A 111284-nucleotide genomic window follows, 5' to 3' on the forward strand; every position below is an offset into this window, starting at 1 on the left:
GCCCTTTAATATCGAATTGTACGCGGTAAACATCGATATCGACAATCTGATCCACGCCACCGAGGTCGCCGACGCCTACGGGAAGGACGTCTTCTTCGGCTACGAGGCGAGCAACGCCCGGGGAGCGCTGCGACGCATGCGTGCCGACGAACGCGACGGCGTCACCCACGGCGATCCGGGGTCGGACTCCTGAACGGTCCCACGAGCGTCGTCAACCAGCTATTACTCTTCTGAGCACCATCACCGCACGGAGCGATACGCAATGTCCCCCGCGATCGCGCGGAACCCGTGCGCCTCGAAAGCGAATCTGTTGATTGCCGATCGTTTGCGTCGTTTCGAACCGTCGCTCGAGCGGTGGGCGTCGTTTCAGGAGTTGGTGTCGTTCTTCTCCGTGGAACTGACGGCGACCTTTATTGGAGCCTCCGTCTCCCTGCTGGGTGAGCGAGGATCGACGATCCTCGAGTGATTTCCGATGAGAGACAACCAGCAATCCCAACAGTCCCGGCACGAACCGACCGAACAGCTCCAGCAGTCGACGATGAACCAGGGGCAGGCGGCCATCGAACAAGCGATCGATCTTCAGCGGAACATCGCCCGAATGACCCTGAGCGCGATGCAGTGGCAGGACACGGCCCAGAGACAGGGTGTCGAAATCACGAAGTCGATGATGCAGGGGTTCCCGGGCCAGCGGTTCACCCAGTCGATGATGGAGAGCTATCTGCAAGGGCTCGAGGCCGTCGCGCCGGAGATGGAACGCGCGATGGAGAAGGGAATGCAGGCGGCTACGCAGCCCCAGTCGGGACAGGGCCAGCAGATGGGCGATCAGCACCAGTCCGGTCAGCAGCTGGGGCAGTCGGGCCAGCAGCGGATGGGTGGTCAGTATCGATCCGGACAACAGGGTCAACAGCAGTTCAGCGGCCAGATGGGCGGCCAACAGTCGACCGGTCAGATGAGCGGCCAGCAGATGGGCGGCCAGCCACGGTCAAGCCAGCAGATGGGACAGCACACCCACCAGCCGAGCCAGCAATACCCGCAGACGGGCGAGTGGGTCTCACAGGAAGAGACGTACGGCGGTGAAGCGTCTGGATCCGCCGGCCAGCAACAACCCCAGCAAATGGGTCCCGGCAGCCAGTCCGGCCAGCAACCCCAGTCACACGCCGGACACCAGTCTCAGTCACAGCCCTACGAGTCACAATCGCAATCGACCGACGCGAGCTCCCAACAGGGGCAGTTCGGCCACGAGACACAGCAGCGATCGCAGCCGCAACAACACGGCGCCGATCGACCGACTCGAGGACGTGAGCAGGAACACCGGCGTCAGGATCGGGAGTTCGGCCAGTCCACGCCGCGACGGCAATCGTCGCAGTCTCGCAACGAACGGGGGCAGTACTCACAGCGAATCGAGACGGATCAACACGAGTCCGAACGGGGTCGGCAGCGACAGCCGATCGCTCAGAGACAGCACGACGGTGGCTCGTCTTCGGGCGAGTTCGAGTCGTCCGATGAGGAGATCGACCGCGACTTCGACCAAGAGGAGATGCCACAGGACGACACGGGGGGCGCTGCCGAGCGAGGACGGGCCGACACCGACGAGGAGAACGACGAACAGGAAGAGTAGCGACGCTCGCCGCTTCCGCCTGCGTTAGTCCTGTCGACGGACTTCCTCGGCTCTCACTCTTTTTCGATGCGCTCGGTGGATCGAACCGTCAGTACCGTCCGACCGCTCGCGAGACGTTAGTCTTCTCGAGCGGTCGATCGGCAGTCGTGGTCCAGTCGAACAAAAAGAATGGGTTCGAAGGCGGCTCCCGACGGTGACTCGAGACGATACGTGATCGGAACTACCGGGTGTCTCGGTCGTCGAGGACATCGTCATCGTCGTCATCGTCACCGATCAGCTCGTCATCGTTGTCGTCGGTGAGGCCGTCGTCATCGTCACCAATGAGATCGTCATCGTTGTCGTCACCGATCAGACCATCATCGTCGTCGGTGTGTCCATCATCGTCGTCACCGATGAGGCCGTCATCGTCGTCGGAAAGGCCGTCGTCATCGTCATCACCGATGAGATCATCGTCGCTGTCGTCGGTGAGACCATCATCATCGTCGCCGATCAGGCTGTCATCGTCGTCAGCGAATCCGTCGTCGTCATCGTCACCGATGAGGCCGTCATCGTCGTCGGTGAGTCCATCATCGTCGTCACCGATCAAGTCGTCGTCGCCTGCCCCAGTTCCGCGATCCGTATCGGTGCCGGCGCCCGCCGCGCCAGCACCGGTTCCGGTACCGGTGTCCGTGTCGCCCGATCCAGTCGAGCCGGCGTCCAGGTCCGAGGCGCCGCCGGTACTGGTCGAGCCGCCGCCGGAGCTGCCGGCGAGATCGCTCTCGAGGTGGACCTCGTCGTCCGTCACCTGAGCTACTGAGCCCTCCTGCAGCGGGTAGGTGTCTTCGTCGGTGCCACCCCAGCCGAGTTTCGCCTTGATCGTGTCGGCGATTCCGGGGTCGGGTTCGACGTGGGCTGTGCCGTGGTCGACGTCCGTGACGAGACCGACCTCTTCGCCGTTCGCGTTCACAACGGCCTTGCCGATGTCGTCGTCGGTAAACTCTGGAGACATTACACTGTACTAGACGGCGAACCCGTGGAAGTTGGTGGTGCTTGCGGTGGCTTGCGGTTCGAGTAGTGACACGTTCCGTACCGGATCCGAACGAAGTCCGGATCCGACGTATCTGGTCCGGTTACGTATCGAATTCGGGATCGCGGCCCTCGAGGAACGCCGAGACGCCTTCCTCGTGTGCCTCGGAGGTTCGAGCCTGCACCTGCAGGAGGTTCTCGTAGTCGAGAGCCTCCGACCAGTGTCGACCCATGTTCTCGTGCATCGCCTGTTTCATCATGCCGACGATCTCGGTCGGTCGGTTTCGCAGTTGTTCGACGGTCTCCTCGACGCGGTCGTCCAGTTCGTCGGCGGCCACCGTCTCGTTGACCAACTCGAGGTCGGCTGCCCGCTCAGCGCCGAAGAACTCGCCGGTGAACGCGAGTTTCTTCGCGGCGCGCAGGCCGATGATGTGTGGCAACATGAACGTCCCGCCGGTGTCGGGGATGAGACCGACGCGGACGAACGCACAGGAGAACGTCGCGTCCTCGGCGGCGTAGGCGATGTCCGCGAGCGCGACGACCGCCAGTCCGGCGCCGATGGCGTCGCCGTTGACCTTCGCGACGATCGGCACCGAAGACTCGAGCATTGCCTCGACGACCCGTCCGAAGCTGTCGGTGACCGATTCGTAGGCGTCCCGCGCCGAAGCCGGAGACTCCGACAGCGCCTGCAGGTCGCCGCCGGCGCTGAACGCGTCACCCTCGCCAGTGAGGACGATCGCGTGGTGTTCGTCCGGCGAGGCGTCCTCGATCGTCTCGGCGAGCGTGACGGCGGTCTCTCTCGTCATGGCGTTGAGCGCGCCCGGTCGGTCGAACGCGATCCGAAGGATTCCGTCGTCGGTGTCGACGTGCATGGCTCGACAGTGACTGGCGCGCGACATAATGGTACCCGTTCGCAGCCACGAGCGCCGCTACTCCGGCGCAGGCGCTCAACGCATTGCTGCTGGGAACGATCTACCGTGAAAACATCGACTGCCGGAATGCCGGGTGGCGACCGGCGTCGTGCAGTCTCGAGCGATGGCTGTCGGCTACTCGGGGACGGTTCAGTCTGACGGCATCGGCGGGGCGACGGTCTCGTCTTCGGAGACGTTCAGCTCCGAAGTGACGAGGGCCCGGTAGGCTCGGCGGAGTCGCTCCGAGAGCGCCTGGTGGGAGATTCCCAGCTCCTCGGAAAGCTCCTGCATCGATACTTCGCGCGGGATCTCGAAGTAGCCGTGGTCGATCGCCGCGACGAGCGTCTCGTACTGGCGAGCGGTGAGCCCACACTGGGAGTGGCTCTCCTCCGCCAGATCGAACAGGCGAACGATCGTCGGCGCGACGTCTTCCTCGTCGAGGCGGTCGTAGAGCGAACTCACGCTCTCCCGGTCGGTGAACCGGATGCTGAGCAGCCACGTGCCGCTCGAGGCTGACGCGCTCAGGACCGTCCCCTTCTCTTCGATGACCAGATCGAAGATGTCGACGGTGTCCGGCTCGAACTCGATGTCGTACAGCCACCGATCATCGTCGCTGTTGATCAACGCGTAGTCGCCGATCGCGGTGGCGTCGTCCAGTGCCTCCTTGACGGCGTCCTGTGACGGACCCGACAGCCAGAGACCGTGACCGCTCGAGGCGATCACTCGCTCCATCTCGCAGGTGAGCGAGGGGACGGCCTCGAACAGCTCGCCGGCGCCAGTTCCCTCCGCGGGAATCTCGATGTCTGCAATCGATGTCATGATTCTCAATCACTACTACGACGACGAACCCAATAACCCCACTTCCAAAGGGATTAGCCGTGACAAAGCCGAATTACAGTTCGACTGATTGGTTCCGATCCGAGGGTATTCACGCCATCTTATCAGAATACTAGAAGTAGTATCGAAACGCGTTCATACGGAGGTGACGGCGACTGTCGGAGGAGGAGGGCGTTCCGTTCGTGTGGTACGGAATCCGATTCGTACCACTCGGACGATACACCGCGAAGTTCGTTCCGAACGAGGCGTCGCTAGTGGTCGTCGCGTTTGCCCGAGTTGGAATCGAGTCCGTCGTCTTCGCGTTCGTGCTTCTTCGGAGGATCAGCGACGGAAACGGGCTCGAGCGAGCGGATCGTCGCCACGAGGTCGTCGACACCGTCCGATCCGCGACCGACGATTTCGCCGCCGACGGCGGACGGGTCGCGGTCCCCGACGAGAATCGTCGGCAGGGGGGCCGCCGAGAAGCCCTCGACGACGACGAACGCGTAGCCCCGACGCTCGAGGCGCACGAGCGTGCTCGCGAGCGCCTGTAGCTCGGGATCGTCGGACTCGAGCAGGGCGGTTCCGTCGGGACGGGATGGCGGATCGCGCTTCCCGCGCGTGCTGATGTCGAAGGTGAGTTCGGGGGTGATCCCGACGACGGTCTCGGCGCCGGCGGTCCGGTGGCGATGGGTGTCGGCCCCCGGGGTATCGATTTCGATGTCGTGATGAATCGATTTGACGGTCGCGACGCGCCCGTGCTCGGCCAGTTTCGGCACGAGGCTCTCGACGAGCGTCGTCTTGCCGGAATCGCTCGGGCCGGCCAGCGAGATAATTCGAAGCGAAGCGCCGTTACTCATGCGATAACGGGCTTTGTACGGGAGCCGAACACAAGACACGTTCGAACGAGAGAAGCGAGGTCGATCCGGCCCGACTCGAGGATTCCAGTATCCATCTGTGAGCCGAGCACTGGCGACCGGTGACGGTCCGTTTTCGGACCGGAGAGCGATGGCAGGTCGACAGATCGGAGTGAGATGGCACGATGGCGGACTCGAGGGGCCTTTTGATCACTCAGTACGGCCCATCACGGTCGCCTCGTGGCGGCTGTGGCTGGGCTGACGGTTCCGGTTGCTGTCCGGTAGCTACCGACGGCGTCGATCCGCAGGTTCCACAGCGGAAATCGCCCTCGTCGGTGTCGGTGAATCCCTCTAGCGGCGAGGGTGGCGTCTCGTCGAAGACATCGGGTTCGACGTCGAACCGCTCGGCATCGATTTCCACGAGTCGGTCGACCAGCTCCGCGAGCGTCCGGTAGAACGCCACGTCGCTTTCGTCTAGCACCGTCTCGGCGAACCGGGGGATCCAGCGACCGAGGTGATCCTCGAGGAAGTCACCCTGTGCATTGGTGACGATATCGATACCGTCATCGTCCCCGTCAAGTTCGAGGTAGGCCGTCTGGAGCGAGAGGTACGACAGGAACTCGAGTTGCAGGCAGAGGTGATCCGCCCGTTCTCGATTCGCTTCGGTCAGCGTCAGCCCGAACGCCTTGTAGAACCCCGAGAGGTCCGCCAGCGTGTCCGTGCTGGTCACGAGGGTTCCGGGGGCGTACTCGATCTGGTACTGCTGGATCTCACCGCCTTCCTCGAAGCCGAACAGTGTCGCCCAGTCGGAGTAGCGTTCGTCGATGTCGTCCGGATCGGTCGGGGCGGTCTCGGCGACTGCCTCGGCGCGATCCCGGAGTTCGTCGTCCTCGAAGTGGGCGGCCGATTCGAGCAACTGCTCGGTGAACTCGCCGGAGACGAGGGCCTCCTTGAGTTCGTCGCCTGGGCGGTCGAACGCCAGCGACGTGAGATTGTACAGTCGTGCGCGGTGGACGTGTGTGTCTGGAGTCATGGTTACGTGACGTCGAGTCGGTAGGCGTCGTTCTGTTCGTCGTAGTGTTCGCGCTCGTACTGCGGTTCTTCCATCGGGACGCGGGCGACGGTCGAGCCGCTGCCGTCGTACCCGATCGCCTCATCCTCGGTGACCTCGAACTCCTCGACGCGCCACTCGGTCGATCCCATCAGGTGGAGCAGGCCGCGAAGCTTCCGGTGTTCCTCGTCGCCGCGTCGAGCGGCTTTGTAGGTCTCTTTGGCCTCCTCGACGCCGGGACCGAACATCTGGTAGAGGTAGTCGTCGGGCACGTTGATCGGCGGCACGTAGTAGACGTTCGGCTCGAGGCCGAGCTGTGGGTACAGCGGGAGTGCGACTTCGGCCTCGTGGACCATGAAGTCGATCGGGTTGTTCGGGTCCGCCTGGTCCGGCGGGTTGATCCAGCCGTGCTGGCGGATCTTCCCGAGGCAGTTTTCGAAACACTGCGGGACCATCCCCTCCTCGATCTTTGGGTAACAGCCGACGCACTTCTGTGAGACGCTCTCGGCGGGGTTGTACACGGACTTGCCGTACGGACAGGCCCGAACGCACTCTTGGGCTGCCTGACAGCTGTCCTCGTCGATGAGGACGATACCGTCTTCGGTCCGTTTGTAGACCGCTTGCACCGGACAGCCACCGGCACAGGCGGCGAACGAGCAGTGGTTACACACTCGGGGGAGGTAGAAGAACCACATCGGGTGGGTCTCCTCCTGCTCCGAAATGTGGGTGTCTGACTCGAACGACTCGCCTGCCGGTTCGTCCTCGCCGATGTTCGGATGTGCCCAGTCCTGATCGTCGGGACGGTAGCCGACGATATCCTCACCGTGCATGTTGCCCAGATCGTCGTCAATCAACATGTCCTCCCAGTCGACGTCGTTGGCCTCGAAGATCGTGTCGCCCTCGTAGACGCCATCGGACCCCCAGTTCTGGGTGCCCAGCCGGTCGAGGACCTCCTGGTCCCACCCGATCGGATGGGAGCCGTAGGGCTTGGTCTCGACGTTGTTCCAGAACATGTGCTCCTGGCCCTCGCCGTGGGTCCAGGTAGTCTTACACGACATCGTACATGTCTGGCATGCGATACACTTGTTGATGTCGAACACCGCGCCCCACTGTCGGTCCGGGCGGGACTCGGCGTACGGGAATTCCATCTCGCGTCCGATCTGCCAGTTGTATACTTCTGCCATTGGTGGTCACCTCGTGTTAGTCGTCGGATTCGCTCGCAAAGCCGCCGCTCAGGTACTGCTCCATTCGTTCGTTCTCGTTGGCGGGTCGGATCCCTTTCTCGTTGGGAGCCCACTCTCCGTCAGGCTCGCCATCCTCGTCTATGCCGCCGTCTTCGGCCTTCTCGATCTTGACGAACGCTTCCTTGGGCGCGCCGTTCGCACAGTGGACGTCCGCGGCGAACCCTTCGCCGATGTTCTGGCCGGCCATATCCTTGCGGGCCATGCTGTCGGTCAGCCGGGTCGGTCGGAAGAACGACGTCGTCGCGCTCTGATGGCCGCCGCTGCGGTAGAGGGACACGTAGTCGGTGTCCTCGGCTTTGGCCATCCCGTCGTCGCGCTCTTCCTGGGCCTCGTAGGTCTTGTGCGAGGTCTGGTTGACGTTCATCCAGCTCCGGGTGACGCCTTCGGGCAGTCCGGGCTGGTAGCGCACGCGCATCATCGCACGGGCGTAGTCGTCCTCGCCGTCCTCGGGATCGTAGCCGTAGTACGGCCGATCCTGTGGGTCGGCGTCGACCCACACGTAGTCGCCGTCCGCGAAGCCTTCGTCGCGAGCATCGTCCGGGTTCATCTCGATGTAGCCCTCGCCGTAGTAGGGCATCCGCTCGTCCTCGCGGTGCATGTCGCCGTAGTTGCCCCACCAGACGGCGATGTTCGGCAGGGAGTTCGAGAACGTGTGCGCGCCGTGGCGGTACTTCGGCGTCATGTAGATGTAGTCGTACCCCTCGGCCAGGTCGGACAGCGGGTGCGTGCTGTCCAGCAGTTCCGTCGGCGTTTTGATCACGTTCCGAACCTGACGAGCGTTCGTGTCCTCGGCGCTTTCGTCGTCCCACTCGAGGTCTTCGGGGGTGTCCGGCGTGATCACCGGACTGTCGCTGTCGTCGACGAGGACGTTCGGCTCGTAGGGGGTCGCGTCCATCGGTTCGCGGTGGACGGGGATGTTCTCGCCCGCCTGCGTGAACTCCTCCTCCTCGCGGAAGAACTCCATCCGTCCGGTCTTCGTATACCACGGCTCGTCCTCCTGGATCTGCCGGCTGCCGACGTACTTGGGGTAGGTCCGGGACATGATCAGCGCGGGCGTCCCGTCAGCGGCGTCGTCCAACAGTTCGTCGACGTCGTACCCCTTCGTCATGTTGGAGTGATCGAGGATCCGCTGGAGGTACGGTTTGGCCTTGTACTCGTCTTCGTCGATGAACTGCCAGTAGTCCTCGAAGCGGTCGTCGCCGGTGATTTCGGCGAGCTTCTGGGCGACCCCCTTGTAGTGTTGGGCGTCGTTGCGAGTGTTGTAGATCCGATCGATCCCCGACTCGGGCATCGTGATGACGAACGGGTTCGTCACGGAGGCCGTGATGTCGTGGACGTTGTGCTCGGCCCACGAGTCCGCCGGGAAGACGATGTCCGAGTACTCACAGGTCATCGTCCACCACCACTCGCTACAGAAGAACGACTCGATGCGGCCCGTTCGCAAGGCGTTCTCGATGATCTTGTAGGACCCCTTCGCGTTGCCGAGGAAGGAGTTCGAGCCGGCGATCCACACCGACTTCGTCGGCGTATGCATGTGCGAGTCGCCCTGGAAGTAGTCGCCTTCGACCTTCAGCGGCTCGTCCAGGTTGGCATACCAGTGGGCCGACTGCATATCGAACCGGCCGTCGACCTCGGCCTCCTCGTCGGGATCGAGTTCGGGGTTGAATGGATCTTCCTGGGTGTACTGCCAGACGCCGTTGAAGTACGCCGCCCGGTAGTTTCCGGCGTAGCTACCGATGTTGCCGCTGAAGCTCCCGACGTTCTGGGTCAGCGACGCGACCAGGAAGGCGGCCCGGTCCTTCAGATCTTGGTTCGTGTAGTGGTTCGGCCCCATCCCGGTCAGGATGAGCGTCTCCTCCTGATTGTCCGCGAGATCCTGTGCGAGGTTCTCGATCGCCTCGGGCGCGGTGCCGGTCACGTCCGACGTCGACTCCAGATCCCACGTCCCGCTCAGGTGTTCCTTGATCAGGTCGAAGACCGGGCGGACCTCGACAGTCTCCCCGTCGGCGAGTTCGACCTCGAAGGTACCCTCGAGCGTCGCAGCGACATCGAACTCGTCGCCGACTTCCTCTCGAGTGACCGTCTCGAGTTGGCCTGTTTCGTCGTCGCGGACCACGAAGTCGCCCCACTCTTCGCGCATCTCGTCGGTGATGACCTGCTCGTCGATATCCGTGATGTCGACGCCGGGACGTTCGCTGTCGTCGGCGACAGTGGCCGTCTTCTCGAGGTCGCCGAGTTCGTGGTCCTCGTCGACATCGCTCGCGCGAAGGAACTCGCCTTCGTCCAGTCGGACCAGCATGGGGAGGTCCGTGTACTTCCGGACGAAGTCCTCGTCGTACTGTTCTTCTTCCATGAGGATCCGCGCGGCACCGAGGAACAGCGCGGAGTCGGTCGCCGGGCGGACGATCGTCAGTTCGTCACACTTCGAGGCCGTCGCGTTGTAGTCGGTGAAGATGCCCGTGATCTTGGTCCCTTTCAGACGAGCCTCGGTCAGCCAGTGACAGTCGGCCATCTTCGTCGTCAGGAAGTTGATCCCACAGAGGATCACGTGGTCGGCGTACTCGACGTTCGCCAGGTCGAAGTCGACCGTCTGCTGGCCGGTGACCATCGGGTGACCCGGGGGCAAGTCGGTGTGGAACGAGTAGTTGTCCAGTCCGACCGCGCCGAGTGCATCTTCCTCACCCGTGTCGCGAACGTAGTTGTCCAGTAGCGCCATGGAGTTCGCGTTCCGGTACTGGCCGAACAGCTTGATCGGGCCGAGCAGCGGCATCCCGCCGCGGAACTTCATCGACCGGACGCCCGCGCCCTGGGTCTCCTCGACGACGCGTTCGTCGTAGTCCTGGTCGAGCAGTGACTGCATCCCGCTCTCGCCACTGTAGTGCTGGGCGATCTCGAGGAACGTCTCCGCGGCGATCTCGTAGGCCTCGTCGTGTTCGACCTCGATGAAGTCGTCCTCGCCGCGCTGGGCGTACTCCACGGGCATCGAGCCGTCATCGTCGCGCGGGAAGCCGTCCTCGTACCACTCGAGGAACCCTTCTCGGATCATCGGGGCTTTCACGCGACGATCGCTGTAGAACCGCTCGATCATCGCGAGGCCCTTGTTGCAGACCCGGGGGTCCCAGCGACTGGTCGCCTGATTGCCATAGAGGTCTTCGGCATCGCCGAAGCCCATCGACGGGCCCAGCCGCGTAATTTCGCCGTTCTTGACGGAGGCCTCGAGGTAGCAGTTGTGGGTGTCGTTTGGCTGGCACGTGAGCATGTAGGCGTCATCGCGATCCCACACGTCACGATACTGTTCTTCCCACTCCTGATTCGGATACTCCTCGAAGGGATTCATCGGGCCGTCGTCGGCGTCGGTTTCGGTGTCGCCGGTCAGCCGTCGGAACCCGAGCAGTCCGAGTCCGGACGCTCCCGCGACGCCCGCCGCAGCGGCGCCGAGCTCTCGTCGGGTTAGATTCAGTCCGTCGTCGTCCGTTTCAGACATCGTCCCACCTCGTGTGTCCAAGCGGTTGATAGTCGGAGGGCGATACCGTCGCCCGCTCGTGCGGACAGCGCCGATCGATTGGGGGGTGTCCGTGTGCCATCACAGGCATAACTCGAGGGGCCATGGGTTAACCAAAATCGCCTGTTCCCACCTGCTGAGGACAGCTCGCGGTAAATCCTGCGAATAGTGGGCTTTTATTACGGTGTCAAAAGTCGCCCCGAACGACGATTCGACTACGCCAGCGAAACTGGGTGCACGTAAGGGACGTCAGTGCCAGTCTCGAGGGGCCCTCGAATTACACTACACTCGATGCCACACTCGTCTCGAGCCCCACTCGCATAACCACTGACAAACTGGCTGTAAACCGAGGGGACAGCTACGCCGGCGGTTCGGATTTCGATGGCGTCGCCGCGTCGCTCTCGGGTTCGAATTCGATTACCCAGCCATCCCGGCCGAGATCACGGATTCTCGATTCGGCAATCGACCGGCCGTCGGACTCGAGTGACGTTTCCACGACCGCGACAAGCTCCTCCGGATCGCCGCGCATCAGCACCGAGACCGGCGCGTCGCCGACACCGAACTCGGCGACCGAGTGTCGCTGCACCGCGGTTGGTGGCAGCCCACGCAGATCGACCGCGTCCTCGGGCACCTCGGGGCCGTTCGACCCCGCGAGGAACTCCTGGACGTCCGACGCGAGCGTTTCGATTGCGGTTTCCCCTGCCGTCGAGGGCTCGTCGAAATCGCTCGTCAACGGCTCCCGGAGCGACGGATCGAAGGGCACCGGCTCGAGCGATTCGTTTGCAACCTCGACCGAATTGATCTCCTCGACGAGGGATCGGCCGTCGCCCTCGTATGGGGACTCGAGGCCCTCCTCGTCGGTCGCGACCATGTTCGAAACGACGCCGATCGTCGGGACGCCGTAGGCTTCGAACAGCGCACCGGTTCGCTCGGCCGACCGAGTGCCGGCGCTGGTCGGCGTACTGACGAGCAACGCACCGTCGAGCGGCGCCTGCTGGACCAGCGTGGTCACGGCTTCGCCGATGCCCGGCGGGAGGTCGACGAGCAACACGTCTCTGTCCTCCCAGACGGCGTTGCCGAGCAGATCGGTGACGACGTCGTGGACCATCGCTCCTCGCCAGGCGACCGGCCCGTCCTCGGCGATCAGTTCGACGCTGATCACCTCGATTCCCTCCGCAAGGACCGGCATCGGACTCCCCGAGGGCGTCGACTGGACCGGCCCCTCGGCCTCGAGCAGATCCGGCGCGTCGGGGGCGTGGACGTTTGCGTCGAAGACGGCGACGTCCAGTCCCGCCGCGTCGAGCGCTCGCGCGAGCGAGACGGTTACCGTGCTCTTGCCGACGCCGCCTTTCGCGCTGCCGACGGCGATCAGTGAGTCGACGCCGGTGACCGGAAGCCCGGTCTCAGGTGCCTCCGCGTCGACGGCCTCAACGCGCGCGTGGTCAACTCCATGCGTCGCGAGTCCGGCACCGTGTAACTGGTCGGTGACTCGATTACCCAGCCGCTGATCGAGTCGGCCGAAGTTCACGACGAACGTGACGATGCCGTCCTCGACGATGACGTCTTCGAGCAGTTGCTCGCTGATCGGGTCGCCGCCGGGGATCTGGACCTCCCGTACGCGGTCGACGACCGCGCGTCTGATCTCGTCGTCGGTCTCGGGTGGCTCGGCTGTCATAGCTGATCGTTCGATCCGGAGCGGTATTTCACCCGTCGGGAGTTCCCAGGCCCTGGGAAGACTGTACCTGGTGTGTGGACAAGCACCGAAGACCTGCTCGTCGAGACGACGATTCAATCTCCCACGAATGGCCGGGAGCAATCGACCGGCGGGACCAATCCGCACGCAACCGCTCGGTAGCCGCGCTCGGCCCCACCGATCGTTCACGACAGCGGTTCGAAAACTCGGGAGTTCGTGAACGCTCCCTACATCGGCGCGAGGCGATCATCGGTGCGAATACAGACGCAGTCGCGGTGGGTGACGACGACTGTGTGATCGTCGGTCGTAAACTCGACGCTGACAGTACTCTCAGTTCCCTCCGCGTGGGTGAGGAGACTGTCCAACGCTTCGGTCTCGACCTGTTCGTAGAGCGGCTCGAGTTCCCCGATCGGAACGTTCTTTATGACAGACAATCCCCGCAAAATCATGTGTGTGACCGATTCCGATTCGTCACGCACGGTCCGAATCTCCACACGGTCGTCGTCCGGCCGACGGCTGTGGTTGTGATGGACCATATTACTTTTCGTGACCATCCGGAAAAGAGGGTTATCCCAAATTGAACGGGTATTGGATGGACTCTCCTTGGACGCCGATATCGGCGAAACCACCGTCAAAAACGCCAAGACACTGGTACTGTGACGCGGCTAGAACAGTTCGACGCGGATACCGTCGTCCTCGAGTTCTTCGGCGAACGCCTCGGCGTCGGTTTCGATCGGCTCGAAGGTGTCGTAGTGTTCCGGAAGCACTAGTTCTGGCTCGACGCTGCGAGCGAAGTCGGCGGCCTCGTGGCGATCCATCGTGAAGTGGCCCCCGATCGGCGGCACGAATACATCTGCAGTGATCGACTCGTGGTGGTCGAGAAAGTCCGTGTCCGACGGGCAGAAGATTGTCGTCCCCTCGAGCGTCAAGAGAAGCCCGATCACTTCGCCTTCGGCGTGGAACGGGGAGCCGTCCTCGTCGACGTGCTCGCCGTCCGGATCGTTGTGCGCCGGGACGGTCCGGACCTCGATGCCGTCTACGGTCAGATCACCCTCGTGGGGGAGGTCGACGACGTCGTACGAGAGATCGCTCGTGTCGACGGCCTCGAAGACTGCGACCGTAACGTCGTCGCCGGCGACCGCCTCGATCGCCTCCGGATCGTAATGATCGAAGTCGTCGTGCGTAACGAAGACGATATCGCCGTCGCCCGGTTCGTCTTCGAGGACTTCGCCCCACGGATCGATGTAGATGATTCGACCGTCGTCGGTCTCGAGTCGCTTGCTCGCGTGGCCGATCCGCTCGAACGTGATACCCTCGTAGGTGGTGGACATGGTCGCTCGAGTGTACGCGGGTTTCGGCCTTATAGATCGGTGTCTCTGGCAGAGGAGGACGCTTTTGCGTAACGGTAGCCACTCGAGAAGATGGACACACAATTGTTCATCGGACAGCCGGAGTGAATCCCGATTTTATGGGCATAGTACATTGCTCCTTCTGGCCGAATTCGAGTCGGATGGAGGTGCTCTGGCTACCGACGTGGCAGAGGAACTCGTTCTCCGCCGGTCTATCTTCTCAGTAAGCGTTATTGCTACTCATTGTGGGTTGTTTCTATCATCACGCCAGCTGGCGCTCGAGTCCCGGCTGGGGAGTCGAACCGTAAAAAAGCCAAAGTTTGGGTGTCAGTCGTCTGCGTCGGTGATGACCTCTCCGCTGACGTTACCTCCTACGTTCGCTTCGGAGTCGTCTGGATCGTCACCGCCTCCACCGCCGATCGGTGGTCCGCCTGGATCAGGGTCAGGGTCTGGATCCGGATCTTTTTCCTTCTCCACATTCTCTTCGTCGTCTTTTTCGTCCGACTTGGTGTCATCATCCTTCTCGTCGTCGTCCTTCTCACCATCCGTCGGTTCAACCGTGCCATCTGGCTCCGAATCGTCGTCTCTCTCTGGGACGTCGTCCACCTCCGGCTCCGAATCGTCGGAACCCGTGAGGGTGGTATAGACGACAGCGCCCGATATCGTGACCAAGACCACGACGAGCCCGACGATCAGGCTCTGTCGTCGCATCTTAACCGTCGTACTCGTCTACTTCAGTCTCGGAGACGTCGACTGTGATGAAGAACTCGCTCGACGTGAAGTCTTCTCCCGGGGACCAGGCGTTCTCTCCGTCGGCAGATACGTTTGCGTGCGTGTGTCCACCGTAGCTCGAGTTTGCGACGAAGTCGAACGTGTCGCCGTCGAACTCGTCATCGTCGACGTAGAACACGAGCGTCTCGCCGTCTTTCGTACCATCGAACTCTGGAACCTCGTCGAAGTCGTCCCGCTCTTCGTTTTCGCTGAAGAAGCCTTCTTCAGAGGACCAGTTGACCTGGAAGTCCCAGGTGCCACCCTGATTTACGTCGAATCCGAGACCGAGGTTAGCGTCATCTTCTTTTTCATCAGACCACGGTTCTTCGAGTTCAACTGTGAAGACGCGCTCGTCTTCATCGTGACGACCGTAGACTGAGAGAACGCCCTCTTGGTCAGCATCGTCACCGTTCCCGGATTCGTTGTTCGGCGATGTCCCGATATGCTCGCTACTGACGATTTCACCACTCGCGTCTGTGTCGGAGCCGACATCAGCATCCTGATGAAGGTTGTTCATGATGACTTCGAGGTCTGCGTCAGTGTCCCCAACGACATTATCGTCAGCGTTGGTCGTGACCGTAACCTCGAGGCGGAGATCGACGTCTTCTGTCGTGTTTGATTCGCCGTTGCCATCTTCCTCGAAGTGGTCAGCACTGATTCCGGAGTGATCGAGAACGTCTCCTTCGAGCGTTTCATCGAGAGATACGTTGTTCTGGCTTTGGCCACCGATACTCGCGGTGGTATGGCGCCCGTCGTCGCCACCGATCGCTTCGGCGTTGCCGTCAGGGTCGACAGCCTGGAGTTCGACAGTAGCTTCGACAGCAGGGTCATTGAGCCCTTCGTATGAGAACTCGACGTTGTCTGCCCATACTTTGATCTTGTCGATCGATCCGTCGTCGCTCGTTCCTTCAATTGTTTCTGCGGAGAACGTGTGATCGCCGACTTCCGCGACGGCACTCCCCGACATGAGAACCGCGCCACCGATTGCTGCTGCGCCAATACTCCCCGTTCCGATCATGAATTTGCGTCTATTCATTGTGCGTTCGGTATTTGTGTCATCGCGCCCCCCAGCGCTCGACAACTCGAGTCCTGCGTGACCAGGGTGGAGTCGAAACCCGCTCGAGCCCACTTCGATCCCTAAAGTCAGATAGTATGACTATCTTTTACTCGTGATTACCACCGGCGACTAGTAATGGCCTGTGCCCTTACTTATCACTCGGTCTGCAGTTCTGCTGACGAGATTCAGGAAAAGATACTAATACAGCCAGTAATGAACGGGCGCGTCTCTACTCACGAGTCAACCCGAATCGCTAACGTCTGCTACGTACGCGACGGCCGAGGGTTTGCATCACCGACCGACACTTGGAGTCGGTTTGCCAGTAGTGGCTGTCAGCCGCTTCGCGATTGCTCGGTGGTGCTATCGCTCGAATGTTTTCTACACTTCCTCATTCGTGGTGGGCGCGGGCTCGAGTGTCGTGGAACTCGTCGTCCGGCGGCCACGGACGCCGGGTTCAGGCCGACGGGCAACGGGCTACCGGCCGTCGAGCGAACCGTTGGCGGTGCTCCAACCGAGACGCGGTTCCCGCCGAATGGGCCCTCCACGTCAGCACAACTGTTTCATTCACCGCGTGAGTCGGCCTAGTCGCTTAGTGCTGGGGTAAGTGCTCGAGCAGTCGCGACATCGAGATCGGTTCGATCGCTCGGGATCACGCCAGAGACCGTTGCTCACCCCGTTCGAAAACTGCGACAGTTTCGGGAGGGATTACGTCGAATATACGTAATAACCCCCGTTGCGGAGCGATGGACGTGACTTCAGACGATTCACGTAGTCGGAGGATTGGGCGGCGATCGTATCTGAGAGGAAGTCTCGTCGGACTCGGAACGCTATCAGTCACCGGTGTGGCGGCTGCAAACGAGTCCGAGGACCAGTGTCCCATCGAAGAACCGGACGAGTCCGGAGAGCGGGAGGAGCCGAACGAGACCGAAGAACGGGAGGAGGCCGAGGAGCCGGACGAAACCGAAGACCAAGAGGAGATCGAGGAGCAGTACGAGACCGTTATCGACGTCGTCGAAGCGGGTGCGGATCCCGAGGGGAACGAATCGATCACGCCCGTGTTACGGGAGGTCATCGGTGACGATACGCTCCTCGAGTTCCCGGAGGGACGATACTACGTGGACGAGCAACTGCGGTTTACCGGGTTCGAAAACGTCGGGTTCGTCGGCGAAAACGCGACGTTGGTTCCGGCGACCTACCACGAGTTCGACGGGCCGCAGTATCGCCTGTTCCGACTGGGGACCAGCGACGCCCCCGGTCACGACCTTCGGTTCGAGGGCTTCGACGTCGACCAGACCGCTGACGAGACGGGGATCCGGGTCATCAACGCCGAAGTCGAAGACGGTCTCCTCGTCCGGGACATCACCGTCCACGGCGTCCACGACAGCGGGACCTGGGGGCCGGGATTGTTCAACGTAACCGAGCCCGACGGCGAAGGAGTGGTCACCCGATTCCGCGCGGAGGACGGTGCCGTCCACGTCGACGAGACGCCGAACGCGGGGAACAGGTGGCGCGGTGCGACCGGCATCATCGTCAACCCGGCCCACCGCGGAACGCTCGTCTTCGAGGACTGCAGCCTGGGCGGGTTCCCCGACAACGGATTGTACGCGTCGAACGATACCGGGCGCGTCGGTGTCGACGGCGGCTGGTTCCAGAACAGTACCACCGCGTCGATCCGACTCAGCGGAACGACGGGTGCGATCAGGGACGCGACCGTCGTCGTCGACGACGATCCGCACGACTCGGACGGCCAGCACGCGATTCGCCTCGACGGCGGGGATCAGTCCCTCGAGAACGTCACCGTTGATGTCCCACAGCCCAACGGCGACGCGATCAGAATCATGAACGGCGTCGACAGCGCCTCGATCTCGAGTTCCGAACTCACCGTCGGCGACCGGCCGAACACCGGGGTTCGGATCGATCCCGCGGCTGGGGCGACGACCCTCGAGGACGTCACGATCGATATCGACGGCAGCGCCAACGCGGTTCGAATCCTCGGCGGTGACGCCGAACCGGTCGTCCTCGAGGATGTCCGAATCACCGGCGACGCGCCGGGAACCCGAAACCGCCACGCGATCTTCTGTGAGCGGTCCGGCTGCCGGTTCGTCGGTCTCGACGTCGAACAGGTGGGCGGCGACAGCCGACGTGGCCTCGATCTGCGGGGATCGGACTACGTCGTCGCCGACAGCGAGTTCGTGACGACGCACACGCCGATCGTCGTCAACGGCGGGGACGACATCACGATCGAGAACACCGTCGCGCGCTCCGTCGACGACGGGTACTCCCTCCGCATCACCGGCGATTCCGGAACCGTCGGTCTCGAGGGTAACGAGTTCCCCGACGGCGTTCGAGACGACCGGTGACAGCGGGCTGAACCGCCGACGCACGCTGTTTCGAGTCGGTTTACCGTCCGGTTCGGTCCCGTTCTCGAGCGACACGTGGTTGAATGGAATTTATCGACCGGGGAACAGTGACTGTGTAGCTGACACTCATTTTTAGCTGCTATTCACGGATAATCGCATCCATATACACCTGTTTGATTATATAAACGCCGAGGAATTGGACACGCTTTTATAGAAGAACATTGGCGTTAGAGCAAGTAGTTTCATGAAGCCAGAACCACGTCTCGATGCTACCGCCGAGAGTAGCTCTCCGACCAGCGTCCATCACGATTTCACGGGGGACCAGACGGCTTCGCTCGCCGTTATCGAGACCGTCGCGGCCGTATCGGGGACGGATCCGATCGAGCTCCCGCCCCTCTACGACGTCATCAATCCGGACGCGCTCAACGCGCTTTTCGAACCCCACGAGCGTCGAACCGGCTCCGGCCTCCACGTGGAGTTTTCTTACAACGGGTTCGACATCGTCGTTCGCGAGGGTCCGGAGGTTGTCGTTCGACTCGAGGACTGAGAAGAACTGTCAAGTCATTCGGTGGCCTTGCTTTTCGCGGCGTAGAGCGGGCCGGGCGCGATTATGAACTACGCCGAGACGTTCCAGTTCGCTCGCTGCGCTCGCTCACGGGCTGCGACTCGTCTACTTCAAATCCCGCCGGTTCCGATGCTCGCCGCTCGCGGATTTGCTCGCCACGAGAAGCGGGCCGGGCGCGATTATGAACACACGGTCGATCGCTTCCTCGCTCACTCCGTTCGCGAGACTGCGCTCTCCCTGCGTTCAAATCGCGATAGCCGCTTTGCTCCTCGCGTGATTGCTCGGAGCAAAAGCGGGCCGGGCGCGATTTGAACACGCGACCGTCTGATTAAGAGTCAGACGCTCTCCCTAACTGAGCTACCGGCCCTGTACCTGCGACTTTTTCGTGGGCAGGGATATACGTTTCCCTTAGACGGCGTTGTGGCAGGCGTAACCATACGTCAACCGGCTCACAGCGTACGAGCCCGCCGTACGACGGTGGTACCGACACGAACGCACATTCGCTACGTAACAATCTTCGGGAGCGTTAAGTGCGGTCGGTCCGACCACACGTTCAATGAGTACGGGGGTTACGATCTCGTCGATCTCTGACTACGCGATCTTGGGCTGTGGGAGCGTCGGCTACGCCGTCGCGGAGGAACTCGTCGAACAGGGCAAGGACGTCCTGATCATCGACCGCGACGAGAGCCGCGTCGAGTCGCTCCGCGACCAGGACTTAGACGCTCGCACGGCCGACATCCGCGAGCCCGAAACCGCCGACCTCGTCGCCGACCGCGACGTCGTCCTCATCCTCGCCTCCGACGTCGAATCCAACAAACAGGCCGTCGAACACGTCCGCGCCGTCGACGACACCCAGTTCCTCGTCGCCCGCGCGAGCGATCCCGTCTCCGGCGACGAACTCGAGGAGCTCGGCGCCGACATCGTCATCAACCCTTCTTCGGTGATCGCCGAGTCCGCGCTTCGAGCCCTCGAGTCGGGCGAACTCGAGTACAACGCGGGGAAACTCGCCCAGCTATTAGAGCAGACCTCCGAGCGGCTGGCGATCGTCACGCAGGACAGTCCGGATCCGGACTCGATCGCGAGCGCGGCGGCCTTACAGGCTATCGCTTCCCATCTCGGCATCGAGTCGGACATCATCTATCTGGGTGACGTCGGTCACCAGGAGAACCGCGCGTTCGTCAACCTGCTGGGGATCGATCTGGTCCAGTGGGACGAGGTCGAGGACCACACGGTGTACGACACCGTCGCGCTGGTCGACCACGCGACGTCTTCCGAGATGGATCTCTCGGTGGACATCATCGTCGACCATCACGAACCCGAAGCGGAGTACGAACCCGAGTTCGTCGACATCCGACCCAACATGTCCTCCACGTCGACGATCATGACGAAGTACATCCAGGAGTTCGACATGAACGTCTCCGAGGAGGTTGCGACCGCACTCCTCTACGGTATCCGGGCCGAGACGCTGGATTTCAAACGCGACACTACCCCCGCTGATCTCACCGCCGCGGCCTATCTCTACCCGTTCGCCAACCACGACACGTTAGAGCAGGTCGAGTCGCCGTCGATGTCCCCCGAGACGTTGGACGTCCTCGCCGAAGCGATCACCAACCGGGACGTCCAGGGGAGTCACCTGGTCTCGAACGCCGGACTGGTCCGCGACCGCGAGGCGCTGACCCAGGCTGCCAGCCACCTGTTGGATCTCGAGGGCGTCACGACTACGGCAGTTTTCGGCATCGCCGACGAGACCATTTTCCTCGCCGGCCGCTCGAAGGACATCCGCATCAACATCGGCAAAGTGCTCGAGGACGCCTACGGAGAGATGGGCGAGACCGCAGGTCACTCGACGCAGGCCAGCGCGGAGATTCCGCTGGGCATCTTCACCGGCATCGAAATCTCGGATGATACGCGGGATACGTTGCTCGAGTTGACCGAGGAAGCGGTCAAACGGACGCTGTTCGACGCGATGGGCGTCGAAGGCACCAGCGAAGGCTCGAACGGGAACTGACGGACGAATCGATCCGAGGAGAAACTGTTCTATCGCCGCCGACTCTCACGACCGCCCACAGGGAACCGCCGTGCGAGTCGCTCGCAGTACCTTTCGACGAGTAACGAACAGTGCCGAGTCCCGCTCAGGCGATCAGTTCGTCCTCTTCCTCGTCGGGCTGGCGGACGCGTTCGACGACGTCGTTAATCAGAATCACGTCGCCGACGGCGCGAACCCAGCGGTAAGGCACGATAACGCCCTGTCCGCCGTGGGATGTGCTTGCGAACAGTTCGGAGTTCAGGTCGCCGAGTGCGAGTCCGGTGACGGTCTGGCCGTCGACGTTCAGGCGGAGATCCTCGACTTCGCCGACGAAGACGCCGTTGTTCGAGTACACCTCGCGTCCGACGAGAGAGGTAATTTCTTGCGGAGTGTCGTCCATGTCTGGGTTCATGCGTGGTGGACTCTTTAATCTTGGTCAGACATGACAGTCGTCGGGACGTGCATACGTGAAATCAAAACCAGTGTCCACCCGGCTGCCGCCCGGCTACTGGCCGTCGAGAACCGCGTCGACGGCCGTGTGATCGGACAGCAGTTCCTCCATCCGATCGACCGTCTCGGCGTCGCGCGTCCGGCCGCTCCGGACGATATCTTCGGCCCGCTCGACCGTCGTGAGCGTGTCCGTCTGCACCGAGAGGATCGCCAGCCCCTGCTCCGTCGCTTGCCCGATGATCGCGCCCGACGGCCGGTGACCCCCGGTCAGAATGAGACAGCGGACGCCGGGGGCCTCGAGCGCGGCCGTGTGGATCTCGGCACGGTCGCCACCCGTGATCACGGCCGCGTCTTTCGTCCGCCGGAAGTGACGCAGCGCGCTGTCCGGCCCCATCGCGCCGACGCTGAACCGTTCGACGTAGCCGTCCGTCTCGCCCTCGACGAGCGTCGTCGCGCCGAGTGCGTCTGCTAGCTCGGCGACCGTGACACCCGACAGCGTCCGTTCGCTCGGCACTGCCCCGAAGACCGGAACGCCTCGGCTCTCGAGGAAGGGAACGACGTCGGTTTCGAGCGGATCGTACGCCGCGTCCGCAACGTCGTTGAAGACGACACCGGCCAGCCGGTCGCCGAAGGCGTCGGCCGCGGCCAGCACGTCGTCGACGTCCCCGGGAACCGCGTACGAGGCGACGAGAACGACGCGAGCGTCCAGCAGCTCTGCGATGTCGACATCGGTCAGTTCGACGATCCCACCGATATCGTACTCGCCGCCGCCCTCGAGGAACACTCGATCGCGGTCGGCCGCGAGCGTCTCGAACGCCTCGACGACGCGCTCGCGGAGTTCCGCGGGGTCCTCGCGGCCGCGCATCGCCTGCTCGACGAACGTCGGCGAGTAGACGATCGGCTCCAGATCGTGCATCTCGGCCTCGAGGTCGAGCAGCTCTCGAGCGAGCATTGGGTCCTCGTCGAGCGTCTTGCCGACGTTGCTCTGCAGGCGAGTTCCCTTGGGCTTCATGTAGCCGACGCTGTCGCCCTCGCGCTGGGCGATCCGGGCGAGCGCGAGCGTGATCGCCGTCTTGCCGGTGCTCTCTTCGAGGGATGCGACGAGGATCGCGTCGGTGTCGCGCTCGCTCGCCGCGTCGCTCGTCGCGGCCGCGGTCGATTCGTCGGCGGCCGTCTCGGGGTCGGTGCCAGTAGCTGGGTCGGTGCCGGTCTCGGGGTCGGTGGGTGGGTCCGTGGGTTCGGTGTCGGTCATGCTTTCTCCGTATCGTCCGTCTCGAGCGTCTCCGCGTCGACGGTCAGTCTGAGATCGATCGCCTGTACGCCGTCCGGCCCCGCAACGAGCGGGTTCACGTCGAGTTCGAGGATCGCCGGGAAGTCAGTCACCAGCTGCGAGAGACGTTGAATCGTCTCGACGACTCCCTCGACGTCCGCGGGCTCGCGCCCGCGAGCACCGCGCAACAGCGGTGCGGCTCGAATCTCGTCGACCATCTCTCGGGCCTCGTCCGCCCCGATCGGGGCGACGCGAACCGAGGTGTCCTCCAGGATCTCGACGAAGATGCCGCCGAGCCCAAACAGTAGGAGGGGACCGAACTGCGGATCGCGGTTCACGCCGACGATCGTCTCGGTAGCGGTGTCGAGATCGACTAGCTCCTGGACCTGCACGCCGAGAACGGCCGCGTCGGGCTGGTAGTTACGCGCTCGAGCGACGAGGTCCTCGTAGGCGTCGTAGACGTCGTCGTCCGCAACGCCGACTTTGACGCCGCCGATATCGGACTTGTGGCTGATGTCGGGGCTGACGATCTTCATGACGACGTCGCCCTCGATCGACGCGGCGACCTCGCGCGCCCGTTCCGGATCGTCGACGATCTCGCCCTCGGGCGTCGGGATGCCGTAGGCCTCGAGCAGGTCCATCGACTCGACGCCGAGTCGGTTGTCGTCGCGGTGTGCGGCTCGCGCGAGGACCTCGCGGGCCCGTTCGCGGTCGACGTCGAAGCGCTCGGGGTCGTCGACGGTCCGCTCACGGATCTCCCGGAAGCGGGCGAGCGCGTCGAGTCCTGAGACCGCTCGCGCGGGATCGAAGTAGTTCGGGATGCCAAACTCCCGGAGAACCTCCTCGGCGGCCCGTGCGCGCTCGCCGCCCATCAGGGAGGTGACGACGGGCGTATCGTGATCCTCGCGTTTCTCGATCACCGTCTCGGCGAGTTTGTCGTACTTGAGGACGGCGGTCGGCGCGCTGACGACGACCGCGCTGCCGACGTTCGGATCGCCGAGTGCGGTGTCGAGCGCCTCGCCGAAGCGTTCGACGTCCGCATCGCCGATGGCGTCGATCGGGTTGTAGACGTTGGCCTCCTCAGGCATCGTCTCGGTCAGTGCGGCGATCGTCTCGTCGGTGAACGTCGCCATCTCGAGACGGGAGTCCCCCACCGCGTCGGTCGTGAGCACGCCGGGACCGCCGGCGTTCGTGACGACGGCGACGCCGTCGTGTTCGGGTTCGGGGAGCCCCGACAGCGCCCGCGCGTAGTCGAACAGTTCCTGGACGGAGTTAGCCCGAATCACGCCGGCCTGCTCGAGGCCGGCTTCGTAGGCGCGCTCGCTGCCGGCGATGGCTCCCGTGTGCGAGGAGGCGGCCTGTGCCCCGGCGTCCGTCCGGCCCGATTTGACGAGGACGATCGGCGTGTCGTCGGTCACCTCGCGAGCGGCGTCGATGAACTCGTCGCCGTCGTCGATCCCCTCGAGGTAGCCAATGATGACGTCGGTGTCCGGATCGTCGCCCCACTCGCGAACGAAGTCGGTCTCGTCGAGGACGGCCTTGTTACCGAGCGAGACGACGTCCTGAAAGCCGATCTCCTGTTCGTTGGCCCAGTCGAGGACGGCGGTGATGAACGCCCCCGACTGGCTCATAAAGGAGATCGACCCCTCGAGTGCGTTCTCGGGGCCGAACGTGGCGTTCATCCCGTTCGGCGTCGACATGATTCCGAGGCTGTTCGGCCCGACGACGTTGAGATCGTACTCGTCGGCGACCGCGCGGAGTTCGCGTTCGCGCGTGGCACCTTCACCGCCCGTCTCGGCAAAGCCGGCGGTGATGACGACGGCGTTCTCCGTTCCGGCCTCGCCGGCGTCCCGCAAGGTTTCGATCACGGCATCGGGCGGAACCACGACGATCGCCAGATCGACAGCCGGCGCGCTCGACACGTCTGCGTAGCACTCGATCCCCAGCACCTCCTCGCGCGTCGGGTTGATCGGCACGACCTCGCCGTCGAACTCGTCGCGTAAGTTCTCGAGGATCGCCCGACCGACGGCACCCTCGCGGTCGGTGGCTCCGACTACGGCGACGGATTGGGGATCGAAGAGTGCGGATAACCGTCCCATCGTTCGACGAATCGGGCCGCGTCGGATTAAAGGCGTCCCCTGCTCCCACAATCGGGGAGCCGGTGCCGATCTGCTGGCAGTTCAGTGCATCGAGAGCGCGGCCGACCGTTCGGAGAAGACGACTGCGAGCACGTAGATGAGAATCGCGACGACGATGATCGACCCGCCCGACGGGAGGCTCTGACTGATCGCGAACGCGAAGCCGCCGAGCACCGAAATCTGCCCGATCAGGATCGAGAGGTAGAGCGTCTCCCGAAAGCTGCGGGCGATCTGCGAGGCCGCCGCGACGGGGATCACGAGCATTCCGGCGACGAGAATCACGCCCAGTACCTGCATCGCGCCGACGACCACGACCGCGGTCATGACGACGAGCAGAGTGTTGTACCAGCCGACGTTGAGCTGGGCAACGCGGGCGGCCTGTTCGTCGAACGTGATAAAGAGCAGCTGTTTGTACGTAAGCGCGACCACGCCGACGACGGCGACGCTCAACACGGCCATCAGGCGGGCACCGCCCGCGGTGACGACCGCGAGGCTGCCGAAGAGGTAGGCCTCGATGTCGATGGACACCGGAACGGTGCCCCGGCCCCAGCTGATGAGCAAGGTTCCGACGGCGAAGCTCCCGCTGAGCATGATCGCGATCGGCACGTCGCCGAACGTATTCGTGCGTTCGGTCAGCCACTGGACGGCCAGCGCGCCGAGGATACTCACGACGAGCGCGATGAACAGGAGCGATCCCTCGAGTCCCGTACTCCCCGATCCGAGCCCGGTCACGCCGATTACGATGAGCCCGACCGCGACGCCGGCGAATGCCGTGTGCGCGAGCGTCTCACCGATCAGAGCCATCTGCCGGTGGACCAGATAGGTGCCGACCAGCGGTGCGACGATCCCGATGAGAACGCCGGTCGCGATCGACCGCCACATGAACGGGTGCTGGAAGACGTTCGTTCCGAACCAGTAGTCCATCCATTGGCCGACGATCATGACCTGTTCGAAGACGAACCCGATGGCGGGATCGATCCCCGTCGCCGAGTAGAACGTGTCGACTACGGAATACGAGTCGGCGTACGGATACAGCCGGAGCCAGTCGAGCGCGATGAACCCGATCATCACCGCCGCCAGCAGGCCGACCACGACGATCCCGAACAGCTGGAGCAGGCGGAACGTATCGGCCGCAGCGGCCGGTGTCGTAGTGGTCGTACTCGAGACGTCCGGATCGACGGCGTGGTCTTCGCCTTGACTCATTGCTCACTCATCGGTCAGTGGTGGTGGTGGACGACCGTGCCCGTCGTCCCGTACGCTTCGGCCAGCGCGTCGCTCTCGACGAACGACTCGGTGTCGCCGTGGTGGTACAGTTCAGTGTTGATGCAAGCGATACGATTCGCGCGGTCCGTGACGACGCCGATGTCGTGTTCGATCAGAACGATCGTGATTCCCGAGTCATTGAGGGTCTCGAGTAGCTGGTAGAAGGCGTCTCGAGACTCGGCGTCGACGCCGACTGTCGGCTCGTCCAGCGCGAGCAGGTCGGCCTCCGACGCCAACGCTCGCGCGATGTAGGCGCGCTGGCGTTGGCCGCCCGAAAGCTGGTTGACTCGGCGGTCGGCCAGGTTCGTGATGCCGACCGTCTCGAGCGCTTCGTCGGCGATTTTGCGGTCCTCGTGGGTCATTCTCGAGTGACCGACGTGGGCGAAGCGGCCCATCCGAACGCACTCGCGGACGGTGACCGGCATGGTGCCGCCGCCGCTGGTCGCCTGCTGGGAGACGTAGCCGATCCGGTCGCCCTGGTCGAACTCCTCGACGGGCTGGCCGAACAGCTCGATCTCCCCGCTGTCGGGCGAGTGCAGCCCGAGCATGAGGTGTAACAGTGTCGTTTTGCCGGAGCCGTTGGGACCGATCAGGCCGAGGAAGTCGCCCTCCTCGATGGCCAGCGACACGTCCGTGACCGCGGGCTGTCCGCCGTAGGCGAACGACACGTCCCGAACGTCGATGACCGAGCTCACTGTGTATTCACTCCGGTTTCGGACGCGGATGCGCTTAGTTCTTCCAGTTTCGATGCCGCTTCCGCTTTGGTCGGTTCGGTCGATTGTCCGACCGTCCCGCGCGACACCGCGATCATTCCGCACCGAGCGCTTTTCGCAGGGATGGCAGGTTCAGCTCCTCCATCTGTTCGACCCATCCCCAGCCGTCGTCCTCCCACTCCTGGGTCGTCCCCTCCGCGGGGCTGATCGGCTCCGCGTTCTCCGCATTGCTGTTCTCGAGGAGATGCTCGACGTCGGTCGGTAGTGATCCCTCGTCGCCCTCGAACGGGTCGTAGAGGATCGTCTCGATGTCGTTGTCGTCGATGATCTCGATCGTATCGGCGAGATCCCCAGACGTGACGCCGGCGTCCGGCGAAATATCCTGGGCCGTGTGGATCTCGAACCCGTACCGGTGCTCGAGGTACTGGAACGAGTCGTGCCCGGCGAGGACGGCGACGTCGCGTTCTGCGTTCGCTGAAAGGTCGTCGAACTGCTGGTGGACCGCCTCGAGGCGGTCGACGTACTCCGCGGCGTTCTCCTCGTACACCTCGGCGTTATCCGGATCGGCTTCGGCGACCCCATCGGCGATCGTCTCGACGATCTCTCCTGCGAGGACGGGATCGACCCAGACGTGCGGGTCGTAGGACTCCGGCGGCTCGGCGTCCTCGACGACATCCGCTCTCATATTGTCCGCGCTCGTGTCCCAGACGACCTCGCCGTCGGCGACGAGTTCGAAGACGATTCGAGTTTGTCCGGTTTCGAGGCCACGGAAGACGACGTGATCGCCTTCGGACTCGATCTCGAGGACGTCCTCGTTCGCGCCGTCGACGACTCGCGCGTCGAGTTGGAACGGCTCGGTCTCGCCGAGTGGTAGGACGCGACTGTTGGCGTCCTCGAACACACCCTCGACGGCAGTCGTGCCACCGACCGGGATCTCGGGGAGTTCGCCGTGCCAGTGATCAGCGCTGGTATGCCAGTAGGCGACTTCGGTGCCCGACGGCCGGTCGTAGACGTCGAAGGTTCTAACGGAGACATCGGCCGGATCGTCGTCATACTCGTCGGGCTGGCGGTCGGCACCATCGCTATCGTCGTCGCCGAGCGGGAGCAACTGGCTCTCGAGTCCCGCCATTCCGTCGATCAGCGTGACGTGGTCGTAGTCGGTTTCGATGTCGGCGGCGATATCCTGTGCCCAGTCGAACTCGACGGTATCGAGGTAGACGAAGACGTCGCCGTCGACGATGTCGCGCTGGATATCGGCCGGCGGTTCCTCGCCGTGGCCCATCTCGCCGGTCGGGATGGGGTTTTCGAACTCCATTTCGTCACCAGCAACCTGTTCCGCCCAGTCGTGCAGTGCGAAAAACGCTGCATACCCCCCTTCTGTGGCGTCGCTGTCGGGCTCGCTCAAACAGCCGGCGAGCGTACTGAGGGCGACCACGCCGGCCCCCGACTGCAGCACCGAACGGCGTGTACGGTTCATACCGGACGAAGTCGATGCGTGGTTAAAAGTATTATTATCTCGAAGAGAGTGTTTAATAACTGCTGCCACCGGTCTCTCGAGTGTTAGCAACAACTAAAAACGGGGAACTAGCTCGCTTGAAGCCAAACCACGACTCAACGAACAACGACGTTAGTGGTCGTCGTCGTGATCATGGTCATCGTCGTGGTCGTGATCATCATCATGATCGTCGTCGTGGTCATGGTCGTGATCGTCGTCGTGATCGTGGTCGTGGTCGTCGTCCATGTCGACGTGTTCTTGCTCGCCGTCGCCGACCTCGATCTCGAGTTCGGGCGTCTCGTAGACGACCTCGTCGTCCTCGACTAACTGGAAGACGATATCGGTGAATCCCTCCTCGTCTCCCTCGACGTGGAGGTGGTCGCCGTGGGGGTCGACGGAGACGATTTCGTCGGCCCCCTCGTAGATCTCGGCGTCGAGTTCGACGTCTTCGCCGAGTTCGACTTCGTCGCCGTTGGCATCCTCGACGTAGGCACCGAGCGAGACGTAATCACCGTCCGGGACCATCAGCGGACCGTGGTCCCAGTGGTCGCCGTGAACGTAGGCGATGACGTCCTCGTCGTGGTCTCGGTCGAGCAGGTGGAACTCCTCGATCTCGAGGGATTCCACGTCGTCTCCACCGTTTTCGTCGCCATTGTCATCGTCGCCGTTGTCGTCGTCTCCGTCATCGTCGTCACCACCGAGACAGCCGGCGAGACCAGCAAGTGTAATCGAACCGGACGCTGCGAGCAGCTTTCGGCGAGTTGCCGATTGTGGGTCTACGGTCATGATAGGTATCATCGGAGAGTTGCGACTCATTAGTAATGAAGTTGACGATGTTAATAATGGAGAATAAGCAGAGTTGGGAAGATGCTAAACACTCGTCGAACAACTCGCTGCGCCCACGAGGGCCAAAAACAGGGACGGAGGAGTTTCACCGAGACGTCGCGTGTTAGCCGGTGACGACCGTCGGCTCGGCGTCCGCAAGCCGTCGTAGCTCGTCGGGATCGATGGGGAAGACAGCCTCCGGCGTCCCCGCGGCCGCCCAGACGGTTTCGTGCTCGAGCAACGTTTCGTCGACGACGACCGGAACGGGTCGGTCGTGACAGAACGGCGGCACGCCGCCGATCGACCAGCCGAGTTCGTCTTTGATCTCCCCGGCGTCCGCCATCGAGACGGCGTCGCCGCGTACGTCGAACGCCGCACCGAGTGCGGCCTCGTCGACTCGGTTCGCACCGCTGGTCACCGAGACGACGAGCGAGCCGTCGACGTCGAACACGAGCGAACTGGCGATCTGGCCGACGTCACAACCAACCGCGTCCGCGGCGTCGGCTGCCGTTTTCGTTCCTTCGGGAAACTCCTCGACGTCGGGGTCGAACTCGTACTCGTCGCGGGCGCGTTCTGCGAACGCCGTCGCACGTGGATGCATGGGCTCTTGTTACGATCAGGGCCACAAAAACGTTCACTCGAGCGAGACCGAGAGCCGAACGCCGTTTCGACGTCGGTACGCCGGCAACTTCCCCGTCTCGCGGTCACGAACGACGTCGAAGACGTCGAACCGGACGACCAGCCGTCCGGGATCGATCGTCGCCCGCAGGACCGGTCCGCGACTCGTGACGACGACGTACGGCGGCGCGGCGACCGGCTGCGCTCGCAGTTCGTAGCCCGTCGCGTCGACGACGTCGGCGAGCACGAGCGGCAGCTGCTCGAGCAGCCCGGTCGCCTCGAGCGCCCCTCGAAGCCCGTCGACCACCGCGTCGCGGTCGGTCGTGCGAGCGGTGTCCCAGGGGTCGGCGACCTGCGTCGCGCAGTGATCGATGCCGTCGACGATCGCGGCGTGCTCGTCCTGAATCCGGCGTCGAACGTCTCGGACCGGGTACGACACGGCTACGACTGCGAGTGGGAGTCACTAAGGTGTCCCGACTCGCTTCCGGCTACTCTCGCCGGCGTTCGACGGTCCCGATCTTCAGCGTCTGTACGTGCCGTGCCACCGTTCGTAGCGCTCGTCGCCACGCCGGATCGTCCGTCGCCGCTCGTTGGTGTTCCTCGAGTTCACGTCGGAGTCGTTCGTTCGCCTCCGACAGCTCCCGGTTTTTGGCTTCGAGATCGTCGACGCGGTCCTCGAGTCGGTACCGACGATCCCGCTGGGCCTCGAGATCGAGTTGAATCTGATTTCGCTCGCGTTCGAGCCCGTCTACGCGGTCGACGAGTCGCTCGCGCTCGCGTTGGTCATCGTCGACGAACGACTCGCGGTCGGTCGCAGCGATAGACTCCTCGGAGAGAGCCACCTCCTCGTCGTCGGTCTCGGACTCGTCTTCGGGGACGAGATAGCCAGTTCCGATGGCGTTGACGACGGCGCCCGAGAGCAGGATGAGGCCGCCGAAGTAGAGCCACGTCAACAACAGGAGGATGGCACCGACTGCGCCACCACCCGAGTCGGCAGCGAACGCGACGTACACGCGAAAAAGCGACTGCAGTGCCATCCAGCCGACGGCCGCGACGATGACGCCGGGAATCACCTCACGTTTGGAGATCCCCTCGACGTCGGGGAAGTAGTAGTACATCGGATAGAACGCGGCCGTGAGCACGATGAGGAGCAGCAGCGACTGCAACAGACCGAACCCGGGAATGCTCGGCAGGAACGCGAAAACGATCCCCATGCCGGCCGCCGCGATCAGCGCGCCGCCGATCGCACCGAAGACGAGCAGGGCGTCACGAAGCTGTTCGACGAACGAGTTCTCACCGGCCGTTCCGTAAATCTCGGAGAAGGCCGTATCCAACCCCCTGAAAATCTTCAGCGACCCCCAAACGAGGATGACGACGCCGATGATCGTCGACCCCGCCGTCGCGGGTGAGTCCTCGAGGGACTCCTCGACGAGCAGCTGGCCGCTCTCCGGGAGGGTGCCCTGTGTCGTCTCCGTGACCTGTGTCGCGAACTGCTCGTCCGGGACGAGCGTCACGAGGAAGAAGACGAGCACGAGCAACGGGATCAGCGAGATGAACGCCTGATACGCGATGCTCGCGGCCATGAAGGGCACGTTCGTCTCCTGAATGCCGTCGACGACCGTCTTTCCGAAGGCGATGCCGTCCCGAACGTCCGTAGACATACGAGACAAACGGCACTGGACCATGATAGCCCGTTGGCTTGCAGCCACCGTGTCCCTTAACCCGCCTCAGCTATCTCTCGGAGGGCTCTCGGTGCCGTCCTCTATAATCGAGTCGACCGCGCCCCGAGTCGGCAGCGCGGTCATCGCTCCCGTCCCGGTCGTGGTCGTCGCCGCGACCGCATTTGCGAACGCGAGCGTCGCCTCGAGCGATCGGTCGTCGCGCAACCCGGCGATCACGCCCGCGACAAACGCGTCGCCGGCGCCGGTCGTATCGACGACGTCGACGTCGAACCCGGGGTGGTCGACGAGTCGAAGATCGGTTTCGGCCGCAGTCGACCCCGAATCGGCCGTCGTCCACGGTGCACGCGGAGACGACAGCCCGACGGCTCCCTCGCCTCCACGCGTCACGAACACGGTATGCGGGCCGTCTTCCGCTCCACCGTCCTCGAGTACGGCTCGAGCAATTGCTTCTGATTTCGACGACGACGCAGCGCCCGGTTCCGAGTCGGACTCCGTCGACGCCGAGCCGGCCTCGAACCCGAGCCGCTCGAGCTCCTCGACGGTCGCCTTGCAGACGTCGACGTGAGCGAGCGCGTCGCGAACGACGCGGGCGAAGGTCTCCGCGTCGGGCCATAGCTCCGGCCTGAAGTTCGGATCGAACGAGGTGGTACAGCCCGCCGCGGACGCCCGCTCGAGGAGGTCCAGCGTCGCCTCCCGCGACGCGCCGCTCGCGAGGGTGACGCCGCCGGCGTGAACCCACTCGAGGTCCGCGAGCGTCGCATCGTCGACTCGGCCGGGCTCGAGGCGCGTATCCGCCGTTCGGTCGCGATAAAAGCTGAACTCGCGGTCGCCCGTCTCGTCGTGGGTGACGAACGCGAGCGTCGTCTTGGCGTCGGCGTCGCGCTCGACGAATCGGGTCGGAAGCCCCGCGTCCGAAAGCGTCGATTCGAGGTAGCGACCGAACGGATCGTCGCCGACGCGGGTCCAGAACTGGGGCGCGTGCTCGAGGCGAGCGAGCCCGACGGCGACGTTTGCCGGCGCACCGCCGGGTCGACGCTCGAAGCCCGGGACGTCCTCGAGCGGTCCCGGTCGCTCGGGCAAGAAATCGATCAGCGTCTCGCCGGCCACGAGTACGTCGTGCGTCATAGCTGCCACTCGCGTAGCCGACAAGTTAGGCGTACCTGTGTCGCTCGAGTGCTCTCGAGGGGGGAGCGTTGCAGACGGTCGCAAACGAGAGCGGAGAGGAGAGTTCGAAACGCAGTCAGCGAGGACGGCTGACCGGCGAAGAGCGGGTGGGACTGTTCGTGTGTCGCCGGTTAGAGGACGATGCTCTTCTTGCGGAGCATCGCGTGAATCGAAGCGTCGAGACCCTCGCGGCCGATACCGGAGTCCTTGTTGCCGCCGAAGGGGATGTCGCCGAGGCCGTGGCTCGGCGCGCCGTTGATGCGGACGGCGCCGGCGTCGACGCGGTTCGCGACGTCCATCGCCCGGTTGTGGTCGCTGGTGAAGACGGCGGCGTCGAGGGCGAGGTCGGAGCCATTGGCGATCTCGAGCGCCTCCTCCTGGTCCGAGAAGGTCGTGACGACGGCGACGGGACCGAACTGCTCTTCGTCGACGATGCGGGCGTCGTGGGGGACGTTCGCGAGCAGCGTCGGTTCGAAGAACTGGTTGCCCAGTTCCTCGGGGACGCCCTCGGGGGCGCGTCGCTCGCCACCGCGGACGAGATCGGCACCCTTCTCGACCGCGTCTTCGACGAGTTCCTCGACCCAGTCGGCCTGGTCTTCACTGATAAGGGGGCCAAAGGCGGTATCCTCGTCGAAGAGGTTTCCGGCCGTCCAGCTATCCATCTGGCCGTCGATTAGCTCGACGAGTTCGTCGTGGATCGACTCGTGGGCGAGCACGCGAGAGATGGCCGAACAGCGCTGGCCGGCGTACTTGAACGAGCCCTTGGCGCAGTTGCCCGCGACGTCCTCGAGGTCGGCGTCGTCGAAGACGATCGCCGGCGCGTTGCCGCCGAGTTCCATGTGGAGGTTGACCATGCCGCTCTCGCGGGCGACGTGTTTGCCGGCCCCCGAGGAGCCGGTCATCGCGATGGCGTTGACGCGGTCATCGCCCGACAGCACGTCGCCGATCTCGCTGGCTTCGCCGGGGACGAAGTTGAACGCGCCGTCCGGAATGCCGTCGACGTCGGCGATGACGTCCGCGAGGATCGCGGCCGAGATCGGCGTCTTGCTCGCCGGTTTGAGCAGGACGCTGTTACCGGCGGCGAGTGCAGGGGCAACCTGTAACGCCGTCGTCGCTAACGGATAGTTGTACGGCGTGATACAGAGCACCGCACCGATCGGTTCGTGTTTGACGATGGCTTGCCAGCCCTCGTGGCCCTCGGTCGAGCCCTCGCGATACTCGCCCTTGCTGACGATGTTTCGAGCCTCTTCGGCCGCGCGGTCGAATCGCTCTGCGGCTTGGCCGACCTCGCCGCGTGCCGAGGAGACCGGTTTGCCGGCCTCGCGGACGATGATCTCCGTCAGTTCCTCCTCGCGCTCACGAAGCCCGTCAGCGATCTCCTCACACCAGGTTGCGCGCTCGACGACCGACGTCTCGCGCAGTTCCGGTTTGATCTCGTGGGCCGCCTCGAGCGCGGTCTGTGCCGTCGCCGGATCCGCGGCGTCCACCTGGGCGAAGGTGCCGCCGTCGGCGAGATCCGAGACCGTGATGACGTTCTCCATCTCGAGCCACTCCCCGTCGACGTAGATCCGCTCTCTCCGCTGTGCGACTCTCGTTGCCATACGAACGCTTAGGACGCCCACACTAAAAATGTTTACTCACTCTCGAAAAAACTACACTTCGTGTGGTGGTAGCAGCCACCAGTAGTGAGGGAGTGACACGACCCGAAATATAACGGCACAATAGGAAACAATGGTTCTCTTTTGCGAAAGAATATTTCTGTCATGGGAAATCTTTAAGTGGAACGCGCGTGTAGTATCGAAACACGATGAGCACCCAGAAGACCGTCCGTCAACAGGCCGACGTCGTCGAGGAGAACGAACTTCGCCTCGATCAGGAGAAGGCCGAACAGATCGTCGAAGCGCTCAACACGGAGCTGGCGAACGCGTACGTACTGTACCACCAGCTCAAAAAGCACCACTGGGTCGTCGAGGGCGCGGAGTTCCTCCCACTCCACGAGTTCCTCGAGGAGGCCTACGAAAACGTCGAACACGGCGCTGACGTCATCGCAGAACGCGCACAGGCGCTCGGCGGCGTCCCCGTCTCCGGCCCGACCAACTTAGAACGTCGCGCGACCGTCGAGTTCGAGGGCGAGGACGTCTACGACGTCCGGACGATGTTCCAGAACGACCTCGAAATGTACGGCGACATCATCGAGTCGATGCGCGACAGCATCGAACTCGCGGAGAACCTCGGCGATTACGCCACCACCGAGATCTTGCGTGAGATCCTCGTGACGCTCGAGGAAGACGGCCACCACTTCGAGCACTACCTCGAGGACGACACCCTCGTGCTCGAAGAGGCGACGAAATAGAGCGCCTGACGACGACGGCAGTCCGCTTCGATTCTCGTATTTTTCACCCGCCGTGAGCGACGGTCGTCGCTCGCGTTTGTCACGCGACGAGCCGCCAAGTGCGGTCGAGAGATCGCCCCCTCAGCCGCGCTGATAGATAATTTCCGCGAGGAGTGCGACGCCGACAAGACCCAGCAGCGGCCGGATCGGGTCGACGTATGCGGCCAGCCACGACGCGCTGAAGAGCGCGACGAGTACCGCGTTGCAGTGTGGACAGGCGACGGCGACGAACCCGCCCGCCGCACCGCCGTACGCACAGCCGTCGCCGCCGCAGTCGTCGAGCGTCGCTCGCTGCGTGACGTACGCGCCGACGAGAACGGCCGTCAGCGACAGCAATCCGTAATCGAGTGCGGTTCGGGGAACCATGCGGTCGAACAGCGACGTCTGGAGGAGACCGGTGACGACGCCGGTGAACAGGAAGAATCCGCCCGCAGCGAGAGCGCCCCGCAGGAGCGCCGCTCGAGTGACCTGCATGATTCTCGGGTTCGAGGGCGGCGTACAAAGCCGCTGTGACTGTGTGTTCGAGACGGAAGTCGATTCGGGTCAGCGAGTGGAGGTCGATCCGGGTCGGCAAGACGAGAGAGATTCGACCAGACGAGGTCGAGCGCGGTCGCTTCGCTCGGTCCCGAAGCGGTCGTCCAGCAGCGAGGCGTGGGAGTCGGGGGTCCCGGCCGACTTACCGCTGGAGGTCGACGGCGCAATCGGCGGCGATCCAGCCGTCGGTGTTGCCGCGTTCGGTGATGATGAGTTTGCCGGGGCGGGGCTCGTGGCTGCTCACGACCGCCGACGGCTCCTCGAGCGTCTCGGAGTCGGAATCGGAATCCTGCCTGCGGGCGGGTACGTCCATCACGTGTTGTTAGGCGAGCCTAAATCTAAAAAGGTTTTGGTCGGCCTAAGATCGTGGGAGTTCGGAAGCGCGCTCGCCTCGAGTGGTGGCATGGGTTACTTTCACACCGATTGCGACCGTAGCCGCGCGTATGGAGTACGACGTCGTCCAGGGCGACATCGCCGCACAGTCCGCCGACGCGCTCGTCAACGCCGCCGGGACGAGCCTTCGAATGGGATCGGGCGTCGCCGGCGCGCTCAGGCGAGGCGCGGGCGAGGAGATCAACGAGGAGGCCATGGACGAGGGACCGGCCGACCTCGGCGAAGTCGCGGTCACCGACGCCTACGATCTCGACGCCGACTACGTGATACACGCGGCGGCGATGCCCCACTACGGGGACGGACAGGCGACAACGGAGAGCATTCGCGACGCGACCCGGAACGCGCTCGAGCGCGCCGACGATCTCGGCTGTCAGTCGCTCGTGCTCCCGGCGCTGGGCTGTGGCGTCGCCGGCTTCGACCTCGCGGACGGAGCTGAGATCATCGACGAGGAGATTCGCGACTACGAGCCCGACGTACTCGAGGACGTTCGGTTCATCGCCTACAGCGACGAGGAGTACGATACCGTACGCGCGGCGACCGGGAGAACGACCCAGTCCGAGTTCGCGGCGGCGGACGAGGTCGATCGGTAACTGTGTGCCGAGTCCCGTTCGGTCACGGCCGTCCGTTCACTCGACGGTTACTCGCGCCGAGCCGCCCGTTACCATCACCTCGTAGTAGCCGTCGGTCGGGATTTCGACGTCGAAGGTCTCCTCGTCCTCGACGGTTTCGTCGAGCACGGGTCCGGAGTACGCCGTGGCTCCGTCCTCGTCGCCGTCCGCGTTCTCGACCGTTTCGTCGAGATCGTAGCTGATCCAGACGTCGACGGCGTCCCCGTCTTCGACGGTTACGGTCACCTCGAGTTCGTCGCCCTCGTCGGCCTCGAAGGATTTGCCGTCGTCGTCCTCGAGCTCCGCGGATAGCTCCGCCTCGTCACCGAACGCACAGCCGGCCAGCGCGGCTGTGGCGGCGGTCGCAACGCCTGTCACAAATCGTCGTCGGTCCATGGATCCGTGCTCAACGACGACAGTGTTAATATCACGGTTGTCACTCACGACAGGATACCGACCGATATGAAACGAGACGACGGCAGAACGGGACTGATAGCAGAACCAAACGGTCAGTACCGAAACGGATCGCGTTCGCGGGTTACTCGAGCGAGAGGCCGCGAATCTCTACGCTCTCGCCGTCCTCGACGCGACCGATGATCCGGCCGTCGGTGGCGGACGCGAGGTCGTCGGCTCGATCTTCGGGGACGGCGACGACGAAGCCGGTGCCCATGTTGAACGTTCGGTGCATCTCCTCGTCGGTCACGTTCCCTTCCTCCTGGACGAACTCGAAGATCGGCTGGGCCGGGAACGGCTCCTCGACCACGTACTTGCGGTCGCCCATCCGAAGCAGATTCGTCCAGCCACCGCCCGTGATGTGGGCCGCCGCGCGGACGTCGTATTCGCGCATCGGCTCGAGCAGATCCGTGTAGATCCGCGTCGGTCGGAGCAGTTCCTCGCCGATCGATCGTTCGGGGTTCGGGGGAAACTCGTCGGTGTAGTCGTGTGCCCGCGTTACGGCCTCCCGAGCGAGCGTCAGCCCGTTCGAGTGGATGCCGTTCGAGGCGAAGCCGACGAGCACGTCGCCGACCGCAGCTTCGCCCTCGAGAATATCGTCCTTCCCGGCGAGTCCGGCGCAAGTGCCCGCGAGGTCGAAGCCCGAGACGACCTCGGGCATGACGGCCGTCTCGCCGCCCAGCAGGGTCATGCCGGACTCCTCGAGACCGACGGCGAGCCCCTCACCGATCTCGTTCGTCAGGTCGTCGTCCGGTTCGTCGATCGCGAGGTAGTCGACGAAGGCGACGGGTTCGACGCCCGCCGCAACGAGGTCGTTAACGTTCATCGCGATGCAGTCGATCCCGATCGTCGAGAAGTCCGAGACCGCTTCCGCGACGATGAGTTTCGTCCCAACGCCGTCGGTCGCGAGCGCGAGATAGCGGTCGCCGATGTCGAGCAAGCCGGCGTACTCGGTCGTCAGGTCGCTGCCGAACGCCTCGAGCAGCGCCGCGGTCGCGTCCTCGCTGGCGTCGATATCCACGCCCGTCTCGGCGTAGGTGAGCCGTTCCTCCCCGCTCCCGTCGTCCGCTGAATCGGTCATGTCTGAACGACCTCCCGGGGCGAGCAAAAGGTCACCGGTCCGCTCGAGGCATGGGGTCGTCCGTCGAACTCAGAACAGACCGACGAATAACACCACGTATCCCGCGAGCAGCACGCTCGGGACGAAGACGAGAGCGAAGATCCCCTTGTTCCAGTCGTAGACCGATTTGCCGTCGAGCGGGCCGAACGGGATCATGTTGAACGCCGCCAGCAGGAGATTGATCCAGATGCCCATCTGTCCGATGGTACCGAGCAGGCCGGGAAAGAGCATCAGCGGGAGGAACATGAGCGCGAGCAGGTGGTTGGTGATCGGACCGGCGAGGGCGATCATCGCGTTCTCCTTTTTCGTGATTCGGCCCCGGTGGTAGACGGCTCCCGGCGCGGCAAAGAGGAGCCCGATCAGCGCGCTCATGATCGCCAGAAACAGCATCTGGTAGTCCGCGCGGAACTCGGCGATCTGGCCGTACTCGATCGCGACGACCTTGTGGGCGAGTTCGTGTAACAGGAAAGCGACGCCGACGGTGACGAAGCTCAGGCCGACCATCGCGCCGAAGTAGCCGATATCGGCCAGCCCGCGGTGAATCGGGGCGAACAGCAGCGCGAACGCGACCGAAAGCGTGACCCACGCCACCGCGAGATCGAACAGCTCCTTGCTGGAGAAGGTCAACTCGGGCTCCGATCGGCGGGTTCGCGTGCTCATGATGGTCGTTCGCTGGCGCTCATGTCAGCAGTCCTCTGAGCAGTTCGAGCGTGTTCTCGGCCCCCTGGAGCAGTTCCCCGAACAGCGCGTCGACGCCGCCGATCTCGGGGGCCAGCCACGGGAGGACGACGACCGGGAACAGCAGCGTGGCGATCATGCTCCCGATGTTTGTCAGTGCGACGATCATGATGAGCCGGAACAGCGGCACGTCGAACATCTCCGAAAGCGCGTCCTCCATCGGTCGATCGGCGTCGCCGACGATGTCGTTGAGCCGCTGGATGTCTCGCACGTTGACCGGCCGGTGTCGGAGTTCGACGTAGCCGGCGAACCAGCCCGGAGCCAACAGCGGGTTGATGCTGGTCAGCCAGGCGACCGCGCCGCCGACGCCCGCGCTGGTCCAGCGCGCGCCGGCGAGGCGCGCGAGCGTGAACGCGAAGAAGCCGTTGAACAGGAACCACGCGGCGAACAGTTGCAGGAGGAACGTATCCTGCACGCCGGCCATGATCAGGAGGAAAAAGAAGCCGACGAAGCCGAGCGTGACGAGGTAGCCGACGATTTTCACTGGGGAGAACCGCCGCCCCGAGGCGGCTCCGGAGAGCGACTCGAGCGTCGGGATCTCCGTCGGATTCGCCAAGTGACGTTCGATACCGGCTTTGTGGCCGGCGCCGACGACGGCGACGACGTCGTACCCCTGAGAACGCAACTGGTGGAGATGGTTCGCGATGTAGGCGTCGCGTTCGTCGATCAGTGCGTTCGCCCCGCGGGGGCTAAACTGGCGGAACTCCTCCATCATCGCTCTGACGACGTCGCCGTCGGTCATCTCCTCGATGTCGACCTCCTCTATGTCCTCGACGTCGCTGCCGAGAGCGTCGAGGAAGAGTCCGACCACGGCACCGATAGCGACCCCAATACCGAGACCGGCGACGACGCCGACCGTTCCCCGGATCGCGTAGGTGCCGGCGCTCTCGAATGTTCCCGCCGAGACCGGCCCGACGAACGTCTCGGTCGCGACCAGCGCGAGACAGCCGCCGACGCCCAGCACCGCACCCCCGATGAGTCGTATCGAGAAGCCGCTGAGTACGCCGGTCGACTCGCCGACCGACTCGAGCGAGGGGAGAAAGAGCAGTCCGACGAGCGCCCCGCCGACGGCCCCGCCGATGGCGGCGCCGGCGTACTGGAGCGTGGTCGCGTCGGAGATACCGAGCAACAGCACGTCGCCGAGACCGAGCATCGGGGCGAGGAACGCGGCGAAGACGAACCCGGCGAAGAGACCGGCTGCGGCACCGAACGCGAGTCCGATGGTTCGCGGGTCGGTAACGCCGAGGGCGAGTCCGCCGATCATCTTCAGCTTCTCGGTGAACGATAACCGGCTCCAGAACCGCTGGATCGTCACCTGAATGTCCCGGTCGACGAGTGCGACGCCGCTTCCGTTGCGTTCGGCGGCTTCGATGGCGGCGCGCATGTCCGCACCGGGTTCGATGTCGAACCGTTCGCCGAGTCGCGACTGGACGTAAGAAAGCATCCAGTAGGCCAGAAACTGGAAGACGGTGTTACCCGAGAGGAGGTCCTTGGCCTCGATATCGTCGGGTGCCCCGCCTTGCATCTGGTTGTACCGGTCCTCGTCGAGTTCGACGGCGACGACGTCCGGCTGTTCCCGATCGATCGTTTCGTGGACTTCGTCGACGCTCGCCTGCGAGACGTGTGCCGTCCCGAGGACGTGCACCGAGCCCTCCTCGTCAGCAGGGGGCTCCGGTGGCTCCGGCACGCCGGCGTCGCCTGCATCGCTCATTAGCGGATCAACTCGGCGGGGACTTTTACCAGTATCGAACTCCGGGGAAATAATAAATTCGGTTCGTTTTCTGTTGTATCTATATATGGGAAGGGTTGTCCGTCGGATATGGTTCCGTTCGCGAACGGCGACGACAAGAGTGATTGGGGACGTCGCGCAAGAACGACCGATGACGAATCTCATGGAGACGCTGGTCGAGAATCGCGAGATGGTCCAACCCAACCACGCCAACATGCTCGATACGGCCCACGGCGGGAACGTGATGAAGTGGATGGACGAGGTGGGTGCCATGTCGGCCATGCTCTTTTCCGGCGAGACCTGCGTCACCGCACGGGTCAATCAGATGAACTTCGAGCGCCCGATTCGCGTTGGCGATACGGCCTACATCACGGCCTACGTCTACGACTCCGGGACCTCGAGCGTGAAGGTTCGACTGATCACCGAGCGCGAGGACCTGCGAACTCGACAGCGCGAGAAAACCACCGAGTCCTACTTCGTCTACGTCGCGATCGACGAGCACAACGAGCCGACGGCGGTTCCCGACCTGACCGTTAGCAGCGAGGGAGCGGAGCGGCTGCGACGGGAGGCACTCGAGGGAGAGAACGGCGACTGTTGACCGCCACCACTACGAATCGGTGCACGGCCGTTCGGCGTCAGTCGAACCGAACCGTCTCGGCTTTCGGATCGATCTCGACGCGGGCCCCGATCGGGATCGGCGTCGTCGGATAGGTGTGTCCAAAATCGACGTCGAAGACGATCGGTGCGTCGGGGTTGTAGCGGTCGAAGACACTCGAGATCGCCTCGCGCTGATTTGCTCGATACTGTTCGCGCTGGTCGGACGGCGTATCCTCCAGGTGCGACCGCGCCGCCGGTCGGCCGACGAGCACGCCGTCGAATCGCTCGAGCAGTCCCCGCTCGCCGAACGCGCGAAGTACACCCGCGACCCAGGTGTGGGTCGGCAGTTGCTCGGACGTTTCGAGAGCGAGGATCGCACCGTCGAGATCGGTCGGATTCGGGAGATCTCGGCCGGCAAGGTACCGCTGGTCGAGGATTTCGAGGCAGCCGCCCCAGAGGCGTCCCTCCACGGTGCCTCGTCCACCGGCCCAGCGCCAGCCCGGGTTCGACTCGGTCTCGCGAGGCGTCTCGAGCGAGTCCGGGTCCGCCCAGTCGCCGGGTTCGTCGGTGAACTTTGGAGCCGCCTCGAGCGCCCCGAACGAGTCGTCGAAGAACGCACGCTCGACGTACTCGGTCGTGTGCTCGAAGAGTTGTCCATCCATTCCGAGTTCGACGATCACGCTCGGCCCGTAGTAGGACACGATGCCGAGATTCCACAGCGAGAGTGCGAGTTGCGTGTTATCGCTGTAGCCGTAGAATCGGGTCGGATTCTCGCGCAGCACGTCGGAATCGAGGTGCTCGAGGATGCGTATCTGGTCGTTGCCGCCTTTCGTGCTGATCACGCCGCCGATCTCGGGGTCTTCGAACGCGTCCATCACGTCTCGAGCGCGCTCTGCGGGGTGATCGGCGAGATAGTCCGCGCTCTTCGTTGCCGTCGGGTACTCGACCGGTTCGAGGTCGAACACCTCGCGGAGTCGTTCGAGACCGAGTTCGTAGACGTGCGGAAACCGCTTCGCGCCGTTCGAGGCCGGCGCGACGACCGCGATCCGATCGCCGCGCTCGAGCGGCGGGGGCGTGTCGAATTCCGTCATGCACAGACGCTGTCGCTACGCCAGTAAATCAGTTCGGGCAACACTCGCGGGTAGTTCACAGTCCCCACGACCACTCGTATCGTCTCTGTGGATCCGGAAATCGTAATAAAACGGCCCCTCGAAAAACTGACTTCAGTTCTGGGCGCTGTCGCCGTCACCGTCGCCCGAGAGCGAACCGAACTCGACTTCTCTGGCTTCCTCGAGGTAGCTACTCGCGGAGTCGTGGGTGTCCGCGACGGTCATTCCGATCATCGCACCGATCGCGCCGCCGGTGCTGGCTGCGTTTCGACTGAAGACCGAACCGACTGCGGCCCCGACCGCCGCACCCATGGCTGCATACCGGGCGCGGAGCAGGACACGTTTGAGACGTGCTTTCATACATTTAGTACCGTTACAGTTACTGATAAATATGTCTCTCGGATGCACGATCTGCAGCGGATCGGCCGATATCGATACGGAACCGACAGTCTCCCCTACAGCAGCGTTTCGATCTCGCCGAGGGAGTCGAGGACGTGATCGGGCTGGACGGCCGCGGCCTCGAGATCGGCCTGCTCCGTGACGCCGGTGCGGACGAGGACGGTCGTCATGCCGGCCCGCTCTCCCAGCGCGATGTCGGTGTTCAGCCGGTCGCCGACGACGAGGGTCCGTTCGGGATCGCTCTCGAGGCGGTTCATCGCCGTCGCGGCGGCGATCGAGGAGGGCTTGCCCAGAATCGAATCGGCCTCGCGGTCGGCGACGGCCTCCATCGCGGCGATGATCGCGCCGGAGCCGGGGATCAGCCCGCCGTCGATCGGAATCGTCGTATCCGGGTCAGTCCCGTAGAACGGCACGTCGCCCTCGAGTGCCCGCAGAGATTCCCAGAGCGTCCCGTAGGAGAAATCACTGTCGAACGATCCCAACACGACCTCGGCCGCGTCTGGATCGTCGGTCAACTCGACGCCCGCGTCCTCGAGAATTGTCTCGAGTCGGTCGCTGCCGACGAGATAGACTCGTTCGTCCGGATGGGTCGTCGCGAGGTACTCCGCCGACACCGTCGCGGAGGTGAGCACGGCGTTCGGATCGATCTCGAGCCCGTGGGGCTCGAGCGTCTCGCCGTAGTGGTTGCTGCCGCGCGTCGGATTATTCGAGAACAGGAGTCGTTCGATGCCGGCGTCCTCGAGCGCGTGCAGGCCGTCGGTCGCGTTCGGCAGCAGTTCCTCACCGCGAACGATCGTCCCGTCGACGTCGAGGATCGCCGCCTCGTAGTCGGTCATCGTTCGTCTCTACGGTCGACCGGCGATTGAGTGTTGGGTTTGGGGAGGGTCGAGACGCGTTCGCTTTCCAACTGCTCGAATGCGATCTCTGCCATGCGAGCAGTCGCTCGAGAGCATCGTTCCCCGCTCCCGACCAGATTCGACAGCCGTGTTCTTGTACCGTAGCGCTCCGAGTGACGCAGCATCAGATTCCACGCCGATACGGATCCTCTCTCAGGTACCATCGTCACCGAGAGCGCTCGAGTTCGAGTTCCTCCGTATCGATCCCGGCCGCCTCGGCCTGCTCGTTGGAGTCGATCAGGCGGTCGAGTTTCGCTTCGAACTCCTCGTCGGAGAGCTCACCGGCCGCGTATCGCTCCTGAAGTTTCGTTACGGGATCTCGTTCTGGCGCCGAATCGGCGACTGCAGCGTCGTCTTGACTCTCGTCCGTCTCCGAACGCTCCACGAGATACCAGATGAGAAACGACGTCACCACGAACAGGAGCGTGACCGCGAGGGCGAACCAGGGACCGGCTAACAGCAAGACGGCGATGATCACGATATCGGCGAGGACGAACTTAATGGCGAAGATCTCCGTGAGACTGTAGCTCCGACCACCGCTCTCACTGCCCATACGTGTCGTTCGGACCGTCCCGAAATAATTGTAGGGATCGGCCACGACGAGTGACAGTATCGCGCCAAAACCCAGATCGTCGGGTGCAGCGAGCGAGAGACGCGACCACGACCGACAATCCCGTTCGAGGTGGGAATTCTTTTGCACGCACCGGCCCTACGGTCGGCTATGACACTCGAGGTCGAAGCCCCCGATCCGCCGGAACTGGACTTCGTCGATCCCAACGAGTACGAGGACGCGACGATCAGCGCCGACGGCGACGAAGAGATCGACTACCGTCGCGAGGAACTCCAGGCGTTTCTCGAGGAGGGTGCCTGGGAGGAGGCGTTCGCGGAGTGGCTCGAAGACACCGACCTCGACGAGCGCGCGTACGGGATCGCTCGAGATCTCGATCTCTTCGCGGGTTTCGACTTCTTCTGGGACGATTTCGCCGACCGCGTCGGCTATCACGCGCCCGGAATTCCGGAAGACTGGCAGGAGCGGGAGTACCATCCCGACCTCGATACGTGGGGCACCGTCTCCTCGATCAACGCCGAACTGACGGAGTTCGGCCAAATCGTCTCCGTGATTCTCAAAGAGGAGTACATCGACTGGGAAGCGGAGTACGAACCGCCGGAAGACCTGCCGGACTTCGACTGAGAAGCGATCGAAGCCGGGATGGAGACGTCGGCGATAACGCTCGAGCACCGGAGCGCCGGAAAAACGAAACGAACTGCTGCGTGAGCTGTGGGCTACTGTCGGCCGAGCGAACTACTCCCGCCCGACCGCGATATTTCTCGTGGCACCGTCGCAGTCCGGGCAGGTTCGGAGCGACTCGGTCGCTTCGCGGTAGCCGCAGTCGGGACATTCGTAGTACGATCGGGTCTGCGTGTACGGATCCGAGTAAACCATACTGCAATGGGATACCGTACCACGAAAAAGCGTTGCCCTGATAGTCGTTTGAACAACTATATCGAGATAAATAGCCTAGTATAGTGGACGAATATCCAAAACCATCTGCCATTGACGGCCGACGACCGCTACCCCGGCCGTTCGATCGCTCGCCACCGACCGTTCACTCACTCGAGTGAGCGTGCACGCGGCCACCGTCCACAGCGGACCGCCTAGCCGGACCACTCGCCGGCGAGGTCGCCACCGACGTTCTCCCGCCAGTGGTCGAACTCGGTGTTACAGTCGGGATTGTCGTCGATGTGATCGACGAATCCGGCACCGGGCGATGCGAGTTCCTCCCCGCAGAACGGGCAAGCGATGGGATCGGTCCAGTCTGTCGTCGTGTTTACTGTCATTCGTGCCCCGATCTATCAGGAACAATCATATAGGTTTAATCGGTTAAGATCTAGTACAATTACTATGGCATATAGTCACGATGCGAGATCGATACTCGTCACGCGAAACGCCCCGGTCGGCATCACAGCGTACCACTGAACCGAGGGCCGGCCACCGTCGACCGAGAGACCGCCCGTCGTCCGTTGCATCGGCGCGAATCCACAGGGGAATCGAGCCTCGAGTCGCGAATCGGAGGCTATTCCTCCGTCGCTTCGCGTATCTTTCCTCGAGAACGAGATGTCGGTTCGAGAGCGGGCCGGTCGGCTCACCCACTACGACGTCCTCGTAGTGACGGCAGCGATCTGGTTTCTCGCGAAATTTCTGCGATACGCCTTTCCGCCACTGTTCGAGTCGTTTCAGCTGAGTTACGGCGTCTCGAACGCCGTGCTCGGTGCCGCGTACACCGGATTCATGCTCGTCTACGCCGCGATGCAGTTCCCGTCGGGCGTGCTCGCGGATCGATTCGGCTCGGTCGCCGTCATCACGACGGGCGCGCTCGTCGCCTCGGTCGCCGCGCTCGTCCTGGTCGTCGACTCGCCGTTTCTCGTCCTCGTCGCCGCTATGCTCGTCATGGGTGCCGGCACCGGTGCACACAAGACCGTCGCGGTTCGGCTGCTGTCACAGGCCTACCCGTCCCGAACGGGACGTGCGCTCGGCATCCTCGACACGTTCGGCGCCTTCGGCGGCGTCGTCGCTCCGGCCGCCGTCGTCGCCGTTGCCGGCATCGGCTTCGCACTGGGCGCGAGCTGGCGGCTGATCTTTCTGGTCGCCGGAGCCCTCGGGCTCGCACTCGCCGGCGCCTTCTGGGTTCGAGTGCCGAAACGGGTCCCGAGCGCCGTCGAGGGCGACGCCCCCACGAGCGCCGTCTCGGCTGCCGGCTTCTCCCAGTACGCGACGCTCTTCCGTGACTGGCGATTCTCGGTCTTCGCGCTCCTGACGGTACTGTTTTCCTTCACGTACAACGGCTTCGTCGCGTTCGCGCCGCTGTATCTCACCCAAGAGGCTGGATTGGCCGACGCAACGGCAGGCGTGCTCTACAGCGCGCTCTTTCTCGCGAGTTTGAGCCAGCTTGCGACCGGCGACCTCAGCGACCGCGTCGGAAAACTCCCGATCATCGTCTTACTGCTCGGACTCGCTTCCGCCGCGCTGGTCGCGTTCGTCTCCCTGACCGACACTGCCGGGCCCTTCCTCCTCGGTGCCGCGCTGATCGCCGTCGGCATCGGTGCGCACGGCTTTCGTCCCGTCAGAGGGGCCTACCTGATGGAAGTCATTCCCGACGACGTCGCCGGCGGTGGACTCGGCGTCGTCCGGACGTTGCTGATGGCCGCCGGCGCGGTCGCCCCCGTAATCGTCGGTACGCTTTCGGAGGTCGCCGGCTTTCAGCCCGCGTTCTGGCTCCTCGCGGCGTCGATCGTCTCCGCGACTGTGCTCGGCGCGTTGCTCTGGGCTCTGGAGTGACGGCTCCCGGGTCGATCCGCTTCGAGCCTCGATTTACCACGGAAAGAGTTAACACACCTCGTGACGTACTCGTTCGTATGTCACTCGCCGAATCACTCGAGTACGAGTGTATGTCCTGTGACCACCGAGAGACGGTCGCGGACGCGCTCGTCAGTACCTGCCGGCAATGCGGGGGCGAGATGCGCAACGTGGATCCGGTTCGGTAGTCGGAGTTGCTGCACGGTCGAGTCGTCGCCACTGCGCGTGCGCCCGTGAGCGGCTGCCACAGGTTTTTGCCGTCGGATCGATTCGGAACGCCCCTCGACGCGTTATCGGCTGAGAGCGGCCGCGACCCCGAACAGCACGACGCCGAGCACGACTGCGAGGGCACCGACGACGGCGTCACCGGCGAAGACGAGCGTCCCACCGGCGACGAGTCCGGCACCGCCGCCACCGGCGGCCACTGGGACACCGAGTTGCTGGACGGTACTCGAGTCCGGTCGGCTCTCGACCGCCGCTCGAGACTGTTGTCGATCCCGTACCTCGTCCAGATCCGCGCGGAGGGCCTCGAGATCCGTCTCCCGGGAGTCCGACGTCGCCCCGTCGACGGCCGACTCGAGGTCCTCGATCTCCGCCGCGAGCGAGTCCAGTCGAGCGTCGTGGCGCTCGAGGTCGCTCGTACGGCTCTCGAGTCGCTCCCCGTGATCGCTCGTCCGATCGTCGAGCAGTTCGGTACGAGTAGCGACTCCGTCGAGTCGGTCCCTCACGTCGTCTACTGCACCTGCGAGTTCGTCGACGCGCTCCGGGTCGCCGTCGGAATCGCTGGAGGTCGCTCGAAGCGAGCCGATCTCGGTCTCGAGCGACTCAACCGTTTCCGCAAGCGCTGTAACGTCATTCTGGGAGACGGACGTCTCCTCGAGCGCCGTTACGCGCTCGTCGACAGTGCCCACACGCTCGACGAGGGTGTCGGTCGTCGTCTCGAGATTCCCGACCGCGTCGTCGAGGTCCCCGAGTTCGGCCTCGATTGTCTCGGTGGTCGTCACGACGTCCTCGAGTCGATCCTCGACGTCGGCGCACCGAGTGTCGACGGTCTCGAGACGCGACTCGAGCCGGTCGGTTTGGCCCTCGACCTCCGCCCGAAGATCGGTGACGTCCTCGTCGAGATCGTTCTCGAGCGCGTCGACACGATCCATCAGCGTCGTCTCGACGTCTCCGATTCGCGTTTCAACTTCCTCCAGATCGGTCTCCATCGCTTCGAGGTCGCCACCGACGGAATCGACCTCGGTGGTGAACGATTCGACCGTCGCTCGCGTGTCGGCGAGCGAGTCGGACAGTGCTTCGACTGCGTCGTCGCTGGCGGTCTCCTCGTCGAGTCGGTCGACGGCCGTCTCGAGCGTCTTGAGTTCGTCTTCGACCGCCACGATATCGTCCGCAACCGTCTCGGTCGCGTCGCCGAGTTGCGCCTCCAGATCGCCCATCGTTTCCTCGAGGCGTGACTCGAGCGTCGCTTCGAACGCCTTGACGTCGTCCGTGAGATCCCCGACGTCGCCGTCGATCGACTCGAGATCGGCTGCGAGGTCGTCGACCGTCGTCTCGAGCGCCGTCCGCTCCTCGAGTTCGGACACCGTCTCCGAAACCGCCGTCATCGAGTCGCCGAGTTCGACGAGTTCGGCCTCGAGCGACGCGAGTTCGGCTTCCACGTCGTCGACGCGATCGCCGTCGGCCGCCGTCGACTCGATCTCGTCGATCGTCTCCCGAGCGTCCTCGAGTCGGTTCTCGAGATCCTCGGCGCGATCGGAGACGGACTGCCGAACGTCGGCCACCTCGGTTTCGACCGATTCGACGTCGCCTTCGACCGATTCGACGGTGTCCTCGAGCGCACCGACGTCGCTTCCGACGGTCTCGACCCGGTCGGCCGTCGACTCGAGATCGGTTTCGACGGTCTCGACGCGGTCGTCCGTAGCCGTAAGTCGCTCGTCGACGGCCTCGAGCGTCGTCGCAGTCGCATCGATCTCGTCGTCGAGTTCGGTAAGTCGATCGTCGACGCTCTCGATCCGTTCGTCGACGGCCGCGAGTTCGACACCGACGGCGTCGATCTCGTCCGCGATCGTCGTTTCGACGGCGTCGATGGCATCCTCGAGTCGCTCGCGTTCGCCGTCCGCCCGCTCCGTCTCCTCGTCGAGCCGGTCCGAGACGCCGGTGATTTCGACCGACTGCTCTTCGAGCCGGCCGGCGAGCCCCGTAGCTCGGGTCTCGAGTCGGTCGTCGAGCCGCTCCGTTCGATCGGTTATCTCCTCGAGGTCCGCGGCGAGATCACCGATGCGCTCGTCGAGGGCCGCTCGTTCGTCCGCGGTAGCCTCCTCGACCGTCTCGAGGCTCTCTTCGACGGACTCGAGGTCGTCCGTGAGGTCCGTTTCGACCGATTCGAGATCGTCCACCAGTTTCGCTTCGAGGGCGTCGAGATCCCCTTCTAACCCCGTCTCGAGTACGTCGAGGTCTTCCGCGATGTCCGCCTCGAGCGACGCGAGATCGTCGACGAGCGTCGACTCCACCCCCTCGACATCGTCTTCGAGCGCGTCGAAGGCCGCTGACAGCCCGTCGAGGTCGTCCCGAAGCTCACGCTCGAGTTCGTCGACCGTTCCCTCGGTCGCGTGCGTCTCACTTTCGGCTTCGAGATCGCGCAGGTCGTCGGCGAACGCTTCGAGTCGCTCGTCGAGGGCCGCGACGGATTCGGCGTCGGCCGCTCGCTCCTCGACGTAATCGAGTTCCTCGAACGCGGACTCGAGGTCGGTACGAACCGACTGTATCTCCTCGTCGCGGGTGGCGAGGCGGTCGAACAGTTGATCGATGGCGTCGTTCGCCCGATCGTGGCCCGTGTCACCCTCACCGCCGACCGCGTCGTCGAACGCGAGGGTCGTCCGGCCGCCCGCGCCGCTCGCCTCGGCTGTGTCTATCCCGGGCTCGTCTCCGTCGGTCCCACTCCCGTTCGCACCGTTCTCCGACCACGTGACATCCTCGTAGGCGTCGACGTCGTCCTCGGCGGCTGCGAGTGCCCCCCTGGCCGCACTCGCAGCGGGATCGTCGGCCAGACGGACCCCGCGAACCGAGAACGGCAACGGAGCGGCGTCGAACCGGCCGCCGAGCAGGTACTCGAGCCCCTCGACGGTCCCCGAGCCGGCGACCGCAATTGGGACGGCCAGCCCCTGCTGGACGTCGTTCTCGTTGGCCTCGGCCTCGATCGCGTCGACGACGTCGCCGATCAGCGCGTCGAACGCCTGTGCGAGCGCGCTCTCGATGTCGCCGGACGCCGCGTCGGGGTCGAGCGCAAACTCCTCGAGCACGCTCGCGACCTGTGCGGGCTCGTGGCCAGTGTTGCCGGCCGCTCGCTGGACGACCCACTCGCTCCCGTTCCCCACCGAGAACGCCAGCGCGGGGACGCCGTAGTAGGCCAGCGAGACGCTCGTCGTCTGCGAGCCGATACAGATCCCGAGCCCGGTGTAGTTGTCGTCCGCGAACTGGTCGTAGACGACGGCAAAGCCCGTGCTGGTCGGCGTCGCGTCGAGAGCGCGACCCTCGAGCACCGAGTCAACGGTGTCACGATGTGCGTCGGTCGGTTCAGCCACGTCGACGACGGTTCCCGGCGTTGTGTAACAGAGTCGGTCGTCGTCGGTATCGATCTCGAGCACGTCGTCGACGAGCGCCTCGAGCGCCGGTTCGACGTACTCGTCGACGGTGAGAACGCCGTTCGAAAACAACGGTTTCGGGGGTTCTCCCGTCGCGTCGGCGACGGCGAGAGCCGCTGACCCGACCGCGTAGGTGGTCTCGCCGTGTTGGACCAGTAGCTCCTCGTCCACCCCGCCGTCGACCGATTCGAGCGTCTCGTCGTCGGTCGAAACGACGACCGGCGGTACCGATTCGATCGCCACCCCATCGGCCGTCTCGGTGGCCGCACGGAGTGCCCCAGGTCCGATATCGAGACCGTATCCCATGGCATCGATGAGTCAGAGCGTCCTCTTTGAGCTTTGGTCTCGAATACCAGATGTGAAAATCAGCGCAGCGCCGACGCAGTGCGTGGAACCGGTCGACCGGCTCCCGCGTTCACCTGCCGGCACCCAGTTTTTCGCCGTCGGTCACGACCGTCGACTATGGAGCACGAACGCCAACTCGAGTCCGACCTCGAGGCGGCGATTCTGGAGGTCCGGCGAGACGACGACGAACTCGATATCGGGAAGGTCAGCGAGTACCTGCTCTCCGAGGATCGGATCAATCGCTATCTGATCGGCCTGCAAGACGAGTGCACGCGAGCGTCGTTCTACTGTACGGCGACCAGATCGATCGCGTACAAACCGGTCACGGGTGAGTCGCCGTCGAAACTCGTCGATACGGTTCCGGGTCTCGCCAACCGAAAACAGCTACGCGACTGGATCGTCGATCAGGAGTGGTCGTGGATCCACCCGCGATATCGGTGGCTGATCGACTCCGAGTGAAACGTGCGGGTCGGCCGACGGCAGTTCGTCGGGTTAGCTGGTCGGACTGGGATCGACAGCGGTCTCGCCGATACTGACGGCATCGTCGACAGAGAGCGTCTCACCCCACGACGACTCGGGGACGCGCGTGTTAGTCATCAGCCGGAAGTAGTGGTCGAACCACGCCTCGCTCGCCCACTCCGGGAGGGTCGCCTCTCGCCGCTCGACGAACGTCTCGCGAAAGCCTTCGGTTGCCTCGCCCGTCTCGGGGTCGCGCGTCGGCACGACACAGCGTTGGCACGGATTGACGCCCTGCAGCGTACTCGAGCCGATATCGAAGGAGACGACTGTTCCGGGTGCGTCGTACAGTCGATCCTCCCAGAACGCCGGCGCGTCGAACACGAGGTTCGGCCGCAGTCGACGACGCATCTCGTCGGGAGCGATGTCGTCGTACCACGAGGCGACCGCCTCGAGGGTGCCCGTGGCGATGACCGTCGGTCCCGAGGCGTCCGTATCGTCGGGAAATCCGCCCTCGTCGTCGCGAACGACCTCGACCGGGTAGCCGAAGTACTCCGACAGCCACGAGGCGAAACAGTCTCGATCGAGTTCGAGGTGGAACGTGTTGGTTTCGTCGCTCCCGCGTTCGCTTACCGTGACCGTTTCGCGCTCGAGATCGAACGTCGCCTCGAGGTCGTGAACCCGCCGCTCGCGTTTGCCGTTGACGTACTGCCCGACCGAGTCGGCCGTCGACCCGGTCTCCGACGGCTGCTCGACGATCGCGTACCGTCGGTCCCACGCGAGTCCACCGTTGTCGACGATCTCGCCCGCCGCAACCGACACCGCGTCGAGGGATTTGATCGGATGAACGCGAATGCGCTCGAGGTGTACCATTGACGGTACGCTCAGTCCGACGGCTCTTAGCTGTGTTCGTTTCAGTCTTATTTCGCCTGGATTCGACTCCGACGGAGTCGGATCAATCGGCTGAGTGCCCGATTACGCGCTTACTTTCGTCGCCGTCGCGTCGGGGGTCGGCTCCGACACGCGAACGTCGCCGTCGCCGTCGACTCGAACGGTGTAGCCGCAGTACTCGAACGCCACCGACGCGTCCACTCCCGGCGTCGCAAACAGCGACTCGAGCGCTTCCGTGTCGATGGCTTCGTGCAACGGGGACTCCAGTTCGGTGATGTCGACTCCCTTTCGCGCGGCGACAGTCTCGGCGATTTCGAGGACGAGTTCGTTTTCTCGGACCATACTCAGCGGGCCAATATCGTACCATATAACAGTAGGGGATCGTATTCTGACGGGCGTCTGTCGCCCGTCAGACGTTCGGTAGACGCGTGGAACACATTGCCTTCGAACCGGCCCATCGAAGCCATACTTTTTGCCGTTCGAACGCGTCAATGAGACCGACATGTCAGCCGCAAACGCTCTCGCCGAGGTCGTCGACAACCTCGTCTACGAATCGGTACAGGTCCACGAGCACGGCGTCGATCTGACCGTCGGCGCGATCTACGAGGTCGCCGCCCCCGGCCGACTCGACTTCGGCGGCGACGAACTCGAGGACGCGGATCTCGAACCGGTGTCCACCGAACTCCGCAATCCGGACGACGAGTACGGCTGGTGGGACCTCGAGGGCGGCCAGTACGTGATCCAGCACAACGAGTTTCTGACCGACCTCGAGGAGCCGATTCAGCTCCAGCCGCGAAACGAACTCCTGGCTCGCGGCGGCTCGCATCCGTCGGTGCTGGTCGCGTCGCACCTGCCGTTGATGCCGCTGACCGTCGCCGACGGCGGGCTGCGGATCAAGGAGAACGCACGGGTCTCGACGCTGGTGTCGACCGGCGGACGGTCGCTCGACGCGGAGTAAGCGGTGCGGTTCGGCCGTTACCGGCGGGCTGACGGTCTCGAGGGGCAGTCACGTCGTCGAAGCCGTCGTGAGCGGCTGCTGTGGGTGGTAGCGGGCACAAAATATCGCCGAAATCGAAATCCGCTCGAGCGGAATGCGGCGCTACCGGCCTTCGTACTCGGGATCTCGATCCTCGAGGAAGGCGTTGACACCCTCCGCGTGGTCGTCCGTGTCGAAGACGATTCCCTGCGCGACCGCTTCGTCGGTCAGGGCCTGTCCGAGGGACTTCTCGAGCCCCTCGCCGACGAGTCGGTTGGCGTGGCGCAGCGCGATCGGCGGGCCGGAGACGATCTTCTCCACGAACTCGTCGACCCGCTCGTCGAACTCGTCGGCGGCGTAGACGTGGTTGACCAGTCCGAGCTCCTTCGCGCGGTCGGCGCCGAAGATATCGCCCGTCAGGACGAGCTCCTTGGCGACGTTCTCGCCGACGATTCGCGGGAGGAGGTAGGAGGTTCCGGCGTCGACGCTCAGGCCGACCTGCCGGAAGACGAAGCCGAAGACGGACCGATCGCTCGCCAGTTGGACGTCACAGCCGATCGCGAGGTTCGCGCCCGCGCCGACCGCGGGGCCGTCGATCGCCGCGATCGTCGGAATCGGGAACTCGACGAGCGTCGTCATCATCTCTTTCGTCCGCTGCTCGAGACTCTGCGCCCGGTCGTCGGCCGGGAGGTCTTCCTCGAGTGCACGCGTCATTCGCTTCACGTCGCCGCCGGCCGAGAACGCACCGCCTGCGCCTTCGACGACCACACAGCGGGCGTCGCTGCCCTCGATCTCCTCGAGAGCCGCGACGAACCCCTCATGGATTTCCGTGGAGAAGGCGTTGCGCCGATCCGGCTGGTTGAGCGTGATCGTCGCCGGGCCGTCGTCCTCGATATCGAGGAGGACCGCATCGCCGAGCGCCATTATTCGGCCTCCTCCCCGCGGAGTTTGAACTTCTGGACCTTCCCGGTCGTGGTCCGCGGCAGTTCCTCGACGAACTCGACCTCGCGGGGGTGTTTGTACTCCGCGAGGTTGGTCAGGCAGTACTCCCTGATCTCGTCCGCCGTCACGTCGGCGTCGGGCGTGGGGACGATGAACGCCTTGATCGTCTCGCCGCGGCGTTCGTCGGGAATGCCGGCGACGGCGGCGTCGGCGACGGCCTCGTGTTCGAAGAGCAACTCCTCGACCTCACGGGGGTAGACGTTGTAGCCGCCGGTGACGATCATGTGCTTTTCGCGGTCGACGACGTAGTAGAACCCGTCCTCGTCGCGGTAGCCGATATCGCCGGTGTGGAACCAGCGTCGGCCACCCTCCTCGGTAAAGGCCTCCTCGTTGGCTTCGGGCAGGCCGTAGTAGCCTTTCATCACGTTCGGTCCGGCGACGACGATTTCACCGGTGATCTCGCGAAGATCCGTGGTCTCCTCGTCGATCGGTCCCTCCTCGACTGGGTCGACTTCCGCGAAGTTCTCGTCGACGACCTTGGAGTCGACGCCGGGGACGGTCTTGCCCACGCTCCCGACGCGTCGCCCTTCGATCGGGCTGTTGAAGTGCGTGATCGGGCTCGTCTCGGTCAGGCCGTACCCCTCGTAGACCTTCGGTTCGTACAGCTCCTCGAACTTACGGAGGACTTCGACCGGAATCCCGGAGCCGCCGACGCCACAGAGCCGAACCGACGAGAGGTCGAACTCCTCGGCGTTCGGCTGGTTGATGACGTCGTTGTACATCGCGGGCACGCCGTGCATCAGCGTCAGTTCCTCGTCTTCGATGAGCGAGACGGCCTCCTGTGCGTCCCACGACGGCAGCGGGTAGAAGGCGCCGCCGTTGAACAGCGTCGAGTTCATCACGACGGTCATTCCGTAGATGTGGAACAGCGGGAGGACGCCGAGCTGTTTGTCATCCTCGCGGATCCCGTCGGGGATCAGCTCCGAGGCGGCGTTCGCGTTCGACGCGAGATTGTCGTGGGTGAGCTGGACGCCCTTTGGCTGCCCCGTCGTCCCCGACGTGTACGGCTGGACCGCGACGTCGTCGTCATCCCGGTCGACGATGTCGGGATCGCCCGGCTCGAGGAACTCCGTCAGTTCTGTGGCACCCTCGGCGTCGCCCCCGACGCTGACGATGTGCTCGACGCTCGTCTCGTCCTGGACCTCAGTGACGAACGGGACGAGATCCGCGAGCGCGACGACCACTTTGGCCTCGCTGTCGGAGAGCAGGTGACCGATCTCTCGGGCTTTGTACTGCGGGTTCATCGGGACGACGGCCCCGCCGGCCCGAAGCGTCCCGTGGAAGGCGATCAGAAACGGCGGAACGTTCGGCAGATAGATCGCAACGCGATCGTCGGCCCCGACGCCGCGACTCTCGAGTGCGGTCGCGAAGGCGCCGGTTTGCCCCCAGAACTCCTCGTAGTTCGTTTCAGACCCCTGATAACCGATCGCGGTATTGTCGCCGTATTCCTCGACGGCTGCCGCGAGATTAGTGACAAGATTTGTCATACTCCGTGCGATACGTGTCCGTGTACCGTAAAAAAGATTGTTAAAGAAGAGGGTGGCTGCCTCTTCCTCTGGAAACCGAAGCGTCTGGGCGATCAATACGAGCGACTTTCGCAGCCGATCGGGAATCGGTAACGACAGCGGCCCCGACGAAAAAGGTGCGGTACAGTTGATAATCGAACCCGCCGTTACACTCCGAGGGGATGAATCGACCACCGAGCGACTGAGACTGTTGACGACGGAATCGTCGCGATCCGTCCCGCCGATGGCGGATCGGACGACACGGAGCGACTAGTCGCGTTCGGGGACGAACCGCTCGGCAGTCTCCGTATACTCCGCGAGCGATCCGAGGAACCGAGCCGCGTCGGCTCCGTCGACGAGTCGGTGATCGAAGCTGAGATCGAAGCCGATTCGCTTGCGAAACTCGATCCCGTCGTCGCCCCGTTGTGGCCGTTCTCGGATTCGATTGACGCCGAGAATCGCGACCTCCGGCGGGTTGATGACCGGCGTGAACGAGTCAACGCCGAGCACGCCGAGGTTCGTGACGGTAAACGTGCCGCCGCGAAGGTCGCTCATCGTGTACTCGCCGGACTGAACCGCCTCCGTCAGTCGTCGCCGCTCCGTCGCGACCTCGCCGAGCGACGTCGACCCGATGTCGCGGAGCACGGGTGCCACGAGCCCCGCCTCGATGTCGACGGCGACGCCGACGTTGTGCTCCTCGTACAGCCGGTGAGTCTCGTCCTCGAACGTCGCGTTGAACGCCGGATGATCGTCGAGCGTCGCCGAGACCGCACACAACAGGAGATCGACGACGGAAACGTCCGCCTCGAGTCGATCGTCCGCGGTCTCGGTCGCCCGCAGCAGTTCCTCCGCGTCAACGTCCCGATTCGCGGTCACGTGAACCGCGTTCTGATAGCTCTCCTGCAGTCGGTTCGCGATGGTCGCTCGCATCGGTGAAAGCGATCGTTCCTCGCGGACGGTGCGCCCCGTCTCGTCGGTGTCCGCCGTCGACTCGTCGTCGTTCCGGTCGGACTCCGTATCGGTCGGTGGCATACGATGATTGTACGATCTACGGTCGAGTGCGATCAGTCCGGACGAATCCAGGCGAGGACGCTTCCCCGTTCGAACTCGTCGTCTTCGTCAAGGACGATCTCCTCGAGCGTGCCGGAGGTCGGTGCGGGGACGTCGACGCTCACCTTCTCGACCTGGAACTCACAGAGGTCGTCGCCCGCCTCGACGCGGCTCCCCTCGCGCAGGAACCAGTTGACGACGACGCCCTCGTCTTCCGCCGTATCCTCGGGCCAGACGTCGCCCGTGTCGACGGCGACGCGGTCGTCGCTCCCGCTCATTCGCCGTCGTACACCTCGTGGACGGCGTTCTCGACGTCCTCCGCGTTCGGGATGACCTCGTTCTCCATCGGCCGCGCGTACGGGATCGGAACGTCCGGTACGGCGACCCGCTCGACGGCTTCCAGATCGTCTAGTCCGTTTTCGGCCTCGACTACGCTCGCGACGATCTCGCCGGTGACGCCGAACGAGCGGTAGTCCTCGTCGACGACGACCAGTCGGCCGGTCTTCGCGACGGAGTCGGCGATCGTCTCGGTGTCGAGCGGGACGAGCGTCCGGAGGTCGATCACTTCGACGTCGATCCCATCGTCGGCGAGGGACTCGGCGGCCTCGAGCGCCCGGTGGACGTGGAGGCCGAGCGTGACGACGGTCGCGTCCGCTCCCTCGCGCTTGACGTCGGCGCTGCCGAACGGGATCGTGTACTCGTCCTCGGGAACGCCCGTCTTCGGCCCGTCCGGAGCCGGCATCCAGCCGATGCCCATCAGCCGCTTGTGGAACAGGTAGACGACCGGATCGTCGTCGCGGATGGCGTTGTGCATCAGCCCCTTCGCGTCGTAGGCGGTCGAGGGCACGACGACCTTCATCCCCGGTAGGTGGGCGAAGGTGCCGTAGAGCGTCTGGGAGTGCTGAGCGGCGTCGTTGTACGTCCCGCCGACGGCGGCCGTGAGCACCATCGGCACGCTCACGGAGCCGCCGCTCATGTAGGTGTTCTTCGCCATCTGGTTGTAGATCTGGTCCATCCCGACGCCGAAGAAGTCGACGAACATGAGCTCCGCAATCGGGCGCATGCCCGCCTGCGCCGCACCCACGGCAGCCCCGATGTACGCCGTCTCGCTGATCGGGACGTCCATGATCCGGTCGTAACCGAACTCCTCGAGCAGGCCCTGCGTACTGTCGAAGATGCCGCCGTAGTCCGCGACGTCCTCGCCCATGTAGAAGACCTCGTCGTCCTCACGCATCTCGTGAGCGATGGCCTCAACCATCGCCCGGCTCATGGTCAACGATCGGTCAGTCTGTCCGCCGCTCGCCGGATCTCGCTCCTGTTGTGCCATCAGTCGTCACCTCCGAGTTCCGCAGCCGACGGCTCGCTATCGGTCACGCCCGAAGGCGGGTTCACGAAGACATCGTCGTAGGCGTCGTCCGGCTCCGGTTCTGGCTGGTCTTTCGCCCACTCGATGGCCTCTTCGACGCGCTCGTGAGCGCGGTCGCGCAGGTCGTCGATCGTCTCGCCGTCGACGTCGTGCCCTCGGAGATCCGACTCGAGTCGCTCGATCGAATCCCGTTCGATCGCGGCCTCCTCGTCCTCGCCGGGGCGGTACTCCTGTGGGTCGCCCATGAAGTGGCCCATGCGACGGTGGACCTGTACCTCGAGCAACGACGGCCCGTTCCTGTCGCGGGCGCGGCCGACGGCCTCCCTCGCCGCCTCGTAGACGGCGACGGCGTCGTCGGCGTCGACGCGCTCTCCTGGCATGTCGAAGCCGTCGGCGCGTCGGGCGCCGTTCGCGACGTCGGTGATGCGATGTTTCGGCATGCTGATCGCCCAATCGTTGTCTTCAACGACGAAGACGACGGGGAGATTCTGGACGCTCGCCATGTTGAGCGACTCGAGGAACGCCCCCTGATCGATGGCGCCCTCGCCGAGGAACGCGACGGCGACGCTGTCGGTGTTTCGTTTCTTCGCGGCCAGACCGGCCCCGACGGCGGGCGGACAGCCTTCGGCGATGATCCCGCTACACGCGAAGTTGACGTCGGGATCGAAGAGATGCATGTGACCGCCTTTCCCCGCACTGAGACCGGTTTCGCGGCCGAATATCTCCGCGGTCATCCGCTTCAGATCGACGCCCTTCGCGATAGCGATGTGATGTGGTCGGTGCGGCGCCGTCACCGTATCGTCGTCCCGTAAGTGTTGACAGACGCCCGCGCCGGACGCCTCGTGACCCGCAGCCAGATGTAACTCACCCGGGATGGGGCCGGCGGAGATGTCGAACGCCGGCTGTTTTCCCTCGAGATACTCCTCTTGCAGACGCTCCTCGTAGTGACGCGCCGTCACCATGTTCTCGTACATTGATTGTAATTCGTTAACAGATACCATGCCGCGTAGAACTGACGGGACACGCGACTAAATAGCTATATTCCGCATCGAGGACGGTTCAATAGCTGTGATTGTTCACACTGGCGGCTACTCGGCCATCGCGCAACGACAGCGACCGACGCGCCCGTCGATCGCACCGCGAACAATCAGTCGTCGACGAAGATGCCGTCCGGATCGAGGGCCTCGAGCGGGCCGACGCGGTCGCCGGCGGTCGCGTACTGGTAGAGGGCGGCGCGGACGATCATGCCGAGGACCTGTGCGACCACGATCGACGCGACAAGGAGCAGACCGCCGATCGCACCCATCGCGTACGCGGCGAGCCCGGATGCCGAAACGTAGGCTGCTGCGAGCAAGCAGATGCCGACGATACTCACCGGAAGCAGAGCCAGCCCGATTCCGAAGGCTGCGGTGATGCTCTCGCCCCATGTTCGAGAGAACGCCGCCCCGCTCTTTCGAAGGTCCGATCGAAGTGAGTCGGTTTGGTCGGTGACGATCACCGGAACGACGAAGAACGTCAGGAGTCCCCACGCCATATCGAACAGGGAGTGCGTAAGGGTTCCGACGCCGGGGACGTTGTCCTCGACGACGTAGAACGCGGTTCCGATCGTCGCGGAGACGAGGCCCCACGCGACGATCTTCCGACGGACCGCCCACGCGGCGGCTAGCCCCTCGCCGACCGTCGGCTCCTCGCCGGCGAAGTGACGCGTCGCGCAGTGGACGACCGCGGCGTTGAAGAAGATGCCGACGCCGGAGGCGATGGCGATCGCAACGAACATAACGCTATACTGGACGACGTTGCTCGTGAACACCGCACCGACGAGATCGTAGTGCAAGATCGCCACGGCGAGGGCTGCGTACGCGCTCCCGACGGCAGCGAGACTCAACAGGGGAAGGACGGCAAGTCGAGGACGCGCTCGAAACACCCCGAGGCTGGCGTCGATGACCCGAAGCCCGTGACGGAACCGTCCAGTCATATTCCACAGTATTCGGGCCGAATATATATTCCTGTTGGACTGTTGACTTTCGGGCAGGCGGATCGAGCTTGAAAAGCTGACTCGAGGCTATATACGTCCGTCTCCCCAATATTCCACCCAAATGTACGACAACGTGCTCATCCCGACGGACGGGAGCGACGGGACGCGCCAGTCGATCACCCACGGACTGACGATCGCGAAGCGGTTCGATGCGACGATCCACGCCCTGTCGATCGTTCCGGAGGGGCCGCTCGGGACGCTGCAGAACGATGCGGCGGCGCCCGCCGCCCACCGAGCAGTCGAACGCGTCGAGGTCGACGCCGAGCGAGCGGCCGTCGACGTCGAGACGGCGGTCGAACAGGGCGTCCCCCACGAGGAGATCCTCGGGTACGCCGACGAGAACGATATCGACATGATCGTGATGGGGACGCAGGGCCGGACCGGCCTCGATCGCGTGCTGGTCGGCAGCGTCACCGAACGGGTCGTCCGTATGGCCGATGTCCCTGTCGTCACCGTCCGCTTTACGGACGACATCCGAATCGAGGACGCCGACGAGGCCGACCGAATCGCTCGAGAAGCCCTCGCGGCCGAGACATCCGACGTCGACGCCGAGGCGATCACCTCGCTCGAGGAGCCACACCGGACCAGCGCGTCCTGGATCGTCCCGCTCGAGACCGACGCGGGAACCGCACACGTTCACGTCGACGCGTTGACTGGAGAGGCACGCGTCGCGAGACGCGAGTAGCCAACCGAGTACGCTTCTCGACTGCCGACAGTGTCTCGGCCAACGACCGATCGGTTCGTCCGAACGGATCGCCGATCGCGGACCCGTCCGATTTCGCCGCCGCTACCGTTGTTAACCGGAGACAACAGCAGGGTAACGTCATCCATCGAATATACGTTGGGAGCGACACGATCCAAATATCCGATTAGTGCGCACAACGGTACTCCCCCTTTTTGCTGTGATTCCGGGTTGACGACCGGTAGGAGGTTAGACACGTGAACAGACGAACGCTATTGAAAGGGGTTGCAGTAGGAAGTATCGTCCCGGCTACGAGTGTCGCTACGACACCGGCCGGTGCACAGGACGGCGGGACGCCGAGTGATGATTCGAACCCGGACGGCGCCGAACCGGACGACACCGCGCCCGAGCCGGACGAGGCTGATAACGGGCCTGTATCCGTTCGGATCGTCGAAATTCCGGAGGCAGTTACGGGTGGAGCGCTGCTCGACTGGACCGTCGAGGTCGAGAACCCGACGGACGAGCCGATCCGACCGACGATCGAGTACACCGTCGACGACGAGTCGCTGGGGACCGTGACGCTGACGGTCGATCCCGGCGAGACGGTACAGCCGACCGCCCCGAGCTACCAGACCGAGCCCGTCGCGACGGCGGACTCGGTGACGGTCCGGGTCGAGGCGAACGGCGATTCGGACGAGCGAACCGTTCAGATTCTTCCTACCCAGGAACTGGACGAGGCGCTTCAGTTCCCTGCGTCCGAACTCACCGTCGAACCGGAGACGACGGTTCACTTCGAGGTCGGGGCCGTCGATCCCGACGCGTCCCAGACGACCACGTGGTGGGTCGACGGCGAACAGGTCGGCGATACGTTCGCCGATCCGTGGCAGAGCACCTACTTCTTCGAACAGGACGCCCACTTCTGGCAGGAGACGTTCGAGACCCAGGGCACCTACGAGGTCGTCGCCGGTGTCGACGTCGACGGCGAGCAGTATCGGGCGAGTTGGACCGTCACCGTCGCGCCGGGGGGTCTCGCGGATCCCACTATCGAGGCCGCTCGTCCGGAAGCGGGCATCCTCGAGGTCGATCGCGAGGATCCGTCGCCGACAACGCTCGAGATCGACGTCGCCGATCCGGACGGCAACCTCGATCGGGTCGTCTGGTGGCTCACGCAGGCCGATACGATCCTCGGCGTGAGCGAGGTGTCGGGTGCCAGCGATACGGCGACGCTCACCGTCGACGACGGCCTGTGTCACACCTGCGTCGTCGTTCCGTGGGTGATCACCGGCGACGGGACGTTTACGTCCGAGTTCCTCTGGGAGGTCGACGACGTGGATGTCGATTTCGAGGAGCCGGACGACGAACCGAGCGAGCCCGATGACCCGACGGATCCGGACGACCCCGACGAACCGGTGAAAGAGCCGGAAAAACCTCGAGACGAGCCGAAGGGTTCTCGAGACAAACACGACGGGACTCGCGCTGATCCCGAGAAACCAGGCGACAAACACGACGAGTACGGACCCGACGGTGGGAAGCCTCGAGACGATCACACGAAGACGAAAGCGTCCGACTCCACCCCGGACGGCGACTGCTCGACCTGATCGGAGCCGGTACGATCGGCCGATCGGTTCCCGCATTCGTCGACTCCGCGCGGCGCCAGCAATGATAACGCAGTCACCGGCAGTAACGTCGTCGACGGCAGTCTCGACGAGCTTCCCTGCGTGTGGCAAACTCCGTGACAACGACTCGTCGCGGGCTTCGATATTGGCTCCCCCAGAAAGCACCACCTACATAATTGGGAACCAGAGCTATCAGTAGATCCGACGTTCATCGTAGTGACGAGGGTAGAACGCCAGTCGTTGCCACGAAGGGGGTTCGACTATGAGACATCGACCCTCGTCGATCGATCATCTCGTTCCAACGTCGGCCTTCGTCGGCCGACATTTCGGATACTACACCCGGTAGCGATCGCTGTCCGAGCGGCCGAGTATCACTCGAAACTGCGACGGTTGGCGCCCCCTCGCATCAGCTTCTGCCGCGCAGGGCAGTGGCGTCGAGCGGCCACCACTCTCGGTCGCGGATGGCGACGTGAATCTGTGCGATGATCCCCAGTAACGGCAGTTCTAACAGCGGCCCGATGACCAGCGCCAGCGGGATGAGCGGCTCGTTCGGAAACGCGACGACCGCGATCGCGAGGGCCGTCGGGGAGTTCCGCGAGAGGATCGTATTGTTGAAACAGACCAGCTCTTCGTAGGAGAACGACAGCAGTCGACCGACGCCGAAGCCGACGCCGAGATTGATCGCGTAGAAGGCAATCACGGGAACGGCAAGGAGGGCGAGGAGTTCGGGGTTTTCGAGGATCACCTCCCCCTGGGAGGCGAACATCGCCCCGATCGCGAGGCTCAGAAAGACGATCTGGATCGGGCTCAGTTTTGGGAGGAATCGCCCGGCAAACCACTCTCTCCCCTTCGTTCGCGTCAGCCCCCACCGAGCGAGCCCGCCGAGAACGAGCGGGACGACGAGCACGAGCACCACACTCTCCACCAGCACGCCCAGCGGTAGTTCGACCAGCGTGCCCGCGAACGCGTACAGATACACCGGAAGCAGTACCAGCTGCAGGACGAGATTGTACGGCAGGATTGAGGTCGCTAGCGGCACGTCGCCGTCGGCGATGTCGGTGAAGATGAGATACCAGTCCGTACACGGGGTGACCATGAGCATGATGAGGCCGACCCACAGCGCGGGATGGTCCCGGAGGAAGACGGCACCGAGGCCGACGGCCAACAGCGGACTCCAGATGAAATTTATCAGCAGACTCGAGCCGACGACGCGTCGATTCCCGAACGCATCACGGAGCCGCGACAGCGGAATGCCGGCGAACGCGGCGAACAGCATGACCATCAGAAACGGCAGAATGAGGCGGTCCGCGACGGCGGGGACGCCCGAGACCTGACCGAGCGCGAGTCCGACGGCGATGGCGACGAGAACGAACACCGTCTGATACTTCTCGACGACGTCCATCTGCGCAGTTCTTACGCGTGGAGCGTGCTAAGGCTGTGGTTTTGGTAAGGCTAGTGGCTCGAGGAGTCGGTATCGGCGGCCGGAGACAGTGGTCCCTGTTCCGGCGCTCGGTTTCGGTCTGGGCAATCGACGGATGTTCGATCGCTTCGCTCTTTCAGTTTGCAACGAAGATTCCGGCCGGGCGGGGATTTGAACCACGCCCGAGAACCTGCGCCTGCGGCGCAGAACCTCGGTCTGATTCAAATCCCCGCGTCTGCTCTGCGAACGCTCACGTCCGTTCGCGTTCAGCAGAGCCAGGGCGGGGATTTGAACCCCGGGAGTCTCGATTACAAGTCGAGTGCATGAACCACCCATGCTCCCCTGGCGCAACTGGCGATTAGCGATCCTCCTTTGAATGTGTATCGTTTTCCGACCGATCGTCGTCCCCGACTTCTCGCTTCATCGCGACCCGGTACGTGTCGTAGCCGTGTCGGTCGTAGAACCGGCGTGCGTCGTCGTTAGCCGCCATCACCTCGAGGATCACCGTCTCGGCCCCCTGCTCGGCGAGTTCGGCTTCGGCGGCCTCGAGCAGCGCCGTCCCGATCCCGAGATTCTGGTAGCCCGAATCGACGTAGATGTTCGAGAGGAGTCCGCGGGTCGTATCGAGGGCGAGCGAGCCGCGCTCGAGGGTGAACGAGGCAAAGCCGACGATCGCGCCACCGACGCGGGCGACGAGCAGGCCGTCGTTGACCTGGTGAGCCGCGAGGGTGTCCCGGATCATCTCGCGATTCGGGTCGGCGAGGACGGCGGAATCGTACTCGCGCTGGTCGCGGGCGAGTCGCACCCAGAGGTCCGCGACCGGTTCGATGTCGTCCTGAGCGGCGTATTCAATCGTCGGCTGGCTGTCGTTGGGTAGGTCCATTCTCGAGTGCCGTGACGGCGGGGAGCGGTTCCGCGGTGAGCATCCGCAGGGCGGCCCCGCCGCCGGTACTGACGTGAGAGAAGCCCTCGACACCGAGTCGGCGGAGCGCCGAAGCGGTGTCGCCGCCGCCGACGATGCTCGTCTCGACGTCGGTCGCCGCCTCGTAGAGCTGTCGTGTCCCTCGCGCGAACGCATCCTCCTCGAAGACGCCGGCGGGGCCGTTGAGAATCACCGTGCCCGCATCCTCGAGAAGTCGTTCGTAGTAGGCGAGCGTCGAACTCCCGATGTCCATCGCGGCTTCGTCGTTTTTGGGGGGCAGCGCGTTGACGCCGATCTCGTGTCGCTCGCCGTCGCGTTCGACGGCGACGTCCCGAGGGAGGGCGACGTGCTCGCCGTAGGCGTCGAGCAGATCGGCGGCGCGGTCGATCTCGTCCCAGTAGCCCTGATCGTAGATGAAGTCGGAACTGGCGTCGCCGAGGTCGACGCCGTCGGCGATGAGGAAGACGTTGCCGACGACGCCGGCGGTGAGGACGTGATCCGCGAGCCCCTTCTCGAGGACGGACCAGGCGACGTCGATCGAGTCGGTGACTTTCGCCCCGCCGAGGACGTAGACGCGGGGTTCGGGGGTCTCCTCGATCGATCCCAGCACGTCGAGTTCGGACTCCATCACGCGACCCGCGTAGCCGGGCAACACGGTCGGAAAGCCGACCAGCGAGGGCTGTGAGCGGTGGGCCGCGGCGAAGGCGTCGTTGACGTAGGCGTCGAGCACCGGTGCCAATCCTTCAACGAGGTGGGTCCGGGCGGCGCGTTCGGGTTCGAACTCCATGTACTCCTCGCTGTAGAAGCGGGTGTTCTCGAGGACGACGCAGTCGCCGTTGTCGAGGTCGTCGACGATCTCGCGAGCGGCGCCGCTGAACGTCACGTCCACGTAGTCGACGGGCTGGCCGAGCAGTTCCGAGAGTCGGTCGGCGTGGGACTCGAGGGAGACGAAGTCGTCGCCGCCGGGTCGTCCCTGATGGGCAAGGACGGCGACCCGGCCGCCGCGGTCGAGCAGTTCCGAGAGGGTATCGACGTGGGCACGCAGTCGGGCGTCGTCGGCGAGGGTACCGTCGTCGCCGATAGGACTGTTGATATCGACGCGGACGCCGACGGTGGTCCCTTCGACGGCCAGATCGTCGAGGGTATCGGTCATTATCGATCAGTCCACCGCGGCACCCGAAAGGTCTTTCCATCGGAGAAATCGCTGACGGTGATCATCTTCGCGGAACGGAACTGCGTCCGTGGATTCTGCCGACGGCGGGCGGCCATCGGAGCGTTCGAAATCCGCGCCGACACCACCCGCCCGAGAGCCACCTCGACTCAGACCGTTCGACAGTCCGCACAGACCAACTGGCCGTTCGCATCCCACAGCGCGTCCGCGAGCGAGCCGCAGGTCTCACAGACGCCCTGCGTCGTGTACTCGTCGCCGCCGTTGGCAACAAGCCGCGTCTCGAGTTCCTCGCTCGCCGCGGCAGCCGACTGCGGAGCGCGCTCGTCGGAGGCGGAGCCTTGGTTTTGCTCGATCGCAGCGTCACTCGAGCGAAGCGGAGTCATCGTCGCCTGAAACGAGCCGGCGGCGGCGATGACGTCGCGCTGGGTGACCAGCCCCAGCACGCCGTCCTCGTCCTCGACCACGACGTTGCGGATGTTCTCACGGGCCATCACGTCGGCCGCGTCAGTGAGCGATCGGTTCGGGTCGAAGGTGATGACCGGCGAACTCATCACGTCGCCGACGGTCGTCGCGTCCGGATCCTGCTCGTCGTCGACGACGCCGAGAACGTCCCACTCGGTCACGATACCGACCGGGTTCGCGCCGCGAACGACGAGGACGCAACTCGCTCGCTCTTCGCGCATAAGTCCCACAGCGCCGCGAACGGTGTCTGACTCGCTAACACCGACGTAATCGTTCGTCAGGATATCCCTGACCGACAGTTCCGATTCCATATGTGAACAATGACCATAGACGGGCTAAAAGCTACCTCCGCTACACTTAAGCAAATTCGTCTCGAAGGTTCGTAATTCGGCGTGCTGAAGCTTCTACCGGTCGGATTCCGAAACGGGGCTGACGGCGGAGTTCGGCCGGGTCACCACTCGAGTTCGACTCTGGTCCCGTCGGCGCGGCAGGTCTCGAGGGCGTGTTTCGCGGCGAAGCCGGCGTCGTGAGCGCTCTCGCCGCGGCCGACGCCGACCTGCAGTTCGACGTCGACGGCCTCTTGGACATGGTGGATGGCTTCCTCGTACTCGGCCTCGCCGAGGTCCGGACAGACGACGATGATGTTGTCGCCGCCGACGAAAAAGGAGAGGCTGTCGTGGGCGTAGCGCATGTGGCGCATGAGTTCGGCGTAGCCCTGTTCGATCTCGATGAACGTGTCGAAGGCGTTGAGTTCGTCGGTGTAGTTGCCGGTCGCGTCGACGACGTCGAAGTGAGCGATCTGGATGTCGTCGTCGGCCCGGTGGCCGTCCTCGACGACGCGGCCCTCGAGACACTCGCGTCGGTTCTTGTCCTGTGCGCTGCCGGCCTCCTGGACCAGTTCGGTCGCGTCCGCGAGCGCCTGGACGGGACTGGTTCCCGTCGCGACGCCGAGGCTGAGCGTCACGGGGTAGCGGTTGCCGACGGACTCCTGAAGGAGCGCGTGGTCCTCGAGGTCGAGACCGTTCGTGACGGCGACCATGTTGTCGAAGCGAGTGAAGAAGGTGTAGCCGTCTCGGTTGCCGACGAACTGAGAGATGTCGGCGTAGAGCCGGGACTGGAGCGTCTGGAGGTCTGCCTCCCGCCGCGGTTCGGGAGTGACGGTCCACGGCCCGTAGTTGTCGATCTGAACGAGCGTCACCTGCGTATTAGTCACGGTGAGAACCCCTTTCGAACGCCATCGTATAAGTGATACGTAATCCAGATTCGTGATGGGGGAGAAAAACGGAAGTCGGGGAACGCGAGCCGGGTGACCCGAGCCGACTCAGGCCGGTTTCTTCTCGGGATCCGACCCCTTCGGGTGGTACTCCCAGAAGTCACCGGCGCGCATCGCCGCACCGACGGCCTTGTGCATGTCGAGGATCGTCTCGAACTCCTCGGCTTCGACGTACTCGAAAATCTCCCGCATCGGGACGACTCGCTGGTAGTTGATCCGGATCGGATCGTCGCCGTGTTCCTCGACGAACTCGTCGCGGACCATCGGGAAGTCCTCTTCCTCGTCGACTTTGTCGGCGATGATTCGCATGTCGAACTTGCGCATCCCCTCGCTCCCCTGTTCACCGTCGGGATCGTGTGGCCAGTCCATACGTCGATGTGTGCGGGGACCCCGCAAAAGAGTTACTCTCTATCGTCGAGCCAGCGGCCGGACGGACGCGATGTTCGAGACGGGCACATCGACGAGCAATCCGTCCTCTCCGAGAGTCACTTTCTGAGACCGTCGTCGGATTGACAATCTCCTGAACAGAATCTTATTGTAGGTGGCTACCCGGGTTGGCGATAGTGAGTCGCTGGAAACGGGTGGTGTCCGCCATCGGGCCACAGCGTATCGTTCTCGCCTTCGGCGTGGCGTACGTAGCGATCGCGCTCGGACGGACGCTCGTCCGGACCAACTACGGCGAACGGCTCTCGAGCCTGCTTTCGATCTTCTTCCTCATCGGGGTGTTCGGCGTGATTCTCTGCTACGGCGGCTACAAGCTGCCCGAAACCGACATTCGCGAGGAGCTTACACCCTACGTCGCCGGTTGGTGTCTCGGCGGCTTCGTCGTGATGCTAACCATTCTGGGCCTCTACGAGGTGCTGGCCGAAGGCGGTATCTCCAATCCGGATCGCGCCATCCCCATCCTCACCTCGTTCAGCACGACCGCCGGCTTCGGCGTCGGCATCCACGACGCGCGAGCCAGAACGCGGGCCCACGAAGTCACGCAGCGGAACCGCGAACTCGAGGAGATCCAGCTCGAACTCGAGGAGACGGTCGACCGCTTAGAGGAGTCCAACGAACAGCTCGCGGCGTCGAACGAACGGCTCGAGCAATTCGCCTACGCGGCCAGCCACGACCTCCAGGAACCGCTCCGGATGGTCTCGAGCTATCTCCGGCTCATCGAGCGGCGAAACGGCAATCTCGACGACGAGAGCGAGGAGTTCCTCGAGTACGCGGTCGACGGCGCCGATCGAATGCGCAGCATGATCGAGGGACTGCTTCAGTACTCGCGCGTCGAGACGGCGGGACAACCGTTCGAAGAGGTGGCACTCGATTCCGTCTTCGACGACGTGCTCGAGGAACACTCCGTGAAGATCGAGGACTGCGACGGAACGGTGACCGTCGGCGACCTCCCTCGCGTCGAGGGCGACGAGGATCAGTTGCGCCAGGTGTTGGGGAACCTGCTTCGGAACGCACTCGAGTACAGCGGCGACGCGCCGCCGACGGTCCACGTCGACGCCGAGCGAAACGGCTCGTGCTGGATCGTTTCGGTTCGCGACGAGGGGATCGGGATCGAACCCGACGCACAGGAGCGGATCTTCGAGGTGTTCGAGCGGTTGCACGCTCGAGAGGAGTACGAGGGAACGGGACTCGGGCTGGCGCTCTGTGAACGCATCGTCGAGCGCCACGGCGTCCGGGCGAACAGCGTGGGGCCGGGCTCGACGGACGAGCGACGTGAGTCCGTCGGCGGCGAGATCTGGGTCGACTCCGAACCGGGCGAGGGGGCGACGTTTTCGTTTTCACTGCCGGCGAGTGGGACCGAAACGTCGTCGTAAGGGAGTTCGCGATCCGTTCAGTTCTCGATTGCGTCGAGATACTCGTCGATGATCTCGGATTTGCGGTGGTGTTCGTGCATGTGGGATCGGACGTGATCCCGGTGTTCGCAGTCCGCTCCGCACAGCGGGCAGGTTGTTATCGACCCCATGTGGTGGAGTAACAGTCGAGCGTATATGACGACACCTCCAACGCTGTGCGATGGTACTCGCGTCGTCCGCAACTGTGCGGTTCGCGCTCCTCGGATTCGAGTAGGGTGCTCGGACTCGAGCGACAGCGAACGGACGAGTCTCGAGACCACGTCGGTTCGATACCGCCGCATCAATCGTTTTCTATCACTCTTTGGTAGATATATGGCGATAAAAGTCAACAATTAGACTGGAAGCCGCGCTCCGCGAGGAGGTACCGAAATGCCCCGGTTGGTGATGACACCCGAGACGTGGCTTCCAAACGAGCGGTTTGCAAGCCATGATTACGTACATTCTGTCGGGATTTGACATCCTCCCCGCCCTGAAGGGCGAGGATTCCCGACCGCGTTGGGATGTTACGGTTCGCGGTTAGCAACTTGTTCTCGTGGGGCGAAACAGCCCTCACTACGGTCGAACAGGTGAACCGCTGGCTGTGCCAACCAGCCGTTATCCCTATCGCCGCCATCCGTGGCGAGACTCGGGAGTACCTTTTGCCGAATGTTCTCCGCGCCGTTCACGTCCGCGTTCGCAACTGTACCACATTTTTCACACACGTACAACCCGCGTTCAACGCGCTGATTGTCGTCTGTGTGGCCGCACGCCGAACACGACTTGGACGTGTTGCGTTCCGAGACCAACTCCATGTCGATGCTCTCGGCTTCCGCCTTGTAGTCGAGTAGCGTCGTGATGCGGTCGAACGCCCACCCGTACAAGTCGAGATTGCCGTGGTCGCCCCAATTCCGAGGTTCGCCGTTCTCGTCGTCTTCTCGGATACCGCCGAGGTCGCCCACGACAAGCGTCCCTACACCTCGTTCGATACACTCCTCGACAATTGATTTCGAGAGTGCGTGCAAGAAGTGCGTCCGACGACTCGTTCGTTTTCCGTCAAGACGAGTGGCTTCACGAGACGAGGAATCGTCGCATTTGGCTTTCTGTTTCGTGAAGTAGTATTCGTCTTCTTTGAGTGCACCACCGGGGTACAACACGGATTCACCGCCGAACGAGACAGCGGCGAAGTTGCAGATCCCGAGGTCAACACCAGCCACTTCATCTCCCGGCGGCTCCGGGTCGATAGCGGTGCGACAGACGAATTGAAGTCGCCACTCGCCGCGTTTGTAGATTGCACGAACCTGTTGAATGTCCCATTCGGTTAGGTCCACGTCCGGGCGGGTCTGATACTCGCACAGGATGAAGTCCGAACGGTGTTCTTTGAGGTTGCGTCCTTTCGAGAGGCGGACACGGGTGAACTGTGCGTCGTGTTTGAAGCCAGCCGTTTTGAACGACACGGTTGAACGCGGGTGGGAGTCTCCGTTTTTACGGTAGCCGGGCGGTTGGGCACGGTCATCGCCGTTCTGACGCTTGCCGAACCAGCTGTTGAACGCTTCAGCGAGTTCTTCGAGAACGCGCTGACTGGATTGAGAATGTAAGTCCGTGTAGCGTTCGTGGCTTTTGAGTTCGGATTTGAGTTCCCCGTCATCGGGAATCTCGCCCGTTTCGTCCCACCGTTCTTGTGCGTAGTAGCGACCGACGTTCCAAAGTTTTGAGGCGGCCCATCCGAGTTGGTTGAGGTCATCACAAACCTGTTGGTGGTTCGTAATCGTGGCCTCGAATGTTCGGACGGTTCGACTCATTTCTATCTTCATAACTGGTTATGAACGCCGTTCTGTTAATAGTGTCGGTTGACGTGAATATCCCGCCGTGTAGTCAGCGGTGGTTGGCGTCATACAGTGACGGCGCGTATCCCGCCCTAAAGGGCGAGGTTTTGCGCTTGTTCATCGCATAAACGTCCCGAACGGCAGTCGCACCGATATCGACCAGTAGCGGTGACTGTGGGCCGGTGGTCCTTGTGGGGGTGAACGACGATCTCGAGGATGCTGAACGCGAGTCCCCGTTGTTCCCCGAGTGTCCCCGCTGTGGCTCCGCAATCGTCGCGACGACGGTGGTTGGACCGACCGAAGGGACGGCCTCACCCTGTGGCTGTCGGGTGATTCCGGCGGTGCTCGAGTTCGAGTAGTACGGAATCGCCTCGAGTTGAGGACGAGGTAGCTGACCGATATTCTCGCTTTTCGGACGGACGATCGAGATATCGAAATAGACGGCCTGTGACTGAAGAACAGTCGTATACCAGTTCGTGGCTTCGTATGTCTCTCCCCCTTACCGGTCGCTCGTGCAACAGGATTTATACGACGGTACTGTCTCGAGGCAAGCAATGACGTCTGGGGAACGCGGGTCGTCCGATGATTCTATCGCTCCTGATCCGACCGTCTATCAGGTGCCAGTGAAAGCGTCGGCTGACGAGCCGATCCGATCGAATTTCGAGCGGACCGTCATCGACGGCGTTCGTCGGAACCGACTCGAGCAGTTCTGTGAGATTCCGGTCGACCACGAGTCGCTTCGGGTATGGGGGAACACCGAATCAACGGCAGCCGACGCTGGCGATTACCTCCTGTTTGCGGATCGTGACGGACGCCGCGGAGGCGACTACACGCTGTTAGCCCGGGTCGCTCATGCGACGATTCTGGATTCGGAGACGGCAACCGCGTTCACACAGACGATCGGCTGGGGAGAGGATCCGAACGATGCGTACCCTCACGTGATGTTCCTCGATCCGATCTACGAGGCCCGACTCGACCGCGAGACGTTCTGGAACACGCTCGGGTTCAAAGGCTGGCCGAACGACACGTTCAGCGGTATCAACTTCGATCGGCGCGGATCGACGTTCTTCTCGGCATACGATTCGCTTCCGGACTTCATCGAGGAAATCCGCGGCGAGAAAATCTATCCAATTGGATCGAGCGACGCGGACGACCAAATCGACCCAGCCGACGAATACCGGACTCTCGAGGCCGCGATCACCGACGTTCGGGCCAGACTCGAGGCATCCCCGAGGGATCCGGCGTGGCTCGAGCGTCGCCTCGGGGACGTGCTCGTCACGGAGTGGTCGAGGGCCCTCGAGGGATTCAAACCGTCCGGTACCGTCTCGGAACGGACCGCCGCGACGTTCGACCAACTCCGGGACGTCTACGAATCCCTCGGACCCGAACTCGAGGAGGTTGCCGCGGATCTCGGTGTCGGATCGCACCGCTCGTTCTCGCCGGCGAAGATGCTGTTTCTCTGCTGGGTGCGGATTCTTCAGGCCGAGATCGGTGACGTCGGCGCACCGTTGAGTCAACCTCGGTTGAATAGCATTCTCCGCGAGACGTACACGGTCGAAGACGAGACGAAAACGGACGTTCAACCGACGCAGGTCGACCACGCGGTTGTCTCCCACATTCGAGAGACCGAACCGACCGTCTACGCGTTCACCGCGCCGGCTGACTACTGGCTCACGACTGTCGAGTACGGGGCGGTCTCGTTCCACGATGAACACCGTGACCGCTGGGCGGGACTCTCGGATGGCGACGTCGTCGTACTCCACGCTCGAGCGGAACCCGGTGACGACGATCTCGCTTCTCAGTCGGGCGGTATCATCGGCGTTGGAATCCTCGGTAAACGGTTCGAGAAGGACGAACCGTGGTGGCGTGACGAACACGAGCACGGTGAGATGCAGTCGCTGGTCGCGTCGTTCGACCGACTCTTTCTCACGGGGTCGATCGACGAGATCGATACGTCCCAGTCGATCGCCGAGAAACCGGTCGAGACGACCGACCGCGAAGCCGCCGCGCTGACGAGCAATTCCCTTCCGATCGCGCAGGCGGACGAGATTTGCGTCGAGGCATCAGGAACCGGGTTCCCGACCCAGTCGATGCACGCGACGTTTCGGACCGACGACGGAGGCATCGATCGAGACCGACCGCTCGCGCTCGTCGCGGCGATGGTCGATGCGTTGACCGAGGTTTCGACGGTCAACATCCACAAACCGTACCGAGGCACGATTTCGGCAGATACGCTCGAGGGGCTCTATTTTCCGGAGGATCAGGGAGAACGGATACTCGAGCAGATCGAGACCGCGTTACGCTCCGGGAAACACGTGCTCCTGACGGGACCGCCGGGGACGGGCAAGACGGAGATCGCCGGCCGGATCTGTGCGGCGCTCGCGGACGACTATCCGACTCTGTACTCGGGATACGAGACGACGACAGCGACGGCCGACTGGTCGACGTTCGATACTGTCGGCGGCTACATGCCGAACGAGTCGGAAGGCGGCGACGACAACCTCGCGTTCACGCCCGGCATCGTGCTCAACCGTCTCAAAGACTCGCAGACGGGTGCTCAGTCGAACGAGTTGATCGTCATCGACGAACTGAACCGTGCCGATATCGACAAGGCGTTCGGACAACTCTTTACGCTTCTCTCCGGTCAGTCCGTCCAGCTTCCCTACACCAAAGACGGACGGGAGGTCGAACTTACGACGACAGCCGACCGCTCGGGGTCGGCCGGTCCGGCCGACCACCAGTATCTCGTCCCCGACTCGTGGCGGATCTTCGCGACGATGAACACCTACGACAAGACATCGCTCTACGAGATGAGCTACGCGTTCATGCGACGGTTCGCGTTCGTTCGGGTGCCGGCACCCGAACTTCCCGAGGGACAAACCAGGAACGCGGAAATTCGGCTGGAACGACTCGTCCACGAGTACGCGGACGCGTGGGAACTGGACCTCGATCGGGACGTAGCGATGGCTGTCGGTCGCGTTTGGCGGAAGACGAACCACGCCGTCGACGAGCGATCGATCGGCCCGGCGATCATCGAGGACCTTCTCCGGTATGTGACCCAACATCCCGAATCGGAACTCGAGTACCACCTCACACAGGCGGTCGTCAGCTACGTGTTCCCGCAACTCGAGGGCGTCCCGAAACGCCGGAAGATCGTCCGCGAGATCGCTGCTGTCGAGGAAATCGACGACGCGCTACTCGAGCGAGCGGCCGGCGAAATGCTGCACGTGACGCTGACGGAGAGCGAGTAGGATGAACAGGGACGACCTCCTCGAGCAAGTGACCGAGGACATCCTCGCACACGTGATGAACGGCTCGTTTCCCGAGCGGGAACTGGCGCAGTCCATCAAACCCGAGCAACTGGACGAGCGGTTCGAGGAGTACGAACTGCTCCTCGATCTGCACTTCATCCTCAAATCCGACGTGGTCGACTTTGTGCGAGACCTCTCGACGCATCTGCGGAGTCTCCGAACCGAAACGCGAACGACCTCGCGGACGCGACGCGGGGCAGTCGACGGCCGCATCGACTGGAACGAGACGATCAAGAAGCGGTATTCCGAGCACCCTCGTGACAGATCGATCTTCGTCTGTAATAATCGAACGGTGGACTACGACATCCCGGAGAACATCGTCCTCAAGCGGCTAGTTTCGATCATTCACACGACGATCCGAGAGGCGGAAGCGTATCTCCGCGGCGAGTATGATTGGGTCCGCGAGACCTGGAAGGGCAGTACGGATCTGATCGACGAACTCCAGCGGATCGTCGAGCGGAACGTCCACATCCGTCGGATTCGCGATCCGGACGCCTACGAACCGACCGAACGAATGCTCACGACTGCCGCCGACTCGCGTCACGCGGTCTATCGAGAAGCTGCGTCGTTGCTCAAAACTCGAGAGCGACTCTTCGACGGCGACGCCGATGCGATCCGCAACCTTCTCGAAGAGACGGCGATCGCACCGGATGATCAGGACTCGCTGTTCGAACTGTTCGTCCTCTTCCGATTCGTCGCGACTCTCGAGCGAATGCGTGAGACGCAACCGCAGTACAAGACGATCGCGACGGGCCGACAGGAAGTGGCCCGATTCGAGGACGAGAAAGAGATCGTCCTCTACCACGACAACTCCGCGGGCGACCGCGAACTATCGTTCGTCGCAGTCCCGGATGAGGGCGCGGAGAACCACTCGCGGACGGACAAGGTGCAACTCGAGGCCCAGTCGATCGCCGGCGACTACTTCGATCGGGAGTTCAGAAACCACACGGGTCGACCGGACGTTATCGTCCTCGAGGTCGTCTCCGAAGACGACTCTCAACACGAGTATCTGATCACGGAGGTCAAGAACAGCACCAACGTGGACACCATTCGGCGCGGTATTAAAGAGACACTCGAGTACCTCGCCTTCCTCCGAGTCAACGAAGAGTTCGTCTTCGGTCCCGACGAGGACGATTATTTCGGCTCGGGGTGGAACGGACTGCTGGTGACGCAGGATCTCGACGACGAGTCGGCGTCGCTCGAGGAACAGTCCGAAAATCCGGTGACGATCCTGCAGGCCTCGGAGTTGGAACGGAACCTCGAGCGTATTCTCCGTGAGATTCTGTAAGCCTGTCCCACGTGATTCACGTATTTTCTATCCTCGAATTGACCCCGTCTGCTCGAGTCCCGGCGTCAACAGATGCTGCCTCGATATCGATCAGATCCGTCGTACGACCGCTCCGTTCCGAAATCGATCTATCGTCCGATCATCACTTTCATCTGGTACTCGTGATGTGGGCGAAACATCGAAGAGGGTAGCATGTATACATTGATGTGTACATGGGCGACAAAACCATTCGCGTCTCCGAGCGGACGTGGCGAAAGCTCCGAGCACGAAAGCAGGGCTCCGAGAGCTTCGACGACGTTATCGAGCGCGAACTCGAGGACGACGATCCACTCGCCGGATTTGGCGCGTGGAGCGAGACGCCGATCGACGAGGCCGTCGACGAGGTAAAACGCGAGATGGACGAGGATTTCGACGCCGACCCATGAAAGTCCTCGACAGCAGCTTCTGTGCTGACTTCCTCCGGGGCCGTGATCACGCCAAGCAGTACCGACTCGACCACCAGGACGAGAGTCTCGTGCTCCCCGAGATCGGGTTTTACGAACTGTATCACGGCGCTGTGAAAGTCGGCCGCGATCCCACCGCGGTTGACCGAGATTTGCCCTGGGTGGACCGAGTCGACTACACGCCAGCCCACAGCCGCGAGGGCGCACAGATTCGCGCCGAATTGGAGGACTACGGGCAACGCATCCACCATCCCGACATGATGATCGCTGGCGTTGCGCGGTCACTCGACGCACCAATCGTTACGTCGGACAGTGGCTTTAGTCACATCGACGGGCTCACCGTCGAGAACCCACGCGAGATGTACTGACGGGTCGTCTGTGGTTCGAACAACAATAACAATCGAGTGGAGAGAGTACGATCACACTCGACCTTCGAGTACCTCGCCTTCCTTCGGGTCAACGAGGAGTTCATCCTCGGCCCACCAAAACGGACTGCATCGAGTCGGAACAGCCTGCTGGTCACACAGGGCCTCAAGGACGAGATGGCAGCGCTCGAGGACCAAGCCGAGAATCCGGTGACGATCCTGCAGGCGTCGGAGTTAGAGCGGGACCTCGAGCGAATCTTGCTCGAGATTCTGTAGGATCCGATCGGGTAGTGGGTTCGCTGGACCGTCGCCGCCAGTAGACGGGAGCCACGTGGAAGACGCGCTCGAGACTCGACAGCTTCAACGGTGGAACTCTCGTCCCAGTCAGTAGCAGACGGAGAACGTACGATACTATATAAGATATGTTCGAGTCTGTTATAAAGTATAAATAGGTGGCGTACGAGTTTGTTTACAATGAAAACGAACTCGAACGAGATGCCGAGAGACCGGACAAGTATAACCCTCGATATACCCGTTGATGACGGCAGGTTGTTCCGAAGTGGGGTGATCGACGATACGCTGTCGTTTTTAAGTCGAAACCCTGACGATGAGTTCTCGGTTACGGAACTTGCGAACGCAGTCGAACACTCGAGGCCGAGCGTTACCAAAGCGGTAGACATACTCTCGAGCAACGACCTCGTCGTCACGGAACGTGAGGGTGGAAAGCGTCTGGTGCGAATCAACCGAGAGCGGCTCTATGTTCCCGATAATCCGTATTTCGAGATCCCGCAATCGGAGTTCCACGCGCCAGTACAGACGGCCGTAGAGACGCTCGTGGACGAACTGGACGACGTGATCTCGATCGTCCTGTACGGGAGTGTGGCTCGAGGTGAGGCCGATCGACGAAGCGATATCGATCTCTGGGTGCTGGTCGAGGACGGCCGAATGGAAACCCAGCGGAAATCGAATCGGATCCGTCAGCGACTCGAGGACGAATCGTTCGAAGGGGGCCGGTACGAGTACGAGATCGACATCGAGGCACTGCAGGCAGTTCCGAACTATCTCACCGACCTTCGAGAAATCTTGAACGGCGGGATTACGCTCTACGAAACCGAGAAGTTCGAGACGGTTCGGAGTATTATCAATCAGGGAAGTGAGGCAGATGAGTAACGCATCCGATCCGAATGCAATCACAGACACGCTCGAGGCTGCTGTCGACGCATTCAACGAGGAAGGGGACGGGATTCCAACGGACGAGGAGACGATCGACACTGGTGACGACTGGAAAGCACAACTCACGAAGGGGTGTACGCTCCGTCGTGTCGTCGAACAGGTCGACGGTGACGGCTATTATACTGCGACCATCGAACTCTGTTTCGGGGCTATCGAACGGTCGATTGAGGCGTACGCTCTCGCAGAAGGCGGAGACGAACTGCGGGATTTCCACGACCACACGTACTGTTACGATCGCGCAGCGGAACTCGCACTTCTTTCCCGCTCGACAACGGACGAGCTCAGGGGGTTGTACACCGAGAACCGGACCGACAGCTACTACGGTGGGAAACAGCCGACAGAAGCACAAGCGGAAGCAATGAAAACACTGGCACGGGAGATACACTGTCACGCCAAAAACCAGATCCGAGAAGGTGGTGTCTGCATCTGTTACCCACAGCCGTCTGAAAGGTCGTGTTTAGTGAGTCACATTGTGCCAGACGACGAAGGCCTGAAGCCACGATTCGGATCCGTCCATCGAATCACGGAGAGACGGACCCCTGATATCACCGCCCACCTCACGCGAAACGGGGGTCGACGTTACTCACGTTTTCGACGGAGTTGGTCTTCGAGAACGATTCCGACTCCACCGAGAATGAACACCCATCGGAGTGTCGCTGCTCCGGTATCCGTGAGAAGTCCGAACACACCGATACTTGCCACGAGGATTCCGACGGTCGATAGAGGAAGATAGCCGATATCGATGCCCGGAACGTACGGGATGAGTAGTGCGAACCCGACGACCACGCCAACGATAGCGACACTGATCGACTGCAGCGTCGGCTCGACGACCGCTACTAGGCCCGCACCGACGACGACTCCGGCGACGAGAACGGCTGCGATCGTTTCGCGACTAGTCCATCCTGGTTGGGTGGTCATTAGTGAAAATTGGTGTTCGATGTAGTTAACCTACCGACAATTCCTGACTGTACATCCGTCCGCCACACCACAACCGCCAGCGCCCGGAATCGGGATGATCCAGTCCGTAAGGCAAGGGCGACAGTACACCAGACAGTAGCACGTGTTTGTCAGCGCAGATTCCGAAACAACAGGAGGTCGCTACGAGTGGTATCCGAGAATTCGTATACGCAGCCGACTCGAGACGCCGAACTGTTCACTCCCGCAGAGATCAACAGCACAAAAATGCCGAATCCTGCTCAGTCGTCGGCTGCTGTCTCTGCGTCTGCGGTCTCACTCTCGCCAAGTACGTCCTCGCGATGCTCGTCCAGCAGCGGCGCACGACCACGCGGCTGTGGCATCGTCTCGCTCATCTTGATCGGGTTGCCCGCAACCTCGACGTCGCGGTCGGCGCCGGGCTGTTCGACGGGCACGAGCATGTCTCGAATCCGGACGTGCTCGTCCTCGAAGATCTCCTTCGTGGTCTGGACGGGCGCGGCCGGGACGCGGCCCTCGAGTTGCCCCACCAGTTCGTCGTTGGTCTGCTCGAGCGCCCAGTCGGCGATCACCTCGCGAAGCGAGTCGCGATTCCGCAGGCGCTCTGGCGTCGTGGGGTACTCCTCGGCTAACTCCTCGCGATCCATGATCTCACAGAGCTGCGCCCAGTGGTTGTTGTTGAACGCGGCGATGACGGCGTAGCCGTCGTCGGTTTCGAAGGCGTTGTAGGGAAACAGCGTCGGGTGGGAGTTGCCCCGACGGGTCGGTGCCTCGCCGGTGTAGGACTGCTGGTAGACGGCGCGCTCGGTGAAGCTGAGCATGGAGTCGTACATGGCGGTGTCGACGTACTGGCCCTCGCCGGTCTGTTCGCGGTGGTTAACCGCCGCCAGAATGCCGATGCAGTTCAGCGTGGCGGTAAAGAGATCGCCGACGCCGGGACCGGTTTTCGTCGGCGGGCCGTCCGACTGCCCCGTCGTTTCCATAACGCCGCCCAGCGCCTGGGCGATGAGGTCGAAGGAGGGTTGGCCCTGGCGTTCAGTTTCTCCCGTGCGCGGGTCGCCGAAGCCCCGAATCGAGGAGTAGATGAGATCCTCGTTGTACTCGGTGAGCGTCTCGTAGCCCAGATCGTACTTCTCCATCGTCCCCGCACGGTAGTTCTCGACGACGATGTCGACTTCTTCGACGAGCGAGAGGAAGTCCGCGCGGTCCGCCTCGTCGCCGAGATTCAGCTCGATGCTCTTCTTGCCGCGGTTGACGCTCTGGAAGTAGCCGCCGTAGGCTTCCGCCTCGGGGTCGTCGACGAACGGCGGGTTCGAGCGGATCATATCGCCGCCCGGGCGCTCTACCTTGACGACGTCCGCGCCCATATCCGCGAGCAACATCGTGCAGTACGGCCCAGCGAGGACCTGGGTCAGATCGAGCACGCGTAGATTCGAAAGTGCTCCCATGTACGCTCTCTTTCCCAGACCACGACCAAAATCCTTACCATCGATAATGTACATTGTGACATCGTCCCATAGGGAGCCTGTTAGGATGTTTAAGGAGTATTATCATGGAAGATCATTAGGTTTATAGGCACGTTCCTCATGGTTCTGCATACGATGTCCCAAACGGTCGTCCTCGGCGTGATCGGCTCCGACGCCCACGTCGTTGGAATCACAATCTTAGAGCAGGCCTTCAGCGCAGCGGGCTTCGACGTCATCAACCTCGGTGTTCAGACCTCCCAGGAGGAGTTCGCCGAGGCAGCGGTAGACCACGACGCCGAGGCCGTACTGGTCTCTTCGCTCTACGGCCACGCCGAGCAGGACTGTCAGGGATTTCACGAGGTCCTCGAGGCGGCAGAGGTCGACGCCGTCACCTACATCGGTGGCAACCTCGCCGTCGGTCAGGACGAATTCGAGCAGACCCGGCGCACGTTCCGGGAGCTCGGCTTCGACCGCGTCTTCGATTCCGAAACCGATCCCGAAGACGCGATCGAGGCGCTCCGACAGGATCTGCAGATTACACCGACCGAGTCGGAACGCGCTACTATCAGTTCCTAGATGATACGAGACGAACGTATTCCCGCCGACGAGCTACGGCGTATCGACGAGGAGATTCGGTCCGACTGGCACACGGGTGCAGACGTCGACTTCGAGGAGGCCATCGAGTACCACGAGTCGCTGCCCGCACACAAGCGATTCGCGGACGTCCTCGAGTCGGCCGACAAGCCGCTTCTCCAGCCTCGAGCCGGCGTTCCCCGGCTCGACGACCAGATCGAACTCTCACAGTACCTTCTCGAGGAGGGCCAGGCCGACCTCCTCCCGACGACGATCGACTCGTACACGCGCGACAACGAGTACGAGAAGGCCCAGCAAGGCCTCGAGAAGGCCCGGGAGACGGGCGACGACACGCTCAACGGCTTCCCGGCCGTCAACCACGGCATCGACGGCTGCCGGAGACTGATCGACGAGGTCGACGCTCCGATCGAGGTCCGCCACGGCACGCCGGACGCCCGGCTGCTGGCCGCGATCACCTTCGCGGGCGGCTTCCAGAGCTTCGAGGGTGGGCCGATCTCCTACAACATCCCCTACACGAAACGCCACGGGCTCGAGGAGACCATCGAGAAGTGGCAGTTCGTCGACCGACTGGCGGGGGCCTACACCGAACGCGGGATCCGGATCAACCGCGAGCCGTTCGGTCCGCTCACCGGAACGCTGGTCCCGCCCTCGATCGCGATTGCGGTGATGTTGGTCGAGGGGAAACTCGCCGCCACGCAGGGCGTGCGCTCGATCACCCTCGGCTACGGGCAGGTCGGCAACGTCGTCCAGGACGTCGCCGCCTTACACGCCCTCAAGAAACTGGGCAACGAGTACCTGCCCGACGAGGTCGTCGTCACGACGGTCTTCCACGAGTGGATGGGCGGCTTCCCGCCGGACGAGGCTCGCGCCAACGGCGTGATCAGCTTCGGCGGCATGACCGCCGCCATCGCGCAGCCGGACAAGGTCATCACCAAGTCGCCACAGGAGTTCCAGGGTGTGCCGACGATGGAGGCGAACTCGGCCGGTCTGCGTACCACGCGCCAGGTCATCGATATGGCCATCGAGCAGGATATCCAGATCGACGGCATCGAAGAGGAGCAAGACCTCATCGAGCGTGAGACCCGCTGTCTGATGGACACCATCTTCGAGCACGGCGACGGCGACGTCGTCCAGGGGACGCTCAAGGCGTTCGACTCGGGTGCCCTCGACGTCCCGTTCGCACCCAGCGACAGCGCGGCGGGTGCGGTGCTTCCCGCCCGAGACGACGACGGTCGCGTCCGCATCTTCGAGTGGGCCGACCTCGAGATGGACGACGAAATCAAGGAGATTCACAAGGCTCGGCTCTCCCAGCGCGCCGCCACGGAGGGCCGCGAACAGTCGTTCCGCATGGTTGCGGACGACGTTGACGCGATCAGCGACGGCAAACTCATCGGCCGACCACAGGGTGACGTCAAGATATGATGATTACAGGACTGTACGCCACGCCCGGCTACTCCGGGTTCTTCTTCGACGACCAGCGCGCGATCAAGCAGGGTGCCGAACACGACGGCTTCACCTACGAGGGCAAGCCCGTCACCGACGGCTTCGACGAGATTCGCCAAGCCGGCGAGTCGATCATCGTCGACGTCGAACTCGCCGACGGCACCGTCGTCCGCGGCGACTGCGCCGCGGTCCAGTACTCCGGCGCCGGCGGGCGCGACCCGCTGTTTCAGGCCGAGGAGTACGCCCCCGTCATCGAGGGCCCCGTCGCCGACGAACTCAAGGGACGGGACGCGACCGAGTTCCTCGAGAACGCACAACTGCTCGAGGAGCTACAGGTAGACGGCGACCGACTCCACACGGCGATCCGATACGGCGTCTCCCAGGCGTTGCTCGCCGCCGCAGCCGAAGCCGGAAACACCACGAAAACGGACGTGATGGCCGACGCTTTAGGCACCGAACCCGCGACGGAGCCGGTGCCCGTCTTCGGTCAGTCCGGCGACGACCGCTACAACAATACGGAGAAGATGTTCGTCAAGGGCGTCCCCGTCCTCCCCCACGCGCTGATCAACAGCGTCGAGAAGATCGGCGAGAACGGCGAGACCTTACTCGAGTACGTTGAGTGGCTCACCGAGCGCTCACAGGAGCTCGGGCCGGAGGGCTACGAGCCCCGGTTCCACATCGACGTCTACGGCATGATCGGCGAGGTTTTCGGTGCGCCCTACGACCGTGAGGAAGTGGTCGACTACTTCGCGGCACTCGAGGCGGCCGCCGCGCCGTACCCGATCCAGATCGAGGGGCCGATGGACGTGGGCAACCGCGAAAAACAGATCGAGGCGATGGTCGAACTCCGCGAGGGGCTCAAAGACGCCGGTGTGTCGGTCGATATCGTCGCCGACGAGTGGTGCAACACCTTCGAGGACGTGCAGGCGTTCGTCGACGCCGAAGCCGCCGATCTCGTCCAGATCAAGACCCCCGACCTGGGCGGCATCCACCGCAGCGGACAGGCGGTCCGCTACTGCGAGGGAACTGAGACCCGCGCTTATCTCGGTGGGACCTGCAACGAGACGGAAACCTCCGCGCGTGCCTGTGCCCACGTCGCGCTCGCGACGAACGCCGCACAGGTGCTCGCAAAGCCGGGCATGGGCTTCGACGAGGGGTACATGATCGTCGAAAACGAGATGCGACGAACGATCGCCCGCCGCGAACGCGAACAGCAGACGACCGACACCGACGAAATCACCGCCGATGACTGACTGGACAGATCCCGAGACGTTCGCACAGGCACTCGAACAGGTCGAAACCAAGGAGAAAGGCAACTGCTTCGAGGACTTCGAAGAGGGGGACGTCATCGAACACGACCCCGGCCTCACGCTCACCCAGTTCGGCAACGAGACCTGGATGAGCCAGACCCTGAACCACGACCCCGCCTACTGGCGCACCGACGCCGCCGAGGCTCGCGGGTTCGAGGAACCGCCGGTCCACCCGGACTACCTCACCGCCGCGACGCTCGGCATCACCGTCGAGGATTTGAGCGAGAAGGGGGGCTACTTCCTCGGACGCACGGACGTCCGATTCCCCACGGCTCCCGTCTACACGGGCACCGAACTCCACGTCGAGAGCGAGGTCGTCAACCGGGCGACCTCGAGTTCCCGACCCGAGTACGGCATCGTTTCCTGGCGCACTCGCGGCAAGGACGCCGAGACGGGCGACGTGCTCTGCTCGTACGAGCGCACGAACATGATTCCGCGTCGCGAACCCGTCGCCACCGACGGTAGCGGCACGACAGCGGCCGAGGACGGCGACGACGGCCCAACCCTCCCCGAGACGTTCGTCGCCCCCGAGGGCGGCTACTTCGAGGACTTCGTCGAGGCCCTCGAGACGGCCGACGACGAAAACGCGGCCGTCGCCTACCGTCACGAGCGCGGCCGGACCCAGGACGACGTCACCGTCGCCGCCCTGCCGCTGTCGACGCTCAACACGGCCAAACAACACCACAACGTCGACGTCATGTCCGACTCGCCGTCGGGCGACATCGTCACCTACGGCGACGTCACCCGTTCGACCGCACTGGGCCACGCCCGCTCGGACGAGGAGACCTGGCGCGAGGTCGGCTTCGACGACGAGTCGTTCCACACGTTCGTCGCCGTGGGCGACACCGTCTACGCCTTCACGCGTGTACTCTCCGCAGACGAGGACGCGTCGAGCGACGAGGCGGGGACCGTCCGCTTCCAGCACATCGCGTTCAACCAGAACGACGAACCCGTCTACTCGGGGACGCGCACGGCTGAGATTCGAAAGCGCCCTAACTAACACGATCGAATATTATAAACGACCGCAGCTAAATCCACACCCCACCACTTACAAGCCATGACCGAAGACATCCGACTCTGTCGAACGTTCCAGACCGCACCGGCCGCCGTTCCGAAAGACGACTCGGCGAAGTACCTCCGCTCCGGCCTCACCGCCGAGGGCTTCCAGGCTCCCGACTGGCTCGTCCCCGACATGGAAGACGGCACCGCACCGAACATGAAAGACGAGGGCCTCGAGAACACGATCGACCTCGTCCCAGAACACGAGTTCGCGGGCGAGATCTGGCCCCGCGTCGAGTGGAGCTACGAGGACGCCTCGTTCCGCGACCGCGGCCGCGAACAGATCGACCAGCTCGTCGGCGAGATCGGCGACGAGATCGAGGGCGTCGTCGTCCCGAAGGTCGGCCGCGTCGAGGACGTCGAACGCGCCGCCGACGTCGTCGCCGAGGCGGAAGCCGAACACGGCTACGAGGAGGGCTCGATCAAGCTCTCGATCATTATCGAGACCGGCCGCGCCCGCTCCGACCTGCGCGAGATTTCGAAGTTCGGCGCCGACTCCCGGCTCGCCGCACTCGTCTTCGGTCCCGTCGACTACGCCGCCGAACTCGGCGCTCGAGACCTCGGCGACGGTCGTCCGCGCTGGGACGGTCTGCTCGAGGCGCTCTCGAACGAGGCCAGCGCCGGCGACCTGCTCAGTATCGGCGGCCCGTTCGACGACCTGTTCAAGGAGCGCGCCGGCCTGACCTATTATAACGCGGACGCCTACGCGGATCAGGTCGAACACGAGGCCCACCTCGGACTCGACGGCTCCTGGTCGCTCTATCCGAAGCAGACGATTCAGGCCAACACGATCCACATGCCGACGCCCGAGGAACTCGAGCGCGACGTGAGCAAGATCGAGCGATTCAACGAGGCCAAAGCGGAGGGGACCGGCGCGGTCACCCTCGACGGCCAGATGGTCGACGAAGCCACGTTCAAGGTCTTCCGCAACACGGTCCAGCAGGTCCGGTCGATCGACGACACCCGACCCGCTCAGACCGAGGAGTACTACGACGAGAGCCTGCTCGAGCGCGCTCGAGACCTCGACCTCTCTTACCAGTAGCTCACTCCCGAGGATCACGAACCGAGCCGACCGTGTTTTTCAGGTATCTATCGCCACTCGATCGCACGTTCGCCCGACAGTGGCGACGACCGGCGGGATTATCCCCGAACGCGACCAGTCACGGATATGGATGCTCTCGATTCCGAACCGGAACCGTTCAGATACGACGGAGAGGTTGCACCCGGTGAGACGCGACACATTCGCTACGAAGTGGGCGAGACCTACCTCGGCGACCCCGTCGAGATCCCGGTGACGATCATCAACGGCCACCACGGCGGTCCGACGGTCTTCCTGACGGCTGCGATCCACGGCGACGAACTCAACGGCGTCAAGGTCGTCCAGGAGGTCGCAGACCGATACGATCCCGCGGACGTTCACGGCACGCTCGTCTGCCTGCACGTCACCAACGTCCCGGCGTATCACGCCCAGCAGCGATACATCCCGATCTACGATCAGGATCTCAACCGCTCATTTCCCGGGAAAGCCCGGAGCAACACGGCCGAACGGATGGCCAACCGGATCTACCGGACCTTCATCAGTCAGTGCGATTACGGGATCGACTTCCACACGTCCACGCGTAATCGAACGACGATGTATCACGTGCGGGCCGATCTCGAGGACCCCGAGGTAACCCGACTGGCTCGAGCCTTCGGGGCGAACGTCCTCCTCTACGGCGGCGGCGACGGCGGCTCGCTCCGATCGACGGCCACCGCGGACGGAATTCCGACGATCACCGTCGAGATGGGACGCGCCCAGCGACTCCAGCCGGCGCTGATCGAGAAGGCCGTCGCCGGCACCGAGAGCGTCCTCGCCGAGTACGACCTGCTCCCGGATCTCGAGCCGACCGAACCGAGCTGGGTCACCGAAACCGCGGCCGACAGCACGAAACAGTGGCTCCGGGCAGACACCGGCGGCCTCGTCGAGATGCAGTGGGGTCCCTACCCGCTGGTTCACGAGGGCGAGACCATCTGCACCGTCTCGGATCACTTCAAAACCGAAGAACACGTCGTCACCGCTCCGTTCACCGGGCTGATCGTCGGCAGCCTCGAGAACCCCGTCGCCCTCCCGGGCCATCCGCTCTGTCACCTCCTCAAGATCGACGCGGAGACGCGAGACGAGATCGAAGCCGAGATCGACGCCGGCGAGTTCGACGGCTACCGCGTCTGGAACCAGGACTTCTCGAGCGACGACTGATCGGCACGTGACGGAAGCCAGAACGAAGTCGCCGAGCGTCTCGGCGAGTCGGTCACTGCTCGACGACGACCGTAACCGCGTCTGCATCCGCGCCGGTGTCGACCTCGACCGGGAACTCTTCGGTGTCGCCCGCCGGCTGTCCGGCCTGGAACGTGAGCGTGAGGTTGGCGGACTCGCCGGCCTCGAGCGTCAACATCTCGCTGTCCTCGACGACTGGATCGTGACCGACAACGAGTTCGATATCGGTGGTCCCCGTTTCGTCGCCGACGTTCTCGATCGTGGTGTCGACCTCGAGACGTTCCCCGCCGCCGACGGGCGAGTTCGTCGCCATCTCCGCGACTTCGAACGTCGCTGGTGTTGGCTCGCCGGACTCGACGGCGACCGTTTCGGAGGCCGTGTCCGCGCCGGTGTCGACCACCACCGGGAACTCCTCGACGTCGCCCGCCGGGTCGCCGGCCTCGAACAGCAGCGTGATCTCGGTCGACTCGCCGGGATCGAGCGTCAGCATCCGGCTGTCTTCGATCTCGGGGTCGTGGCCGACGACGAGGTCGACGTCGGTCGTCCCGGTTTCGTCGCCGATATTGTGGATCGTCGCGGTGACCTCGAGCGTTTCGCCGCCACCGATCGGGGAGTTCGTCGCCATCTCCGCGACCTGGAACGTGGCCGGAACGTCTTCGGCTTCGTGGTCGAGGGTCCACGACTCCGGTCGCAGCAACAGGTTGTCCTCGGTGATCACCCAGCAGGTGATCGAGCAGGTGTGACAGCCCGCGCCGTCGTCGACCGACAGCGTCGCGTTTCCGGAACCGTCCGGATCGCCGAACTCGAGGACGACGTCCGCCTGACTGAGCCACCAGACGGTTCGCGCGGGATCGCTGTCGGGCGAGGAGACGTCAACGTCGATCTCGAAGGGCTCGTTCCGACCGACCGCGAGCGTCTCGCCGGGTTCCGGATCCGCGCCCGCGACGGACGGCGGCGCCGCGCCGTCGGACGTGACGTGGACGGTCCACCGTATTTCGTCCGCCACCTCGTAGTCCGGATCGTCCCGGTTCCCCGTTTCCGGGTCGTAGAAGACGAAGGCCGTGACCTCGTAGGTGCCACTCGAGTCGAACGTTTCGATGAAGTACGCCGCGTTGTACTGTTCGACGTACTGAAAGTAGTCCTGGGTTCGCATGTCGTAGTGCGCGTCGTACCGGACGCGCTCGCCGTCGATCTGCCACTCCACGTCCCAGTCCGCGTTCAGGTCCTCGATGTCGGCCTCGAACAGGAGTTCGGTTCCCGGTTGCACGGTACGTTCGCGATCGACGTCCTGTACGCTGCCACGGAGCGTGTTCCCACCGACGGCACTCGCGCCTAGAACGCCACTGCCGACGGCGCCACCTGCTGCGACTCCCTTGAGCAGCGTTCGCCGTTCTATCTGGTCCCCACTCATACGTGCATCTGCGTCGTCCAGTTTGAGAAAGGCGGAGATTCTTGCAGCCGACAATCTATTGTTACAGCAGAATACCAGTTCTGAGCGGAGAGTCTGCGACACGTAGTCGCTCCCGTCGCCGTCGGATCGCGAACTCCCCAATCAGACCTGTTTCTCCAGCCGTTGTGATCGTTCTCACTCGAGTGAGAACCGATCTCCAGCGGTGGGAGCGGGCTTGGAGTAGACGTTCGATCGTGGATACGACGGAAACTCGGGGGGATGGGATTGTGAACTACGCCGAGACGGTCGTCCTCATTTCGCTCGGACGCTGCGACTCGTCTAGTTCATATCCCATCGTCTCCGCTTTGCTCCTCACGTCAGTTCGTCGCAAAAGCGGTGGGGATGGGATTTGAATCAGGGAGAAGCTTTGCTTCGACCGTGGTTCAAATCCCACCGTTTCGTTTTCCACTCGAGAGACACCTCACTTCGTTCGTCGTAATCTCTCGCGAAAAACGGTGGGGATGGGATTTGAACCCATGAGGCTTGAAGGCCACCTGCTCTCAAGGCAGGCGCGTTAGGCCGCTCTGCCACCCCACCTCACCTCCGCCTTTTCCGTCCGTTCAAAAAGGGTTGTCGGTTACGCTCGCTCGAGTGACTCGTCCGCCCCGATCTCGAGCCCGAGTTCGTCCACCACAGCGGCCGTCGCCTCGGCACCCGGCTTCTCGGCGAGTCGCCGCGCCTCGAGCAACGCGACCGTCGACCGAAGCCCCGCCGGGGTCGCGACGGTCGGACGCATCGGCGCGAAACCGACGTCGAGTCCGGCCTCGCGGGCGCGTTCGGCCAGCGTCGCCACCTCGGGCGCGGCGTACGCGTCGCCGAAATCGATCGGCTCACCGAAGGCCGCGAGATAGGTTCGTCCCTCCGAAGACGGTCCGAGGACGACGTCGTGGCGACGGGTCGACATCGCGGCGCCGTCGATGTGCGTGCGGCCGACGAGGGGAACCGTCGGCTCGAGGACGCCGACGCTTCCGGCCTCCTCGCGCTCTAACAGATGCGTGACCGTGTTACCGACTCTGGCCGTTCGACTCGAGCCGACCTGCCGTTCGAATCGGACATCGCCATCCGTGCCGTCGGTGTCCTCGGCAAACTCTCCCAGCGCGGCGGCGGTCAGCCCGCGGACCTCGTTCTCCGGGTCGCCACCGTCGAACTCGTCGGGGAGCGTCTCCGCATCGCGGTAGTTGACCAGCAGTTCGCCCCCGCTCGAGGCGACCGCCCGAAGCACGTCGACGACGGCGGCCTCGTAGAGACCGCACGCCTCGGCGTCCGAGAGCGGCGTTCGATCGACGAGCGACGACAGGACGAGCCCCTCGCGGGGCGGATCGACCGGAACGACGACCTTCATACCCGGGTCTCGGTGGCGGCCGGCCTTGAACGCGGCGCTTCCGGCGGCGGTCTCGCCGTGGGATACGCCCCTCGAGTCGCCGACCATCGCCCCCTCGGATCGGCCCGACGTCGGACGAATTATAGTGATGGACCGTCAGGAGTTCCGTATGGACGATCAAACCGTCACCCGGTCGGTTCCGCGCTCGGTCGGACTGCTCGGAACGCTCTCTATCGCCGCGCTCGTGGCGCTCGGACTTTGGGGATTCGCGGACAGCTACCTGATCGAATCCGGCGACTACTTCGCGCCGACGGTCGCCGTGTTCATCGCGACCGTCGTCTTCATCGGCGCGCTGGTCGTCCTCGGCGCGCGCTCGAAGGAGTGGCTCGAGGGCCCGTACTGGTAGTCTCGCGACCGATCATCGATCCCGCTGTCCTTTCGTCTGGCGGTAGTCCGACGCCATCAGATCGACGAACGTCTCGAGCCACGCCTGGGTCTGTGCGTCCGTCTGGTCGCGAGGGGTCACCATCGGGACGAGTTCGAACCCGCGGCCCCGAATTCGCGTCGCGTGATCGGCCGGCAGCGAGAGGTCGTCGGCCGGCGTCGTCGTGTACTCGGCGCCGAGCTCCGTCAGGGCTCGCTCGCCGACGGGGATCAGGATCTCGGGGTTGATCATCCGGATCTCGGCAGTGAGATAGGGGTCGCAGTTGCCGATCTCCTCGTCCGTCGGCGACCGCTCCGGATCGCGACACCGCGTCAGATTCGTCAGGTAGACGTTCTCGAGGACGGGATCGTCCGCCGGTGAGGTCGAATCGCAGAGGCCGAGTCGCTCGAGCATTCGACGAAGGCTGGTTCCAGCGTCCGATTCCGCATCCGGGCCGTCGTCGGTCGCCGAGGGCTCGGGGCTCGCAAAGGGGACGCCCAGTTCGTCGGCGCTCGCGGTCGGTCGTTCGCCGACGAACAGGAAGTCCGCCGCGACGTCGCCGTAGCCGTGGACGACCTGCGTCCGCGTCTCACAGAGCGCCGGACAGTTTCGACACTCCTCGTCCATCCCGTAGGGGTTCGCTCGAGACCGTTGATTCGCGTCCACACTCGCGTTTCGAAGGGGGAAACTAAAAGCGACGCGCCTGTGGAGTGCGTGACCCGGGTCGATCGAAGGCGAGGGGTGACTCTCTCGAGGGCCAGAACACGCCGAAAACACGCGACGAAAATCGAACTGCGACTGGGTCCGCGTTATCGGCAACCGCTCGAGATCGATTACGACTGGGACTGTGCGGCCTGAATCCAGTCGGCCGCACGGACTTGCGAGATCTCCGCAGCCTCCGCGACGGCGTTCGCTTGCGCTCGGGAGAGGTCGGCGAGGGTCTCGATACCCGCTTCGGCGAGACGGTCGGCGTACGTCTGCCCGACGCCCTCGAGCGTCTGCAGGTTCTGGACCGCAGCGTCGGCGCCCTGTTCGGTCGCGGTCTCGATCGCGTCCGTCGTCTCGACGGCGAGTTCTTCAGTCGCGTCGGTGGCTTCGTCGAGGACCTCTTGAGTGCTCTCCTGGGTCGTCTCGGCGACCGATTCGGCCTGCTGCTGAGTCGTCTGCATAGTCGCTTCGGTCCCCTGCTGGATGGTGTCTGCGACCTCTTCGGTTTGTTGCTGGACGGTCTCGGCAGTCTCTTCGGCTCGTCGAACGCCGTCGACGGTCTGCTGTTCGGTCTCCTGATGTGCCTCGAGGAGCGATTCGATCGACTCCGTCAGCACCTGCTGTTGCTGGTCGGTGAGCTCCGCCACGGCGTCGACGAACTCCATCTCGAACTCGTCCCAGACTTCGTCCTGGCGCTGTTCGAACTCCTCGAACTGCCGATCGACGGTCGATCGAACGTCGGAGCCGTTTTCGTCGAACGCAGACTCCATCGCGTCGAACTGTGCGTGGAGCAACTGCTGGAACAGGGCGGCGCTTTGCTCGAACCCGTCGTTCAGCAGCCGTTGGGTTTGTTTCGTTCCCTCCTCGAACTGCTGATCGATCGTCGAGCGAACGTCGCCTCCGCTCTCGTCGAGGGACGACTCGAGGGTGTCGAACTGTGCGTCGAAGAGCTGACGGACGAGTTCGGTGCCCTGCCGCTGGGCGCTTCGCTGGGCAGCGAAGCCGTTTCGCAGGAACGATTCGGCGGCGTTCTCCTGGAACTTGAGTCCCTGCTGGACGAACTGCTGGCTCTGTTTGATCGACTGGCGCTGTAGTTCGAACGTGGCTTCGATTGGTGTGGTTGCGTTGGTCATAGGTGGTGGCGGGACGAGCAACGAGGCACGAGTGCTTCGCCCCTATTTCCTAACTAACCGAACGGGCCAGAGACGGATAACAGCTGTCCTTGAAAGGTTTTAGAGACCATCTGATACCACAGAAGGGTATAGACTCTCGGCTCACTGCAGGCAGCGGGTTTCAGTCTCGACTGTCAATCCGTCGTAATTACAGCCGCGAAAATCGACCGCGTACACCGAAGCCGACGTCGGAGTACCGGCTGAGAGTACTTCACCTGACGGCCGCTGAGTCTGCTGAGCAGATTCAGCGGATAAACTCCGTAATCCGGCCGATCAGCGCTCGAGCCCGCCGCGTTCGGTGACCTCGAGGATGAACTTGACGTTGCGGACGATCTCCTCGGGCGTCGTCTCCTCGTCCGCGTCGTAGAGGTCGCTCGTTCGGTAGAGAATGTTCGCGAGTTGTTTGCTCTCACTCGAGTCGCTTCGGATCTCGTCGGCAACCTCCCGGAGGGACGCGACACGTTCTGGATCGGGATCGAACGCCGTCTCCGTATCGGGATCGCTGCCGTCGTCTCCGCCGGCGCTCCCGTCTTTGCCGTCAGCGGTCATCGGTCCGGAGAGGCGGCTTCACTGCGTCTGGTCTGGGAGACGCCGCGTCGGTGGACGATCCCGGTGTTGTTCGCGACGTTCTCGGTGATCGTCCGGAACGCGTCGCCGGTGGCCGACTCGTCGGAGAGCACGGTCGGCTGACCCCCGTCGCCGCTCTCGCGAACGGCAGGGTCGAGGGGGATCGATCCCAGGAACGGCATCTCGTGTTCGTCGGCGAATTCACGGCCGCCGCCGGAGCCGAAGATGTCGTGTTCGCCGCCGCAGTCGGGGCAGGCGAACGTCGACATGTTCTCGGCGATACCCAGCACGACGGTGTCGTGTTTGGCGAACATCTCGAGGCCCTTGCGGGCGTCGTCGAGCGCGACGTCCTGCGGAGTCGTGACGATGACAGCACCCGTAACCGGCATGGTCTGAAGCATCGTCAGCTGCGTGTCGCCAGTCCCCGGCGGGAGGTCGATGACGAGATAGTCGAGGTGGCCCCACTCGACGTCCTCCGTCAGCTGGGTGATGACCTTGTGGACCATCGGACCGCGCCAGATGACCGGGTCGTCCTCGCCCGTGAGGAAAGCCATGCTCATCAGCTTCACGCCGTACTTCTCGGGCGGAACGAGCGTCTCCTCCTCGGTTGCCATCGGCGGCTCGTCGGCGTCGACCATCCGGGGCACGTTCGGCCCGTAGACGTCGGCGTCGAAGAGCCCAACCTGCGCGCCCAGTTGCGAGAGTCCGGCGGCGAGGTTGACTGCGACCGTCGATTTGCCGACGCCACCCTTCCCGGAGGAGACGGCGATGACGTTCTTGACGTTCGGGAGGACCTGCTCCTCGGTGACGAAATCGTCGCGGTCGGGAATGCTCGCCGAGAGGTCGGGATCGACGCCTTCCTCGAGAAGCAGTTCGCGGATCTCGCCGGCCATGTCGCTCTCGGTCGGCGAGTACGGTGCACCCAGTGCGAGATCGATATCGACCCGGTCGCCGTCGACGTCGATGTCGTTGACGAGTCCGAGCGAGACGATATCGTCGCCGAGTTCCGGATCCTCGACCGTCCGGAGGCGGTCGCGAACGGCGTCTTCGTCCATGTCCGAAGGTAGCACCGGCCGTCGAAAAGGGTTGTGTTCCCACCTTTTTTCTTCGGGCCCTCCCTCGCTACGCTCGGTCGAACCGCTCGAAAAAATCTGGACCAAAAAAGCCGCTCGCTCCCGTCGGTCGCTCACGGGTGCGACGCTCCCGATTACAGCCTCCTTACGCGTTGAAGTCGAACCGAGGTCCCCCGTAGGTCGGCGGATCGGGATCGAGTTCGACCCCCTGCTGGAATCGCACGAAATTGAGGTAAAAGGGCCGTCCGCAGCCCTCGACGGAGTCGCCCTCGAGGTCGGTGACCGGACCGTCCTCGCCGCAGAGAAATTCGATCCCGTCGGCGGATTCACGGTCCGGATCGTCGGGGTCCGCGTACTCCCAGCCCGGCTGCCGAACTTTCGTGACCGACCGATCCGCGAGATCCGGCGGCCGCTCGAGGCTGACGACGGCGTTGCAGTAGGGACAGGTGTAGCGAACGGTGACGGTCATCGGCGAGGTCTAGGCGACTCGAGCACGTAAGCCTGCGGCCGAACCGTCGGAAGCGTCCGCAGTCCGAACCGTTTACCCGCCCGCTACCCCACAACCGATTATGACCGAGTTCGACCCCGAGAAGTTCGAGGAGAAGTACGTCTACTACTTCGAGGAACTCGAGGAGGCCTACTCCAACGCGTACAACCAGCTCCACGGCCGGTACGACTCGCAAGTCCTCAAAGCGATCGACCGGAAGGTGCTGAGCGAGAGCGAGCCGTTTTATGAGGGGAACGCGGAGCATAGCTCCGCGGATGAGTCGAGCGGGCAACGCCCGCGAGACCACGACGGCGAGTTCCGCGTCGAAATACCGGACGACGCTCGAGAACGCGTCGGTGCGGTCGCCGACCACGAGCAGTTCGACGTCGTTCTCGAGGAACTCGTCGAGCGAATCGAGCGCGAACTCCACCGAATTTTCGGCGTCGAATCGGACGACTGAGTCCGGTCCCAGCGGCTGGACCTACCCGGAACACCTTTCCCGCTGACGGGAATCTGTGCAGGTATGATCGACGAGACGGTCGAGGAGATCCAGGAGATGCAGAGTCACAGCTCCTCGGTGGTTGCCGTGCGCGCGACGCGAGCCTTAGAGGAGTTGATCGATCGGGAGTTCGCCACCGTCGAAGAGTATATTCGCTCGCTCGAGCGCAACGGCTCGGTGCTCCGGCGAGCCAACCACTCTCACGCCTCGCTGCAGAACGCGGTTCGGGCCGTCGTCGACGACGTTACTAACGCCGACCTCGAGAGCGTCGAAGAGGCGAAGCGACTCACCCAGGAGCGGATCGACGCGGTCGTCTCACGGGTCGAGTCCGGCAAACGGCTGGCGGCCGAAAACGCCGCCGAGATCCTCGACGACGGCGCGACGCTGTTGACGCACGACTACTCCTCGACGGTGCTCGAGGCCCTCGAGCAGGCGACCGAGGCGGGCAAGACCTTCGACGTCTACATCACGGAAGCACGGCCCCGCTACATCGGCCGCAAGACGGCCCGGACGCTCGCCGAGCTGGACGGCGTCGACGCCACGCTGATCACGGACAGCGCACACGGCGTCTACCTCGAGGACTGCGACCGCGTCGTCGTCGGCATGGACTGCATCGTCGACGAGACGCTGTACAACCGCGTGGGGACGTTCCCGATCGCCGCCACGGCCGCCCAACTCGACGTGCCGGTGACCGTGCTGGGATCGGCGTCGAAGATCGTCAGCGAGGGGTTCGTCTTCGAAAACGAGTTCCGAACCGGCAGCGAGGTCATGCCGGAACCCGCCGAGGGGTTCGCCGTCGAGAATCCGAACTACGACGCGACGCCGGTCGCGTTGCTCGATAGCGTCGTCACGGACGAGGGTCGCCGGGAGTTCTGACGTCGTTCGGTTCCGGTCGTCATCCGTTGGACCGTCGACGGGAACGGGGTTGAGTACTGACAGTGAGAGCGTTCGCTCAATGCTAACGCCAGGTATGGTCCGCTCAGAATGAGCAGCGAACCCGGTTCGGTCAGCAGTATCATCGAGATCGGACAGTCACGCCCCTGTGGCGACAGCCTATCCCTGTCTCCGTCGTATCACTCGTATGCGTCTCGTTCAGGTGTTCGTTCCACACGGCGATCTGGATCTCGTCCTCGAGACAGCGGAGGCGACGGGGGTCGATTACGCCGTCTCCGAACAGACGTGTCGTGGCGAGTTCGAGGCACTCGTGTCGGTTCCCGTTCCGCCGGCCGCAGTCGAACCGTTTCTCTCGGATCTCCGTGCTGCCGGCCTCGATGAAGAGTCGTACACGGTCGTCACGGCCGCCGAAACGGTCGTTTCGAACCGAACGGACGAACTGCACCGCGAGTTCGCCGGAACCAGAATTTCCCGGGAGGAACTCCAGGCGCGGGCGGCCGATCTCGCGCCAGCCGCGTCGACCTACTTCGTGTTGCTCGTGGTGAGTACCGCCATCGCGACGGCCGGTCTGCTGCTCGACTCCGCGGCGACTATCATCGGGGCGATGGTCGTCGCGCCGCTGATGGGGCCCGCACTCTCCGCGAGCGTCGGGGTCGTCGTCGACGACGATACGCTCGCGGGGCGCGGTGTGGTTCTGCAAATCACGGGAATCTGCGTCGCCGTCGCGACGGCGGCAGTGATCGGGTGGCTCCTGCGGGGAACGGTGTTGCTCCCGCCCGGATTCGACATCACGAGCGTTCCCGAGGTCAGAGAGCGGACCACGCCGAGCGTCCTCGCGCTGTTTCTCGCGCTCGGTTCGGGCATCGCCGGCGTCGTCAGCCTCGTTCGTAACGTCGGCTCGGTGCTCGTCGGTGTCGCCATCGCCGTTGCGCTCGTGCCGCCGGCCGCCACCGCCGGACTCGGCATCGCCTGGGGACACCCGACCGTCGTCGTCACCGCCGGGACGCTCGTACTCATCAATGTGCTTTCGATCAACCTCACCGCGTTGATCCTGCTGTGGCTCTCCGGCTATCGTCCACACCGAACGGACCGGATCGATCACGCCTACGGCCAGTTGCGCTCGCGAGTCGTCGTACTCATCGTCGCGATCGCCGTCCTCTCGCTCGTCCTCGGCGGCGTCACCTACGGGAGCTATCAGACCGCCGCGGTCGAACACGATATCCAGACGGAGCTCGAGGCGATGACCGACGATCCGGCCTTCGACGAGTTCGCCTTCCACGAACGCACCGTCGAGTACGAACTCGTCGACGTCTACACCGGCGGGCAGCCGTCGGTGACCGTGCTCGTCGAACGCCCGCCCGGCGAGCAGGAATCATCCGACTTCGCAGACACCGTTCGGGAACGGCTGGAAGCGGCAACCGGAACTGACCTCGAGCTCACCGTCGAACTGGTCGACACGCAGCGAAGCGGGTGACAGTCACGTTCCGGAGTCGTCGACAGCTTTAGTCCCGCTCGCCGAAGGTCCGCGGCGCGCCCTCCGTGGGGGTAGCCCACTCGACGGCGTTCCGAAGCACCCGCCGAACGTCGTCGTTCTCGTAGATCGGGTACGTTTCGTGGCCCGGCCGGAAGTAGAAGATCCGGCCGCTCCCGCGGCGGTAACAGCAGCCGCTGCGGAACACCTCGCCGCCCTCGAACCAGCTGTTGAACACCAGTCGGTCCGGTTCGGGGACGTCGAACGGTTCGCCGTACATCTCCGTTCGGGGCAGGTCGATGCACTCCTCGAGGCCGTCCGCGATTGGGTGACCGGGATCGACGACCCAGAGGCGCTCTTTCGCGCCGTCCTCGCGGTACTGCAGGCTACACGTGGTCCCCATGAGCCGCTTGAACGGCTTCGAGTAGTGGCCGGAGTGGAGGACGATCAGCCCCATTCCCTCGAGTACACGCTTTTGGACGCGCTGGGCGACCGCATCCGAAACCTCGTCGTGGGCCTCGTGTCCCCACCACAGCAGGACGTCCGTGCGCTCGAGGACATCCTCGGAGAGTCCGTGTTCGGGTTCGTCGAGCGTCGCGGTTCGGACGTCGTGGTCAGACTCGCCGTCGCGGTCGCGTTCGCTGAGTGCGTCGGCAATCGTTTCGTGCATGCCGTCCGGATAGACGGCTGCGACCTCGTCGTCTTCGCGTTCGTGTCGAAACTCGTTCCAGATCGTAACTGCAGCCATCAGTTAGTCCTCGGCGGCCAGCCGCTTAGGACGGCCGGTGCGAAGACGTGATTGTCACGTAAAAATACCATTTTATTCCTACTATTTCCGCAAGTACTCGGAGTAATACTGTTATTCGTAGAGAAAGACACACATAGTACGCACATTAATCGGTCACAACCCTTATTTTGGTCGCCGCCTCCCTCTCTCTATGGACTGGAATCGCACACAAACGAGATCGAAATGGGTTGTTTCTCAGGGTCCTTCCTTCTCGACGGTTCAGCAATCGAGGGTTTCGCGATGATCGGCGCCGGAATCGGCGTCGGGATCGTTGGACTCGGCGGTATGGGCCACCTCCACGCACGAAGTATCTCCGAACTCGGTGCGGACGTCGTCGCCGGCGCCGACCTCGTCGAGGCACAGCGCCAGCGCTTCGCCACCGAGTTCGGCGCAGCGACGTACGAAACCCACGAGGGGCTGGTCGAAGACGACGCCGTCGACGCCGTCATCGTGACGACTCCCAACCGATTCCACGAACCGATCACCGTCGACGCCCTCGAGGCCGGCTGCCACGTCCTCGTCGAGAAACCGCTCGCACACACCTTAGAGAGCGCAGAGCGGGTCGCACGGGCCGCGGCGAGAGCGGACGGCATCTGTATGGTGGGCTTTCACAACCGTCACGCGGCGTCGATGGCCATGTTCAGCGAGCACCACGCTCGCGGCCGGTTCGGCGACCTCACGCACGTCGAGGCGAACTACGTTCGGCGGCGGGGCGTTCCCGGTCCCGGCTCCTGGTTCACCGACCCCGAACTCGCCGGCGGCGGCTCCTTGCTCGACATCGGCGTCCACGCGCTCGATCTCGCCCTCTACGCGCTCGACTTCCCGGAGATCACGGAGGTCTCGGGCGTCACCAGAACGACGTTCGGAACGACCGAAGAGTACGCGGACCCCGACGGCTTCGGCGACAACTGGGACGCCGAGAGCGAGACCTACGAGGTCGACGACTCCGTCAGCGCCTTCATCCGCTGTGCGGGCGGTGAAACTATCTCGCTCGAGGCCGCGTGGGCGACCAACCGCGAGGAGAGCATGGATTTCCGCGTGCGCGGGACGGACGCCGGCGCACAGTTCGAGATCGGCGACACGAGCCTCGATATCCTCGAGACGGGAACGGTCGGCGGCGATCACTACGCCGACGTGGCGCTGACGGGCGACTCGTCGCTCACCGGCTACACGGAACAGGACGAACAGTTCCTCGCGGCCGTCGCCGCCGGCACCCCGCCTGAGACGAATACCGTCGAGGAGGCCCTCACCGTCCAGCGCGTGATTGAGGCGATCTACCGCTCGAGCGAGACCGGGCGCGCGACGCAACTGACGGAGCCGGAACTCGAGGCCGAGCAGCGCGCACGGCTCAACTGACGGTTCTCGGAGCGTCCAGTCTTCGCTGGGTTTGTTGTGTTCGACTGTCCTGACCGATTCTGAGCGACGGCGATCGACGATCGAAGCGCGCGAAGTCGTCGCTGTCGAATCGAACGAGCGGGTCGAAAACGGAATCGATCGTGGGAGTCGCCTTAGATGACTTCGTCGAAGTCGTGGTGTCCGTGAATGTCGACGCCTTCGTCGGTGATCTCACAGAGGAAGACACCGTTCCCGGAGCCGGTGTCGCGCTCGGCGGCGGACTTGATGCTGCGGGCCGCGATGGTCTTCGCCTCGTCGTTCGAGAGCCCGTCTTCGTAGGCCTGCTCTAAGTGACCGTAGGCGAGTTGCATCCCGGAGCCGGTGACCGTGTAGTCGTCTTTCATGACGCCGCCGGCGGGGTCGATGCTGTAGACGTGGGAGCCGTCGTCGTCGACGCCGCCCAGAATCGGGTGGATGGCGAAGAACGGACCGCCGCGGGCGAAGTTGCCCGCGAGCGTGGCGAGGGCGTCGATACTCATTCCCTCGCCGCGTCGGGCCTCGTAGAGGTTGACCTCGGCTCGGAGGGTCGAGATGAACGACTGTGCGCCGCCGACGCTGCCGACGAGGGTTAACGCGGCGGTCGGGTGGATCTGTTCGACCTTCTGGACGTTCTTGTTCGAGACGAAGCGGCCGCCGAGGCTGGCACGCATGTCGGTCGCGATGACGACGCCGTCGGTCGTCGTGATGCCGATCGTCGTCGTGCCGGTCTTGTTGACGTTGTCGAGGTCGGCACGCGAGAGGTCGTTCTGGGGCATCGAACCGATCTCCGGCCCGTAGGGGTCCGGATCGTCGGCCAGTTGGTCGACGGTGCGGGAGAAGTCCGAGTTATGTTGGGGCGCTCGCATTGACCGAAGGGTAGGGCTGGCACGATATAAAACCCCGGCGGTCACCGCCGAGGTTTCCGGTTTCATCGGCCCCGCCGAACGGTACTGCACACCCCATCCACGGCGGCCGTGCGATCGGTCGTGCCCGGTTTCAGCGGGGCCGATGGGAGCAGCGGCTCTCGAGTCGATCTGTGAGAAAACGGTGGTCGGTCGGTAGACGTCGGGGACGTGTCGATCAGGCGTCGGTGGGTTGCGTGGTTTCGTAAACTGCCTCGACAGTTTCGAGCATGCGGTGGACCGGGATGGTAACTCCAGCTTGGCGGGCGGCCATTGCGAGTGGCATCGCGGCGATACCGATCACAATGCACAACTGGTACAGTGCGAACAGCGTCGCGCGGAAGACGCGGGATATCATCGGCGTTCAACCGGGCACAGTTCAGGGGTATATATAAGCTTTTCTGACGCACACAATCCGTAATGATCGTTAGTTGGCAAGGAGGTCGACGCAGTCTTGCGATTCAACTCAGCTTTCAGTCGGACCAACTCGAGACGGACTCGAGACGATGTATAGCTACGTGCGCGGCAATCGATCCGGACATTTCTCGTAACTTATGAGCATTATCCGACTCACGTGCGCACCTCGAGCGCGCGGATGACGGGCGGTATCGTCTCTCACGCGCTGGAACAATCCTCGTCCGCCGCCGACGAACCGCAAGACAGGAAACCCCCCGGACCGACCACGATGTATGGCCAACTATCTCGTCGCGATGGAAGCCGCGTGGCTCGTTCGTGACGTCGAGGAGATCGACGACGCAATCGGCGTCGCCGTCAGCGAAGCCGGGAAACGACTCAACAGTGAAAACATGGACTACGTCGAGGTCGAAGTCGGCGCGACGGGCTGTCCCGCCTGCGGCGAGCCCTTCGACTCCGCGTTCATCGCGGCCGATACCGCGCTCGTCGGCCTCGGACTCGAGATGGAGGTCTTCAACGCGGAGGGCGAGGAACACGCTTCCCGGATCGCAAAGAGCGAGGTCGGTGGTGCACTGCGGGACGTTCCCCTCTCCGTCGTCGAAATCTTCGAAACGGAAGAAGACGAGTAGGGTCCGCCGATATCGTAGCGGAACTTGTCACCACGGCAGTAACTCAACCCGAAACATTTTCTATAACCCGCAGTTATTGTGGCGTATGGAACTCCCGACGCCCGCGGACTTGCGCCAGCGCCGAACCGAACTCGGGCTGACCCAGAGCGAACTCGCGGATACGGCAGACGTTTCCCAACCCCTGATCGCCCGGATCGAAGGCGGCGACGTCGACCCGCGACTGTCGACACTGCGACGAATCGTCAACGCCCTCGAGAAAGCGGAGGGGGACGTCGTCCGCGCGAAGGACCTGATGAACGAGGCCGTCGTCAACGTCACGCCCGACGACGCTGTCAAGGCGGCCGCCCGAAAGATGGAGGAGGAGGCCTACTCCCAGCTGGCGGTCATCCAGGACGGGATCCCTGTCGGTTCGATCAGCCAGAGCGACCTCGTTCACCTCGACTCCGAAGCGCGAGACGAACCCGTCGAGGAACACATGAGCGAGAGCTTTCCCACGGTGTCGAAAGACGCCACGCTAGACGAGATTAGCAACCTGCTCGAGCACTACAAGGCCGTGATGATCACCGAGGCCGGCGAGACGGTCGGGATCATCACCGAAGCGGACATCGCCTCGCGATTCTCCTGAGTCGACGTTCGGCGAGTCGGCTCCCGGCGGCACCTCGAAAGCGGTAGATTGAGGGTCGTGAACCGCGAACGTCGCGCTATACATGATGGAAACGCTACTCCACGCCGGAACGGAACATCCAAGCCTGCTGTGGGTACTCATCCCAAGCCTCCTCACGTTCTTTGCGGGACTGGGTATCGGAACCTTCTCCGAACGGGTCCGAAACTGGATTCACGCACAGACCGAGCCGTCGCCGGAGTAGCCGTCTCCACTACTCGCGTTCGGCGTCGGGTCGCGGCGCGTTCTCGTACTTGACCATCTTCTCGGGTTTGTCGGAAATCGTCTCGTAGATTCGCTGGAGCGTTTCCTCGGCTGCGAGCACGTCGTGCGTCTCGAGAAACGCCCGACCGTCCTGCGTCAGGCCGTAGAACTTCCAGGGATAGCCCTGCCGTCGCTCGCCGTCGGGGAGGGCGCGCTCCTCGACGACGCCGGCGTCGATCAGTTTCTGGACGTGCTTGTAGACCGTCGCCTCGCTCACGCTCGGATTTAGTTCCTCGAGTTCGTACATCGAGGGCAGTTGCTCGGGGTGTTGCAGAATGTTGGTGAGCAGGGCGAATCGGGTCTCCTGCGTGACGAAGTGGAGGAGTTCGCGCGTCTCCGTTCCCGCCACCGATCCCACGTCGGTACTCATGGCCCCATCTACGCGGTCGTTCACCAAGTAGTTTACCCTGGGGTAAATTACCCTCTGGTAAGAGACGTCCAGAGAGAACCGCTTTCGGAAACGGAAACGGGGTAGTAAATCCTATTGTCGTCTCCTGTGAAACGCCGGGTATGACCGACGAGTCGCCGCCAGTCCCCGACGAGGTGCTCACGAGCGCGACGGAGCGACTCGAGGCCGAGGAACTCACGCTCGCGGAGAACGAGGACCTCCTCCACGCGCTGAGCGAGCTAACGCCGATCTACGAGCGCGATCGGTCCTACTTCGTCCTCGGGAACTACGATCCCGCGCAGATGCGCCGGCTCGACCTCGTCGTCGACCGACTCGACCGTCGAGCGGACGCCTACGCCTTCCGAATGAGCGACGTTCGCGGGAACTGGGACAACGGCATCCAGAAGTTCTGTCTGATCGCGGATCTCGTCACCCACATCGTCGGCGTCGCCGAGCGCGAGCCCAGCGGCTTCCTCGTCGAACAGGGGCTGCTCGTGGGCAGCGAAGAGTACTACGAGAAGAGCCACGTCCTCAAGCGGGAGTACCCCGACAGCGACGAGGCCCATCCGTACGGCTGGATGGAAGACGGCGTCTTCGAACTGCTCGAGTCCGACGGGCGACTCCACCGCTGGGAGACCGAAGACGACCTGCTCGAGGCCGTCGAAGCGCTTCCGTAGTCCCCTATAGTCCTCTGTCCGCGGAATCAGGTATGTCCGGAGACGGGAACCGGCTCGTACGGCTCCTCGAGGTACGCCATATCCGACTCCGACAGCGAGATCTCGAGCGCCTCGACGGCCTGCTCTAAGTGTTCGACGCTGGTCGTGCCGATGATCGGTGCGTCGACCCACTCTTTGTGTAACAGCCACGCGAGCGAGATCTGGGCCATCGTGACCCCGTTCTCGGCGGCGATCTCCGCCACGCGCTCGTTGATCTCCTGGCCGCCGCCCTCCCGATACGGATGCTCGTACATGTGTTCTTCCGTCTCACCGCGTTTCGTGGCGTCGATCTCCTCGTGGGGGCGCGTGAGATAGCCGCGAGCCAGCGGCGACCACGGCATCACGCCGACGCCCTCCTTCTCACAGAGGGGCAGCATCTCCCGTTCCTCCTCGCGGTAGACGAGGTTGTAGTGGTTCTGCATCGTCTGGAATCGCTCGAGACCCAGCGTATCGCTCGTGTGCAACGACTCGGCGAACTGGTGGGCCCACATCGAGGACGCACCGACGTAGCGGACGTCACCGCGACGGACGGCGTCGTCGAGCGCGCGAAGCGTCGTCTCGATCGGCGTCTTGGAATCCCAGCGGTGTGGCTGGTAGAGATCGATCGTCTCCACTCCCAGTCGCTCGCGGCTGGCCGCGAGCTCCTGTTCGATCGCCTTTCGAGAGAGCCCGCCCGAGTTCGGATCGTCCTCACGCATCCGGAAGAACCCTTTCGTCGCGATGACCTGTGCGTCCCGGTCGTAGCCCTCGAGCGCCTCGCCGAGCACGCGCTCGGACTCGCCCCGCGAGTACATGTTCGCGGTATCGAAGAAGTTGATTCCGAGGTCGATCGCCCGCTCGATGATCTCCGCGCTCTCCTCGTCCTCGAGCACCCACTCGCGCCAGTCGCTCGAGCCGAAGCTCATGCAGCCCAGACAAAGCCGGCTGACGTGCATCCCGGTCGAACCGAGGGTCGTATACTCCATACGGGCGAGATGCTCCCCGAGCAAAAAATAGTACGTGGTACGGCAACGTGGGACGTGGTCGTCCGTCACCGCCGTTTTTCCGCGCGCAAACGAATAGTCACGCCTCCGCCGATGATTGGCGACCCGTCGACTCCGTCGGTCAACTGGCGACCCCGTCGATTCAGACGGTCCCCCTGACCAACGACCCGAGCAGCGGCAACCCGAACGCGCTCGCGACGACGAGATAGACGACTGGCGTCGTCTCGAGGACGGTCCACGCCGATCCCCCCAGAGCGAGCGCGAAGACGACGAGCACGAGGAACCCGAACCCGACTGCGCCGACGACGCCCCGTCGCAGGGACGGCGAGACGAACGCCACGAACGCCCCGCCGAGGACGAGGCCGAACCAGTGGAGCCACGAGACGAGCAGTCCGATGACGACCGCCCCGGCGACGGCGACGGCGTGTGACCGCGGCTCGGTTCTGGCGCGCTCGAGGACCGTTCGGCTGCGCTCGAGGACAGTCCCGTCGCGTTCGACGGACCCGTTCTCGGAATCCTCGTTCTCGAACGGCCCGCTGGCGGCCTCCACCTCGGTCGCTTCGCTCGTCCCGTTCTCGTCCGATCCGCTGGCGCTCACGAGGATCCCTCCGTGAACTCGACGGTGATCTCGGCGTCGGTCTCACGACCCATCGGTTTCTGGTCGTTGTCGATCCAGCGCTCGAACTGGTCGTCGTAGTGAGCGGAGAAGTAATCCCCCGAGTTTCCGCCGGGAAGGATCGCCGTCGCCTCGCCGCCGGGTTCGACGACCATCCGCCAACTCGAGCCGACGGCGCTTCCGACGCGGTAGTTGTCGACGGTCGCTCGCGAGCCGTCGAGCGGTCGCTCGTCGAAGTTGAGAAACGCAGCCTCCACGCCGAAGGGATGTTCGATCGGCTGCGTCGTGTTCCAGTCGCCGTAGCGCTCCCATCCCTCGTCGTCGATCTCGTCCAGCGCGGCCTCGAGGGCCCCGAGCATCGTCTCCTCGCGCGACCGGTCCGCGTAGAGGTCGCTGTCAGCAGAGAGCGTCGCGACCGCCCAGTCGCCCGGATAGTACGACTCGTCGAGATCGCCCTCTTCGAACTGGGGCTCGACCGTCAGCCGCCGAAACTGATCCATCCACTGGGCGAACAGGAGCGCTCCCTCCTCGCCGCGGTCCATTCGGCGATTCCAGTCCTCGAGCGTCGCCGCGGCGTCCGCGAGTCGGTCGGTGACGTCCCGATTCTCGACGATCTCGAACAACTCGGGGAGGAGCTGATCCGCTCGACCGTCGCGGGTGTCGGACTGGAGCTGTCGGTGGAACTCGAGGTCGGTCCCTTCGCCGTTCTCGACGGCCTCGTCCAACCGATCGTAGATGCGCCCACCGCGGTAGGGCGAGGCGTACGCGACGCCGACGTAGTGTTCGGGGTCGTCGACGACGCGCTGGTTGGCCGTCGCGAGCACGTCGGGATCGATGGCGTGCGGTTTTGCCTCGAAGGGGACGAAACCGTCCCACGACGACTCGCCGAAGGGGGTGACCCCCTCCCACTCGCCCTCGCCCGCGGAGCCGTCGAAGATCCGGTTGCCGGGCACTTCCTCGTCGTCGATCGTCCGGATCGGGAGTTTTCCCGTCGCGTAGTACAGCGTCCGCCCGTCGACGTCCGCGTAGACGAGGTTCTGGGTCGGGAGGTCGAACTTGCGGGTCGACTCGAGTAAGTCCTCGAGCCCGTCGCTGCGGCCGAACTCGTAGATCGCCTCGGTCGTCCGCGTGGCGGTGTGGCCGGTCCAGGCGACGCCGACGGTGCGCTCCTCGCGTTCGAGCACCGGCCCGTGGACGGTCTTTCTGATCGTGATCGTCCGGTTCTCCGAACCGGCGACGGCGAGTTCGCGCTCTTCGCGGTCGAACTCGCGCCACTCGTCGTCGTATCGATACCGTTCACCAGCTTCGTCGAGATCGTACCGATAGCAGTCGAGGACGTCCGCGCCGACGTTGGTGAACGACCACGTCCCCGAGTCGTTGGTGCCCGCGATGACGAACGGGACGCCCGGAAACGTCGCCCCGCGAACCGACGTCTCGGGCGTCTCGACGTGCTGTTCGTACCACAGCGGCGGCGTCATCAACGTGAGATGGGGATCGTACGCGACGATCGGGTTACCGCTTTCCGTGTGTGCCCCCGAGATGACCCAGCTGTTCGAGCCGACGCCAGTCGGCGACTCGTATTTCGAGAGCCAGTTCGTCAGGCCGTCGCCCACGCTCCCTGCCGCGTCGGCTCCGTTCGTCCCACCGGTTCCGTCGCCATCGTCGTCGTTTTCGCTGTCTCCATCGGCCGACTCGAGTCGATCCGCGTCGACGGCGTCGCGGAGGATCGGTGTATCGTGGTCCATCCGCTCGGGGAACAGGTCGTCGGCGACGGTCTCACCGAGCCGGTCGGCAACCAGCGCTCGCCGGAGTTCGCCGAAGTTCCCCGTCAGATCCCACGAGATCTGTTTCTCCATCAGCATCGAGTCCACCGGCGTCCACTCGCGGGGCTCGTAGCCGAGGAGTTCGAACTCGAGCGGGAGGAGACCGGCCTCGATGACGGCGTTGACTCCATCCGCGTATGCCTCGACGAGTTCGCCCGCGGGCGTCTCGGCGACGACTCCCCAGGTGGCGTCGGCTGCGCCGGCGAAGTCCATCCGGACGTGGAACTCGTCGTCCTCGAGGGTGGCCTCGCCGACGATTTCGGAGAGCTGGCCTCGCATGACCCGCCGCTGGAGATCGAGCTGAAACAGTCGGTCGTACGCCTGCACGTAGCCGACGGCGAAGTACGCCGCGGCCTCGTCGTCGGCCTCGACGTGCGGAACGCCGTGGTCGTCGACCCGGAGGCTGGCCTCGCCGTAGGGGTTCTCGACGGACTCCGGAAGCGACCGATCCGCTGCGTTCCAGGCCCGCCCCGACAGCGGCGCGAACTGCGACAGGAGCTCTCGAGCCCCGGTCAGCGTCAGTCCCCCGATCCCCGCGGCGAGCGCGCCCGCGAGTACGCCCCGTCGTGTGGTGTCTGCTGGCACTGTCCACATGGTTCGTCGGTGCCGACTTAACTGTCACGGAGTGTAAAGTTTGAGAGAGCGAGAGTAGCGTATTCGACGACTCCGACGGGAGCGATCCAGTTCAAAGCGAATCGGCATCGAGCCGAGCGATAGCCGACCGGACCCCGAGGAAGACGACGAGCGCGATCAGACAGTAGCCGGCGAGCGAGAGCCAGGTCGTCGCCGTCGGACTCCCGATCGCGAACTTCGCAACCGTGTTCGCAGGATGTTCGGGCAGCAGGGTCGCGACCACTAACGCGGCGACAATGCCGACGGAGTATCCAATCTGGGCCTGCCGTCTGTCGGGTGCGACGAGTGCGATGCCGGTTCCGACCGCGGTGACCAGCAACGCGAGCGCCGCGACGAGGACGACCAGCGCCGTCGGCGACGCGATTCCGGTCCCGTTGAACGCGAGGAGAACGAGCCACGCAGCAGCCTGTAGCGGCGCCAGCGCCGCGATCGTGAGCAGCTTCGCGTCGGCGATGTCGACGAGCGACAGCGGGCTGACCCGGAGCAACTCGAGTGTCCCTCGTGAGCGCTCCTCGATCAGCGAGTCGACGACGATTGAGCCGCTGATGAACACCGGCAAGAACAACAACAGCGGCACCAGTACGGTGTAGGTGAACTCGACGTACGGGCTCGCATCCGTCTCGGCCGGGACGGTCAGGGGTGGCGCGTCGAGGGCGTCGACGTTGGCGACGCGCACCTCGTGCTCGAGCGCCTCGAGGAGGTCCTGCAACTGGACGACGAGCAACGTCGTCTCGAGGCCGTCGTCGGCCGCGGTTACCCCGACGACGAGCCGATCCTCGGCGTCTCTGGTCACCTCGAGGACGGCCTCGAACTGCCCGTCGTCGAACGCCTGGATGGCCTCGTCGCGATCGCCGGCGACGGTCGGCTCGAGACCGTCGCGCTGGTCCGCGAGCGCCCGAAGCTGCTGGACGTCGTCGGCGTCCTCGCCGACGATGACGATCTCGGCGCCGTAGCCCTCCGTGGAGCCAGGATCGTACAGCGAGACCAGCCCGACGACGAGAAACGAGGAGAAGCCGGCGATGACGAGCTGGATCGCCAGCGCGAGGACGATGGTCTTCTCGGAGCGAAGCGAGCCGAGTTCGCGGCGGGCGACCGCCCAGCGGGGACCGAAGAGCGAGCCGATCGGTCCGAGCAGCGAGCCGAGACGGGAGTCCGCGCTCGGCGTGCTGTCCGCCGGTCGCGGCGGATTCGGGCCGCGCTGGACGGGAGTCGAGCCGTCGCGGGCCCGCTCGTCGCTCGAGTCGCGTACTCCGTTTCGCCCGTTTCGCCGGTCGCGATCACGCGGCAAGGGCGATCACCCCGAGGTTGTAGGCCGCGTGAACGAGCGTCGCGATCACGAACGCGACCGCGTACGCGTTCTGTCCGCGACTCGCGCCGAGCGCGGAGATCACGGCGGTCACGACGTGCAAGACCAGCGGGGCGAAAAAGAGCGCGAGGAGGAGCAGCGGATCGCTCGAGAGCGCCGGGCCGAAGGCGGCGACGCCGACCGTCAGTTCGGGGAGGCCCACGAACTGGGCGACGTGGGTGAACTTCTCGCCGACGAAGAAGCCGACCCCGGAGAGGACGCCGAGGAGGACGGCGATTCGGAGCGAGGACTCGAATTTCGAGCGGGCGAAGCCGGCGTAGACGTGGATGCTCTTGGCGAACTCCTCGATGGCCGCCGCGAGGACGAAGATTACGGGGAGGGCGATCGTCTCCGGAATCGCGAACAAGAGGGCGACGGCGAGCAACTGAGCCGTGAAGACGAACGGGATAAAGAGCATCGACAGAATCGGGACACTTCGGTAGCCGTGGAGTCGACTCGCGAGGGCGTCGATCACCTTCACCGGAATCGCCTTCTGGGCGAACATGTCCTCCTCGCGGTAGACGCCGAGGCCGAGCAGGAAGCAGACGCCCGCGCTGGCGAGGAACGGCCCCGTCGAGAAGAGGTACTCGCCGAGTCGGGCCGTCTCGCCCTGCAAGTCCATCACGATCAGCGTCAGCGGCGAGATCAGCGCGATCGGCGTGACGTCGGCGAACACCGCCGGAATGAACGTGTACGTCGTCAGGAAGACGCTGATCGTGACCGTCACGAACGTGAGCTCCTTGTACGAGCGTGCGAGCATCGCGCCGACGAACGTAGCCGCCAGAAAGAGCAGCGCGATCGGGATCGCCGCGGCGACCGAGAGGAGGCCGCCGCCGACGGCGAGCGTGATCGCGACGGCGATAGCGACGAGCCCCACCAAATACGGCAGCGTCTTGCCGGCGACGATCTCGCGGCTCGAGGCCGGCGAGACGAGCAACAGTTCGCCGCGGCGTTTGATTCGCTCGTCCATGATCGTGCTCCCGTAGGCCTGGATGACGAAGTTCATCGGAACGACGAACAGGAAGGCGAGCAGCAGTGACTGGAAGGGAAACGGCGGCGAGATCGACCCCGGCGTCCCCGAGGCGTCCCCCGTGGCGCCGCTGCCGACGTCGGGGACTTGGAGACTGCCGTCGCTCGTGCCACCAGTTCCGTCAGTGGTACCCCCACCGTCGCTCGAGTCCTCAGTACCAGTGACGGAGTCATCGCCGGTGTCGTCCGTCGTTTCACCCGTTCCGTTCCCGTCGGTGGTCGAGTCGTCGTCACCGGTTCCGCTCTCGTCAGTTTCAGTTCCGTCACCGTCAGCCGTCGCCCCGCCGAGGTCGCGGTCCCGATACTCGAGGTCGACCAGTACCGGATACGCTGCGGTTTGATTCGCCTCCTGACTCAGCCGTCGTTCGTTGTACTCCTCGACTGCGTCGCGGAACGCGTCGTAAGCGACCGCGCCGTTCGGACCGACGTGGCCGATCTGTCCTCGTTGTGTGACCACCACGTCGGCGTTCGCGTCCTCCCCGCCGTCGTCGATCTCGAGGTCCTCGAGTCCGATCACCCGAAAGGAGTCGCTCTCGACGGCGACGTCGTGGTACTGGCTGCCCTCGTCGACGGCCATCACGTAGAGTTCGTCCTCGAGACCGAGTCCCTCGTCGGCGACGGAGATCCCGACGATGCCGACGGTCAGGAGCAGTCCCGCGAGCACGAGCGCCGTCTTCCGATCGACCGTGCCGGTGCTTCGGGAGACCTCCCAGCGGGATATCCGTGCCGTCCGCGCCAGCACGCCGCGGAGTCGAGCGGCGCCGGAGCGCGTGTCCCGTTCGCGCTCGTCGCTCACGTCCGCGCCTCCGCCGCGTCCTCGTCGGAATCCGATCTACCGGATTCGTCGCTGTCTCGGCCGTCGCGTTCGGCACCGTTTCGCCTATTGTTGTCTTCGTGGCTTTCGCTGTTTTCGCGGCTCTCGCTTGCGACCTCGAGGAAGATGTCCTCGAGCGTCGGTGTCTCCGTCTGGATGTCCGTGATCCGACCGCCTTCGCGTTCGACGGTTTCACGGACGGTCTCTACGCCGGTCATATCCGCGACGACGTGACGGAACTCATCGTCGATCGACTCTCCGCTTCCGGCGTCGACCGTCGCGTAGACGTGGTACTCGGTGCCGCCGTGGGCCTCCCGAATCGAGTCGATGGTCCCGCGGGCGACGATCCGCCCGTCGTTCATGATGATGATCCGATCGCAGACGCTCTCGACGTGAAAGAGGTTGTGCGCGCTGAAGACGATCGTCTTCCCCTCGTCGCTCAACTCCTGGGTGAACTCGATGATGTAGTTGGTCGTCAGGGGATCCAGTCCGGAGGCGGGTTCGTCGAAGATTAGGACGTCGGGGTCGTTCACGAGCGCCCGCGCGATGGCCACCTTGCGTTTCATCCCCTTCGACATGTTGCCGAGTCGGCGGTCGCGATGCTCGAGGTCGAGACGCTCGAGCGTGCGGTCGATCCGGTCGCGAGCGACGCTTCGGGGGACGTCGTAGAGGTCCGCGAAGAACTCGAGGTAGTCGGTCGCGGTCATCTCCTCGTACAGGGGAGATTCCTCGGGGAGGAAGCCGAGTTGCCGGGCCATCTCGGGGTCGCCGGGGGTGTGGCCGGCGACCACGGCAGTGCCGGCGGTCGGCTCGATGAGCCCCGCGAGCATCTTCAGCGTCGTCGTCTTGCCCGCGCCGTTGGGACCGACGACGCCGAAGACCTCGCCGCGCTCGATCGCAA

General features: G+C 63.8%; 111 protein-coding genes and 3 tRNA genes (2 of these 114 running past the window's edge). 39 read left to right on the forward strand and 75 right to left on the reverse strand.

The window, feature by feature from the left end; all coding sequences use genetic code 11:
- Positions 1–193, forward strand: the 3' portion of a protein-coding gene (locus ACSFDB_RS00555) for a hypothetical protein (RefSeq protein WP_440769120.1). The gene continues 647 nt to the left of window position 1, outside the view; 193 of the gene's 840 nt are visible here — the last part of the coding sequence; its start codon lies beyond the left edge, outside the window; the stop codon is at positions 191–193.
- Positions 194–472: 279 nt separating this feature from the next.
- Positions 473–1618 (forward strand): hypothetical protein, encoded by a 1146-nt coding sequence (locus ACSFDB_RS00560; protein ID WP_440769121.1) that lies wholly within the window; start codon positions 473–475, stop codon positions 1616–1618.
- Positions 1619–1838: 220 nt separating this feature from the next.
- Here the strand turns inward: ACSFDB_RS00560 and ACSFDB_RS00565 are convergent, their stop codons facing one another.
- The 12 genes from ACSFDB_RS00565 to ACSFDB_RS00620 all read right to left on the reverse strand — a co-directional run bounded on the left by ACSFDB_RS00565 (position 1839) and on the right by ACSFDB_RS00620 (position 15835).
- Positions 1839–2606 (reverse strand): DUF8593 domain-containing protein, encoded by a 768-nt coding sequence (locus tag ACSFDB_RS00565; RefSeq protein WP_440769122.1) that lies wholly within the window; start codon positions 2604–2606, stop codon positions 1839–1841.
- Between the two features lie 121 nt (positions 2607–2727).
- Complete coding sequence (locus ACSFDB_RS00570) at positions 2728–3495, reverse strand: enoyl-CoA hydratase/isomerase family protein (RefSeq protein WP_440769123.1); 768 nt, start codon at positions 3493–3495, stop codon at positions 2728–2730.
- 189 nt (positions 3496–3684) lie between these two features.
- Positions 3685–4353, reverse strand: coding sequence for a helix-turn-helix domain-containing protein (locus ACSFDB_RS00575; RefSeq protein ID WP_440769124.1), 669 nt, complete (start codon positions 4351–4353; stop codon positions 3685–3687).
- A 269-nt stretch (positions 4354–4622) separates the two neighbouring features.
- Complete coding sequence (mobB, locus tag ACSFDB_RS00580; RefSeq protein ID WP_440769125.1) at positions 4623–5210, reverse strand: molybdopterin-guanine dinucleotide biosynthesis protein B; 588 nt, start codon at positions 5208–5210, stop codon at positions 4623–4625.
- A 211-nt stretch (positions 5211–5421) separates the two neighbouring features.
- The gene (locus ACSFDB_RS00585; protein ID WP_440769126.1) at positions 5422–6240 is read right to left on the reverse strand and encodes a TorD/DmsD family molecular chaperone; all 819 of its coding nucleotides are present in this window, start codon (positions 6238–6240) and stop codon (positions 5422–5424) included.
- Between the two features lie 2 nt (positions 6241–6242).
- Positions 6243–7442, reverse strand: coding sequence for a 4Fe-4S dicluster domain-containing protein (locus tag ACSFDB_RS00590; RefSeq protein ID WP_440769127.1), 1200 nt, complete (start codon positions 7440–7442; stop codon positions 6243–6245).
- A gap of 16 nt (positions 7443–7458) precedes the next feature.
- The gene (locus ACSFDB_RS00595; RefSeq protein ID WP_440769128.1) at positions 7459–10986 is read right to left on the reverse strand and encodes a molybdopterin-dependent oxidoreductase; all 3528 of its coding nucleotides are present in this window, start codon (positions 10984–10986) and stop codon (positions 7459–7461) included.
- A 376-nt stretch (positions 10987–11362) separates the two neighbouring features.
- Positions 11363–12679, reverse strand: a complete 1317-nt coding sequence (locus tag ACSFDB_RS00600) for a P-loop NTPase (RefSeq protein ID WP_440769129.1) — start codon at positions 12677–12679, stop codon at positions 11363–11365.
- A gap of 245 nt (positions 12680–12924) precedes the next feature.
- On the reverse strand, positions 12925–13251 hold the full coding sequence (locus ACSFDB_RS00605) for a HalOD1 output domain-containing protein (RefSeq protein ID WP_440770161.1): 327 nt from the start codon (positions 13249–13251) through the stop codon (positions 12925–12927).
- A gap of 111 nt (positions 13252–13362) precedes the next feature.
- The gene (locus ACSFDB_RS00610; RefSeq protein WP_440769130.1) at positions 13363–14028 is read right to left on the reverse strand and encodes an MBL fold metallo-hydrolase; all 666 of its coding nucleotides are present in this window, start codon (positions 14026–14028) and stop codon (positions 13363–13365) included.
- A gap of 345 nt (positions 14029–14373) precedes the next feature.
- A complete protein-coding gene (locus ACSFDB_RS00615; protein ID WP_440769131.1) occupies positions 14374–14757 on the reverse strand; it encodes a hypothetical protein in 384 nt (127 codons plus the stop codon).
- A gap of 1 nt (position 14758) precedes the next feature.
- Positions 14759–15835 (reverse strand): hypothetical protein, encoded by a 1077-nt coding sequence (locus ACSFDB_RS00620; protein ID WP_440769132.1) that lies wholly within the window; start codon positions 15833–15835, stop codon positions 14759–14761.
- 1016 nt (positions 15836–16851) lie between these two features.
- On the opposite strand from ACSFDB_RS00620, the gene ACSFDB_RS00625 reads away from it, so the two are divergent.
- Together ACSFDB_RS00625 and ddfA are read left to right on the forward strand one after the other, a co-directional pair.
- Complete coding sequence (locus tag ACSFDB_RS00625) at positions 16852–18234, forward strand: hypothetical protein (RefSeq protein WP_440770162.1); 1383 nt, start codon at positions 16852–16854, stop codon at positions 18232–18234.
- A gap of 244 nt (positions 18235–18478) precedes the next feature.
- On the forward strand, positions 18479–18781 hold the full coding sequence (gene ddfA, locus ACSFDB_RS00630) for a DdfA family disk-determining factor (protein WP_440769133.1): 303 nt from the start codon (positions 18479–18481) through the stop codon (positions 18779–18781).
- Positions 18782–19092: 311 nt separating this feature from the next.
- On the opposite strand, the gene ACSFDB_RS00635 is transcribed toward ddfA, so the two are convergent.
- Positions 19093–19166, reverse strand: a tRNA-Lys gene (locus ACSFDB_RS00635).
- A 189-nt stretch (positions 19167–19355) separates the two neighbouring features.
- On the opposite strand from ACSFDB_RS00635, the gene ACSFDB_RS00640 reads away from it, so the two are divergent.
- Positions 19356–20807, forward strand: a complete 1452-nt coding sequence (locus ACSFDB_RS00640; RefSeq protein ID WP_440769134.1) for a DHH family phosphoesterase — start codon at positions 19356–19358, stop codon at positions 20805–20807.
- A 124-nt stretch (positions 20808–20931) separates the two neighbouring features.
- Here the strand turns inward: ACSFDB_RS00640 and ACSFDB_RS00645 are convergent, their stop codons facing one another.
- From ACSFDB_RS00645 to ACSFDB_RS00700, 12 genes are all read right to left on the reverse strand, one after another.
- Positions 20932–21225 (reverse strand): PRC-barrel domain-containing protein, encoded by a 294-nt coding sequence (locus ACSFDB_RS00645; protein ID WP_440769135.1) that lies wholly within the window; start codon positions 21223–21225, stop codon positions 20932–20934.
- Between the two features lie 105 nt (positions 21226–21330).
- Entirely contained in the window at positions 21331–22527 is a 1197-nt protein-coding gene (locus ACSFDB_RS00650) for a phosphotransacetylase family protein (RefSeq protein ID WP_440769136.1), read from the reverse strand.
- Positions 22524–24644 carry an acetate--CoA ligase family protein gene (locus ACSFDB_RS00655; RefSeq protein ID WP_440769137.1) on the reverse strand — a complete coding sequence of 707 codons (2121 nt, stop codon included), beginning with the start codon at positions 24642–24644 and terminating at the stop codon, positions 22524–22526. The genes ACSFDB_RS00650 and ACSFDB_RS00655 overlap by 4 nt, the downstream gene beginning before the upstream one ends.
- 81 nt (positions 24645–24725) lie before the next feature.
- A complete protein-coding gene (locus tag ACSFDB_RS00660; protein ID WP_440769138.1) occupies positions 24726–25886 on the reverse strand; it encodes a metal ABC transporter permease in 1161 nt (386 codons plus the stop codon).
- A 14-nt stretch (positions 25887–25900) separates the two neighbouring features.
- Positions 25901–26641, reverse strand: a complete 741-nt coding sequence (locus ACSFDB_RS00665) for a metal ABC transporter ATP-binding protein (protein ID WP_440769139.1) — start codon at positions 26639–26641, stop codon at positions 25901–25903.
- A gap of 112 nt (positions 26642–26753) precedes the next feature.
- Complete coding sequence (locus ACSFDB_RS00670) at positions 26754–28136, reverse strand: metal ABC transporter solute-binding protein, Zn/Mn family (protein ID WP_440769140.1); 1383 nt, start codon at positions 28134–28136, stop codon at positions 26754–26756.
- Between the two features lie 150 nt (positions 28137–28286).
- A complete protein-coding gene (locus ACSFDB_RS00675; protein WP_440769141.1) occupies positions 28287–28940 on the reverse strand; it encodes a hypothetical protein in 654 nt (217 codons plus the stop codon).
- Positions 28941–29103: 163 nt separating this feature from the next.
- Positions 29104–29580: a YbaK/EbsC family protein gene (locus tag ACSFDB_RS00680; RefSeq protein WP_440769142.1), complete on the reverse strand. Its 477-nt coding sequence runs from the start codon at positions 29578–29580 to the stop codon at positions 29104–29106.
- Between the two features lie 33 nt (positions 29581–29613).
- Positions 29614–30036 (reverse strand): DUF7988 family protein, encoded by a 423-nt coding sequence (locus ACSFDB_RS00685; protein WP_440769143.1) that lies wholly within the window; start codon positions 30034–30036, stop codon positions 29614–29616.
- 49 nt (positions 30037–30085) lie between these two features.
- Positions 30086–31258, reverse strand: a complete 1173-nt coding sequence (locus tag ACSFDB_RS00690; protein WP_440769144.1) for a YhjD/YihY/BrkB family envelope integrity protein — start codon at positions 31256–31258, stop codon at positions 30086–30088.
- A gap of 66 nt (positions 31259–31324) precedes the next feature.
- Positions 31325–32404, reverse strand: a complete 1080-nt coding sequence (locus tag ACSFDB_RS00695; RefSeq protein WP_440769145.1) for a carbohydrate kinase family protein — start codon at positions 32402–32404, stop codon at positions 31325–31327.
- Between the two features lie 170 nt (positions 32405–32574).
- Complete coding sequence (locus ACSFDB_RS00700) at positions 32575–34044, reverse strand: aldehyde dehydrogenase family protein (RefSeq protein ID WP_440769146.1); 1470 nt, start codon at positions 34042–34044, stop codon at positions 32575–32577.
- A gap of 206 nt (positions 34045–34250) precedes the next feature.
- Between ACSFDB_RS00700 and dpsA the strand changes: the two genes are divergently transcribed.
- A complete protein-coding gene (gene dpsA, locus ACSFDB_RS00705; RefSeq protein ID WP_090306991.1) occupies positions 34251–34796 on the forward strand; it encodes a DNA starvation/stationary phase protection protein DpsA in 546 nt (181 codons plus the stop codon).
- Positions 34797–34916: 120 nt separating this feature from the next.
- Here dpsA and ACSFDB_RS00710 read toward each other — a convergent pair whose 3' ends face one another.
- Both ACSFDB_RS00710 and ACSFDB_RS00715 read right to left on the reverse strand, forming a co-directional pair.
- Positions 34917–35309: a hypothetical protein gene (locus tag ACSFDB_RS00710; protein WP_440769147.1), complete on the reverse strand. Its 393-nt coding sequence runs from the start codon at positions 35307–35309 to the stop codon at positions 34917–34919.
- A gap of 202 nt (positions 35310–35511) precedes the next feature.
- Positions 35512–35682, reverse strand: coding sequence for a hypothetical protein (locus ACSFDB_RS00715; RefSeq protein ID WP_440769148.1), 171 nt, complete (start codon positions 35680–35682; stop codon positions 35512–35514).
- A 130-nt stretch (positions 35683–35812) separates the two neighbouring features.
- Between ACSFDB_RS00715 and ACSFDB_RS00720 the strand changes: the two genes are divergently transcribed.
- Complete coding sequence (locus ACSFDB_RS00720; RefSeq protein WP_440769149.1) at positions 35813–36352, forward strand: macro domain-containing protein; 540 nt, start codon at positions 35813–35815, stop codon at positions 36350–36352.
- 36 nt (positions 36353–36388) lie between these two features.
- Here the strand turns inward: ACSFDB_RS00720 and ACSFDB_RS00725 are convergent, their stop codons facing one another.
- The 4 genes from ACSFDB_RS00725 to ACSFDB_RS00740 all read right to left on the reverse strand — a co-directional run bounded on the left by ACSFDB_RS00725 (position 36389) and on the right by ACSFDB_RS00740 (position 40392).
- Positions 36389–36748 carry a hypothetical protein gene (locus ACSFDB_RS00725; protein ID WP_440769150.1) on the reverse strand — a complete coding sequence of 120 codons (360 nt, stop codon included), beginning with the start codon at positions 36746–36748 and terminating at the stop codon, positions 36389–36391.
- Between the two features lie 160 nt (positions 36749–36908).
- Positions 36909–37904: a phosphoribosylformylglycinamidine cyclo-ligase gene (gene purM, locus ACSFDB_RS00730; RefSeq protein ID WP_440769151.1), complete on the reverse strand. Its 996-nt coding sequence runs from the start codon at positions 37902–37904 to the stop codon at positions 36909–36911.
- Positions 37905–37973: 69 nt separating this feature from the next.
- A complete protein-coding gene (locus ACSFDB_RS00735; RefSeq protein ID WP_440769152.1) occupies positions 37974–38603 on the reverse strand; it encodes a zinc metalloprotease in 630 nt (209 codons plus the stop codon).
- 19 nt (positions 38604–38622) lie between these two features.
- The gene (locus ACSFDB_RS00740; RefSeq protein WP_440769153.1) at positions 38623–40392 is read right to left on the reverse strand and encodes a TraB/GumN family protein; all 1770 of its coding nucleotides are present in this window, start codon (positions 40390–40392) and stop codon (positions 38623–38625) included.
- Positions 40393–40561: 169 nt separating this feature from the next.
- On the opposite strand from ACSFDB_RS00740, the gene ACSFDB_RS00745 reads away from it, so the two are divergent.
- Complete coding sequence (locus ACSFDB_RS00745) at positions 40562–41008, forward strand: acyl-CoA thioesterase (protein WP_440769154.1); 447 nt, start codon at positions 40562–40564, stop codon at positions 41006–41008.
- A 37-nt stretch (positions 41009–41045) separates the two neighbouring features.
- Here the strand turns inward: ACSFDB_RS00745 and ACSFDB_RS00750 are convergent, their stop codons facing one another.
- The 4 genes from ACSFDB_RS00750 to ACSFDB_RS00765 all read right to left on the reverse strand — a co-directional run bounded on the left by ACSFDB_RS00750 (position 41046) and on the right by ACSFDB_RS00765 (position 43964).
- Positions 41046–42098: a S66 family peptidase gene (locus ACSFDB_RS00750; protein ID WP_440769155.1), complete on the reverse strand. Its 1053-nt coding sequence runs from the start codon at positions 42096–42098 to the stop codon at positions 41046–41048.
- 132 nt (positions 42099–42230) lie between these two features.
- On the reverse strand, positions 42231–42476 hold the full coding sequence (locus ACSFDB_RS00755) for a glycine zipper 2TM domain-containing protein (RefSeq protein ID WP_440769156.1): 246 nt from the start codon (positions 42474–42476) through the stop codon (positions 42231–42233).
- 95 nt (positions 42477–42571) lie between these two features.
- Positions 42572–43351, reverse strand: coding sequence for an HAD-IIA family hydrolase (locus ACSFDB_RS00760; protein ID WP_440769157.1), 780 nt, complete (start codon positions 43349–43351; stop codon positions 42572–42574).
- A gap of 226 nt (positions 43352–43577) precedes the next feature.
- A complete protein-coding gene (locus ACSFDB_RS00765; RefSeq protein ID WP_440769158.1) occupies positions 43578–43964 on the reverse strand; it encodes an SHOCT domain-containing protein in 387 nt (128 codons plus the stop codon).
- A gap of 168 nt (positions 43965–44132) precedes the next feature.
- Here ACSFDB_RS00765 and ACSFDB_RS00770 point away from each other — a divergent pair, with 168 nt between their 5' ends.
- Entirely contained in the window at positions 44133–44603 is a 471-nt protein-coding gene (locus ACSFDB_RS00770) for a DUF7992 family protein (protein WP_440769159.1), read from the forward strand.
- 111 nt (positions 44604–44714) lie between these two features.
- Here ACSFDB_RS00770 and ACSFDB_RS00775 read toward each other — a convergent pair whose 3' ends face one another.
- Both ACSFDB_RS00775 and ACSFDB_RS00780 read right to left on the reverse strand, forming a co-directional pair.
- Complete coding sequence (locus ACSFDB_RS00775; RefSeq protein ID WP_440769160.1) at positions 44715–44855, reverse strand: rubrerythrin-like domain-containing protein; 141 nt, start codon at positions 44853–44855, stop codon at positions 44715–44717.
- A gap of 212 nt (positions 44856–45067) precedes the next feature.
- Complete coding sequence (locus ACSFDB_RS00780; RefSeq protein ID WP_440769161.1) at positions 45068–45250, reverse strand: DUF7501 family protein; 183 nt, start codon at positions 45248–45250, stop codon at positions 45068–45070.
- A gap of 277 nt (positions 45251–45527) precedes the next feature.
- Between ACSFDB_RS00780 and ACSFDB_RS00785 the strand changes: the two genes are divergently transcribed.
- A complete protein-coding gene (locus tag ACSFDB_RS00785; RefSeq protein ID WP_440769162.1) occupies positions 45528–46748 on the forward strand; it encodes an MFS transporter in 1221 nt (406 codons plus the stop codon).
- 77 nt (positions 46749–46825) lie between these two features.
- The gene (locus ACSFDB_RS00790; RefSeq protein ID WP_440769163.1) at positions 46826–46954 is read left to right on the forward strand and encodes a rubrerythrin-like domain-containing protein; all 129 of its coding nucleotides are present in this window, start codon (positions 46826–46828) and stop codon (positions 46952–46954) included.
- Positions 46955–47056: 102 nt separating this feature from the next.
- Here ACSFDB_RS00790 and ACSFDB_RS00795 read toward each other — a convergent pair whose 3' ends face one another.
- Positions 47057–50716, reverse strand: coding sequence for a disk-shape morphogenesis protein volactin (locus ACSFDB_RS00795; RefSeq protein ID WP_440769164.1), 3660 nt, complete (start codon positions 50714–50716; stop codon positions 47057–47059).
- Positions 50717–50872: 156 nt separating this feature from the next.
- Here ACSFDB_RS00795 and ACSFDB_RS00800 point away from each other — a divergent pair, with 156 nt between their 5' ends.
- Complete coding sequence (locus tag ACSFDB_RS00800) at positions 50873–51214, forward strand: hypothetical protein (RefSeq protein ID WP_440769165.1); 342 nt, start codon at positions 50873–50875, stop codon at positions 51212–51214.
- 33 nt (positions 51215–51247) lie between these two features.
- On the opposite strand, the gene ACSFDB_RS00805 is transcribed toward ACSFDB_RS00800, so the two are convergent.
- The gene (locus tag ACSFDB_RS00805; RefSeq protein WP_440769166.1) at positions 51248–52084 is read right to left on the reverse strand and encodes an MOSC domain-containing protein; all 837 of its coding nucleotides are present in this window, start codon (positions 52082–52084) and stop codon (positions 51248–51250) included.
- 102 nt (positions 52085–52186) lie between these two features.
- Positions 52187–52444 (reverse strand): HalOD1 output domain-containing protein, encoded by a 258-nt coding sequence (locus ACSFDB_RS00810; RefSeq protein WP_440769167.1) that lies wholly within the window; start codon positions 52442–52444, stop codon positions 52187–52189.
- Positions 52445–52604: 160 nt separating this feature from the next.
- Here ACSFDB_RS00810 and ACSFDB_RS00815 point away from each other — a divergent pair, with 160 nt between their 5' ends.
- Positions 52605–53060 (forward strand): dCTP deaminase/dUTPase family protein, encoded by a 456-nt coding sequence (locus ACSFDB_RS00815; protein WP_440769168.1) that lies wholly within the window; start codon positions 52605–52607, stop codon positions 53058–53060.
- Between the two features lie 141 nt (positions 53061–53201).
- Here the strand turns inward: ACSFDB_RS00815 and ACSFDB_RS00820 are convergent, their stop codons facing one another.
- The 7 genes from ACSFDB_RS00820 to ACSFDB_RS00850 form a co-directional block, all read right to left on the reverse strand.
- Positions 53202–54002 (reverse strand): enoyl-CoA hydratase/isomerase family protein, encoded by an 801-nt coding sequence (locus ACSFDB_RS00820; protein WP_440769169.1) that lies wholly within the window; start codon positions 54000–54002, stop codon positions 53202–53204.
- Positions 54002–55567 carry a long-chain-fatty-acid--CoA ligase gene (locus ACSFDB_RS00825; protein ID WP_440769170.1) on the reverse strand — a complete coding sequence of 522 codons (1566 nt, stop codon included), beginning with the start codon at positions 55565–55567 and terminating at the stop codon, positions 54002–54004. The genes ACSFDB_RS00820 and ACSFDB_RS00825 overlap by 1 nt, the downstream gene beginning before the upstream one ends.
- Before the next feature lie 288 nt (positions 55568–55855).
- A complete protein-coding gene (locus ACSFDB_RS00830; protein WP_440769171.1) occupies positions 55856–56617 on the reverse strand; it encodes a 2-oxo acid dehydrogenase subunit E2 in 762 nt (253 codons plus the stop codon).
- Positions 56618–56649: 32 nt separating this feature from the next.
- Positions 56650–56913 carry a lipoyl domain-containing protein gene (locus ACSFDB_RS00835; protein ID WP_440769172.1) on the reverse strand — a complete coding sequence of 88 codons (264 nt, stop codon included), beginning with the start codon at positions 56911–56913 and terminating at the stop codon, positions 56650–56652.
- Positions 56910–57962 (reverse strand): alpha-ketoacid dehydrogenase subunit beta, encoded by a 1053-nt coding sequence (locus ACSFDB_RS00840; protein ID WP_440769173.1) that lies wholly within the window; start codon positions 57960–57962, stop codon positions 56910–56912. Before ACSFDB_RS00840 ends, ACSFDB_RS00835 begins: the two co-directional genes overlap by 4 nt.
- The gene (locus tag ACSFDB_RS00845) at positions 57962–58975 is read right to left on the reverse strand and encodes a thiamine pyrophosphate-dependent dehydrogenase E1 component subunit alpha (RefSeq protein ID WP_440769174.1); all 1014 of its coding nucleotides are present in this window, start codon (positions 58973–58975) and stop codon (positions 57962–57964) included. The genes ACSFDB_RS00840 and ACSFDB_RS00845 overlap by 1 nt, the downstream gene beginning before the upstream one ends.
- A 173-nt stretch (positions 58976–59148) precedes the next feature.
- Entirely contained in the window at positions 59149–59976 is an 828-nt protein-coding gene (locus tag ACSFDB_RS00850; RefSeq protein WP_440769175.1) for a DUF6159 family protein, read from the reverse strand.
- Positions 59977–60097: 121 nt separating this feature from the next.
- Between ACSFDB_RS00850 and ACSFDB_RS00855 the strand changes: the two genes are divergently transcribed.
- Positions 60098–60721: a universal stress protein gene (locus tag ACSFDB_RS00855; protein WP_440769176.1), complete on the forward strand. Its 624-nt coding sequence runs from the start codon at positions 60098–60100 to the stop codon at positions 60719–60721.
- A 254-nt stretch (positions 60722–60975) separates the two neighbouring features.
- Positions 60976–62316: a hypothetical protein gene (locus tag ACSFDB_RS00860; RefSeq protein ID WP_440769177.1), complete on the forward strand. Its 1341-nt coding sequence runs from the start codon at positions 60976–60978 to the stop codon at positions 62314–62316.
- A gap of 424 nt (positions 62317–62740) precedes the next feature.
- Here ACSFDB_RS00860 and ACSFDB_RS00865 read toward each other — a convergent pair whose 3' ends face one another.
- From ACSFDB_RS00865 to ACSFDB_RS00895, 7 genes are all read right to left on the reverse strand, one after another.
- A complete protein-coding gene (locus ACSFDB_RS00865; RefSeq protein WP_440769178.1) occupies positions 62741–63736 on the reverse strand; it encodes an arsenic resistance protein in 996 nt (331 codons plus the stop codon).
- A gap of 291 nt (positions 63737–64027) precedes the next feature.
- Positions 64028–64101, reverse strand: a tRNA-Thr gene (locus ACSFDB_RS00870).
- A gap of 11 nt (positions 64102–64112) precedes the next feature.
- Positions 64113–64637 carry a GNAT family N-acetyltransferase gene (locus ACSFDB_RS00875; protein WP_440769179.1) on the reverse strand — a complete coding sequence of 175 codons (525 nt, stop codon included), beginning with the start codon at positions 64635–64637 and terminating at the stop codon, positions 64113–64115.
- Positions 64603–65829, reverse strand: coding sequence for a phosphoglycerate kinase (locus tag ACSFDB_RS00880; RefSeq protein WP_440769180.1), 1227 nt, complete (start codon positions 65827–65829; stop codon positions 64603–64605). The genes ACSFDB_RS00875 and ACSFDB_RS00880 overlap by 35 nt, the downstream gene beginning before the upstream one ends.
- Positions 65830–65996: 167 nt before the next feature.
- On the reverse strand, positions 65997–66620 hold the full coding sequence (locus ACSFDB_RS00885; protein WP_440769181.1) for a CBS domain-containing protein: 624 nt from the start codon (positions 66618–66620) through the stop codon (positions 65997–65999).
- A 140-nt stretch (positions 66621–66760) separates the two neighbouring features.
- Complete coding sequence (locus ACSFDB_RS00890) at positions 66761–67522, reverse strand: GTP cyclohydrolase III (RefSeq protein ID WP_440769182.1); 762 nt, start codon at positions 67520–67522, stop codon at positions 66761–66763.
- A gap of 108 nt (positions 67523–67630) precedes the next feature.
- Positions 67631–67951 carry a DUF5785 family protein gene (locus tag ACSFDB_RS00895; protein WP_090307098.1) on the reverse strand — a complete coding sequence of 107 codons (321 nt, stop codon included), beginning with the start codon at positions 67949–67951 and terminating at the stop codon, positions 67631–67633.
- Positions 67952–68145: 194 nt separating this feature from the next.
- On the opposite strand from ACSFDB_RS00895, the gene ACSFDB_RS00900 reads away from it, so the two are divergent.
- Positions 68146–69399 carry an ATP-binding protein gene (locus ACSFDB_RS00900; protein WP_440769183.1) on the forward strand — a complete coding sequence of 418 codons (1254 nt, stop codon included), beginning with the start codon at positions 68146–68148 and terminating at the stop codon, positions 69397–69399.
- A gap of 17 nt (positions 69400–69416) precedes the next feature.
- On the opposite strand, the gene ACSFDB_RS00905 is transcribed toward ACSFDB_RS00900, so the two are convergent.
- Complete coding sequence (locus tag ACSFDB_RS00905; protein WP_440769184.1) at positions 69417–69548, reverse strand: hypothetical protein; 132 nt, start codon at positions 69546–69548, stop codon at positions 69417–69419.
- Positions 69549–69941: 393 nt separating this feature from the next.
- Complete coding sequence (locus ACSFDB_RS00910; RefSeq protein WP_440770163.1) at positions 69942–71216, reverse strand: RNA-guided endonuclease InsQ/TnpB family protein; 1275 nt, start codon at positions 71214–71216, stop codon at positions 69942–69944.
- A 215-nt stretch (positions 71217–71431) separates the two neighbouring features.
- Between ACSFDB_RS00910 and ACSFDB_RS00915 the strand changes: the two genes are divergently transcribed.
- The 8 genes from ACSFDB_RS00915 (at position 71432) to ACSFDB_RS00950 (ending at position 78613) form a co-directional block, all read left to right on the forward strand.
- The gene (locus tag ACSFDB_RS00915) at positions 71432–71599 is read left to right on the forward strand and encodes a hypothetical protein (protein WP_440769185.1); all 168 of its coding nucleotides are present in this window, start codon (positions 71432–71434) and stop codon (positions 71597–71599) included.
- Between the two features lie 195 nt (positions 71600–71794).
- Entirely contained in the window at positions 71795–74491 is a 2697-nt protein-coding gene (locus tag ACSFDB_RS00920) for an AAA family ATPase (protein ID WP_440769186.1), read from the forward strand.
- Between the two features lies 1 nt (position 74492).
- Positions 74493–75839 (forward strand): hypothetical protein, encoded by a 1347-nt coding sequence (locus ACSFDB_RS00925; RefSeq protein ID WP_440769187.1) that lies wholly within the window; start codon positions 74493–74495, stop codon positions 75837–75839.
- A gap of 212 nt (positions 75840–76051) precedes the next feature.
- Complete coding sequence (locus tag ACSFDB_RS00930) at positions 76052–76264, forward strand: antitoxin VapB family protein (RefSeq protein ID WP_440769188.1); 213 nt, start codon at positions 76052–76054, stop codon at positions 76262–76264.
- Positions 76261–76650 carry a type II toxin-antitoxin system VapC family toxin gene (locus ACSFDB_RS00935; RefSeq protein WP_440769189.1) on the forward strand — a complete coding sequence of 130 codons (390 nt, stop codon included), beginning with the start codon at positions 76261–76263 and terminating at the stop codon, positions 76648–76650. Before ACSFDB_RS00930 ends, ACSFDB_RS00935 begins: the two co-directional genes overlap by 4 nt.
- Before the next feature lie 36 nt (positions 76651–76686).
- Positions 76687–76923: a hypothetical protein gene (locus tag ACSFDB_RS00940; RefSeq protein WP_440769190.1), complete on the forward strand. Its 237-nt coding sequence runs from the start codon at positions 76687–76689 to the stop codon at positions 76921–76923.
- A gap of 219 nt (positions 76924–77142) precedes the next feature.
- Positions 77143–77817 (forward strand): nucleotidyltransferase domain-containing protein, encoded by a 675-nt coding sequence (locus ACSFDB_RS00945; RefSeq protein WP_440770164.1) that lies wholly within the window; start codon positions 77143–77145, stop codon positions 77815–77817.
- On the forward strand, positions 77810–78613 hold the full coding sequence (locus tag ACSFDB_RS00950) for a DUF8154 family protein (protein ID WP_440769191.1): 804 nt from the start codon (positions 77810–77812) through the stop codon (positions 78611–78613). Before ACSFDB_RS00945 ends, ACSFDB_RS00950 begins: the two co-directional genes overlap by 8 nt.
- Positions 78614–79076: 463 nt before the next feature.
- Here the strand turns inward: ACSFDB_RS00950 and mct are convergent, their stop codons facing one another.
- Positions 79077–80261, reverse strand: coding sequence for a succinyl-CoA:mesaconate CoA-transferase (gene mct, locus ACSFDB_RS00955; protein WP_440769192.1), 1185 nt, complete (start codon positions 80259–80261; stop codon positions 79077–79079).
- A 138-nt stretch (positions 80262–80399) separates the two neighbouring features.
- On the opposite strand from mct, the gene glmS reads away from it, so the two are divergent.
- The 6 genes from glmS to ACSFDB_RS00985 all read left to right on the forward strand — a co-directional run bounded on the left by glmS (position 80400) and on the right by ACSFDB_RS00985 (position 86921).
- Positions 80400–80855 carry a methylaspartate mutase subunit S gene (glmS, locus tag ACSFDB_RS00960; RefSeq protein WP_440765331.1) on the forward strand — a complete coding sequence of 152 codons (456 nt, stop codon included), beginning with the start codon at positions 80400–80402 and terminating at the stop codon, positions 80853–80855.
- Positions 80856–82295, forward strand: coding sequence for a methylaspartate mutase subunit E (locus ACSFDB_RS00965; RefSeq protein WP_440769193.1), 1440 nt, complete (start codon positions 80856–80858; stop codon positions 82293–82295).
- Positions 82292–83569 carry a methylaspartate ammonia-lyase gene (locus ACSFDB_RS00970; protein ID WP_440769194.1) on the forward strand — a complete coding sequence of 426 codons (1278 nt, stop codon included), beginning with the start codon at positions 82292–82294 and terminating at the stop codon, positions 83567–83569. The genes ACSFDB_RS00965 and ACSFDB_RS00970 overlap by 4 nt, the downstream gene beginning before the upstream one ends.
- Positions 83562–84626, forward strand: a complete 1065-nt coding sequence (gene mch, locus ACSFDB_RS00975) for a 2-methylfumaryl-CoA hydratase (RefSeq protein ID WP_440769195.1) — start codon at positions 83562–83564, stop codon at positions 84624–84626. The genes ACSFDB_RS00970 and mch overlap by 8 nt, the downstream gene beginning before the upstream one ends.
- 57 nt (positions 84627–84683) lie before the next feature.
- Positions 84684–85727: an L-malyl-CoA/beta-methylmalyl-CoA lyase gene (citE, locus tag ACSFDB_RS00980; protein ID WP_440769196.1), complete on the forward strand. Its 1044-nt coding sequence runs from the start codon at positions 84684–84686 to the stop codon at positions 85725–85727.
- A 126-nt stretch (positions 85728–85853) separates the two neighbouring features.
- Complete coding sequence (locus tag ACSFDB_RS00985; RefSeq protein WP_440769197.1) at positions 85854–86921, forward strand: succinylglutamate desuccinylase/aspartoacylase family protein; 1068 nt, start codon at positions 85854–85856, stop codon at positions 86919–86921.
- Between the two features lie 52 nt (positions 86922–86973).
- Here ACSFDB_RS00985 and ACSFDB_RS00990 read toward each other — a convergent pair whose 3' ends face one another.
- The 3 genes from ACSFDB_RS00990 to ACSFDB_RS01000 form a co-directional block, all read right to left on the reverse strand.
- On the reverse strand, positions 86974–88350 hold the full coding sequence (locus ACSFDB_RS00990; protein ID WP_440769198.1) for a COG1361 family protein: 1377 nt from the start codon (positions 88348–88350) through the stop codon (positions 86974–86976).
- 492 nt (positions 88351–88842) lie between these two features.
- A tRNA-Ser gene (locus ACSFDB_RS00995) sits at positions 88843–88926 on the reverse strand.
- Positions 88927–88966: 40 nt separating this feature from the next.
- Positions 88967–89731, reverse strand: coding sequence for a hypothetical protein (locus tag ACSFDB_RS01000; protein ID WP_440770165.1), 765 nt, complete (start codon positions 89729–89731; stop codon positions 88967–88969).
- Between the two features lie 148 nt (positions 89732–89879).
- Here ACSFDB_RS01000 and ACSFDB_RS01005 point away from each other — a divergent pair, with 148 nt between their 5' ends.
- Entirely contained in the window at positions 89880–90116 is a 237-nt protein-coding gene (locus tag ACSFDB_RS01005; protein ID WP_440769199.1) for a hypothetical protein, read from the forward strand.
- Positions 90117–90128: 12 nt separating this feature from the next.
- Here the strand turns inward: ACSFDB_RS01005 and ACSFDB_RS01010 are convergent, their stop codons facing one another.
- The 5 genes from ACSFDB_RS01010 to ACSFDB_RS01030 all read right to left on the reverse strand — a co-directional run bounded on the left by ACSFDB_RS01010 (position 90129) and on the right by ACSFDB_RS01030 (position 94123).
- A complete protein-coding gene (locus ACSFDB_RS01010) occupies positions 90129–90800 on the reverse strand; it encodes a uracil-DNA glycosylase (RefSeq protein ID WP_440769200.1) in 672 nt (223 codons plus the stop codon).
- Between the two features lie 167 nt (positions 90801–90967).
- A complete protein-coding gene (locus ACSFDB_RS01015; protein WP_440769201.1) occupies positions 90968–91975 on the reverse strand; it encodes a helix-hairpin-helix domain-containing protein in 1008 nt (335 codons plus the stop codon).
- Between the two features lie 312 nt (positions 91976–92287).
- Positions 92288–92563 (reverse strand): DUF7976 family protein, encoded by a 276-nt coding sequence (locus tag ACSFDB_RS01020; RefSeq protein ID WP_440769202.1) that lies wholly within the window; start codon positions 92561–92563, stop codon positions 92288–92290.
- Entirely contained in the window at positions 92560–93636 is a 1077-nt protein-coding gene (locus tag ACSFDB_RS01025) for an Mrp/NBP35 family ATP-binding protein (RefSeq protein ID WP_440769203.1), read from the reverse strand. Before ACSFDB_RS01025 ends, ACSFDB_RS01020 begins: the two co-directional genes overlap by 4 nt.
- A gap of 163 nt (positions 93637–93799) precedes the next feature.
- A complete protein-coding gene (locus tag ACSFDB_RS01030; RefSeq protein WP_440769204.1) occupies positions 93800–94123 on the reverse strand; it encodes a DUF7969 family protein in 324 nt (107 codons plus the stop codon).
- A gap of 100 nt (positions 94124–94223) precedes the next feature.
- Here ACSFDB_RS01030 and ACSFDB_RS01035 point away from each other — a divergent pair, with 100 nt between their 5' ends.
- From ACSFDB_RS01035 to ACSFDB_RS01045, 3 genes are all read left to right on the forward strand, one after another.
- Positions 94224–94601 (forward strand): DUF5783 family protein, encoded by a 378-nt coding sequence (locus ACSFDB_RS01035; protein ID WP_440769205.1) that lies wholly within the window; start codon positions 94224–94226, stop codon positions 94599–94601.
- Between the two features lie 63 nt (positions 94602–94664).
- Positions 94665–95516 (forward strand): eIF2B alpha/beta/delta subunit family protein, encoded by an 852-nt coding sequence (locus tag ACSFDB_RS01040; RefSeq protein ID WP_440769206.1) that lies wholly within the window; start codon positions 94665–94667, stop codon positions 95514–95516.
- Positions 95517–95721: 205 nt separating this feature from the next.
- Positions 95722–97008, forward strand: coding sequence for a TIGR00341 family protein (locus tag ACSFDB_RS01045; protein WP_440769207.1), 1287 nt, complete (start codon positions 95722–95724; stop codon positions 97006–97008).
- Positions 97009–97036: 28 nt separating this feature from the next.
- On the opposite strand, the gene ACSFDB_RS01050 is transcribed toward ACSFDB_RS01045, so the two are convergent.
- Positions 97037–97753 (reverse strand): ThuA domain-containing protein, encoded by a 717-nt coding sequence (locus tag ACSFDB_RS01050; RefSeq protein ID WP_440769208.1) that lies wholly within the window; start codon positions 97751–97753, stop codon positions 97037–97039.
- Positions 97754–98032: 279 nt separating this feature from the next.
- Here ACSFDB_RS01050 and ACSFDB_RS01055 point away from each other — a divergent pair, with 279 nt between their 5' ends.
- The gene (locus ACSFDB_RS01055) at positions 98033–99148 is read left to right on the forward strand and encodes a Gfo/Idh/MocA family protein (RefSeq protein WP_440769209.1); all 1116 of its coding nucleotides are present in this window, start codon (positions 98033–98035) and stop codon (positions 99146–99148) included.
- 152 nt (positions 99149–99300) lie between these two features.
- On the opposite strand, the gene psmB is transcribed toward ACSFDB_RS01055, so the two are convergent.
- Positions 99301–100032 (reverse strand): archaeal proteasome endopeptidase complex subunit beta, encoded by a 732-nt coding sequence (psmB, locus tag ACSFDB_RS01060; protein WP_440769210.1) that lies wholly within the window; start codon positions 100030–100032, stop codon positions 99301–99303.
- 214 nt (positions 100033–100246) lie between these two features.
- Positions 100247–100426 (reverse strand): hypothetical protein, encoded by a 180-nt coding sequence (locus ACSFDB_RS01065; protein WP_440769211.1) that lies wholly within the window; start codon positions 100424–100426, stop codon positions 100247–100249.
- Positions 100427–100757: 331 nt separating this feature from the next.
- On the opposite strand from ACSFDB_RS01065, the gene ACSFDB_RS01070 reads away from it, so the two are divergent.
- The 3 genes from ACSFDB_RS01070 to ACSFDB_RS01080 all read left to right on the forward strand — a co-directional run bounded on the left by ACSFDB_RS01070 (position 100758) and on the right by ACSFDB_RS01080 (position 101977).
- Complete coding sequence (locus ACSFDB_RS01070; RefSeq protein ID WP_090307189.1) at positions 100758–101111, forward strand: DUF555 domain-containing protein; 354 nt, start codon at positions 100758–100760, stop codon at positions 101109–101111.
- 85 nt (positions 101112–101196) lie between these two features.
- On the forward strand, positions 101197–101736 hold the full coding sequence (locus tag ACSFDB_RS01075; protein WP_090307193.1) for a CBS domain-containing protein: 540 nt from the start codon (positions 101197–101199) through the stop codon (positions 101734–101736).
- An 82-nt stretch (positions 101737–101818) separates the two neighbouring features.
- Positions 101819–101977, forward strand: a complete 159-nt coding sequence (locus ACSFDB_RS01080) for a hypothetical protein (RefSeq protein WP_175529296.1) — start codon at positions 101819–101821, stop codon at positions 101975–101977.
- 9 nt (positions 101978–101986) lie between these two features.
- Here the strand turns inward: ACSFDB_RS01080 and ACSFDB_RS01085 are convergent, their stop codons facing one another.
- Positions 101987–102406 (reverse strand): PadR family transcriptional regulator, encoded by a 420-nt coding sequence (locus ACSFDB_RS01085; protein ID WP_440769212.1) that lies wholly within the window; start codon positions 102404–102406, stop codon positions 101987–101989.
- 140 nt (positions 102407–102546) lie between these two features.
- Here ACSFDB_RS01085 and ACSFDB_RS01090 point away from each other — a divergent pair, with 140 nt between their 5' ends.
- Positions 102547–103101, forward strand: a complete 555-nt coding sequence (locus tag ACSFDB_RS01090) for a DUF8170 family protein (RefSeq protein ID WP_440769213.1) — start codon at positions 102547–102549, stop codon at positions 103099–103101.
- Positions 103102–103127: 26 nt separating this feature from the next.
- On the opposite strand, the gene ACSFDB_RS01095 is transcribed toward ACSFDB_RS01090, so the two are convergent.
- The 6 genes from ACSFDB_RS01095 to ACSFDB_RS01120 form a co-directional block, all read right to left on the reverse strand.
- Positions 103128–104105, reverse strand: coding sequence for an aldo/keto reductase (locus ACSFDB_RS01095; protein WP_440769214.1), 978 nt, complete (start codon positions 104103–104105; stop codon positions 103128–103130).
- Positions 104106–104265: 160 nt separating this feature from the next.
- A complete protein-coding gene (locus ACSFDB_RS01100) occupies positions 104266–104721 on the reverse strand; it encodes a hypothetical protein (RefSeq protein WP_440769215.1) in 456 nt (151 codons plus the stop codon).
- A complete protein-coding gene (locus ACSFDB_RS01105) occupies positions 104718–107147 on the reverse strand; it encodes a penicillin acylase family protein (RefSeq protein ID WP_440769216.1) in 2430 nt (809 codons plus the stop codon). Before ACSFDB_RS01105 ends, ACSFDB_RS01100 begins: the two co-directional genes overlap by 4 nt.
- Before the next feature lie 100 nt (positions 107148–107247).
- Positions 107248–108483: an ABC transporter permease gene (locus ACSFDB_RS01110; protein WP_440769217.1), complete on the reverse strand. Its 1236-nt coding sequence runs from the start codon at positions 108481–108483 to the stop codon at positions 107248–107250.
- Positions 108473–110365, reverse strand: coding sequence for a PrsW family intramembrane metalloprotease (locus ACSFDB_RS01115; RefSeq protein ID WP_440769218.1), 1893 nt, complete (start codon positions 110363–110365; stop codon positions 108473–108475). Before ACSFDB_RS01115 ends, ACSFDB_RS01110 begins: the two co-directional genes overlap by 11 nt.
- A protein-coding gene (locus ACSFDB_RS01120) for an ABC transporter ATP-binding protein (protein ID WP_440769219.1) crosses the window boundary here: on the reverse strand, positions 110362–111284 show its 3' portion. Its footprint extends 70 nt past the window's final position; 923 of the gene's 993 nt are visible here — the last part of the coding sequence; its start codon lies off the right edge, out of view — the gene reads right to left on this strand; it ends in the stop codon at positions 110362–110364. The genes ACSFDB_RS01115 and ACSFDB_RS01120 overlap by 4 nt, the downstream gene beginning before the upstream one ends.

This window comes from Natronorubrum amylolyticum, from assembly GCF_052040145.1.
Lineage (GTDB): Archaea > Halobacteriota > Halobacteria > Halobacteriales > Natrialbaceae > Natronorubrum.

Excerpts from the sequence above, each read along its gene's own strand:
- citE (WP_440769196.1), top strand. The coding sequence starts at position 84,684 with ATGACCGAAGACATCCGACTCTGTCGAACGTTCCAGACCGCACCGGCC.
- dpsA (WP_090306991.1), top strand. The coding sequence starts at position 34,251 with ATGAGCACCCAGAAGACCGTCCGTCAACAGGCCGACGTCGTCGAGGAG.
- ACSFDB_RS00795 (WP_440769164.1), bottom strand. The coding sequence starts at position 50,716 with ATGGGATACGGTCTCGATATCGGACCTGGGGCACTCCGTGCGGCCACC.
- ACSFDB_RS00640 (WP_440769134.1), top strand. The coding sequence starts at position 19,356 with ATGAGTACGGGGGTTACGATCTCGTCGATCTCTGACTACGCGATCTTG.
- ACSFDB_RS00690 (WP_440769144.1), bottom strand. The coding sequence starts at position 31,258 with ATGTCTACGGACGTTCGGGACGGCATCGCCTTCGGAAAGACGGTCGTC.
- ACSFDB_RS01020 (WP_440769202.1), bottom strand. The coding sequence starts at position 92,563 with ATGACCGCTGACGGCAAAGACGGGAGCGCCGGCGGAGACGACGGCAGC.
- ACSFDB_RS00895 (WP_090307098.1), bottom strand. The coding sequence starts at position 67,951 with ATGGACTGGCCACACGATCCCGACGGTGAACAGGGGAGCGAGGGGATG.
- ACSFDB_RS00655 (WP_440769137.1), bottom strand. The coding sequence starts at position 24,644 with ATGGGACGGTTATCCGCACTCTTCGATCCCCAATCCGTCGCCGTAGTC.
- ACSFDB_RS00610 (WP_440769130.1), bottom strand. The coding sequence starts at position 14,028 with ATGTCCACCACCTACGAGGGTATCACGTTCGAGCGGATCGGCCACGCG.
- ACSFDB_RS01080 (WP_175529296.1), top strand. The coding sequence starts at position 101,819 with ATGATGGAAACGCTACTCCACGCCGGAACGGAACATCCAAGCCTGCTG.
- ACSFDB_RS01005 (WP_440769199.1), top strand. The coding sequence starts at position 89,880 with ATGGACGATCAAACCGTCACCCGGTCGGTTCCGCGCTCGGTCGGACTG.
- ACSFDB_RS01050 (WP_440769208.1), bottom strand. The coding sequence starts at position 97,753 with ATGGCTGCAGTTACGATCTGGAACGAGTTTCGACACGAACGCGAAGAC.
- ACSFDB_RS00785 (WP_440769162.1), top strand. The coding sequence starts at position 45,528 with ATGTCGGTTCGAGAGCGGGCCGGTCGGCTCACCCACTACGACGTCCTC.
- ACSFDB_RS00825 (WP_440769170.1), bottom strand. The coding sequence starts at position 55,567 with ATGACAAATCTTGTCACTAATCTCGCGGCAGCCGTCGAGGAATACGGC.
- ACSFDB_RS00715 (WP_440769148.1), bottom strand. The coding sequence starts at position 35,682 with ATGGACGTACCCGCCCGCAGGCAGGATTCCGATTCCGACTCCGAGACG.
- ACSFDB_RS00835 (WP_440769172.1), bottom strand. The coding sequence starts at position 56,913 with ATGAGCGGGAGCGACGACCGCGTCGCCGTCGACACGGGCGACGTCTGG.
- ACSFDB_RS00565 (WP_440769122.1), bottom strand. The coding sequence starts at position 2,606 with ATGTCTCCAGAGTTTACCGACGACGACATCGGCAAGGCCGTTGTGAAC.
- ACSFDB_RS00965 (WP_440769193.1), top strand. The coding sequence starts at position 80,856 with ATGATACGAGACGAACGTATTCCCGCCGACGAGCTACGGCGTATCGAC.
- ACSFDB_RS00815 (WP_440769168.1), top strand. The coding sequence starts at position 52,605 with ATGTCAGCCGCAAACGCTCTCGCCGAGGTCGTCGACAACCTCGTCTAC.
- ACSFDB_RS00750 (WP_440769155.1), bottom strand. The coding sequence starts at position 42,098 with ATGACGGAATTCGACACGCCCCCGCCGCTCGAGCGCGGCGATCGGATC.
- ACSFDB_RS01025 (WP_440769203.1), bottom strand. The coding sequence starts at position 93,636 with ATGGACGAAGACGCCGTTCGCGACCGCCTCCGGACGGTCGAGGATCCG.
- ACSFDB_RS01090 (WP_440769213.1), top strand. The coding sequence starts at position 102,547 with ATGACCGACGAGTCGCCGCCAGTCCCCGACGAGGTGCTCACGAGCGCG.
- ACSFDB_RS01095 (WP_440769214.1), bottom strand. The coding sequence starts at position 104,105 with ATGGAGTATACGACCCTCGGTTCGACCGGGATGCACGTCAGCCGGCTT.
- ACSFDB_RS00930 (WP_440769188.1), top strand. The coding sequence starts at position 76,052 with ATGGGCGACAAAACCATTCGCGTCTCCGAGCGGACGTGGCGAAAGCTC.
- ACSFDB_RS00935 (WP_440769189.1), top strand. The coding sequence starts at position 76,261 with ATGAAAGTCCTCGACAGCAGCTTCTGTGCTGACTTCCTCCGGGGCCGT.
- ACSFDB_RS00695 (WP_440769145.1), bottom strand. The coding sequence starts at position 32,404 with ATGACGCACGACGTACTCGTGGCCGGCGAGACGCTGATCGATTTCTTG.
- ACSFDB_RS00910 (WP_440770163.1), bottom strand. The coding sequence starts at position 71,216 with ATGAGTCGAACCGTCCGAACATTCGAGGCCACGATTACGAACCACCAA.
- ACSFDB_RS00990 (WP_440769198.1), bottom strand. The coding sequence starts at position 88,350 with ATGAGTGGGGACCAGATAGAACGGCGAACGCTGCTCAAGGGAGTCGCA.
- ACSFDB_RS00645 (WP_440769135.1), bottom strand. The coding sequence starts at position 21,225 with ATGGACGACACTCCGCAAGAAATTACCTCTCTCGTCGGACGCGAGGTG.
- ACSFDB_RS00590 (WP_440769127.1), bottom strand. The coding sequence starts at position 7,442 with ATGGCAGAAGTATACAACTGGCAGATCGGACGCGAGATGGAATTCCCG.
- psmB (WP_440769210.1), bottom strand. The coding sequence starts at position 100,032 with ATGCGAGCGCCCCAACATAACTCGGACTTCTCCCGCACCGTCGACCAA.
- ACSFDB_RS00575 (WP_440769124.1), bottom strand. The coding sequence starts at position 4,353 with ATGACATCGATTGCAGACATCGAGATTCCCGCGGAGGGAACTGGCGCC.
- ACSFDB_RS01070 (WP_090307189.1), top strand. The coding sequence starts at position 100,758 with ATGGCCAACTATCTCGTCGCGATGGAAGCCGCGTGGCTCGTTCGTGAC.
- ACSFDB_RS00925 (WP_440769187.1), top strand. The coding sequence starts at position 74,493 with ATGAACAGGGACGACCTCCTCGAGCAAGTGACCGAGGACATCCTCGCA.
- ACSFDB_RS00885 (WP_440769181.1), bottom strand. The coding sequence starts at position 66,620 with ATGGAATCGGAACTGTCGGTCAGGGATATCCTGACGAACGATTACGTC.
- ACSFDB_RS00945 (WP_440770164.1), top strand. The coding sequence starts at position 77,143 with ATGCCGAGAGACCGGACAAGTATAACCCTCGATATACCCGTTGATGAC.
- ACSFDB_RS00840 (WP_440769173.1), bottom strand. The coding sequence starts at position 57,962 with ATGGCACAACAGGAGCGAGATCCGGCGAGCGGCGGACAGACTGACCGA.
- ACSFDB_RS00950 (WP_440769191.1), top strand. The coding sequence starts at position 77,810 with ATGAGTAACGCATCCGATCCGAATGCAATCACAGACACGCTCGAGGCT.
- ACSFDB_RS00775 (WP_440769160.1), bottom strand. The coding sequence starts at position 44,855 with ATGGTTTACTCGGATCCGTACACGCAGACCCGATCGTACTACGAATGT.
- ACSFDB_RS01035 (WP_440769205.1), top strand. The coding sequence starts at position 94,224 with ATGACCGAGTTCGACCCCGAGAAGTTCGAGGAGAAGTACGTCTACTAC.
- ACSFDB_RS01075 (WP_090307193.1), top strand. The coding sequence starts at position 101,197 with ATGGAACTCCCGACGCCCGCGGACTTGCGCCAGCGCCGAACCGAACTC.
- ACSFDB_RS00735 (WP_440769152.1), bottom strand. The coding sequence starts at position 38,603 with ATGAGCACGCGAACCCGCCGATCGGAGCCCGAGTTGACCTTCTCCAGC.
- ACSFDB_RS00985 (WP_440769197.1), top strand. The coding sequence starts at position 85,854 with ATGGATGCTCTCGATTCCGAACCGGAACCGTTCAGATACGACGGAGAG.
- ACSFDB_RS01000 (WP_440770165.1), bottom strand. The coding sequence starts at position 89,731 with ATGAAGGTCGTCGTTCCGGTCGATCCGCCCCGCGAGGGGCTCGTCCTG.
- ACSFDB_RS01055 (WP_440769209.1), top strand. The coding sequence starts at position 98,033 with ATGATCGGCGCCGGAATCGGCGTCGGGATCGTTGGACTCGGCGGTATG.
- ACSFDB_RS00970 (WP_440769194.1), top strand. The coding sequence starts at position 82,292 with ATGATGATTACAGGACTGTACGCCACGCCCGGCTACTCCGGGTTCTTC.
- ACSFDB_RS00620 (WP_440769132.1), bottom strand. The coding sequence starts at position 15,835 with ATGATCGGAACGGGGAGTATTGGCGCAGCAGCAATCGGTGGCGCGGTT.
- ACSFDB_RS00585 (WP_440769126.1), bottom strand. The coding sequence starts at position 6,240 with ATGACTCCAGACACACACGTCCACCGCGCACGACTGTACAATCTCACG.
- ACSFDB_RS00850 (WP_440769175.1), bottom strand. The coding sequence starts at position 59,976 with ATGACTGGACGGTTCCGTCACGGGCTTCGGGTCATCGACGCCAGCCTC.
- ACSFDB_RS00755 (WP_440769156.1), bottom strand. The coding sequence starts at position 42,476 with ATGAAAGCACGTCTCAAACGTGTCCTGCTCCGCGCCCGGTATGCAGCC.
- ACSFDB_RS00745 (WP_440769154.1), top strand. The coding sequence starts at position 40,562 with ATGACGAATCTCATGGAGACGCTGGTCGAGAATCGCGAGATGGTCCAA.
- ACSFDB_RS00670 (WP_440769140.1), bottom strand. The coding sequence starts at position 28,136 with ATGAACCGTACACGCCGTTCGGTGCTGCAGTCGGGGGCCGGCGTGGTC.
- ACSFDB_RS00805 (WP_440769166.1), bottom strand. The coding sequence starts at position 52,084 with ATGGTACACCTCGAGCGCATTCGCGTTCATCCGATCAAATCCCTCGAC.
- ACSFDB_RS00855 (WP_440769176.1), top strand. The coding sequence starts at position 60,098 with ATGTACGACAACGTGCTCATCCCGACGGACGGGAGCGACGGGACGCGC.
- ACSFDB_RS00780 (WP_440769161.1), bottom strand. The coding sequence starts at position 45,250 with ATGACAGTAAACACGACGACAGACTGGACCGATCCCATCGCTTGCCCG.
- ACSFDB_RS00865 (WP_440769178.1), bottom strand. The coding sequence starts at position 63,736 with ATGGACGTCGTCGAGAAGTATCAGACGGTGTTCGTTCTCGTCGCCATC.
- mobB (WP_440769125.1), bottom strand. The coding sequence starts at position 5,210 with ATGAGTAACGGCGCTTCGCTTCGAATTATCTCGCTGGCCGGCCCGAGC.
- ACSFDB_RS00920 (WP_440769186.1), top strand. The coding sequence starts at position 71,795 with ATGACGTCTGGGGAACGCGGGTCGTCCGATGATTCTATCGCTCCTGAT.
- ACSFDB_RS00800 (WP_440769165.1), top strand. The coding sequence starts at position 50,873 with ATGGAGCACGAACGCCAACTCGAGTCCGACCTCGAGGCGGCGATTCTG.
- ACSFDB_RS00820 (WP_440769169.1), bottom strand. The coding sequence starts at position 54,002 with ATGGCGCTCGGCGATGCGGTCCTCCTCGATATCGAGGACGACGGCCCG.
- ACSFDB_RS00905 (WP_440769184.1), bottom strand. The coding sequence starts at position 69,548 with ATGGGGTCGATAACAACCTGCCCGCTGTGCGGAGCGGACTGCGAACAC.
- ACSFDB_RS00810 (WP_440769167.1), bottom strand. The coding sequence starts at position 52,444 with ATGGTCCGAGAAAACGAACTCGTCCTCGAAATCGCCGAGACTGTCGCC.
- ACSFDB_RS00605 (WP_440770161.1), bottom strand. The coding sequence starts at position 13,251 with ATGGTCACGAAAAGTAATATGGTCCATCACAACCACAGCCGTCGGCCG.
- ACSFDB_RS00570 (WP_440769123.1), bottom strand. The coding sequence starts at position 3,495 with ATGCACGTCGACACCGACGACGGAATCCTTCGGATCGCGTTCGACCGA.
- ACSFDB_RS00595 (WP_440769128.1), bottom strand. The coding sequence starts at position 10,986 with ATGTCTGAAACGGACGACGACGGACTGAATCTAACCCGACGAGAGCTC.
- ACSFDB_RS00770 (WP_440769159.1), top strand. The coding sequence starts at position 44,133 with ATGACACTCGAGGTCGAAGCCCCCGATCCGCCGGAACTGGACTTCGTC.
- ACSFDB_RS00650 (WP_440769136.1), bottom strand. The coding sequence starts at position 22,527 with ATGACCGACACCGAACCCACGGACCCACCCACCGACCCCGAGACCGGC.
- ACSFDB_RS00875 (WP_440769179.1), bottom strand. The coding sequence starts at position 64,637 with ATGGACCTACCCAACGACAGCCAGCCGACGATTGAATACGCCGCTCAG.
- ACSFDB_RS00740 (WP_440769153.1), bottom strand. The coding sequence starts at position 40,392 with ATGAGCGATGCAGGCGACGCCGGCGTGCCGGAGCCACCGGAGCCCCCT.
- ACSFDB_RS00710 (WP_440769147.1), bottom strand. The coding sequence starts at position 35,309 with ATGCAGGTCACTCGAGCGGCGCTCCTGCGGGGCGCTCTCGCTGCGGGC.
- mch (WP_440769195.1), top strand. The coding sequence starts at position 83,562 with ATGACTGACTGGACAGATCCCGAGACGTTCGCACAGGCACTCGAACAG.
- ACSFDB_RS00700 (WP_440769146.1), bottom strand. The coding sequence starts at position 34,044 with ATGGCAACGAGAGTCGCACAGCGGAGAGAGCGGATCTACGTCGACGGG.
- ACSFDB_RS00660 (WP_440769138.1), bottom strand. The coding sequence starts at position 25,886 with ATGAGTCAAGGCGAAGACCACGCCGTCGATCCGGACGTCTCGAGTACG.
- ACSFDB_RS00680 (WP_440769142.1), bottom strand. The coding sequence starts at position 29,580 with ATGCATCCACGTGCGACGGCGTTCGCAGAACGCGCCCGCGACGAGTAC.
- ACSFDB_RS01030 (WP_440769204.1), bottom strand. The coding sequence starts at position 94,123 with ATGACCGTCACCGTTCGCTACACCTGTCCCTACTGCAACGCCGTCGTC.
- ACSFDB_RS00600 (WP_440769129.1), bottom strand. The coding sequence starts at position 12,679 with ATGACAGCCGAGCCACCCGAGACCGACGACGAGATCAGACGCGCGGTC.
- ACSFDB_RS00615 (WP_440769131.1), bottom strand. The coding sequence starts at position 14,757 with ATGCGACGACAGAGCCTGATCGTCGGGCTCGTCGTGGTCTTGGTCACG.
- purM (WP_440769151.1), bottom strand. The coding sequence starts at position 37,904 with ATGACCGATTCAGCGGACGACGGGAGCGGGGAGGAACGGCTCACCTAC.
- mct (WP_440769192.1), bottom strand. The coding sequence starts at position 80,261 with ATGGGAGCACTTTCGAATCTACGCGTGCTCGATCTGACCCAGGTCCTC.
- ACSFDB_RS00880 (WP_440769180.1), bottom strand. The coding sequence starts at position 65,829 with ATGACCGATACCCTCGACGATCTGGCCGTCGAAGGGACCACCGTCGGC.
- ACSFDB_RS00675 (WP_440769141.1), bottom strand. The coding sequence starts at position 28,940 with ATGACCGTAGACCCACAATCGGCAACTCGCCGAAAGCTGCTCGCAGCG.
- ACSFDB_RS00760 (WP_440769157.1), bottom strand. The coding sequence starts at position 43,351 with ATGACCGACTACGAGGCGGCGATCCTCGACGTCGACGGGACGATCGTT.
- ddfA (WP_440769133.1), top strand. The coding sequence starts at position 18,479 with ATGAAGCCAGAACCACGTCTCGATGCTACCGCCGAGAGTAGCTCTCCG.
- ACSFDB_RS01045 (WP_440769207.1), top strand. The coding sequence starts at position 95,722 with ATGCGTCTCGTTCAGGTGTTCGTTCCACACGGCGATCTGGATCTCGTC.
- ACSFDB_RS01015 (WP_440769201.1), bottom strand. The coding sequence starts at position 91,975 with ATGACCAACGCAACCACACCAATCGAAGCCACGTTCGAACTACAGCGC.
- ACSFDB_RS01065 (WP_440769211.1), bottom strand. The coding sequence starts at position 100,426 with ATGATATCCCGCGTCTTCCGCGCGACGCTGTTCGCACTGTACCAGTTG.
- ACSFDB_RS01040 (WP_440769206.1), top strand. The coding sequence starts at position 94,665 with ATGATCGACGAGACGGTCGAGGAGATCCAGGAGATGCAGAGTCACAGC.
- ACSFDB_RS00720 (WP_440769149.1), top strand. The coding sequence starts at position 35,813 with ATGGAGTACGACGTCGTCCAGGGCGACATCGCCGCACAGTCCGCCGAC.
- ACSFDB_RS00765 (WP_440769158.1), bottom strand. The coding sequence starts at position 43,964 with ATGGGCAGTGAGAGCGGTGGTCGGAGCTACAGTCTCACGGAGATCTTC.
- ACSFDB_RS00790 (WP_440769163.1), top strand. The coding sequence starts at position 46,826 with ATGTCACTCGCCGAATCACTCGAGTACGAGTGTATGTCCTGTGACCAC.
- ACSFDB_RS00845 (WP_440769174.1), bottom strand. The coding sequence starts at position 58,975 with ATGTACGAGAACATGGTGACGGCGCGTCACTACGAGGAGCGTCTGCAA.
- ACSFDB_RS00830 (WP_440769171.1), bottom strand. The coding sequence starts at position 56,617 with ATGCCACCGACCGATACGGAGTCCGACCGGAACGACGACGAGTCGACG.
- glmS (WP_440765331.1), top strand. The coding sequence starts at position 80,400 with ATGGTTCTGCATACGATGTCCCAAACGGTCGTCCTCGGCGTGATCGGC.
- ACSFDB_RS00560 (WP_440769121.1), top strand. The coding sequence starts at position 473 with ATGAGAGACAACCAGCAATCCCAACAGTCCCGGCACGAACCGACCGAA.
- ACSFDB_RS01085 (WP_440769212.1), bottom strand. The coding sequence starts at position 102,406 with ATGAGTACCGACGTGGGATCGGTGGCGGGAACGGAGACGCGCGAACTC.